This window comes from Cellulosimicrobium sp. CUA-896, from assembly GCF_001942335.1.
Classification (GTDB): Bacteria; Actinomycetota; Actinomycetes; order Actinomycetales; family Cellulomonadaceae; genus Cellulosimicrobium.
The window spans coordinates 1-87,765 of the sequence record NZ_MKKH01000009.1 but is presented as its reverse complement, the minus strand read 5'-3'; the positions used below and the strand labels follow the sequence as shown (position 1 = coordinate 87,765).

The window sequence follows — 87,765 nt, the reverse complement described above, 5'->3', positions numbered from 1 at the left end:
ACGGCCGCGACGGCCGCGCCGACGGCGGCGACCGGGGCGACGGAGGCCGGGAGGACGGCGGCGTGGGCACGCGTGCTCGACGAGCTCGCGACGATGGCGGGCGACGCCGGCGAGCACGCGGGCGAGGAGGCGGTCGCCCGACTGGTCGCGTGGACCCCGCCCGAGGACCTCGGCCCGCTGCCCCCGTCCCTCGTCGAGCGCGCGCTCGACGTCGTCGCGCGGCTCGGCGGGACCGTCGGGAGCCTGCACGCGGCGATGGCGACCAACCGCCGCCACGCGCGCGCTCTCGAGGCCGTGCCCGCGGCCCACGACACCACGGCGGCCGCCTACCTGGACGTGAGCGCCTGAGCGTCGCGCCCGGACGCGGGCTCAGCGGGGAAGGGGCTGCATAGGGCGTCGCGTGAGCACACGACGCGCCCGCGGGCACGCGGTCCGCAGGACGTCGGGCGGCTCACGGCGGCCGGACGGCCGCCGACAGTCCAGGGTGAGCACGGACCGCTCGCCTCGCAGGCCATCGGACGGCCGACACCGACGACGTGGGGATGCCGCGCCCGTGTTCGACTCCGTCACCTCTCTCGCGCTCCAGAGCGCGCTCGACGGGCTGTCCGCCCGCCAGCGCGCGATCGCCGAGAACGTCGCCAACATCAACACCCCGGGCTACACGGCCCGCGCGTGCAGTTCGAGGAGGCCCTCGCCGCGTCGGTGCGCGAGGGCGACGGCCGCGCGGCCTTCACCGAGGCGCGCTCGCTCGAGCCGACCCAGCTCAACGGCTCGAACGTCAACCTCGACACGGAGACGGTCTCGAACGTCGACACGGTGCTGCGCTACCAGTTCGCGTCCCAGGCGGTCGGCGGCGAGGCGAACGCCCTGCGCGTGGCGATGAGGACGGCCTGACCATGACCTTCGACGCGCTCGGCATCGCCGGCACCGGCCTGAACGTCCACCGCAAGTGGCTCGACGCCGTCTCCGACAACCTCGCGAACGTCAACACCGTGCGCGCGACGGATGACGTCGCGTTCCAGGCGCGCTACGTCCTCGCGGTCGAGGGCGGCGACGACAACCCCGGCGCCTACGTGGCCGGCGCGGCGTGGGGCGACGCGGAGGGCCGGCTCACGTACGAGCCGGACCACCCGCTCGCCGACGACGAGGGGTACGTCCGCTACCCCGACATCGACCTGTCCGAGCAGATGGGCCACCTCATCATGGCCCAGCGCGGGTACCAGGCGAGCGCGGCGGTGGTCGACCGCGCGAAGACGGCCTACGAAGCAGCACTGCAGATCGGGAAGTGAGCACCGTGCCCATCCCCTCCGTGGAGCCCACGACCGCGACCGGTTACCTCACCGGCGTCACCGCGCCCGACCTTGCCGGGGCGACGTCCGCGGACCGCGCCGCCCAGGCCGCCGGCGCGTCGCGTTCGCCGAGGTGCTCGGCGGCGCGGTCGACGGCACCCAGCGCCTGCAGGCGACCTCCAACGAGCTCACCGTCGCGGCCGTGACCGGTGACCTCGAGGACGTCCACCGGGCGACGATCGCGTCCACCCGCGCCCAGACGACCCTCGAGCTCGTCGCGGCCGTGCGCAACAAGGCCGTCGACGCGTTCACCGAGATCATGAGGATGCAGGCCTGACGATGCCCGAGAAGATCAAGTCGTCGTTCGGGCGCGCGTTCGGCGCGGTCCGCGACTTCACCGTCGCCCAGCGCACCCTCGCCCTCCTGGCCCTCGCGATCCTCGTCGTCGCCGTGGTCGCGCTCGTCTCGTGGGCCTCGCGCCCCACCTACACCCCGCTGTACTCCGGGCTGTCGAGCGCCGACGCGTCCGCCGTCGTCGACCAGCTGCGCTCGCAGGGCGTGCCCTACGAGCTGACGGACGGCGGCTCGACGGTGCTCGTGCCCGAGGAGCAGGTGTACGAGCAGCGCCTCACGGCCGCGGCCGCCGGCCTCCCGGCCGACGAGCCGACCGGCGGCTACTCGCTGCTCGACGAGATGGGCGTGACGTCCAGCGAGTTTCAGCAGGACGTGACGTACAAGCGCGCGCTCGAGGGCGAGCTCGCGCGCACGATCTCCGCGATGGACGTCGTCGACACCGCGTCGGTGCAGCTCGCGATCCCGGAGGAGACCGTGTTCGCCGAGGAGAAGGGCACCCCGACCGCGTCGGTGTTCGTCTCCCCGGCGCGGGGCGCGTCGTTCACGACCGACCAGGTGAACGCCATCGTGCACCTCGTCTCCGCGTCGATCGACGGGATGGCGCCGACCGACGTCGCCGTCGTGGACGCGAACGGCGAGGTGCTCTCCGAGGTCGGCGTCGGGACCCGGTCCACGGGCCAGCAGGCCAGCGAGTACGAGCAGAAGGTGACCCAGCAGGTCCAGGCGATGCTCGACCGGGTCGTCGGGGCGGGGAACTCGACCGTCGCGGTGACCGCCGAGATGGAGCTGGCGAGCTCCGAGCGTCTCGAGGAGACCTTCGGCACGCCCGAGGACGCGCCCGTGCTCAACGAGGCGACGACCACCGAGGAGTACACCGGGGTCGGCGCCGGCGCCGCGGGCGTGCTCGGGCCCGACAACATCGCCGTGCCCGGGGGCGCGGGCGGGGACTCGACGTACACCTCCGAGGACACGACCCGCAACAACGCGATCGACAAGGTCACCGAGACGACGACGACCCCGGCCGGCGTGCTGACCCGGCAGACCGTCTCGGTCGCGCTCGACGCCGAGGCCGCGGGCGCGATGAACATCAACGCGATCGACGGGCTCGTGGCCGCGGCGGCGGGCATCGACCCCGAGCGCGGGGACGCCGTCGAGGTGCAGGTGCTGCCCTTCGACACCACCGCCGCGGAGGAGGCCCAGGCCGCGCTGGCCGCCGCCGAGGAGGCCGCGGCGGCCGAGCGGCAGGCGCAGCTGCTGCGCACGGCGGCGGTCGTCGGCGGACTGCTCCTCGCCGCCCTGCTGGTCCTCGCGCTCTGGCGCCGCTCGCGCCGGCGCCGCGAGCGGCGCGAGACCGTCGACATCGGCAACCTCGAGCTGCTCGGTGCGCAGGACGAGTTCGCGGCGCTGCCCGGCGGGGCCGGCGACGTCGAGCTCGAGCCCGCGCCCGAGCGCCCCCAGATCCAGCCGCCCACGCCCCGGTTCTCGAGCATCGACCAGCGTCGCGCCGAGGTGGACGCGCTCGCGGCCGCCGACCCCGACAAGACCGCGGAGTACCTGCGCGTGCTCCTCGCCGAGGACCGGGCGGGGGTGTCCTGATGACCGTGGCCACGGCGGAGCCGACGACCGCGACGGCGCTCGACGCCGCCCCCGCGATCCCGACGACCGTGCCCGCGCCCACCGCGGCCGCGGCGCGCAAGGTCGCGGCGATGAGCGGCGTGCAGAAGGTCGCGCTCGTCCTCATGCAGATGACCCAGGAGCGCGCGGCGACCATCATGTCGCTGTTCTCCGAGGAGGAGGCCGGCGAGGTCGCCGCCGAGATCATGCGCACCCAGGTGGTCGACGCCGACCTCGCGGTCGCGGCGCTCGACGAGTTCTACGACATGGCGCTGTCGGGCAACCCGCGCCCCCGGGGCGGCAAGGACTTCGCGGTCGGGCTGCTCGAGGCGTCCCTCGGCGCGGACCGCGCCGCCGACGTCGTCGACCGGCTCGTCTCCAGCATGCAGGGCAAGGCGTTCGAGTACCTCGACGGCACCGACCCGGGCCAGATCGTCTCGCTGCTCGACGGCGAGCACCCGCAGACCGTCGCGCTCGTGCTCGCGCACCTCGGCTCGGCCGCGGCGTCCTCGGTGCTCGCCAACCTCGCCGACGAGTACCGCACCGACGTCGCGCAGGCGCTCGCGACGATGGGCACCGCGTCGCCCGACGCGGTCAAGCTCGTCTCGGAGCAGTTCCGCACCCGGATGGGCGCGAGCATCACGCCGCGGCAGCCGGTCGAGATCATCGGCGGCGTCCAGCCGCTGGTCGACATCATCAACCGCTCCGACGCGGCGACCGAGAAGGCGGTGCTCGAGGGCCTCGAGGCGCGCGACCCGCAGCTCGCCGAGGAGGTCCGCTCCCGGATGCTCACGTTCGAGGACATCGCCTCGTTCGAGGCGCGCGACGTGCAGGTCATCCTGCGCGGCGTCGAGATGGCCGTCCTCGCGCTCGCGATGAAGGGCACGTCGGCGCGGGTCGTCGAGACCATCACGAAGAACATCTCCGAGCGCAACCGTGCCCTGCTCGACGACGAGATCAAGGGCCTCGGCGGCGTGCGCATGAGCCAGGTCGAGGAGGCGCGGGCGGAGATCGTCCGCATCGTCCGGGACCTCGAGGCCGACGAGAAGATCACCATCCACCGCACGGACGGGGACGAGCTTGTCTACTGACACGAGGTTCGTGCCGCAGGCCGTCCCGGTCCTGGCCAGCGCACGCCTGCAGGAGGTCGAGGCGTCCGCGTCCGCGCGGGGGTACGCCGCCGGGTACGCGGCGGGCGCCCGCGCCGCGCAGGAGGACGCCCTGCGCGTGCGCGCCGAGCTGGAGGAGGAGCACGCGCGGCGCGCGGCCGAGCAGGCGGCGCGCACGGAGCGCGCGCTCGCCGTGCTCCGCGAGGCCGCGCGGGCGCTCGGGGAGCGCACCGTGCCGGTCGCCGCGGAGGCGCAGGACGCCACGGTCCGCGGCGCGCTCGACCTCGCGGAGTCGATCGTCGGGTTCCAGCTCGCGGACCGCTCCCTCGCGGCGCAGGCCGCGCTGGAGCGCGCGACGTCGACGGCCGACGCCGCGGTCGTCGCGGTCCGCCTGCACCCCGAGGACGTTCGGCTGCTCGGGGAGACCGGCGTCGCGACGTGCGGCTGGTGGCCGACCCGCGGCTGCAGCGGGGGGACGCCGTCGCCGAGCTCGAGCACGGGTTCCTCGACGCGCGCGTCCGCAGCGCCGTGGAGCGCGCCCGCGCCGCGCTCGCCGAGCCGGGTGCGGGCCCCGCCGGCGCGGAGGCCGGTGCCGGGACGCCCGGGGGGACGGCATGAGCGTCACGGCGCCGCAGGCGCCGGCCCGGGGGAGGGCCGCCCCGCTGGGCGCGCTCCTCGCCGCCGCACGTCCCGAGCGCGTGGGCGTCGTGACGTCCGCGGTCGGTCTCAGCCTCGAGGTCGCGGGCCTGCAGTGCGCGATCGGCGACCTCGTCCGGGTCGGTGACGGCCGGCAGGGCGTGGACGCCGAGGTGGTGGCGACGGCGGACGGCCGCGCCCGCTGCATGCCGCTCGGCCGGCTGTCGGGCGTGAGCGCCGGCGACCCCGTGCGTGCGCAGGGAGCCGGCACCCTCGTCCCGACCGGTCGCGGGCTCGCGGGCCGCGTGATCGATGCGCTCGGCCGGCCCGTCGACGGCAGGGGGCCGCTCGTCGCGGCCTCCCGCGTCCCGGTCGACAACGACGCGCCGCGCGCGATGGACCGGGCCCGGATCGACACGCCCCTGCAGACCGGCGTGCGCGTGCTCGACACGCTCACGACGATCGGGCGCGGGCAGCGCATCGGCCTGTTCGCCGGCTCGGGCGTCGGCAAGTCGTCGCTGCTGTCGATGATCACGCGGGGCACGGACGCGGAGATCTCCGTCATCGCGCTCGTCGGCGAGCGCGGCCGCGAGGTGCGCGAGTTCCTCGAGGACGACCTCGGTGCCGAGGGGCTCGCCCGGTCGGTGGTGGTCGTCGCGACGTCGGACGAGCCCGCCATGATGCGCAAGCGCGCCGCGTTCACCGCGACCCGGATCGCCGAGTCGTTCCGCGACGCGGGCTCGCACGTCGTGCTGATGATGGACTCGCTCACCCGCGTGTCCATGGCGCAGCGCGAGATCGGCCTGTCCGTCGGCGAGCCGCCCGCGACGCGCGGCTACCCGCCGTCGACCTTCTCCCTCATGGCGAACCTCCTCGAGCGCGCCGGCACCGGTGCGACGGGGTCGATCACGGGGGTCTACACCGTGCTCGTCGACGGGGACGACCACAACGAGCCGATCGCCGACCAGGCGCGCTCGGTGCTGGACGGGCACGTCGTGCTCGACCGGGCGATCGCGTCGCGGGTCACTACCCGGCGGTCGACGCGGTCGCGTCCGTGTCCCGGGTCGCCGCGCGCGTCACCACGCCCGAGCAGCGGTCCGTCGCGCTGACGCTCCGGGCCGTGCTCGCGGCGCGCCGGTCGGCGCAGGACATGATCGACATCGGCGCGTACAAGAAGGGCTCGAACCCGCTGGTCGACGCGGCCCTGGAGCACGAGGGCGCGATCGACGCCTTCCTGCGGCAGGCCATGACGGACCAGACACCGTCCGCCGAGTCGTGGTCGCGCCTGACCCGGCTCGCGCAGGCACTGACCGCAGGGGAGGCATGATGGCCGGCAGGTTCCGGCTCGCGGGCGTGATGCGCCTGCGCAAGCTCGAGGAGGACCAGGCCCGCATGCGGCTCGCGGGGGCGGATGCCGACCTCACGGAGACGCTCGAGCGCGTGGGCGGCCTGGCCGCGTACGTCGAGGCGTCGCCCGAGCACGCCGGCAGCAGGGCGTCGCTCGCGGCGATCGCGGCCTCGCGCGCGGCGTCGGGGTCCCTGTTCGCGGTGCTCGAGGCCGAGGCGCGCCTGCGCGTGCAGGAGGTCGACGACGCGCGCGTCGAGCTGCAGCGCGCGCGCACCGCCTCGCTCGGGCTCGAGAAGCTGCAGGAGCGGCACGACGACGCCACGGCGCAGGCCGAGGGCCGCGCGGAGCAGGCCGCGCTCGACGAGGTCGCCGCGTCCTCGTGGAGCCCGACCGGCAGGACGGCCGCACCGTGAGCATGGTCCAGGCCCTCGCCCGCGTCGACGAGATCCGCTCGGGCCTCGTCGCGCTCCAGGACCCCGCCGGCCTGCGTGCGGGGGCATCCGCCACGGGCACGGGCGCCTCGGGCGGCGCGTCGGCCGGTGCCGCCGACTTCGCCTCGGTCCTCGCGTCCGTCACGGGCACGACGGCCGCGACGGGCGCGGCGGGCACCGACCTCACGGGCAGCCTCCTCTCGTCGCTGCCGGGCGCGCAGGGCGGCACGGACGACCTCGCGGCCCGGCTCTGGTCCGCGCTCGTCCCGGGCGCGACGGCGGGCGTCCCGACGACGGCGGCGTCCGCGAGCGGCGTCGGCGCGGCCGTCGTCGAGACGGCGCGCGAGTACCTCGGGGTGCCCTACGTGTGGGGCGGCGAGAGCCTCGCCGAGGGCGGGCTCGACTGCTCGGGTCTGGTCCAGCTCGTGCTCGGCCGCCACGGCGTGGACGTGCCGCGCGTCGCGGCCGACCAGATGCGCGTCGGCACGGAGGTCGCCTCGCTCGCCCAGGCGCAGCCGGGCGACCTCGTCGTCCAGCGCGGCGGCAAGCACATCGGCATCTACGTCGGCGACGGGCAGATGATCCACGCGCCGCGGCCCGGGGAGACCGTCGAGATCACGCCCGTGACCGACGCCTCCGTCACGACGATCCGCCGCGTCGTCGGCTGAGGAGGGCCCCCATGACCATCACGACCCTGCCGGCGCCCGCGCCCTCCCGGCCCTCGGCCGGCCCCGGGCACGCCCGCGCGGGCGGTGCCGACGACTTCGGCCGCGCGCTCGCGGCGGCCGCCGACGAGCCCGCCGGTCCCTCGCGCACCCAGGCAGGTGCGGCGCCGACGTCCCCGGGACAGCCGGGGTCTCGCGACCGCGTCCCCGGAGGCGGGTCGCCGGCCGCCAGCGCCGGCGGCACGGACGACCCGGGCAGGACGGGACCCGCGCCGACCGAGCCCGGACCGACCGAGCCCGGATCGACGAGGCCCGACGCGACGACGGGCGACGGGTCGGGCGCGTCGGACGGCGAGACCGCGCACGGCGTGGCCGCGGAGGCGAGCCAGGCCGTGCCGGGGGCCGGGGGACCCGTCGCGACGGTTCCCGCCCAGCCCGCCGGGCCCGGCGCGCCCGCCGGGCACGCTGGCCACCCCGGGCCCGCCGCACCCGTGTCCCCCGGTACCGCCGCGGACCCGTCCGCCGCCACGGCGGCACCGGCGGACGCGACGGCGCCCGCCTCGCCGGGCGCCGCGGCCGCCGGAAGCCCCACGGCCGGCGGGTCGGCGACCGTGACGGGCGCTCCCGGCGCGACGACCGTCCCCGGCACGGTCCCCGCCGGGGCGACCGCACCGGCGACGGTCGCCGTCGGCGCCGGGACGACGGCGAGCACGACCGCGGGGACGGCGGCGGCCGTCGAGGCCCCGGCACCGGGCACGCAGGCACGGGAGACGGCACGGCAGCCGGCACGGCAGTCGGCAGGGCGACCGGGCCGGCCGGGGTCGACGTCGTCCGCCTCCGCCTCCGCCTCTGCCGCCGGGACCGGGTCCGCCGCCTCCGCGGCGACGCCCGCGGCGTCGGCCCCGGCCGCGTCCCTGCCGGGCGACCCCGGCGCGCCGCACGCCGAGGTCCCGGCCTCCCCGAGCACCCCGGCGCCCGGTGCGGCGCCGGCCGAGAACCAGGTCCGACCGTCCCTCGAGGGCGCGCCCGACCTGCCCGTCGCGACCGCACCCGCGGTCCCGACGACGCCGGTGGCCGTCGCAGCGCAGGGGGCTGCGACGGCCACGGCCACACCTCCGGCGGTGCCCACGCTGCAGGCCCAGGTGTCGGGCCCGGTGTTCCAGCTCCTCGACGCGGGCGACGGCGACCACGTCCTCACGCTGTCGGTGACGCCGGAGCACCTCGGCCCGGTCACCGTGCGGGCGCACATCGCGGGCGGCGAGCTGCGCATCGAGCTCTTCTCGCCGCACGACGTCGGCCGTGAGGCGCTCCGCGCGCTCGTGGCCGACCTGCGCCGCGACCTCGCGGGCCTCGCCCCGTCGGCCACGCTGTCCGTCTCGACGTCGGACACGCCCCCGGCCGCGGGCGAGGGCGACGCCGCCACGCCCGACGGGCGCGGGACCGCGCCCGGCGACGGGCGCGAGAGCGGCGGCGGCGACGGGAGGGACGGTGCCCGCGCGCCGTCGCCCGGGGCCCGTCCCGCGGGCGGCTGGTCGTCCGTCGTCACCCCCACCGAACCGACAGCCGGCGACGGCACGCCGGGCGCGACCGTGCGCCTCGACGTCCTCGTCTGAGGAAGGAGCGACGTGCCCGTCGACCCCGCGACCGCGGTGACATCGTCCTCGATGTACGCCACCCCGCCCGTCCGCGCGCCCAAGCAGGACTACGACGGCGAGCTCTTCATGGAGCTCCTCGTCACCCAGCTGCGCAACCAGGACCCGTCCGCCTCCATGGACACGAGCGAGATCGTCAGCCAGACGACGTCGCTCGCCATGATGGAGGCGCTCAACACGATGAGCGACCTCGTCGAGCAGGTCGACCTGCGCCAGCAGGAGGCGTTCGCCCTCCAGATGCGCGCGGCCGCCGCCGACCTCCTGGGCAACCAGGTCTCCTACCTCGACGACAAGGGCGTCGAGCACACCGGGACGCGACCGCGGTGTCGTACCGCGACGCGGTCCCCACGGTGACGGTCGACGGGGTGACGGTCGATCTCGACCAGGTCTCCGGCGTCACCCGCACCGCCGGCCCCGGCGCCCCCGCCGATCCCGGCAGCCCGGCCGCCTCCGACGGGGCCACCGGCACCACCTCGACCCCTGCCAGCGGCGACGCCGCCTGACCCGGAAGGACCACCCTCGTGCTCCGCTCCCTCAACACCGGCATCTCGGGCCTGCGCGCCCACCAGAACATGCTCGACGTCACGGGCAACAACATCGCCAACGTCAACACCACGGGCTTCAAGTCCTCGCGCACGCAGTTCCAGGACACGCTGTCCCAGCTCGTCGCCGCGGGCGTCGCGCCCGACCAGGAGGTCGGTGGCGCCAACCCGGCGCAGATCGGCCTCGGCGTGACGACGGCGGCCATCACCACCCAGTTCACCCAGGGCGCCGCGCAGACCACCGGCGTGCCGACCGACCTGATGATCAACGGCGACGGCTTCTTCGTCGTCGAGCGCGCCGGGCAGCAGTACTACACCCGCAACGGGGCGTTCAACTTCGACCCCATGGGCCGTCTGGTCAACGCCAACGGCGACTTCGTCCAGGGCTGGACCGCGCAGGACGGCGTCGTGGACCCGGCCTCGCCGCTCGGCAACCTCACGATCCCCGTGGGCGACGTCATCCCCGCCCAGGCCACCACGAGCATCACGTTCGGCGGCAACCTGCCCGCCGACGCCGCGGACGGCACCGAGCTCGTGCGCGACGTCGAGGTCTTCGACGCGCTGGGCGGGTCGACGATGCTCTCGCTCGTCTTCACCGCGAACGGCGGGGCCTGGTCCGTGAGCGCCGTCGACGGCGAGACCGGCACGACCCTCGCCGGTCCGCAGGCGCTGACGTTCACCGACGGCGCGCTCACCGGCGGCGGCACGCTCGCCGTCGGCGGCGTGACGATCGCTCTCGACGACGTCACGTCGTACGCCGAGCTGTCGAACGTCGCGGTCGCCGGCAAGGACGGCTTCGCGGCCGGCTCGCTGACGTCGTACTCGGTGGCCGGCGACGGCTCGATCGTGGGCCGGTACTCGAACGGCCGCACGGAGGTGCTCGGCCAGGTCGCGCTCGCGACGTTCACCAACGCCCCGGGCCTGGAGAAGGCGGGCGACTCGCTCTACACGGCCACGCAGTACTCGGGCGACGTGGTCGTCGGTGCCGCGGGCGACGCCGGCATGGGCTCGCTCACGGCGGGCGCGCTCGAGATGTCGAACGTCGACCTGTCGCAGGAGTTCACGAACCTCATCGTGTCCCAGCGTGGGTTCCAGGCGAACTCGCGCGTCATCACGACCTCCGACGAGGTGCTCCAGGAGCTCGTCAACCTCAAGCGCTGACCTCGTTCCCGCGGGCCTCCCGGCTCCTGCGCGGGCGACCGCGCGCCGGCCGCCGCCGCCTCGACGCCGAGGCGACGGCGGCCGGTGCCGTTCCCGGGACGCTCTCACCCTCACGGGAGCGGGCGTCGTGCCGAGAGTGCAGGTGGGGAGCGGTGCTCCCCGCCCGACCGACCTCCGAAACCCGACCCCCCGACCCCGAAGGTGGAACCGTGATCGTCCTCACGCGCTTCAACTCCGAGCGCATCGCGGTCAACGCGGACCTGGTGGCCCGTGTCGAGACGAGCCCGGACACCCGGGTGACGATGATCGACGGCTCCCGGTACATCGTGACCGAGTCGATGGCGGACGTGATCCGGCTGATCGAGGAGTACAAGGCACGGGTGCTCGCGCTCGCGCGCTCCGTGCCCGACGTCGCCGACCGGGCGCCGCTCGAGCTCGTCCGGCGCGCGCCGCGCGACGCCACCGACCCCGACGACGACCGCCCGGTCGGCGTGACCCCGCTCCCCGCACCGCGGACGAAGTAGGCACCCATGGACCCCGCAACCATCATCGGCATCCTCGTCGCGTTCGGCTCGCTCGTCGCGATGGTCTACCTCGAGGGCGCCCACATCACCTCGATCCTCCTGCCGGCCCCGATCATCCTCGTGTTCGGCGCGAGCATCTTCGTCGCCATCGCGTCGGGGACGCTCAAGGACTCGATCGTGGCGCTCAAGGCGCTGCCGCGCGCTTTCACCGGGAAGGTGGCCAAGCCCGGCGAGGCGATCGAGGAGGTCGTGCGCGCGGCGGAGACCGTCCAGAACGACGGCGGCCTCCTCGCCCTCGAGGCCGAGTCGCAGAAGACGGACGACCCGTTCCAGCGCAGCGCCCTGCAGTCGCTCGCCGACGGCGCGGACGCCGACCAGCTGCGCACCATGCTCGAGGAGCGCATCGACACCAAGGCGCGCGAGGACGCCGTCGCGTACGACTTCTACAACGCGATCGGCGGGTACGCGCCGACGATCGGCATCGTCGGCACCGTCGTCTCGCTGACGCACGTGCTCGAGAACCTGTCCGAGCCGTCGGAGCTCGGGCACATGATCGCCGCCGCGTTCATCGCGACCCTGTGGGGCATCCTCTCCGCCAACTTCATCTGGCTGCCCATCGGCGCCAAGCTCAAGCGCCTGTCCGACCTCGAGGTCGAACGCCTCAACGTCCTCCTCGAGGGCTACATGTCGATCCAGGCCGGGTCGCGGCCGCGCGTCATCGACGAGCGCCTGCGGACGATGGTCCCCGAGCGGTACCTGCCCACGGACAAGGCGGCCTGATGGCACGGCGCGGCGCGCGGGGCCACGGCGGGGGCGGTGGCGGGGGCGGCCACGACACCGGCGGCAGCGGTCGCTGGATGGTCTCGTACATGGACATGGTCACCGTGCTGATGTGCCTGTTCATCGTCCTGTTCGCCATCAGCTCGGTGGACCAGGCCAAGTACCAGGAGCTCAAGTCGTCGCTCGCGGCCGGCTTCGGCACGGTCGAGGACGGCGTGGTCGTCGAGGCGGTGATCGAGAACCCGGCCGAGGAGCCCGTGGAGGACGGCGTCGAGTCCGAGCTCGAGACCGACCTCGAGCGGGCGATCGCCGAGGTCGCCGACCTCACGGCGCTGCGTGACGCGATGTCGCGCGACCTCGCCTCGGAGGGACGGTCCGACGCGGTGCGGTTCGAGATCGACGAGCGCGGCCTCACGGTGCGCCTGGTCTCCGCCGACACGTTCTTCACGCCGGGCAGCGCGGACCTCACCGCCGACGCCCGGGCCGTGCTCGACGCCGTCGGCCCCGTCCTCGCCCCGACCTCCTACGAGATCCAGGTCGAGGGCAACGCCGACCAGCGCGCGCACGTCGGCACGCGGTACGCGACCAACTGGGAGCTCTCCTCGGGCCGGGCGACGGCGGTGCTGCGCCACCTCGTCGAGCAGGACGGCGTCGCCGCGCACCGCATCGCGGCCCTCGGCTTCGGCTCCGCGCGCCCGATCGCGGAGGGCACGAGCGACGAGGCGCTCGCGATGAACCGACGCGTCGACATCATGGTGCTGTCGGCCCAGCCCGAGGCGGTGCGCGCGCTCATCCCGGGCGTGCTCAGCGGTGCGCTGACCGCGGCGGCTGCGGACGGCGGGACGGGCGCCGGCGGGACGGGCGACGGCGCGGCAGCGGCGCCGACGGCGGGAGCGGGGACGCGGCCGAGGCCGCCGCACCCGGAGGCGGTGCGCCCTCCGCCGAGGACTGATCCGAGCCGACGACCCCGCCGACGACCGCACCGCCGCCGGGCCCGAGCGCCCCGTCGCCCCCGCGGCGGCGCGCAGGCTCCGCCGCGCCCCGGCGCATAGGACGCGACGTGACCACCACGACACCCGTCCGCGTCGACCGGCCTGCCGGCCGGCGCAAGGTCGAGGTCTACGACTTCCGGCGGCCGACGACGCTCGTGCGCGAGCACTACCGCATCCTCGAGATGGCGTTCGAGAGCTTCGCGCGCCAGTGGGGGACGCAGCTCACGGCGCGGGTCCGCGTCGTGTCGCAGGTCGGGCTCACCTCCGTGACGATGCGGACGTACGACGACTACGTCGCCGACCTGCCGATGACCACGACGGTCGTCGTGTGCGACGTCGAGGGGATCGCCCCGCGCGCCGTGCTGGAGTTCCCGCACACCGACGCCCTCACGTGGATCGCGCACATGCTCGGCGCCGGCTCGTACATCCCCGAGATCGACCGCAAGTTCACCGACGTCGAGCGCACGCTCATGACGTCGCTGCTCACCGAGACGCTGCGCGACCTGCGCCACTCGCTGGGCCGGCTGCTCGAGAACCCGCTGAGGATCGCGTCGATCCAGCACAACTCCCAGTTCGCGCAGGCCGCGCCGACGGCGGAGCTCATGATCGTCGCCGAGTTCGCGCTGCGCGTGGGGGAGCGGTCGTGCCGCGCGACGCTCGCGCTGCCGTCCGTCGCGCTGCTGCCGAACATGGGCGAGGCGAACCCGGCCGACGACCCGTCCGACGCCGGCGCGCGCACCCGCCAGCACCTCGCGCGCGCGCTCGTCGACGTCAGCGTCGAGCTGGCCGCTGCGTCGATGACGCCGGCCGAGGTCATGGGCCTCGCCGTGGGCGACGTCGTCCGCCTGCCCCACCCGCGCTCGCGCCCGCTCGACGTCGTCGTCGACGGCCACGTCCTGGCCCGCGGCGCGTGGGGTCCTCCGGGTCCCGTCTCGCCTGCCGCATCGTCACCACCGAGGAGAACTGACCATGACCACCGCCAGCACGGTCGACCGTCCCGCCTCGAGGTCGCGACCGAGGCGGCCCGCGCGCTCGTCGCTCTCGTCCCGACGAGCACGCCGCTCACGGCCGCCCTCTCCGGCGGGGCCCCGTCGGGCCGCAGGCCACCCAGCCGTCGTCGCCTCGTACGTCGCGAGGCGAGCACCGACATGGCGCTGGCCCTCATCGACCAGGGGTCGCTGGCCGACGCGTCGGAGTCGGCGAGCGTCGACGTGACCGACGTGCTGCGCCCCGCCCTCGAGGCCGCCGGCGCGACGACCGGCGTGGGCGTGCTCGGCGAGCTCCACGTCGGCGACGCCACCGACCTCTTCGAGGACGAGCAGTCTGTCGTCCTCGAGCTGTCCACCACCGGTGGCGCGACGGCCGGGTGGTTCGTCGTGCGCACGCGCACGCCCATCCGCGGGCTGCCCGACGAGGCGGTGACGGGCGACCGGCTCGCCCGCATCTCCGGCGTCGAGATGAACGTCGCCGTCATCGTCGGGCACACGCGCATGCCGGTCCGCGACGTGCTCAACCTCGAGCCGGGCGCGTGGTCGAGCTCGACCGGTCCGCCGGCGCCCCGCGGACGTCCAGCTCAACGGGCGGACCATCGCCAAGGGCGAGGTGGTCGTCGTCGACGGCGGCGACTACGGCGTGCGCATCACCAAGATCCTCGACGCGGACGACTGACCGCCGTGGACCTCACCACCGTCGTGCGGGTCGTCTTCTCCCTGGCGGTCGTCTTCGGGCTGCTGTGGGTGTCGTACCGCGTGGCCGGCCGGGGCACGCGCTCGGCGTCCGCGGGACGCGACGAGCAGCTGACGGTCGTCGCGCGCCAGGGCCTGACGCAGAAGAGCGCGGCCGTCCTGCTGGAGGCGGGCGGCAAGCGCTACCTCCTCGGGGTCACCGAGGGGTCGGTCACGGTGATTGACGGCCCCGTGCGCACCGGCACGGTCCCGTCCGCGTCCGCGTCTGCGTCCACGCCTGCGGCGCTCGCGCCGGGACCGGCGCGGGACACGCCGGGGCCGGGCACCCCGGAGAGCTTCGACGACGTCGTCTCGGCCGCGGAGCGCTGGCTCGCCGAGGAGGCGCAGCGGCCCCACCCCTGGCCCGAGCTCCCGCCCCGGCACGAGGCGCCGACCCGCGCCGCGCGCACGGCCGCGGCACGGTCGGCCGCGACCACGGGGTCGACCGCTCTGGAGACGTTCCTCGCGCGCGACACCTGGCGCCGGGCGGCGCAGGCGGTGCTGGGCGGCGCCCGCCGATGAGTCCTGCCGCACCCGTGCGCGAGCACCTGCCCGGACGCCCGCGCGCCCTGCCGCGCGCCGGGCTCCGCACGGGCGTGCTCGTCGCGGTCGTGCTGCTCGTCGTCGTCGCGACGGTCCTGCTCGCCCCGCACGCCGGCGCCGCGCCCGTCGACCCGGACGCCCCGCACCCCCGGCCGACCCGGCCGACCCGCAGGACGCGGGCGGCGGCATCTCCCTCGAGATCAACGGCCCGAACGGCGAGCCGTCGTCGTCGCTCGTCACCCTGGTCGGCATCACGCTGCTGTCGCTCGCCCCGACGCTGCTGTTCATGATGACGTCCTTCACGAAGATCTTCGTCGTCCTCGCCCTGACCCGGAACGCGCTCGGGACGCCGACGGTGCCGCCGAACATGGTGCTCGCGGGCCTCGCGCTGTTCCTCTCGCTGTTCGTGATGGCGCCCGTGGTCGGCGAGATCAACGCGACCGCCGTGCAGCCCTACCTCGACGGCACGACGACGTTCACCCAGGCGCTCGAGGCGGGCGCCGCACCCCTGCGCGAGTTCATGCTCGCGCACACCCGCGAGGAGGACCTCGCGCTCATGACGCGCGCCGCCGACCTGCCGAACCCCGCGAACCCCGCCGACGTCGAGCTCACGACGCTCGTGCCGGCGTTCGTCATCTCGGAGCTGCGGGCCGCGTTCATCATCGGCTTCGTCGTGTTCGTGCCGTTCCTCGTCATCGACCTCGTGGTGTCCGCCGCCCTCATGAGCATGGGCATGATGATGCTGCCGCCCACGATGATCTCGCTGCCGTTCAAGCTGCTGCTCTTCGTCCTCGTCGACGGCTGGGGGCTCATCACGACCTCCCTCATCGGCACGTACGGGGCGGGGTGAGCCGTGGACACCACCGCCGTCCTCGACATCGCCACCCAGGCGATGGTCCTCGCCGCCAAGCTCGCCGCGCCGGTGCTCGTCACCGCGCTCGTCGTCGGCTTCGCCGTCTCGCTCGTGCAGTCCGTGACCCAGATCCAGGAGATCACGCTCTCGTTCGTGCCCAAGGCCGTGGCCGCCGCGGTCGCGCTCCTCGTGTGCGGCAACTGGATGATCAGCGAGCTCGTGACCTTCACGCACGCGATGTTCGACCTCATCCCGTCGCTGCTGAACGGCGGCTGATCCCGGTGGAGCTCGCCGTCGACCAGGCGTGGCTCGAGGCCACGATGCTGGCGGGCGTGCGCATCGCGGCGTTCATGGTGCTGGCGCCGCCGTTCTCGCACAACGCGGTCCCGCGCCAGGTGCGCGCCATCCTCGCCGTGTCCCTCGGCCTGGTCGTCTCCGCGCAGGTCACGCCCGCGTACGAGCCGGTCGGCACCGGCCGGTTCGTCGGCTACCTGGTCGCCGAGGCGCTCACCGGGGCGGTGCTCGGCGCCCTCGTCATGGTCGTGTTCTCGGCGATCACCGCTGCGGGCTCCCACCTCGACCTCTTCGGCGGCTTCTCGCTCGCGATGGCGTTCGACCCCCAGACGAACGTCAACGGCGCCCAGTTCACGCGCCTGTTCGCCCTCGCGGCGGTCGTGCTCATGTTCACCTCGGACGCCTACCAGCTCGTCGTGCTCGGCCTCGCCCGCTCCTACGACGCCGTGCCCGTCGGCTCCCTGGTCGCGATCCCCGCCGAGTCGTTCGTCGAGGCGCTCACCGCGTCGTTCCTCGCCGGGCTGCAGATCGCGGGGCCCATCATCGTGGTCCTGTTCCTCGCCGACGTCGGCCTCGGCCTCGTCAACCGGGTCGCGCCCGCGCTCAACGCGTTCGCGATGGGCTTCCCGCTGAAGATCTTCCTCACGCTCTCCCTGGTGGGCACGGTCCTCGTCGTGCTGCCGCATGTCGTGGCGACCCTCACCGGGCAGGCGCTGGCACGGATGGGAGGGGTGGGCTGATGGCCGACACCACCGAGGAGAGGACGGAGAAGGCCTCCGAGCGCAGGATGAAGGAGGTCCGGTCCAAGGGCCAGCTCGGCAAGTCCCAGGACCTCACGGCGTGGGTCGGGGTCGCCGCGGCGGCCGCCGTCGTGCCGCTCGTGCTCGGCGCTGCGTCGGACGCGGCCGCCGAGCAGGTGCTCTCCCTGCGGACGGTCATCGAGGACCCGCAGCCGGCCGTCGCGCTCGAGCTCCTCCAGGACGGGCTCGCCTCGCTGCTCCCGACGGCGGCCCCCCTGCTCGCCGCGACGGCGCTCGCGGTGCTCGTCGCCTCCGTCGCCCAGGGCGGGCTGCACCTGAAGAAGCTCCGCGGCGAGTTCAGCCAGTTCAGCCCGGTGAACGGGCTCAAGCAGACGTTCGGGCCCCAGGCGCTGTGGAACGGGGCGAAGGCGCTGCTCAAGACGACGGTCGTGGGCGTCGTGCTCTACGTCGTCGTCCAGTCGCTCATGCCCGTGCTGCTGTCCGCCGGCGGCCTGCCCGTCGCGTCGCTGCTCGAGGCCGCCGGGTCCGGGGTCCGGTCGCTGCTGCTGTGGGCGATCGCCGCGGGCGTCGGGCTCGCGCTGCTCGACCTCCTCGTCGTCGCGCGGCGCAACCGCAAGAAGACGCGCATGACGAAGAAGGAGCTCAAGGACGAGCACAAGAGCACCGACGGCGACCCGCTCGTGCGGTCGCAGCGCCGCTCGATGGCGCGCGCCATGTCGCGCAACCGCATGATCGCGTCGGTGGCGGACGCGGACGTCGTCGTCGTGAACCCCACCCACGTGGCCGTCGCGCTGCGCTACGAGCCCGGGCGCTCGGCACCGCGCGTCGTCGCCAGGGGCGCGGACCACGTCGCGGCCCGCATCCGCGAGAAGGCCGAGGAGTCGCGCGTGCCGATGGTGCGCGACGTGCCCCTCGCGCGCGCCCTGCACCACGCCTGCGACGTGGGGCAGGAGGTGCCGGTCGAGCTCTACATGGCGGTCGCGCGCGTGCTCGCGTTCGTCATGGCGCTCTCGCGGCGCGGCGCGGCGGTCTCGGCGGTGCCGCACCGCATGACGAAGCCGGCGATCGCGCCGGGGGAGTGGCCGCCGGCCGAGGAGGCGCAGGCCGCGTGAGCCTGCTGCGGGCGGCCGGGGACGCATAGGGCGTCCCGGTGGCACCCGCGGCGCCGCCCCAGGACCCGGAAGGACCAGCGTCCCGCGTGCGAAACAAGTCCCTGACCATGGTGGCCGTCCCGCTCGGCGTCGTCGGCATCGTGCTGCTGCTCGTCGTGCCGGTCCCGGCGGCGATGCTCGACGTGCTCATCATCGTCAACATCCTGCTGTCGCTCGTGATCCTGCTGACGTCGATGTTCGTCAAGAAGCCGCTCGACTTCTCGGTCTTCCCGTCGCTGCTGCTGGTCGCGACCCTGTTCCGGCTCGGGCTCAACGTCGCCTCGACGCGCCTCGTGCTCGGGGACGGGTACGCGGGCGAGGTCATCGGCGCGTTCGGCCACATCGTCGTCGACGGCAACTTCGTCATCGGCATGGTCGTGTTCCTCATCCTCGTCGTCATCCAGTTCCTCGTCATCACCAAGGGCGCCGAGCGCGTGGCCGAGGTGGGCGCGCGCTTCACGCTCGACGCGATGCCCGGCAAGCAGATGGCGATCGACGCCGACCTCAACGCGGGCCTCATCAGCGAGAAGGACGCCCGCGCCCGGCGTGCCGAGATCTCCGCGGAGGCCGACTTCTACGGCGCGATGGACGGCGCGTCGAAGTTCGTCAAGGGCGACGCGATCGCGGGCATCGTCATCACGCTCATCAACCTCGTCGGCGGCATCGTCATCGGCGTGGTGATGCACGGGCTGCCCGTCATGGACTCGGTCGACACGTACTCGATCCTCACCATCGGCGACGGCCTCGTGACACAGGTCCCGGCGCTGCTCATGGCGGTCGCGACGGGCATGATCGTCACGCGCTCGAACTCCGACGAGGGCGACGTCGGCTCCCAGGCCTCGAGCCAGCTCGTGCAGTCGAGCCAGGCCGTCGCCATCGCCGGGGTCGCGGCGATCGCCATGTCGTTCATCGAGGGCATGCCCCGCCTGCCGTTCCTCGTCCTCGGCGTCGGGCTGCTCGTCGCCGCGCAGCAGATCCGCGCGAGCCACCGGCGCGCCGAGCTCGCGCGGGCGGCGGCGGAACAGCTCGAGCAGAGCGAGGCGAGCGCGCCGGACAGCAACGAGAACCTCATCGAGCAGATGCGCGTCCACGCGCTGGAGATCCTGCTCGCGCCCGACCTCGTCGACCTCGTGACCGGCGCGCACGACGACCTGCTGGGCCGCGTGCGGGCGCTGCGCCGCAAGATCGCCATGGAGCTGGGCGTCGTCGTGCCGCCGGTCCGCACGCGCGACTCGATCGAGCTGCCGGCGTCGACGTACGCGGTGCGCATCGCGGGCGTCGAGGCGGGGCGCGGCCAGGCCCCGGCCGGCAAGGTGCTCGCCCTCGGCGAGGGCCTGACGACCCTGCCCGGGCAGACCACGGTCGACCCCGTGTTCGGCATGGAGGGCAAGTGGGTGCCGGTCGAGATGCGGCACAGCGCCGAGATGGCGGGCGCGACCGTCATCGACCGGGTGTCGGTGCTCGTCACGCACCTGTCGGCGATCATCACGGCCCACGCGGCGCGGCTGCTCTCGCGCGAGGACGTGCGGGTCCTCACCGACGAGGTCAAGCGGACGAACCCGTCCGCCGTCGACGAGCTCACCCCGGCGCTGCTGTCCCTCGCCGAGATCCAGCGCGTGCTCCAGGGACTGCTCGAGGAGCGTGTCGCCGTCAACGACCTGCCGCGCATCTACGAGGCGCTGGCGCTGGCCGCGAAGCGGTCCACCGAGCCGGAGCACCTGATCGAGTCCGCCCGGGCGGCCCTCGGGCCGGCGATCCCGGCGGGGCACACCGTGGGCGGCACGATCCGCGTGCTGACGATCGCCCCCGCGCTGGAGCAGGCGCTGCTCGCCGGCCGCCAGCCCGGCGGGGAGAACGGCTCGACGATCGTCGTCGACCCGGCCCGTCTCGACGCGTTCCGGAGCACCGTGGCCGAGCGCGTCCTCGCGGCCCGCCGGGCCGGCGACGAGGTCGTCCTCGTCTGCGCGCCGTCCCTGCGCCCCGCCGTGCGTCGCCTCACCGCGACGCAGCTGCCCGACCTGCCGGTGCTCTCCTACACCGAGGTCGTCGCCGGCAACGCCCTCGTCGAGACCGTGGGGGTGGTGAACGATGCCCAGGCGATTGCGGCTCGAGGGTGAGACCCTCCAGGCGATCCTCGACGAGGCGCGCCGCGCCCACGGGCCCGACGTCCGGATCGTCTCCGCGGAGCGCGTGATCACCGGCGGGTTCAAGGGGCTGTTCGGTCGCCAGCACTACGAGGCCGTCGTCGAGGTGACGGGCGGCTCGACGGCGCCCCTGCCCGCGGCCGGTGTGCGCTTCCCCGCCGCCCGCCGGGCCGGCATCGCGGCGCTGCTCGACGACGCGGACGACGGCGACCGCCTGCGCCCGTCGCGCGCGGACGACCTCGAGGTCTCCACCGGCGGCGAGGAGTTCGCCGCCCTGCTGGACGAGCTGGTCGCCGAGACCACGATCCTCGCCCCGCCCGCGGCGGCCGCGCCCGCGGGGCCGTCCACCGCGCCGGGCGACCTCGTGGCGCTCGTCGGGCTCGGGCAGGACGCCGTCCCGGTGGCGCGCGCCATGGGGGCGCGGCTCGGGCACCTCGTGGCGTACGCCGGCCTCGCGGACACCGGCACGGCCGACGCCGACGGGGCCCCACGTGTGGAGGACCGGCGCGCGGCCACCGAGGCGCGTGCCCGCGGGGTGCGCGCCGGGGCGGCGACCGCCGTCGCGCTGGGGATCGGCGTGGACGCGGCGGGCGCCCGGGCGCTCCTCGAGGAGCTCGGTCCCGAGGAGGTGTGGGTCGTGGTCGACGCCTCGCGCAAGCCCGCCGACACCGCCGCCTGGGTCGGTGCCGTCCGGCGCCTGGCGGAGGTGCGCGCGATGGTCGTCGTGGGTCACGAGCTCACGCTCACGCCCGAGAGCGTGGAGGTGCTGGGGCTGCCCGTCGGCTGGGACGCACGCTGACCCACGACGGGGTGCATAGGGCACGGGGGCGGGTCAGGAGGACCCGCGGGACGTCAGGAGGACGCGGATGCTGGTGCTGGGCCGGAAGGTGGGCGAGCGGATCCTCATCGGCGACGACGTCGTCGTCACGGTGGTGTCCGTGAGCAAGGACGGCGTGCGCGTCGGCATCGAGGCGCCCCGGGACGTACGCATCCACCGGGCCGAGATCGTGGACCAGGTGGCGGAGGACAACCGTGCCGCCGCATCGGCGCCGGCCGACGGCACGGACGTGCGGGCCCTGCTGGGGCTGCGCCGGGCCTCCTGAGGGGGCCGTCGACGCCGCTGGCGAGCCGGACTACCAGGAACCCCGCCAGGAGCCTTCCCAGCCGCCGTGCCAGTCTCGCGTGCGCGGCGCCAGTCGTCGCGCGCACGCTCCCACTCCTCGCGGGCGCGGTCCCACTCGTCCTGCAGGCGCTGCCACTCGTCGCGCGCCGAGTCCCAGCCGTCGCGCCCGGGCGTCAGACGGGTCGCCGCCCGGTCGGGGGCCGGCGGGGTGGCACCGGGCGACGGCGCCACGGGCGCCGGCGCGGGGGCCGGCTCGGGCGCGGGCTGCGGTGCCGCAGCGTCGGCGAGGCGCGGGGCCGGCTCGGGCGCGGGGCGGGCCGGCTGCTCCGCCGTCGCGCTCGGCGTCGGGGAGGGCTCCGGCGCAGGGACGACCTGCGGGACCTCCTCCACCTCCTCGCCCTCGGGCCCGGTCGTCGGCTCGACGCCGTCGAGGTCGAAGGGCTTGAGCCCGAACGGCTGGAGCTGGAGGCTGTCCAGCTCGAAGTCGCCGGTGGCGCCCTCCGGCACGTTGTCGTCGGCCGGCGCGATCGCGGCGCCGAAGATGAGCGTGACGCTGGACAGGGCGGCCGCCGCGCCGAAGCGGACGGACCGCGTGGCGTGGCTGCTGCGCGCCGGACCGGTCGCCGCGGCCGGGTGGCCGACGCCGCGGCGGACCGCCTGCGTGCGGGGGACGAGCGTCGGCGGCGCCACGACCTTCGGCACGGGCGGGAACACCATGCCCGGGAGGGCGGCGCGGCGGGGGGCGCCGGCCTGCGGCACGGCCTGGGCGATCGCGCGGTCGGTGGCGGCGGCCGCTTGGCGCAGCGCGAGCAGCGCGGCGCGGTCGGCGGCCAGCCGGTGCTGGTAGGGGGTCACGGCGAGCCGGCCCTGCGCGGCCTCGTGCCCGACGGCGCGCACCGCCTCGAAACGCACGGTGGGCGTCCACGACCGGCCGTCCACGGCACGGCGACCCGCGACCGCGTCGCGCAGGACGGCGCGCTGCACGGTCCCCACGACCTCGAGGGCGGCCGCGCGGTCCGGCTCGGCGACCCCGAGCGTGCGCACCAGGCGTCGGGCGTCGCGGTCGAGCTCCGCGTCGTGCTGCTCGACCACGACCGCGAGGGCGTGCTCGCGCGCCGCGCTCGGCATCCGCGCGACGCCGGCGAGCACCCCGCGCACACCGGGGTGCCGCCACCCCGCCCCTGCGTCAGACATTCCCTTGTCCCCCCGTACCCCTGCGTCCCCCTGCATCCCTGCGACGCACCTGCTACCCCGTGGTGCGCATTCTCGCACCGCTCACGCGTGCTCCAGCGCGCCGACGTCGATCCCCATGGTCCGCAGCTGCTCCACGGCGAGCTCGCGCACGCGCTCGATGTGCGCGAGCGTGCGGCGGCGCGGGAGACCGAGCGTGCGCGAGATCCACACCACGGTGTCCTGGCCGGGCAGCGGGCCCCCGCCACCGTACGCCTCCGACATCCACAGCGCGGCGACCCGTCCGCGGGCCGGGTGCTCCGCGCGCGCGGCGTCCACGACGGACCGCAGCAGCGCCGGGACCTCGACCGGGTGCAGCACGCAGTCCGGGTCGTCGTCGACGTGGGTGTCCGCGTCGAGCGCGTCGTCGAACGGCAGCGCGCCCCGCATGACGAGCTCGTCCGCCTCCGACACGACCATGCCCTGTCGCACCACGTCGGCGCGGTGGGCGCCGAGGCGCTCGTTCGTCGCCCGGACCGCCTCCTCGACGGACGGTGCCGTGCCGCGCAGCGCGGCGAGCTCGGACCGGGTGCGCGCGAGCTCGCGCCGACGCCGCTGCGCGGCCACCATGCCCGAGGCCGGCGCGGTCGCGTGGTCGACGAACGAGCGCACCTTCGGCCGCGCGGTGTAGACGACGATCGCGAGGAACGAGCGCATCGTGCGCAGGTAGCCGGGGTCCTGGCGGGAGCGCTCGAGCATCTCCCACGCGGTCGCGGTGACGATCGCGTCCACGTCGTCCAGGAAGCGCGCCGTCGGCACGGCGTTGGCGCGGCACAGGTGCACGGCCATCCGGCGCCAGTGCGTGCGGTGCTCGGCGAGGAACGCCGACACCTCGGCGCGGTAGCGCGCGTCGTCCTCGAGCGCGACGATGCGCTCGACCTCCGCGCGCACGGTGTCGCCGTCGACGACCTCCGCCGTCAGACCCTCCTCGACGGCGTGCACCGACGCCTCGCGCACCCGCTCGGGGTGCGTGCTCGGAGCAATCTGGTAGTTCACGGTTCAAGGATGGGGTGGCAGCAGGTCCTCCTGCACTCGTACACGCTTCTTTCACACTCTGGTTCACCCTTTTTTCATCCCCGCGGGCGCGCGCCACGGGGGTGCCGCGGCGGCGCACGGCGGGACCGGCGACTTCCCCCGACGCGTCCGCGGCGGAGCGTGCGGTGCTCCGCCGCGCCGCCTCGTGGACGCGGCGCGGCGTCGGTACACTGCGGCCTGGGCGAACGTCTCGCCGGGCGGGGGCACGGACACGGGGACGAGAGCAGGAGGTGGGGGCATGGTCGCAGCGGCCTGCACGCCGACCCGCCCGCCGCGCGTCGCGGTCCCGACGTCCGCCACGCCGCCTGCGTCGCGTCGCGCACGGGGCAGGGGTGCCCGGCGGCTCCGACGGGTGGAGCAGCGATGAGCCCCGACGAGGGCAGGCCGGCCGCGTGGGACGACACCACCTGGGCGGCCTGGGCCGTCGGCCTCGTCGAGCCGCTGCTCGACCCGGACGAGCGCGTCGCGACGCTCGAGGCGATGCGGGACCAGGCCCGCAGCCACCGCCTCCGTGCGGTCACGCTCCTCGCGGGGACGCTCACGGACATCGTCGACTCGCTCCCCGAGCACGACCCGTGGCGGCACGTGGACCCCGCCACGTTCGGCACGTACCGCGACGGCCTCGACCTCGTCCCGACCGAGGCGACGGAGATCCGCGAGGACATCGGGCTCGCCGCCCTCGCCCGGCCGCTCGGTCGCGACGGCGCCCGCCTCATGAGCGAGGCCGAGCACGGGTGGGAGAACACGGCCCACGCCGCGAGCGCGCTCGACGACCCGGTCACCGCCCTCTCGCGCGCTGTCGCGTGGGCGTCGTGGCGGCGTCGGGTGTACCTCGGCGACGACAGCTACCCGGTCCTCGTGCTGTTCTCCTGGCTGCGCCGGGCCGCGCTCGTCGCCGCCGGCGCCGAGATCGACGACGACCGGGCGCGGCAGGAGATGCGCGCGTCCGCGAAGATCGTCGACGACCTCGTCTGACGGTCCTGCGGCGCGGCCCGCACGCCGCGCCGGGTCTCGCCGCCCGGTCTCACAGATCGCCGAGCACGCTCGCCGGGTCGACGTGGTCCGCGGCGATGAGACCCAGGTCGATGCCCTTCGCCAGCGCGTCCTCGCGCCGGCGCACGCCGAGCTTGCGGTACACCGACCGCAGCTGGCTCTTCACGGTGTTCACCGAGACCATGAGGCTGCGCGAGATGTCGGCCGCCGTCGCGTGCCGCATCAGCGCGTCGAGCACCACGACCTCCCGGTCGGTGAGGGGCTGCGGGAGGTCCGTGACGGGCACGAACAGCTCGGGGACGCGGTCCGCGTCGGCGAGGACGCGCTGCGCCGTCTGGTCCCTGCTGCGTGCCGCGAGCTCCGCGAGCGCGAGCAGGTCGGCGTGCGGGGGCAGGGCGAGCGCGAACCGCAGCCCGCGGTCCTCCGCCACGGCCGCGAGCTTGCCGAGCGCGTCGCAGGCCGCGGTCTCGTCGTCGGCGTGCGTGAGCGTGGCGGCGAGCAGGGTCCAGTGCGCCACGCGCAGCCGCGGCGAGGCGTCCGGCCCGGGCGTGTGCTCCACGAGCACGTCGCGCGCGGACTGCCACCCGTCCGTGAGCAGGGCGACGTGCGCGCGGAGCAGGGGCGTGCGCGGGGACTGCGCCGGAGCGACCTTGAGCAGGGCGTGGACGGCCCCGATCCGCCCGCGCGCGAGGTTGAGCAGGCCCCCGGCGTAGCCCAGCTGCTCGATGTTGCGCGTCGAGATGCGCCGCGCACCGCGCTCGGACTCCACGTACCGCCGCAGGCGCTCGCTGCCGAGCGCCGTCTCGAACGCCGTCAGGTCGACGTACGCCTGGACCGTGGCGAACAGCGGGCGGGACTCGAGCGTGGGCAGGTGCGGGCGCATCACGTCGAGGTGCGCCTGCGCGCCGCGCGCGTCGAACCGCTCGAGGTGCACGAGCGCGCGGGCGAGGCGGTAGAGGTCGTCGTCGCGCCCGGCGTGCACCGGCTCGTGCGGCGACGCGTCGACGACGTCGAGGTCGCGCTCGGCCTCCGGCATGTCGCCGCGCAGGGCGTGGACGAGAGCCCGCAGGGACAGGCCGTACAGCGTGCGCGGGTTCTCCGTGGGCGAGTCCCCCAGGTCCTCGAGCACCGACAGCGCCTCGCCCGACGCGCCCGCGCGGGCGAGGGACAGGGCGATCTCGGCGCGCAGGCGGGGGAGCTCGCGCGTGAGCTGGCGGCGCTCGTCCAGCCGCAGCTCGCCGAGCGACCGCCGGGCACGGCGCGCGGGGTCGATCGCCCGCTGGGCCGACCCGGTGGAGCGCATCGCGACGGACTCGAGCACCTCGAGCACCACGCGCTCGGTCGGTGAGGCCGCCCGCGCGCGGGGCTTGATCGACGCGAGCACGAGGCGGTACAGCTCGATCGCCTCGCCGCGCTGGCCCGGCACGCTGTCGTGGTGGATCGCGAGCGCGCCGGCGAGGAGGGGATGGCGGCGCAGGTCGTGGACGGGGACGCGTCGCAGATGGCCGAGCCGCGCGAGCGTCTGCGGCTCGAGCAGCTCGGCCCAGTAGCGCGAGACGGCCGCTGACGCCACGTCGAGGTCGCCGGCCGTGACCGCGTGCACCAGCGCCTCCACGGGGTAGCCGTTCGCGAGGTACCAGCGCGCGGCGGCGAGCTCGAGCCGGTGGGACTCCTCCGGCTGCTCGCGCCGCGCCGTCTCCAGCACGAGCGTGCGCACGACGGGGAACAGCACGAACACCCGCCCCGAGGGGCGGCGCTCCCAGGTGCCGAGACCGCGCTCCTCCAGCACGGTCAGGAGGTCGGGTGCCTCCGGGTCGCGGGTGAGGGCCACCGCGAGGTCCGCGGTGAGGATCTCCGGCACCGCGCACCGGACGAGGAGCGTCTCCAGGCGGTGCCGTGCCGGTCCCTGCAGCTGCTTGTCGACGGCGGCGCGCAGGAGCTCGTCCGCGACCTGGACGTGCGCCGGCGTCCCGTGGGACCCCGCCATCTCCGCGGCGAGCATCGCGACGCGCAGGTACAGGGGCTGGCCACCCGTGCGCACGTGCGCCTCGGCCGGGTCCAGCGGGACCCGCGAGTGGCGCAGCACCCGCGCCGTCTCGTCGGGGGTGAACGGGAGCTGGTCGGCGGTGATCACCGTGCGGTCGAGCTCGAGCCCGACCGCGGGCGCCTCCAGCGGGGACACCGCGCGCGTCGCCACCGCGACGCACAGGGTGGGGCAGAGCCGGAGCAGCGCGAGCACGTCGGCGTGGACCTCGTCGCCCTCGACCTCCTGGTACTCGTCGACGACGACCACCACGTCGCCGGCCACCGCGAGGAAGGCCTCGGCGAGACGCTGCGGGATCTCCCCGGGCTCCAGCTCGCCCGGTCCGAACGCGGCGTCGAACCCCTCGAGCCCGGCGCGCGATGCCCGCCGGGCCACGGCGCGCCACAGGTCGAGGCGCGACGTGGCGGGCGTGGCGGTGAACCACACCCCGGTCGCGCCGCGGCGGCGTGCCCACTCGGCGAGCAGCGACGTCTTGCCGCTGCCGGCCGGGCCGCGCACGACGCGCAGGGCGGCGTCGGCGTCGAGCCGGTCGAGGAGCCGTTCGCGGACGAGCTCGAGGTGCGGAGGGCGGGGTGCGCCGTAGAGCCGCGACGCCCTCGATCCCACCTCCGGCATGCCGCCTCCCCGCTCTCCCTCGGTGCGGCCCAGGGACGTGACGTCGGCGGCGTCGTCGACGCGTCTCAGGAGCGGCACCGTGCCGATCCGACCTTCACCATAGGCGAGGTGCCGCGCGCGCTCGCGGGCAGCGCCCGATTTCGCCCGGTGCGCCCCGGCGGGCGCTGGCACCGCCGCGGTGCGCGACACGGTCCGCGTGTCGGACAGGCTGCGCCCGGGCGCGCACGCATAGGGTCTGCGGGGCCGTACCGGCCGCGACCCGAGCCCGGGGAGGAGGGTGGGCGCCGAGCCCGCACGGTGATGAAGCGAACCGCCCTGCGTCGCGTGCTGGTCGCGACGGCGGCCGCGTGCGCGGTCGCGGTGCCGTCCGCCGCGCTCGCGACGCCCGCCGCCGCGCGCCCGCGGACGCCCCCGGGCGCGTGATGGTCACCGCCGACCCCGCCGCGCCCGGGGACTCCGGGCCGCGGCCGAGCGGCTCGGCCCTGGTGGAGGTCGCCGTGCCCGAGGTGGTGGTGCGCCGCGCGCCGGACGGGGCGGTGACGGCGTACCTGGTGCCCCGGACCCCGGGCGTGCGGTGGGTGGTGGACGGCCTGCCCGTGGCCGACGTCGCGACCTCCGTCGACGGGCACTGGCGCCTGGACGCGTCCCCGGACGAGGCGCCGGACGTCGTCGTCGCCGTCGCCGAGGCGGGGCACCGGCTGCTGCGCGAGGACGGCACCACGGCCGTCGCGGTCGCCGCCCTGGACCGGCGGGTCGCGGTCGAGGCGGTCCGCCCCGAGGTGGTCGACGGCGACGCACCCGCGACGCGTACGTCGTGCCGGACGTGGCGGGCCTGGTCGTCGCCGACGCCCAGGGCGTCGTGCTCGAGCCCGGTAGCCGGCACGCGGTGACGGGCCACGTCGACCACGAGGCCGTCGTCGTCCTGACGCTCACCGCGGCGCCGGTCACCGCCTGGAGGTCGACGGGGTGCCGGTCGAGGCGGTCCCGGGCGAGGGCGCGCCGTGGCTCGTCGAGCTGCGGTTCTCCGGCACCGTCGCGGTCGAGCCGGTCGCGCCCACGTTCACGCCCGGCGAGGGCGCCGCGGGGACGGTCGGGGTGCCGGACGTCGAGGGCGTCGAGTACCGCGTCGACGACGTCCCCGTCGGCCCGGGCGAGCACGCCGCGGCGGGCGCCGTCACGGTGACGGCGGGCGCCTTCGACGGGTACGTCGTCGTGGGCGACGCCACGTGGTCGCACACCTTCGTCGCGGTCGCCGCGACACCGGACGAGACGGTGGAGCGGCGGCCCGGGGCCGTCGCGGCCGGCGCGGGGTCGCGGGGCGGGCCGGCCGGCGACCGGTCGTCGGGCGCCGGCGACGACGCCCCGCCCGTCGCGGCCGCAGGGCCGCAGGAGCCGGCGCGCAACGCCCCGCTGGACCCGCTGACGCTGCTCGTCGGCGGGCTGGTCCTCGGCGGGCTGCTGCTCCTGCGCGGCCGCCGCGACCAGATCGCCTGACCTCGCGACAGGGGACGCTGGGGCGGTCACCGGGCGACGCGGTGACCGCCCCGTGCCCTCAGAGCCGGACGGTCTCGTTCTCCCCGCCCTCGTACGGCTTGCCCGTGACCTTCGTCGTCACGAGCCGGAAGAGGGTGGCGACGCGTCCGCCGGGGGAGTCCCAGTACTCCGCCGTGTCGGCGTGCAGGCGGATGAGGACGACGCCTGGGGTGTCGGGGCCGTCGGGGAACCACGCGTCGGCGACGGCGTTCCAGAGCTCGCGGATCTTCGCGCGGTCGCGGACCACGCTCGCGCTCCCGGACAGCGACACCCACGAGCTCGACCCGGAGAACGCGGCGTTCGCCGCGGAGTCGTGCGCGATCTCTGCCACCTTGTGCGAGTCCTCCGCGGCGAAGAACCACAGGTCGCCGTCGAAGTCGACGGCCTGCACGCCCATGGGCCGGCTGACGAGGCTCCCGTCCTCGGCGACGGTCGTGAGCATCGCGATCCGCTCGTCCTTCACGAGCTCCCGGACCTTGGCGACCTCGTCCGCGCCGGCGTGCGGCTGCTCGTGGTGCGTGTCGGTCATGGCGTCTCCCGTCTTCGTGGGCCGCGGGACCGCGACCACCTCCGACGCTAGGCAGGTCCGGGCCGCCCCGCCCGCCGACCGCGGTCCTCGCCCAGGACGGCGACGAGGCGGACCGGGCCGCGGACCGCCGTCGCCCTCCTCCGGCGCGACGAGGAGGTCGCGCCACCACCCGCCGTCGTGCCGCGAGAAGGTGACACGCAAGGAGGGGGTGGGGTGGTGCCGCCGGTCGTGGCGGGTCTGGCGGGAGCGCGCGAGGGACGAGCGCGCGGAGGGAAGACCGGCGGCACCACCCCACCCCCTCCGGACGCGAAGGTGGAACCTCCGCGGGAGAGAGCGGGAACGCGAGGACTACACCTCGACGTCCTCGTCCACCCAGTCCATCGTCTTCGTCACGGCCTTCTTCCAGTTCCGGTAGAGCCGGTCGCGCTCGCCGGAGTCCATCGACGGCGTCCACCGCTTGTCCTCGGCCCAGTTCGCGACGACGTCCTCCTCGCCCTTCCAGAACCCGACGGCGATGCCGGCCGCGTAGGCGGCACCGAGCGCCGTCGTCTCGGCGACCTTGGGCCGCACGACGTCGACGCCGAGCTGGTCGGCCTGGAACTGCATGAGCAGCTCGTTGGCGACCATGCCGCCGTCGACGCGCAGCTCGGTGAGGTCGACGCCCGAGTCGGCGTTCATGGCGTCGACGACCTCGCGGCTCTGGTACGCCGTCGCCTCGAGCGCGGCGCGCGCGATGTGGTTGCGGGTCACGTACCGCGTGAGGCCGACGAGCGCGCCGCGCGCGTCGGGCCGCCAGTACGGCGCGAAGAGGCCGGAGAACGCGGGGACGAAGTACGCTCCGCCGTTGTCCTCGACCTTGCGGGCGAGCCACTCGACGTCGGGGGCGTCCTCGAACATGCCCAGGTTGTCGCGCAGCCACTGCACGAGCGAGCCGGTGACCGCGATCGAGCCCTCGAGCGCGTAGACCTGCGGCGCGTCGCCGATCTTGTAGGCGACCGTCGTGAGCAGGCCGTTCTTGCTCATGACCTTCTCCGTGCCGGTGTTGAGCAGGAGGAAGTTGCCGGTGCCGTACGTGTTCTTGGCCTGGCGACCTCGAAGCACGCCTGCCCGAAGGTGGCGGCCTGCTGGTCGCCGAGGATGCCGGCGATCGGCACGCCGGGAACCATGCCGCGCTGGCGGCCCTTGCCGTACACCTCGGACGAGGAGCGGATCTCGGGCAGCATCGACATGGGGATGCCCATGTCGGAGGCGATGTCCTCGCGCCACGACAGCGTGTCGAGGTCCATGAGCATGGTGCGCGAGGCGTTGGTGACGTCGGTGACGTGGACGCCGCCCTCGGTGCCGCCGGTCATGTTCCACAGCACCCAGGTGTCGGTGTTGCCGAAGAGCAGGTCGCCCTTCTCCGCCTTCTCCCGTGCGCCCTCGACGTTGTCGAGGATCCACTTGATCTTCGGCCCGGAGAAGTAGGTGGCGAGCGGCAGGCCCACGATCGACTTGTACTTCTCCGCGCCCTCGGAGCCGCCGAGCTCCTCGACGATCTTCTGGGTGCGCGTGTCCTGCCAGACGATCGCGTTGTAGACCGGCTTGCCCGTGGTCCGGTCCCACACGACCGCGGTCTCGCGCTGGTTGGTGATGCCGACGGCGGCGATGTCCTCGTGCGTGAGGTTCCCCCGCGTCAGGGCGAGCCCGACGACCTCGCGCACGTTGTTCCAGATCTGCTCGGGGTTGTGCTCGACCCAGCCCGCCCGCGGGAAGATCTGGTCGTGCTCGAGCTGGCCGGTGGAGACGATCTCCCCGGAGTGGTTGAAGACGATGGCACGGGAGCTGGTCGTGCCCTGGTCGATGGCGAGGACGTAGTCGGCCATGGTGGTTCAGTCCTTCACGTCGGTGTGTACGGGATGGTGGGCCGGCGTCGTGCGGGCCGGGCGGCCCGCACGACGCAGAGGGACGGGGGTCAGGAGTAGACGGGCGCGAGGAGGCCCGCGAGGACGCCGCCGATGATCGGGCCGAGCACGGGGACCCACGAGTACGACCAGTCGCTGCCACCCTTGCCGCGGATGGGCAGGAGGGCGTGGGCGATGCGGGGCCCGAGGTCACGGGCCGGGTTGATGGCGTACCCGGTCGGGCCACCGAGGCTCGCGCCGATCCCCACGACGAGCAGGGCCACCGCGAGGGGGCCGAGCTGGTGCGGCGTGTTGCCGAACATGAGGACGACGAACACGAGCACGAAGGTGCCGAGGATCTCGGTGACGAGGTTCCAGCCGTAGGAGCGGATCTCCGGCCCGGTGGAGAAGACGCCGAGCTTGGTGGCGGCGGGCGCCTCCTCGTCGAAGTGCTTCTTGTACGCGAGGAAGGCCAGGAGCGCACCGATGGCGGCACCCGCCATCTGCGCGGTGATGTAGAAGAAGCCGTTCGCCGCGGTCACGGGGATCCCGGGAGCGAACTCCTCGGCACCGCTCGCCCAGATGCCGAACGTCACGGCGGGGTTGATGTGCGCCCCGGACTTGTACGCGACGAAGACACCCGCGAACACCGCGAGGCCCCATCCGAAGTTGATGAGGAGCCACCCGCCGTCGAACCCCTTGTTGCGGGGGAGGATCACGTTCGCGACGACGCCTGCGCCTCCGAGGAGCAGGAACATGGTGCCGAGGAACTCGGAGAAGAGGAGCTCGCCTGTTGACACGTCCATCGTGTGCTCGCTTTCTGATCGGACTTCGCTGTCGCAACCCCGACGACGCTCGGTGCGTCGCGGTCCTCGTGCACCCGGGGACGGTGTCCCCCGGTCCGTGCGGGGTGCGGCCGAGGGGGTCGTCCCGGCCGCACCCGTGATGCAGTTGTGGGTCCGTGCGCTCAGCCGACGCGCAGCGGCTGCAGCGGCGCGACGTCGGCGGCGTCGAGGCGCGTGCGCTCGGCGCTCGGGTCGTCCGGCTGCTGCTCCGCGGCGGCCTCGGCGTCGGCGCGCTCGGTGTACTGGCGGACCTCCTCGTCGCGCGTCGCGTCGTCCCAACCGAGGAGGCCGGCGGCGATGTCGGCGATCTCCGGGAGGGCGGCGAGGCCGCGGTCGGACACCTCGTAGTTGAGGCGCGTGCGGTGCAGCAGGAGGTCCTCGAGGTGCAGCGCGCCCTCGTGCGAGACGCCGTAGGCGATCTCGGCGCGCAGGTACGCGGGCGCGTGCTCGAGGGGGCGGGCGAGGTCGGGCTGCGCCTCGCACAGCTCGACGATCTCCCGCAGGTTGGAGCCGTAGCGGTGGAGCAGGTGGTCCACCATCGCCGGGGTCCAGCGGTAGCGCGACGCCCAGGGGCGCGCCTGGCGGCGCACGGCCTCGAGCCCGACGGCTCCGAGGAGCGGGATCGTGTGGGTGATCGACGGCAGTGCGCTCGCCCGCTGGCCGATCGCGAAGTCGACCGCGTCCTTCGCCATGACGCGGTACGTGGTGAGCTTGCCGCCCGCGATCACGGTGAGGCCGGGCGTGGGGGAGGCGACGGTGTGCTCGCGCGACACCTTGGCCGAGCTCGTGCCCTCCTTCGTGCCCGGCTGCAGCAGCGGCCGCAGGCCCGCCCACGTGCCGATGACGTCGTCGCGCGTGAGCGGGTGCGCGAGCACGGCGTTCGCGTGCTCGAGTACGTAGTCGATGTCCGCGGACGTCGCGACGGGGTGCTGGAGCTCCTGCTCCCACGGCGTGTCCGTGGTGCCGATGACCCAGTACCGCGACCACGGGATGACGAAGAGCACGGACTTCTCGGTCTGCAGGATCAGGCCCACGTGGCCCTTGATCCGCTCGCGCGGCACGACGATGTGGATGCCCTTCGAGGCGAGCACGCGCAGGCCGCCCTCGCTGCCTGCGAGCGCCTCGGTGTCCTCGGTCCACACGCCGGTCGCGTTGATGACGGACCGTGCGCGCACGGTGAGCTCGTGCCCGGTCTCCAGGTCGACCAGGACGGCGCCGTTCACCGCGCCCGTGGCGCCCTTGGTCAGCGAGACCACCTGCGTGCGCGACGCGGCGTGCGCGCCGTACGACGCGGCGGTGCGCACGAGCGTGCTCACGAGGCGGGAGTCGTCGACGGACGCGTCCCAGTACTGGACGGCGCCCACGGCGGCGTCGTGCGCGAGGTCGGGGAACTTCTTCTCCATGCGGCGTCGGCTCAGGTGCCGGTGGAGGGGCATGGCGCGCTTGCCGGGGGCGACGCTCGCGAGGGTGTCGTAGAGGGCGATGCCGGTGCCGACGTAGGCGCGCTCCCACACGCGGTGCTCGAGCGGGTACAGGAACGGGACCGGCCGCACCAGGTGCGGGGCGATGTCCTTGAGCAGCAGGTCGCGCTCGGTGAGCGCCTCGTGCACGAGGTGGAAGTCGAGCATCTGCAGGTACCGCAGCCCGCCGTGCACGAGCTTGCTGGACCGGCTCGACGTGCCCGCCGACCAGTCCTGGGCCTCGACGATCGCGGTCGAGAGGCCGCGCGTGACGGCGTCGAGCGCGATGCCGGCGCCGGTGACGCCGCCGCCGATCACCAGGACGTCGAGCTCGGCGTCCGCGCTCGTGCTCGCCTCGAGCGCGGCCAGTGCCTGCCGGCGTGACTCCGCGGTGAGTCTCGTGGATGCCATCCGTCCAACCTCTCTTCGTCGCCCGCCGTGCGTGCGCTCCGAGATGCCGACGCACCTGGTGCGCTCAGAGCGACGGTCCCACGTCCGCACCAGGAGCGCGAGAGGAACCGTCTGCTCGGAGCCCGCCGCCCTGTGCTGCGACGTCTCCGCACGTCCTTCACACCACCACGCGGCGAACGGACGCGCAAGCGCTGTGCACGAACGTGCAGAATGAGGGGACGACCGGAGACGAGGAGGCGTCATGGTGGACCGGGAGCAGGACGTGCTGCGTGCGGCGTCGATGTACTACCTGCAGGACATGAAGATGGAGGCGATCGCCAAGCACCTGCGCACGTCGCGGTCGACCGTCTCCCGGCTCGTCAAGCGGGCTCGCGAGACGGGGCTCGTGGAGATCTCGCTGCGGCCCACGAGCAGCCGCGCCCCGGGCGTCGGGCAGCAGATCGCGAGCACGTGGGGCATCGACGCCTACGTCGTCCCGGTGCCGGACCAGGCGGCACAGGTGGACCGTCTCGAGCAGGTCGCGATGACGACCGCACGCCTGCTCTCGTCGTGGTTCGACTCGGACATGATCCTCGGCATCGCGTGGGGGACCACGCTCTCGGCGGTCTCGAGGCACCTGCCGCGGAAGGCGACGCGGGGCAGCGCCGTCGTGCAGCTCAACGGCGCGGCGAACACGCGCACGTCCGGCGTCCACTACGCGGGCGACCTCATCGCGGGGTTCGGCACGGCGTTCGACGCGCACGTGCACCATTTCCCAGTCCCGGCGTTCTTCGACTACGCCGAGACGAAGCGCGCCATGTGGCGTGAGCGGTCGGTGCGGCGCGTCCTCGACGTCCAGCACCGCGCGGACATCGCCCTCTTCTCGGTCGGGGCCGTCTCGGGCGGCGTGCCGTCGCACGTCTACGCGGCCGGCTACCTCGAGCCGGAGGACATCGCGGTGCTCGAGGAGGAGGGCGTCGTCGGCGACGTGTGCACCGTCTTCCTGCGCCCCGACGGCACCTACCGCGACGTCGCGCTGAACGAGCGGGCGACCGGGCCGTCGCCGGACGAGCTGCGCCGGGTGCCGCGCCGCGTGTGCGCGGTGGCCGGCGACAACAAGGTGGCCCCGCTGCGCGCCGCGCTGCGGGCGGGTGTCGTGACCGACCTCGTCGTCGACGAGATCACGGCGTCGCGGCTCGTCGCCGGCGGCTGAATCTATGCGTATTGGTGGATAGGTATGCATCAGAGCGTGTGCGCGCGTACAGTGACGGCGTGTCGTCCCACCCTCCCGCCGCGCTCTCGCCGGTGAGTGTCCGGTCCGCCGTGCCGGCGGACGTCCGCGCCATCCGCGCGCTCGTGCAGCCGTACGCGGAGGAGCGCATCCTCCTCGCCAAGGAGATGGTCGGCTACTACGAGTCGGTGCAGGAGTTCGTCGTGGCCGCTCCGGCGGACCCCGACGCCGACGCCGAGGTCGTGGGCTGCGGGGCGCTGCACGTCATGTGGGACGACCTGGCGGAGATCCGCACGCTCGCGGTCGACCCGGCGTGGCGCGGGCGGCGCGTGGGGGACGCGCTCGTCGGCGAGCTGCTCGCCCGCGCCCGCGCCCTCGGTCTGCGGCGGGTCTTCTGCCTCACGTTCGAGGTGGGCTTCTTCGCCCGGCACGGGTTTCGCCCGATCGACGGCGCCCCCGTGTCCGCCGAGGTCTACGCCGAGCTCCTGCGCTCGCACGACGACGGGGTCGCGGAGTTCCTCGACCTGGCGCGGGTCAAGCCGAACACCCTCGGCAACACGCGCATGCTCCTCGACCTCACCTGACCCGTCCGGGCGCGGCGTCGCTCAGGCAGGTAGGCGCAGGGCCTCGCCGTCCTGCTCGACGAGGCCGTCCTCCACGAGTCCGGCCACGCAGCGGTCGAGCTGCACCGCGTCGTGCCACACGGCGCCGACGAGGTCGCGGGGGACCGGGCCCTCCGCCTCGCGCAGCGCGGCCATGACGCGTCCGCGCACCTGCCGGTCGGTCCCGGCCCAGGCCTGGGTACGGCGGCGGTCCGCGTGCTCGTCCGCGGGGCGGCCCGCGGCCCGCCACGCGCACCGGTCCCGGACCGGGCACGCCCCGCACCGCGGGGCGCGCGCGGTGCAGACGAGCGCGCCGAGCTCCATCGACGCCGCGGCCCACCGCGTCGCCGCGGAGTCGTCCGGTGGCGCGACGGCGGCGGCCAGCGCTCGCTCGGCAGCGGTGTACGACGGCGCCGGCAGCGCCCGGCCCGCGAGACCCGGGCGAGCACGCGGCGCACGTTGGTGTCGACGACGACCGCGCGGCGACCGTGCGCGAACGCCGTGACGGCGGCGGCCGTGTACTCGCCGATGCCGGGCAGGGCGCGCAGCGCCTCCTCGCCGCGGGGCACCTCGCCGTCGTGGTGGTCCACGATGCGCGGGCGCACTCCTGGAGGCGCAGCGCCCGGCGCGGGTAGCCGAGCCGTCCCCAGGCCCGCAGCACGTCGGCGGTCGGGGCGGCCGCGAGGTCGGCCGGCGCGGGCCACCGTTCGAGCCACTCGCGCCAGACGGGCTCCACGCGCACCACGGGCGTCTGCTGCAGCATCACCTCGCTCACGAGCACGCCCCAGGCCGTGCGGTCGTCCGCGCGCCAGGGCAGGTCGCGGGCCGTGCGCGCGAACCACGCCCCGACCGCGTCGCGCACCGCGGCGACCGCGGCGCGTCGCGCGCGACGGCGGGGGACGACGCCCCGGCGCGCGACGCGCCCGGCGTCGGCGGCGTGGGTGCTGCGCTCGCTGCCGGTGCCATTGCCGGTGTCACTGCCGGTGTCACTGCCGGTTCCTCCGGTGGTCCTGCGCCCGTGGGCGGCTGGTGCGGTCGTGCGGTGGTGCGGTGGTGCGGCGTACGGCTGTGCGGGCGGCGTGGCGCCGCGCGGCGCGGCTCGGCCGGGATGGCGGCACGGGCCACTAGCGTAGGAGCCCACGTCCGACACGAGACTCCGGGAGCACGGGTGAGCACGCAGGGCACGCGACCGTCGCGAGCCGTCTTCGTGCGTCGTCGCGTCCTCGCCCTGGTCCTGCTCGCCGCGCTGGTGACGGGCCTCGTGCTGCTCGGCCGGGTGGTCGTGCGTGCGGTGCAGCCCATGGTCGGTGCCGACGACGTCTCGACGGGACGCGCGGCGCCGCCGACGCCGGAGCCGTTGGGACCACCGCGCGACTGCGGCGCGGGCGCCCTCGAGCTGACCCTGGCGCCGTCGGACCCGGAGTTCACGGTCGACGAGGCGGTCGAGCTCCACGTGACGATGCGCCACGTCGGCGCGCGCCCGTGCCTGGTCGACGGCTCCGACGCCGGCCGCCCGGTGCTCGTGCGCGCGGGCGACGAGGTGGTCTGGTCCTCCGCGCACTGCGCGACCCAGGAGCGGCCCCTGCTCATGAGCCGGGGCGACGAGGTGTCGGCCACCGTCCGGTGGGACCGCCGGCGCTCCGTCGAGGGCTGCGCACCCGACCAGCCCGAGGCGGGGTACGGGACGTTCACGGCGGTCGTGGGCCTCGCCGGCGTCGACGGGGCGACGAGCGCCCCGGCGACGTTCACGGTGCTCGACCCGAACCCGCCCGCGCCGCCGGCCGAGCCGGCCGAGCCGGCCGAGCCGGGCGGGACCGAGGGCGGGCCCGCGGAGACCACCGAGGAGCCGGCGCAGGGCGCGGACGGGAGCGGCGACCAGCCGCCCGCGCAGCCGGAGCAGACCGGCGAGCCCGCGGCCCCGGCGGAGACGCCCGCCGAGCCGTCCGCTCCGCCGGCGGAGGGGTAGGCGGAGCGTCCGCCGGGCCGCGCTGCGGTCGGCGGGACGCCCGTCAGACGTACCGCTCGAGGATGCTGGACTCGGCGAGCCGCGACAGCCCCTCGCGCACGGCCCGCGCGCGCTGCTCGCCCACGCCGTCCACCGTCATGAGGTCGTCGATGCTCGCGGCCAGCAGCTTCTGCAGCCCGCCGAAGTGCGCGACGAGCCGGTCGATGATCGTCGCCGGGAGGCGCGGGACCTTCGACAGCAGGCGGTACCCGTGGGGAGCGACGGCCGCGCGAGCGCGTCGCCGCCGCCCGGGAGGTCGAGCACGCGGCCGATCTGCCCGAGGTCGAGCAGCTGCGTCGAGTCCAGGCCGCCGAGGGCCTTCTGCACGTCGGCGAGGGAGCGGTCCCGGCGTGCGAGGTCCACGTAGTCGCGGATGACGAACTCGCGGTCCGAACCGATCCCGCCGATGAGCTCGTCGAGCTGGAGCGCGAGCAGCCGGCCGTCGGTGCCGAGCTCGATGACGTAGCCCGCGATCTCCTCGGAGATCCGCCCCACCATCTCGAGACGCTGGACCACCGCGCACACGTCGCGCACCGTGACCAGGTCCTCGATCTCGAGGGCCGAGAGGGTGCCGGAGACCTCGTCCAGGCGCGAGCGGTACCGCTCGAGCGTCGCGAGGGCCTGGTTGGCGCGCGAGAGGATCGTGTCGGAGTCCTCGAGCACGTGCCGCTGGCCGCCGACGTAGAGCGCGACGATCCGCATCGACTGGCTCACGGAGATGACCGGGAAGCCGCTCTGCTTCGCGACGCGCTCCGCGGTGCGGTGCCGCGTGCCGGACTCCGTCGTCTCGATGGTCGGGTCGGGCAGGAGCTGGACCGCGGCGCGCAGGATGCGGTTCGCCTCGTGGTCGAGCACGACCGCCCCGTCCATCTTCGACAGCTCGCGCAGGCGCGTCGCGGAGAAGCCGACGTCGAGCTCGAACCCGCCCGAGCACATCTCGTCGACGACGGCGTCCAGGCCGAGCACGATGAGGGCGCCGGTCCGGCCGCGCAGGATCCGCTCGAGACCGTCGCGCAGCTCGGTACCGGGCGCGACGGCGGCGAGCGTCTCCCGGAGCAGCTCGTCGGGGTGCGCGGGGGAGGTGACCACGACGCGATCCTACGCTGCGGCCCCGCGCGCGGCCCGGGACGACGCGGCTCCTCGCCCGGCGTCGGTCACGATCCGGTCACGCCGGGGAGCGGCCCTCGCTCGCGGCCCCCGACCGCGCGAGCTCGAACGCCTCGCCGAGGTGGCGAGCGGGCAGGACCGTCATGCCGTCCACCGGCCGGGGGAACGACCCCCGCGGCACGACGGCGCGCGTGAAGCCCAGCCGGGCCGCCTCGGCGAGCCGTCGGTCGAGCCCGGTGACCTGCCGGATGTCGCCCGCCAGGCCGACCTCCCCGAAGGCCACCGTCCCGGCCGGCAGCGCCGTGTCCTCGCGCGCGACAGCACCGACAGCGCGATGGAGAGGTCGGCGGCCGGCTCGGCGACCTTCGCCCCGCCCACCGTCGAGACGTAGACGTCCTGGTCGACGAGCCGCACGCCCGCGTGCCGGTGCATGACGGCGAGGATCATCGCGAGGCGGCTCGCGTCGACGCCGTTCGTCGTGCGGCGCGGGTTGGCGAGCGAGCTCGGCACGACGAGCGCCTGGAGCTCGAGCGCGAGCGGCCGCCGCCCCTCGACGGTCACGGAGATGCACGTGCCGGGCACGCCCGCGCCCGTGTGCGACAGGAACAGGCCGCTCGGGTCGGCGAGGCCGACGATCCCGTCCTCGGTGAGGTCGAAGCAGCCGACCTCGTCCGTCGGCCCGTAGCGGTTCTTCACGGCGCGCACCAGGCGCAGGCGCGAGTGGCGGTCGCCCTCGAACTGGCACACGACGTCGACGAGGTGCTCGAGCGTGCGGGGGCCGGCGACCGACCCGTCCTTCGTGACGTGGCCGACGAGGATCACGGGCAGGTCGCGCGCCTTCGCGGCGCCGATGAGCGCCGCGGCGACCTCGCGCACCTGGCCGACCCCGCCGGGCGCGCCCTCGACCTGTGCGGAGGCGATCGTCTGGACCGAGTCGACGACCAGGAGGTCCGGGTCGGTCGCCTCGACGTGCCCGAGGACCGTCGCGAGGTCGGTCTCGGCCGCGAGGAGCAGCCCCGGGGCGAGCGCGCCGACCCGCTCCGCCCGCAGGCGCACCTGGCCGGCCGACTCCTCGCCGGTGACGTACAGGACGCGCCTCGGGGGCGACGTCGCACCGGGCGCCGCTCCGCGGGCCGCCGTGGGCAGGTCGGACGCGCCGGCGGCGACGTTGCTCGCCACCGCGAGCAGGAGCGTGGACTTGCCGACGCCGGGCTCGCCCGCGAGCAGGACGACCGCCCCGGGCACGATGCCGCCCCCGAGGACGCGGTCGAGCTCGGCCACCCCGGTCGGCGCGGCCCGCGCCGCCTCGACGTCGATCTCCGCGATGGGCCGCGCCGGCGAACGCGTGGGGACGACCGCCGCCGTGCGCGGGCCCGCCGCCGCGGGCGCGTCCTCCGTGACCGTGCCCCACTCCTGGCACTCGCCGCACCGGCCCGCCCACTTCGCGGTGGTCCAGCCGCACTCCGTGCAGCGGTAGGCGGGCGGGTCCGCTTGGCGCCACCACCGGACCGGGAGGGCGCGCTCGTCGTCGACGTCACGCGGGCCACGGTAGCGACGGCCCCCGACACGGTCGCGGGCTCCGGCGCGACCCGCGGGAGCGGCTCCCGAGCGGTCCGCCCCGGGACGCGCCATCCTGGGCGCATGCGACCGTTCCCGCACGACAGCGCGTGGTGGACCCCGGTCCTCACGCTGGCCTCCACGGTCGCGTGCCTCACCGTGTACTACGGCGTCCCGCTCCCGCACGACGGGAGCCCGCCCGGCGCGCAGGTCGCGGTCTTCGCGGTCGGCCTCGTCCTGCTGTGCGCGGTGCTCACCGTGCAGGTGCGCCGGCAGGTGCGCGCGTGGCACGAACCGAGCGTGCGCGTGCAGTCCGTGGTCGGGCTGCTGCTCCCGCTCATCACCTTCTTCGCCGCGGTGTACTACGTCATGGCCGACCAGTTCGTCGGCATCGCCACCCGCACGGACGCGCTCTACTTCGCGGTCGTGACCCTGGGGACGGTGGGGTACGGGGACGTCCACCCGACGGGGGACGCGGCGAAGATCGTCACGATGGTCCAGATCGTCCTCGACCTGCTCGTCGTCGGCGTGCTCGTGTCGGTGGCCACCGGGCGGGTGCGCGCCCGGGCGGAGCGGCGGGCGAACGGCGGGGCGGGCGCCGAGGTCCCCGCTCCGAGGCACCCCGAGCCCTAGGCTGGGCGCCGTCGAAGGAGGAGCACCGATGGGCCAGCCGACCAGCAGCCGAACCCCCCACGGCCCGGTCCGGCCGCGCGACGCCGTGGGCGCGAGCGACCGCCGCCACACGCGGCCCGTCCCGCCCGCCGTCTACCGGCGCCGGCGCCTCGTCGTGCTCCTCGGCCTCGTGCTCGTCGTCGGGCTCGTCGTGACCCTCCTCGCGCTCGTGTGGCCGGGGTTCGCGCGGTCGGACGCGCAGGGCGAGCCGGCGCCGACCGTCACCGTCACGGCCGACGCGCCGACCCCCGCGATCGAGCCGGTCGAGCGCACGGCGAGCACCCCGTTCGCCCAGGCCCTGCCCGCGACCGTCCTCGACCTCGCCCTGCGCAGCGACGCCGGGACCGACGCGTGGACCGCCGCCGGCGCCCTCGAGGCGTACGAGCTCGTGTACGCCGACGCGGAGGGCGACGGCGCCACGACGGTGACCGTGGTCGCGGGGCAGTGGCCCACGCCCGAGGAGGCGGAGACCGCCGCGACCGCGCTCCTCGACGGTGCCGAGCCGACGTCGCGGGACGACGTCACCGTGGAGGGCGAGACCGTCGGGACCGTGGTCGTCGTGCCCGGCGACGGCGGGTCCGCCACGGTCACGTGGCGCAACGGCACCGCCGTCCTGCAGGCCACCGGGCCCGCCGACGTCGTCGAGGACGTCTACGACGCCTACCCGATGTGAGGCGCGGCCCGTCCCGGAGGCGCAGCGGCGCGTTCCCCGGCGGACGCATTTGCGCAAGAATGCCCTGATCACGCCGCCGACGGGAGCTGACGACGCATGACCGGCACCACCGACCCGACCGAACCGACCGACAGCCCGCACCGCCCACGCCTCGCCGTCCTCGGCGCCGGCGTCATGGGAGAGACCGTCCTGTCCGGTGCGCTCGCGGGGGGCTGGGAGCCCGGGGAGGTGGTCGCCACGGTGCGCCGCCCCGCGCGCGGCGACGAGCTCGCCGAGCGGTACGGGGTCGAGGTCACCGCGGACAACGTCACCGCCGCGCGGGGTGCGGGCGTCGTCGTCGTCGCGGTCAAGCCGAAGGACGTCGACGCGCTCCTCGCGCAGGTGCGCGACGCGGTCGCCCCCGGGACGGTCGTGGTGAGCGTCGTCGTCGGGCTGCCCACGGCGTTCTACGAGCAGCGTCTGCCCGCGGGGACGCCCGTGGTGCGCGTCATGCCGAACACGCCGTCGGTCGTCGGCGCCGGCGTGAGCGCGGTGAGCGGCGGTGCGTCGGCGACGCAGGAGCACCTCGCCCTCGTCGAGCGCCTGCTCGCCGCCACCGGGCTCGTGGTCCGCGTCGCGGAGAAGGACCAGGACGCGGTGGGCGCGCTGTCGGGGTCCGGCCCGGCGTACGTGTTCTACGTCGTCGACGCGCTCGCGGAGGCGGGGGTGCTGCTCGGCCTGACCCGGGCGACGGCGCTCGAGCTCGCGACCGCGACCGTGCGCGGCGCGGCGACGATGCTGGCCGAGACGGGGGAGCACCCGGCGCTCCTGCGCGAGCGCGTGTCGTCTCCCGGCGGGACCACCGTGGCGGCGCTGCGCCGGCTCGACGCCGGCGGTGTGCGGGCTGCGTTCCTCGACGCGCTCGAGGCGGCGCGCGACCGCTCGGCCGAGCTCGCGGCGACGCTGTCCTCCGGCTCCGGCTCCGGCTCCGGCTCGGGAGCGGGGACCGCGAGATGACCGCGACGGGGCCGTCCCCGCGCACGCGCCCGCCCGCGATGTCCGACGTCGCGCGGCTCGCCGGCGTGTCGCACCAGACGGTCTCGCGCGTGCTCAACGACCACCCGAGCGTGCGGCCCGAGACGCGCGACCGTGTCCTCGACGCGATCACGACGCTCGGCTACCGGCGCAACAGCGCCGCCCGCGCGCTGGTGACGATGCGCTCGGCGACGGTCGGCGTCGTGACCACCGGGTCGGCGCTCTACGGCCCGACCTCCACGCTCATCGCCGTCGAGGAGGCGGCGCGCGAGCAGGGCTACTTCGTGAGCGTCGCGACGATCCGCCGGTACGACGCCGCGACCATGCACCGCGTGCTCGAGCACTTCATGGACCAGGGCGTCGAGGGCATCGTCGTCATCGCGCCGCAGACGGACGTCGCCGCGGCGGTGGACTCCTTCCGCGCGCCGGTGCCGGTCATCATGATCGCCGCGCGCGACCACCCGGGCGGCGACGAGGACGACGCCGCCGGTGCCGGGCCGGTCGCACCGGGCACGCCCCTCGGCAGCATCCTCCCCATCGCCGTCGACCAGCGCCTCGGGGCACGGCTGGCGGCCGAGCACCTCCTCGGGCTGGGGCACGCCACCGTCCTGCACGTGTCCGGCCCGCTGGACTGGTTCGACGCGCGAGAGCGCGAGACGGGCTGGCGCGCCGCGCTGGAGGACGCCGACGCCCCGGTGCCGGAGCCCGTCCGCGGCGACTGGTCGTCGGACCGCGGCTACGCCGTCGGCCGCGAGCTCGCGGAGGCGGTCCGCTCGGGCGCCGGTCCCACGGCCGTGTTCGCCGGCAACGACCAGCTCGCCCTCGGTCTGCTGCGGGCGTTCTGGGAGTCCGGCGTGCGCGTGCCCGACGACGTGTCGGTGGTCGGCTTCGACGACATCGCGGGCGCCGGCCACTTCATCCCGCCGCTGACGACGGTGCGCCAGCCGTTCGGCGCGCTCGGCCGCCGGGCGATCGCCTCATGCTCGACGCGTTCGCCGGCGCGGACGTGCGCCCGGTGTCCATCCCGCCCGAGCTGGTGGTGCGCGAGAGCACGACCGGCCCGCGGCGGTGAGCGGGGATCTCGGCGCGCCCGACCGGGTCGGGCCCGACCACGTCGGGGCCTGCTCCACCCGCCTGCTTGGCCCCACGACGTGTGAGCGCTAACATCACGGGGACGGACAGGCAGGACGCAACGACGCGGCGAGGGAGACAGCGATGGTGCAGCAGGACGACGTGGCCGCGATCCGGGAGGCGGTCACCGCCGGGACGACGGCGCTGGGCATCGAGCTCGGGTCGACCCGGATCAAGGCCTGCCTCGTCGGGCCGGACGGGACGCCGGTCGCGAGCGGCAGCCACGCGTGGGAGAACGAGTACGCGGACCGCACGTGGACCTACTCGCTCGACGCCGTCGAGACGGGGCTGCGCGAGTGCTACGCGGAGCTCGTGGCGAACGTCGAGCGGCGCTACGGCGTGCGCCCGACGACGTTCGGCGCGCTCGGCGTGTCGGCGATGATGCACGGCTACCTCGCCTCGACGCGAGCGGCGGGCTGCTCGCCCCGTTCCGCACCTGGCGCAACACGTCGACCGGTCCTGCCGCCGCCGAGCTCACCGAGCTGCTCGGGTACAACGTGCCGCTGCGCTGGTCCGTGGCGCACTGGTACCAGGCCGTCCTCGACGAGGAGCCGCACGTGGGCGACGTCGCGTCGCTGACGACGCTCGCGGGGTACGTCCACCGCCGCCTCACCGGCCGCCACGTCCTCGGCGTCGGCGACGCGTCGGGCATGTTCCCCGTCGACCCGACGACGCGCGGGTACGACCGGCGCATGCTCGACCTGGTCGACGAGCGCGTCGCCGAGCGCCGGGCGCTGCCGAAGCTCGCGGAGCTGCTGCCCGAGGTGCTCGTCGCGGGCGAGGAGGCCGGCACGCTCACGCCCGAGGGTGCCGCGTGGCTCGACCCGACCGGGACGCTGCAGCCCGGCGTGCCGCTGTGCCCGCCGGAGGGCGACGCCGGGACCGGCATGGTCGCCACCGCGTCCGTCACCCCGCGCACCGGGAACGTCAGCGCGGGCACGAGCATCTTCGCCATGGTCGTGCTCGAGCGTCCGCTCACGAGCGTGCACCACGAGATCGACGTCGTGACGACGCCCGCGGGCGATCTCGTCGCGATGGTCCACTGCAACAACGGCGCGAGCGAGCTGAGCGCGTGGGCCTCGCTGCTCGGCGAGCTCGCGACGGCGCTCGGCGCCGCGGCGACGCCCGACGACGTGTTCGGCGCGTTCCTCCGCGCGGCGCTCGAGGGCGACGCCGACGGCGGCGGACTCCTCGCCTACAACTACCTGTCCGGCGAGCCCATCACCGGGCTGGAGGAGGGGCGCCCGCTCGTCGTGCGCACCCCGGACAGCCGCCTGACGCTCGCCAACTTCGCCCGCACGCAGGTCTACGGCGCGTTCGGGACGCTGGCCCTCGGGATGCGCGTCCTGGCGCGCGAGGGCGTCGCGGTCGACGCGATGTTCGCGCACGGCGGGATGTTCCGGACGGCAGGAGTGGCCCAGCGCCTGCTCGCCGCCGCGATCGACGCGCCCGTCACGGTCGGCCGCACGGCCGGCGAGGGCGGGGCCTGGGGCATCGCCGTCCTCGCCGCGTACCTGCGCGACCGCACCGCCGCGAGCGCCGGCGCGGGTGCGCGCGGTGCCGCCGACCTCGGCGCGTACCTGCGCGAGCACGTCTTCGCCACGGCCGAGCTGGACACGGTGGAGCCCGACGCGTCCGACGTCGCGGGCTTCGCCGCCTACCTCGAGCGCTACGACGCCGGCCTCGCCGTCGAGCGTGCCGCGACCGCCGCGCTCTGACCCGACGCGCCCCCGACGAAGGAGACCCGCAGCATGACCACCTCGACCCCCACCGGGCCCGCCGCCCCGCTCGCCGGCGTGCCGGACGAGCTCCGTCCCGCCGTCGACGCGGCCAAGGAGCGCGTCGCCGCGCTGCACGCCGAGCTGCCCCGCTGGGAGCTCGTCGTCTGGACGGCGGGCAACGTCTCCGAGCGCGTCCGGGGCGCCGCGCAGGACGGGAGCCAGGACCTGCTCGTCATCAAGCCCTCGGGCGTGTCCTACGACGACATCACGCCCGAGGCCATGGTCGTGTGCGACCTCGACGGCGAGCTCGTCGAGGGCGACCGCGCGCCGTCGTCCGACACGGCGGCGCACGCGTACGTGTACCGGCACATGCCCGAGGTGGGCGGCGTCGTGCACACGCACTCCACGTACGCGACGGCCTGGGCCGCGCGCGGCGAGGCCGTGCCGTGCGTGCTGACGATGATGGCCGACGAGTTCGGCGGCGACATCCCCGTCGGCCCGTTCGCGCTCATCGGCGACGACTCGATCGGCCGCGGCATCGTCGAGACGCTCCGCGAGTCGCGCAGTCCCGCGGTGCTCATGCGCAACCACGGGCCGTTCACGATCGGCAAGGACGCGCGCGCCGCCGTCAAGGCCGCGGTCATGTGCGAGGAGGTCGCGCGCACCGTGCACGTGAGCCGGCAGCTCGGCGAGCCGACGCGCATCGCGCAGTCCGACGTCGACTCCCTGTACGCCCGCTACCAGAACGTCTACGGCCAGCAGCCCACCCCGCGCTGACGCCGGTCGCCACGCCCCTGCACCACGCGTCCGGCACCACCCGGCACCCGGCACGACCCTCCGCGCCCCGCACCGACGCGGCCGCCGCACCCACCGACACGAGAGATGTGGACGAAGATGAGCAAGCCCTACGCGGACCGCGAGATCTGGTTCCTCACCGGCAGCCAGGACCTGTACGGCGAGGAGACGCTCCGCCAGGTCGCCGAGCAGTCACAGGAGGTCGCGCGGACCCTCGACGCGTCGCCCGACGTGCCGGCCACCGTGGTGTGGAAGCCGGTCCTCAAGGACGCGGCGTCCATCCGCCGCGCGATGCTGGACGCCAACGCGGACGACCGCGTGCTCGGCGTCGTGACGTGGATGCACACGTTCAGCCCTGCCAAGATGTGGATCACCGGCCTGGACCAGCTGCGCAAGCCGCTGCTGCACCTGCACACGCAGGCGAACGTCGAGCTCCCGTGGGACACGATCGACTTCGACTTCATGAACCTCAACCAGGCCGCGCACGGCGACCGCGAGTACGCGTACGTCGCGACGCGCCTCGGCGTCGCCCGCACGACGGTCGTGGGGCACGTGTCCAACCCCGCCGTCACGGCGCGCGTCGGTGCGTGGGTGCGCGCGCCGCGGGCTGGGCGGCCACGCACGAGCTCCGGCTCGCCCGGTTCGGCGACAACATGCGCAACGTCGCGGTGACCGAGGGCGACAAGACGGAGGCCGAGCTGCGCTTCGGCGTCTCGGTGAACACGTGGGGCGTGAACGATCTCGTCGCGGCCGTCGAGGCGGTCTCGGAGTCCGACGTCGACGCGCTCGTCGCGGAGTACGAGGACCTGTACGACGTCGTCCCCGAGCTGCGCAAGGACGGCGACCGCCACGAGTCCCTGCGCTACGCGGCGCGCCAGGAGATCGCCCTCGAGACGTTCCTCGAGTCCGTCGGCGCCAAGCGTTCACGACGAACTTCGAGGACCTGGGCGACCTGCGCCAGCTGCCCGGCATCGCGGTCCAGCGGCTCATGTCCAAGGGCTACGGCTTCGGCGCCGAGGGCGACTGGAAGACCGCGGTGCTCGTGCGCGCGGCGAAGGTCATGGGCGAGGGGCTGCCCGGTGGGGCCTCGCTCATGGAGGACTACACCTACGACCTCACGCCCGGCAGCGAGAAGATCCTCGGCGCGCACATGCTCGAGATCTGCCCGTCGCTGACGACGTCGACGCCGCGCGTCGAGATCCACCCGCTGGGGATCGGGGGCAAGGAGGACCCGGTCCGCATGGTGTTCGACGCCGACCCCGGCGTGGGCGTCGTCGTGTCGCTCGCGGACATGCGCGACCGGTTCCGGCTCACGGCGAACGTCGTGGACGTCGTCCCGCCGAGCGCGCCGCTGCCGCACCTGCCGGTCGCGCGCGCGGTCTGGGAGCCGCGACCCGACTTCGCGACGTCCGCCGAGGCCTGGCTCACGGCCGGCGGCGCGCACCACACGGTGCTGTCGACCGCGGCGGGCGTCGAGGCGTTCGAGGTGTTCGCCGACATCGCGGGCACCGAGCTGCTCGTCATCGACGAGAGCACCACGCGGCGCGGGTTCCGCGACCAGGTGCGCTGGAACCAGGTCTACTACCGCCTCGCCCAGGGGCTGTGAGGGCGACCGCCCGGGCGGTGACGCCCGGGCGGTCCCGTCGCTCGGCGCCGTGACCGGACCGTGATCGGCGCCCCTCTTCACGCGGGGTGTGTGAGCGCTAACATCGACACGGACGTCGGTGTGATCGCTCACACATCTCGGCCGGCGAACGTCCTCCGGCCGGGTCGTGGCGGGCGACGGCGGGAGTTACCGAAGAGTTATGCGCCGCAGGGCTGCGGGGCTTGCTTTACGGACTCCGACAACGCTAGACAATGACACATCTGAACACGTACCAACAAGACTCAACAGGCACCGCAGCCGGTTGGGTCGGGTCACGACCGGAACCCGGCACGGCGCCGGGCACCGCATCTCAAGGAGGAGAGCATGTTCAGCACGACCAAGGCGCGCACGCGTCTGACTGGTGTCCTCGCCGGCGCGGCGGTGCTCGCACTCGCGGCGTGCAGCAGCGGCGGCAGCGACGGCGGCGACTCCGCCGGTGGCGGCAGCGAAGGGGGCGGCAGCGGCGACCTCATCACCGTCGGCTTCTCCCAGGTAGGCGCGGAGTCCGGCTGGCGCGCGGCGAACACGAAGTCCATCCAGGACACCCTCACCGAGGAGAACGGCTTCGACCTGAAGTTCTCCGACGCGCAGCAGAAGCAGGAGAACCAGATCCAGGCGATCCGGTCCTACATCGCCCAGGGCGTCGACGTCATCGCGTTCTCCCCGGTGGTCGAGTCCGGCTGGGACTCGGTCCTCGAGGAGGCCAAGCAGGCCGGCATCCCCGTGATCCTCACCGACCGCGCCGTCGACTCCGAGGACGAGTCGCTGTACGAGTCGTTCATCGGATCCGACTTCGTCCTCGAGGGCGAGATGGCCGGCGAGTGGGTCAGCGAGAACCTCGCGACCGAGCCCATCAACGTCGTGGAGCTCCAGGGCACCACGGGCGCCGCCCCGGCGATCGACCGCAAGACCGGCTTCGAGAGCGCGACGGCGGACAACCCGAACGTCACGATCATCGACTCGCAGACCGGCAACTTCACGCGGACCGAGGGCAAGACCGTCATGGAGGGCTTCCTCCAGGCGCACGACGACATCGACCTCGTCTACGCGCACAACGACGACATGGGCCTGGGCGCGATCGAGGCGATCGAGGCCGCCGGCATGGTCCCGGGCGAGGACATCAAGATCGTCACGGTCGACGCGGTCAAGGACGGCATGCAGGCCCTGGCCGACGGCAAGATCAACTTCATCGTCGAGTGCAACCCGCTGCTCGGCCCGGACCTCGCCGAGGTGATCGAGAAGGTCATCGCCGGCGAGGAGGTCGAGAAGCGCATCGTCGTCGAGGACCAGTCCTTCACGCAGGAGCAGGCCGTCGAGGCCCTGCCGACCCGCGAGTACTGATCCGGCGTCGCGGCGCCCTCCGGGGCGACGCGCACGGGCGCAGGAGCGCACGGCGCTCCTGCGCCCCCGCGGACCGGTCGCGCGCCGGGTGTCCTCGAGGCCCCGGCGCGCGACCGCCATCAGGAGCGGCCGGCCGTGCGCCGGCCGTGAGCCGTCGATCGCGCTCGTCGATCGCCGTACGGAAGGTCAGCGATGACAACCCCCAGCACGGACGGTCCGCCCGTCGTCCAGATGACCGGGATCTCGATCGAGTTCCCGGGCGTCAAGGCGCTCGACGGCGTCGACCTCACGCTGCGCCCCGGCGAGGTCCACGCCCTCATGGGCGAGAACGGCGCCGGCAAGTCCACCCTCATCAAGGCGCTCACCGGTGTCTACTCGATCGACTCGGGGCGCATCGTCGTCGACGGCACCGAGCACACGTTCTCCGGGCCGGGCGAGGCCCAGGAGGCCGGGATCTCCACGGTGTACCAGGAGGTCAACCTCTGCGAGAACCTCTCCGTCGCGGAGAACATCATGCTCGGCCACGAGCCGCGCCGCGCCGGCGCCATCGACTGGCGCGCCACCCGGCGGCGTGCCGGGGAGATGCTCGAGCGGCTGAACCTGCGCATCGACCCCACGTCGTCGCTGGCGTCGCACTCGCTCGCCGTCCAGCAGCTCGTCGCGATCTGCCGCGCGCTCGTCGTCGACGTCAAGGTCCTCATCCTCGACGAGCCGACGTCGAGCCTCGACGCGACGAGGTCGCCCAGCTCTTCGCGTCGTGCGGCGCCTGCGCGACGAGGGCGTGGCGATCCTGTTCGTGTCGCACTTCCTCGAGCAGGTCTACGCGATCTCCGACCGCATGACGGTGCTGCGCAACGGCAGGCTCGTGGGGGAGTACCGCACCGCGGAGCTCGGGCGTCTCGAGCTCGTGTCGAAGATGATCGGGACGTCCCTCGAGGCGCTGTCCGAGCTCGACGAGTCGCCCAAGCGCGCCGCCGCCGACCGCGACGGCACCACGCCGTTCGTGCAGGCCGTGGGGCTCGGGCGCAAGGGCTCCATCCAGCCGTTCGACCTCGACGTCTTCCCCGGCGAGGTCGTCGGGCTCGCGGGGCTCCTCGGCTCCGGGCGCACGGAGCTCGCGCGGCTCCTCGCCGGCGCGGACCACGCGGACACCGGGCAGACCCGGATCGCCGGGGCGGTCGCGCGGCTGCGCTCCCCGCGCGCGGCGATGCGCCAGCGGATCGCCTTCTCGTCCGAGCACCGCAAGGCCGAGGGGATCGTCGGCGACCTGACGATCCGGGAGAACATCATCCTCGGGCTCCAGGCGGACCGCGGATGGGCGCGTCGCCTGCCCCGCCGCCAGGTGGACGAGCTCGTCGAGAAGTACATCGCGGCGCTCGCCATCCGTCCCGCCAACCCCGACGCGCTCATCAAGAACCTCTCGGGCGGCAACCAGCAGAAGGTGCTCCTCGCGCGGTGGCTCGCCACGGCACCGAAGCTCCTCATCCTCGACGAGCCGACGCGCGGCATCGACGTCGGGGCCAAGGCCGAGATCCAGAAGCTCGTCGCCGAGCTCGCGAACGACGGCATGTCCGTCGTGTTCATCTCGGCCGAGCTGGAGGAGGTCCTGCGCCTCAGCCACCGCATCGCCGTCCTGCGCGACCGCGTCAAGGTCGCCGAGATCCCCAACGACGACGACGTCACGGTCGAGGACGTCGTCGGGCTCATCGCGAGCGGAGGCTCCCCGTCATGACCGCCACGACCTCTCCCTGGCAGCGCGTGCTGCACCACCGGCTCTTCTGGCCGGTCGTCGCGCTCGTGGTCCTCCTGGCCGCCAACACGGTCAACCGCCCGAGCTTCCTGTCGATCCGGGTGCAGGACGGGCACCTCTTCGGGGCGCTGATCAACCTGCTGAAGAACGGCGCGCCGCTGCTGCTCGTCGCGCTCGGCATGACCCTCGTCATCGCGACCCGCGGCATCGACCTGTCGGTCGGCGCGGTCGTCGCGATCTCCGGAGCGGTCGCGCTGAGCTTCATCGCCTCCGCCCCCGACCCCGGCAGCATCACGACCGTGCTGGTCGCCGTCGGCATCGCGCTCGCGCTGTCGTTCGTCCTCGGCGTGTGGAACGGCTTCCTCGTCTCGGTGCTCGGCATCCAGCCGATCATCGCGACCCTCGTCCTCATGACGGCCGGCCGCGGTGTCGCGATGCTCATCACCGGCGGCCAGATCACCACCGTCAACAGCGCCCCGTTCAAGGCCATCGGCTCCGGCTTCTGGTTCGGGCTGCCCGTGGCGGTCATCCTCGCGGCCGTCGTGTTCACGGCGGTCGCGCTGCTCACACGGCGCACCGCGCTCGGCATGCTCATCGAGTCGGTCGGCATCAACCCCGAGGCGAGCCGCCTCGCGGGCGTCAAGGCGCGGAACATCACCTGGACCGTGTACGCGGTGAGCGCGCTGTTCGCCGGGCTCGCCGGTCTCATGATCAGCTCGAACGTCATGGCGGCGGACGCCAACAACGCGGGCCTGTTCATCGAGCTCGACGCGATCCTCGCCGTCGTCATCGGCGGGACGTCCCTGGCGGGCGGCAAGTTCTCGCTTTCCGGCACGCTCGTCGGCGTCCTCGTCATCCAGACGCTCACGCTCACGGTCACGATGCTCGGCATCTCGCCGTCCGTGACGCCGCTGTTCAAGGCGATCGTCGTCATCGCGGTCTGCCTCGCCCAGTCCCCGAAGATGCGCGACGTCGTCGCCGCGCGTCGACGTCGCGCGGCGCGCACGCCCGCGCAGACCGCGGAGGTGACCGCCTGATGTCCACCGTCAAGACCCCCACGCCGACCTCCCCGCGCGAGCCCGGCAACGAGCCGAGCACGGCTGCCGGGACCTCGGCGGGCATGGCCCGGCGGTTCGCCACCCGGGTCCGGCTCGACCGCCGCTACCTGCCCGTCGTCGGCACGTTCGTCGTCCTCGCGCTCATGCTCGCGGTCGGTGGCAGCCGGTACGAGAACTTCCTGTCCGGACGGGTCATCTCCAACCTGTTCATCAACAACTCGTTCCTCATCGTGCTCGCCGTGGGCATGACGTTCGTGATCCTCACGGGCGGCATCGACCTGTCCGTCGGCGCCGTCGTCGCGCTGTCGGGCATCACCGCGGCGTCGCTGCTGCAGAGCGGCTGGCCGGCCGCCGTCGTCATCCCGCTCGTCGTGCTCATCGGCACGGTCCTCGGCCTCGTCGTCGGCATCATGGTGCACGTCTTCGACATCCAACCGTTCATCGCGACGCTGGCCGCGATGTTCCTCGCGCGCGGCCTGTGCTACGTCATCAGCCTCGAGTCGATCCCGATCACCGACGAGACGTTCGTGTCGATCGCGAGCTGGAGCCAGCAGCTCGGGCCCGAGTGGCGGGTCACGACCGCCGTCGTCGTGGCGCTCGTCGTCGTGGCGGTCGCGTTCTACCTGCTGCACTACACGCAGTTCGGCCGCACGGTCTACGCGATCGGCGGCGGCGAGCAGTCGGCGATGCTCATGGGCCTGCCCGTGGCGCGGACGAAGGTGCTCGTCTACGTGGTCAGCGGCACGTGCGCCGGCATCGGCGGACTGCTGTTCGCGATGTTCTCGCGCTCCGGCTACTCGCTGACGGGCGTCGGCATGGAGCTCGACGCGATCGCCGCGGTCGTCATCGGCGGGACGCTGCTCACCGGCGGTACCGGCTTCGTGCTCGGGTCGGTGCTCGGCGTGCTGGTCCTCGGCCTGATCCAGACGATCATCACCTTCGAGGGCACGCTGTCGTCCTGGTGGACGAAGATCGTGATCGGCGCGCTCCTGCTCCTCTTCGTCATCCTGCAGCGCGTGCTCGTCGTCCGACGACGCTAGGCCCGCACCGGCGACGGATCCGGTCGGTCCTGCTCCCGATGACGCCCCGTCGACCCGCCGTGCGGCGGATCGACGGGGCGTCGTCGTGCCCGCCGGATCCGCGCCGATCCGAGGGCGCCGGACCATTGCGCGATGTGAGCGCTCACACTACGGTTGTGTCGTTGTGAGCGCTCACATGGCCGTGCGCGCCCAGGTCTCTCGACGAGGAGAGGTAAGCCCATGGAACGTCCCCCCAGCACGTCCCCGTCCCGGGTCGGCAGGCGCCGCCGACGGCACGTGGTACCCGCGGCGCTGCTCACCCTGACCCTCGGCGCCGTCGGTGCGCTCGCCGCGACCGTCCCGTCCGCCGGTCCGGCCACCGCGGCGGAGCCCGACCTGCCCGACGGCGCCTGGGTCGACCCGTTCGACGGCACGTCGCTCGGCCCCGACTGGACGGTCGTCAACCCCGTCCCGACGGCGCTCTCCGTCGCCGACGGGGCGCTGACGCTCACGTCGCAGGCCGCGACACCTGGCAGACCGGGAACAGCGCGAAGAACGTCGTGATGCTCGACGTCCCCGCGGGCGACTTCACGGTCGTCACGCACGTCGACGCGCCCGTGGACCGCGTCTACCAGGGCGCCGGGCTCATCGCATGGCAGGACATGGACAACTACGTCCGCTCCGGGCTGACCTTCGTCGGTGACCTGTCGCCCTCCGGGCGCGCGATCGAGAACGACGTCGAGAGCGGCGGCACGTTCGCCGCGAACGCCTTCACCGACCGCCCCGGCTCCACCGGCGAGACGCTGCGCATGCAGCGCACCGGCGACACGATCGCGACGTCGTACTGGGACGGGGCGGCGTGGCAGCCGGCCGGCTCGGTGGACGTCGACTTCCCGGTGACGCAGGTCGGCGTGTACGCGCTCGCCGCGCAGGACGGCACCGCCCACACGGCGACGTTCGACTACGTCGCTCTCGAGGCGGCGGAGGGCGCCGACCAGGTGCCCGAGGGCGGCTTCACGCTCGCGGGCCCCGGCGACGCGCGCCACCTCGTCGCGACCGAGGACGGCCTCGCCCTCGACGACGAGCGCCCCGCGACGACCGTCGTCCTGCAGGCCGCACCGGCGGGTACGCCCGCCGACGGCGTCGCCCCGGTGACGCTCGCCGTCGGCGACCGGCCCGTCGTCGTGACCGGCTCGCGCCTGGCGCTGGGCGACGCGGGCGCGAGGCGGCGCCGCTGCGCCTCACGGACGCCGGGGGCGGGAAGGTCTGGCTGCGCTCCGCGACCGACCCCGAGCTCCACGTCGGCGTGCGCGAGGCGGACGGAGCGCTCGTCCTCGGCCCGCGCGACGCGGCCACGAAGCTCACCGTCGCGCCCGCCGCCGTCGCCGACCACGAGATCACGGTCGACCTCGCCGGCGAGCGCACCGAGATGAGCGACGAGCTCTACGGCATCTTCTACGAGGACATCAACTACGCCGCCGACGGCGGCCTGTACGCCGAGCTCGTGCGCAACCGGTCCTTCGAGTTCACGACCCAGGACAACGCGTCCTTCACCGGCATGACGGCGTGGAGCGCGGCGAACCGCGGCGGGGCGACGGCCACCACCCAGGTGGTGAACGACGCCGGCCGTCTCAACGCGACGAACCGCAGCTACCTGCGCGTCACCACCACGGGCGCGGGCGCCGGCGTGCGCAACGCCGGGTACAACACGGGCCTGTTCGTCGAGGAGGGGGAGTCGTACGACTTCTCCGTGTGGGCACGGTCCACGACCGCGCAGACGCTCACGGTCCGCGTCGAGGACGCCGCGGGGACCACCGCGTACGCGACCGGCGAGGTCGCCGTCGACGGCTCCGACACCTGGAAGCAGTACGAGGTGACGCTCGACGCGTCGGCGACCACGAACGCCGGGCGCCTCGCGGTGCTCGCGGGCGCCGCGGGCACGCTCAACCTCGACATGGTGTCCCTCTTCCCGCAGGACACGTGGGTCGGACCGGTCAACGGTACGTCCGTGCTCCGCAAGGACCTCGCCGAGAAGATCGAGGCGCTCGACCCGCAGTTCCTCCGGTTCCCCGGCGGCTGCGTCACGAACGTCGGCACGTTCCGCACGTACGAGGAGTCGGGCTACACCGACCGCCGTCGCACGTACCAGTGGAAGGAGACCATCGGTCCGGTCGAGGAGCGCGCGACCAACTGGAACTTCTGGGGGTACAACCAGTCGTACGGCATCGGCTACCTCGAGTACTTCCTCTTCGCGGAGGACCTCGGCGCGACGCCGCTGCCCGTCGTCTCGGTCGGTGCCAACGGCTGCGGCAGCACGATCCCCGAGATGACCGACCCGGTGCAGATCCAGCGCTGGGTGCAGGACACGGTCGACCTCGTCGAGTTCGCCAACGGCGACGTGACGACCGAGTGGGGCGCCGTGCGCGCCGGGCTCGGCCACCCGGAGCCCTTCGGTCTCAAGTACATCGGGCTCGGCAACGAGGAGAACACGACGACGTTCGAGGCCAACTTCCCGGCCTTCCGCGACGCGATCGAGGACCGGTTCCCGGAGATCGAGATCATCTCGAACTCCGGCCCGGACGACACCGGCACCCGGTTCGACGAGCTGTGGGAGTTCAACCGCGCGCAGGGCGTCGACATGGTGGACGAGCACTACTACAACGACCCCCAGTGGTTCCTCGAGAACGACGAGCGGTACGACTCGTACGACCGCGAAGGGCCGCACGTCTTCCTCGGCGAGTACGCGTCGCGCGGCAACACGTTCGCCAACGCGCTCGCGGAGGCGGCGTTCATGACGGGCCTGGAGCGCAACTCCGACGTGGTCGAGCTCGCGTCGTACGCGCCGCTGCTCGCCAACGAGGACTACGTGCAGTGGTCGCCGGACGCGATCTGGTTCGACAACGACGAGTCGTGGGGCTCGGTGAACTACTACGTGCAGCAGATGTTCTCCGCGAACGTCGGGGACCAGGTGGTCCCGAGCACGCACACCGGCCCGGCGCCCGCGGACGCCGTCCTGGACGGCGGCGTCTTCCTGTCGACGTGGAACACCGCCGCGCAGTACGACAACGTCCGGGTCACCGACAACGCCACGGGCGAGGTGCTCTTCTCCGACGACTTCTCCGCAGGTGCGCAGCAGTGGGAGCCGCAGGCCGGCACGTGGGCCGCGCAGGACGGCGCGTACGTGCAGTCCGCGACGAACGTCACGGACGCGCGCTCGATCGTCTCCGGCGCGTACGCCAAGGCTGGGCGAGCTACACGCTCGAGCTCGACGCCCGCAAGACCTCCGGGTCGGAGGGCTTCCTCGTCGGCTTCGCCGCCGGCGGGCCGAACGACTACTACTGGTGGAACCTCGGCGGGTGGAACAACACCCGTCAGGCGCTCCAGCGGGCGTCGGGCGGCAGCGCGGGCGAGGTGAAGGCGGTCGAGAACCACAGCATCGAGGCCGGGCAGCCGTACCGCGTCAAGGTCGTCGTCGAGGGGTCCACGATCGGGCTCTACCTGGACGACGAGCTGCAGATGACCTACGAGCAGGCGACCACCAAGTCGCTCTACCAGGTCGTCACGCGGGACGAGGACACGGGCGACGTCGTCGTCAAGGTCGTCAACCCGACCTCCACGGCGGCCCGCACCGACGTGCACGTCGAGGGTCTCGCCGCGGGCGAGAGCGTCGGCGAGCAGGCGACGGTCACCGAGATGGTGGGCGCGCCGTCGGACACGAACACGAAGGCCGACCCGGAGCACGTCGTGCCGGTCGAGCGCACGCTGAGCGGCGTGGGGGAGGAGTTCTCGTACGAGTTCCCCGCCCACTCGATCACGTTCGTCCGGCTGGACGTCGAAGAGGCGTCGCCCGCTCTCGACCTCGAGGTGACAGCCCAGCCGCGGTGCCTCGCGGGCAAGGTCTACGTCGCGGTCCGGGCGACCAACGGCGAGGACGTGCCCGTCGACGTGACGCTCTCCACGCCGTTCGGCGAGAAGGCGTTCGCCGACGTCGCACCGGGCCGGAACGCGTACCAGGCGTTCCCGCGCGCGCGGCGACCGTACCCGCAGGCTCGGCCACGGTGACCGGCAGCGCGGCGGTCGACGGCGAGGAGGTCTCGGCGAACGTCGACGTCGCCTACGACGCGCTCGGCTGCGGCTGACGGTTCGCCAGGGGGCGGCGAGGTGGAGCCCCGGCCCGGGGCCGGGGCTCCACCTCGCGGGCAGGCCTGGTCGTACCGCACGTCGCGGTCCTTCCCGGCCCCCTCCCGGATCCACCTGGGTCTTTCCTCGCGGCTGGTCCGACGGGCCACGAGGCGGCGTCAGCGCGTTCGCGAGTTTTCACCGTGACCGAGCAGCCGTTCGTTCCTGATCGGTCGGGGCCGTGCCCTGTTCCCTCCTGAGCGATCCTGTTAGCGTTCACATGCGCTCGTCCGACGGCGGACGGGCGGCCCGGCGACGACGCCGGGGCACGACGACGAGGAGTCATCGATGACCTCACGCCACGCACCCCCACCCGTCCGGCCACGCACCGCGCGCCCTCGTCGGCGCGCGCTGGCCGGCATGCTCGGCCTCGCCCTGGTCGCTCCGTTCGCGAGCGCCGCGACCGCCACGGCGTCGCCCGCGCCCGGGACCCTGCCGGCCACCACGCTCGCCGCCGCGGCACCCACGACCGACGGGCTCCAGCTCTGGCTGCCCCTCGACGAGACCGCGGGCACGGTCGCGCACGACGCGTCGGGCCACGGGCTCGACGCCACCCTCGCGGGCACCGGGGGAGGGTGGCGCGAGGGTCAGGGCCTGACGTTCGGCGGCTCGAACCACGTGGACCTGCCCGACGACCTGCTCGCCGGCACGGACGCGGTGACGGTGAGCGCCGACGTGTGGGTCGACCCGGCGCTCTCCGGCAACTACTTCTTCTATAACCTCGGCAACCCCGCCGTGGGCAGCCCGCAGTCCGGGAACGGGTACCTCTTCTCGACCGGCAACGCGAACTACCGCGCCACGATCTCCGACCTCGCCTGGGGGCGGGAGCAGAACACCGCGAAGGCCCCGGCCGGAGCACTCCAGCGCGGGGTGTGGAAGACCATCACCTACACGCTCGCGGACGGCACCGCGCGGCTCTACGAGGACGGCTCGCAGGTCGGCCAGAACACCGCCGTGACGATCACGCCGGGTGCGATCGGCGGCGGCACCACGACGGCGAACGCCCTCGGGAAGTCGGCCTACGCCGCGGACGGCCTGTTCAAGGGCCGCATGAAGGACTTCCGCCTGTACGACCGCGCGCTCACCGCGCAGGAGGTCGCGGACCTGGCGAGCGACGCCGCGGACGACGCGGTGCGGGCCGACGCCGCCGCGCTCGACCTCGGCGACACGAGCGCCGTCGTCACCGACCTGACGCTCCCGGCGAAGGGCGTCGGCGGCTCGGCCGTCACGTGGACGACGTCGGACGACGGCGTCGTCGCGGCGGACGGCACTGTGACCCGCCCGGCCGCGGGCGAGGAGCCCGCCACCGCGACGCTCACCGCCACGGTCGCGCTGCGCGGCGCGAGCGAGACGCGCACTGTCGACGTCACGGTGCTCCCGGGCGACGGCGACCAGGCGAAGGCCGAGGCCGCCGTCGCGGCGATCGAGGTGCCGAACCTCGACGACGTGCGCGGCAACCTCACCCTGCCGACGACCGGGCTGCACGGCGCGTCGCTCACCTGGGCGACGTCGTCGGGCGCGATCACGCCGACGGGCGAGGTCACGCGTCCCGCGCACGGCGAGGACGCCGAGACCGTCACGCTCACGGCCACGGCCACCGTCGGCGGCGCCACCGCGACGCGCGAGCTCACCGCTCACGTGCCCCCGCTGCCGCAGGACGAAGAGCTCGAGGGCTACCTCTTCTCGTACTTCATCGGCGAGGGCTACGCGGACGGCGAGCAGGTCTACTTCGGGCTCAGCCAGGGCAACGACGCGCTGCACTACCAGAACCTCAACGACAACGAGCCGGTGCTCACGTCGGAGCTCGGCGAGAAGGGCCTGCGGGACCCGTTCATCATCCGCTCGCCCGAGGGTGACAAGTTCTACCAGATCGCCACCGACCTGCGGATCTACGACGGCAACGGCTGGGACGCGGCGCAGCGTCAGGGCTCGCGGTCGATCATGGTGTGGGAGTCCACGGACCTCGTGACCTGGACCGACCAGCGCCTCGTCGAGGTCTCCCCGGAGACGGCGGGCAACACGTGGGCGCCGGAGGCGTACTACGACGAGTCCATCGGCGCGTACGTCGTGTTCTGGGCCTCGAAGCTCTACGCGGAGGACGACCCCGGCCACACCGGCGCCAGCTACAACCGCATGATGTACGCGACGACGCGCGACTTCGTGACGTTCTCCGAGGCGAAGGTATGGGTCGACCCCGGTTACTCGGTCATCGACTCGACGGTCGCGCAGGACGACGACGGCACGTACTACCGGTTCACCAAGGACGAGCGGAACAACACGTCGTCCACGCCGTGCTCGAAGTTCATCCTCGCGGAGGAGTCCGAGGAGCTGCTCTCGACCGACTGGGAGTACGTCACCGACTGCATCGGCAAGGCGAACGCCACCGGCCCGGGCATCAACCAGGGCGAGGGGCCGACGATCTTCAGGTCCAACACCGAGGAGAAGTGGTACCTGTTCATCGACGAGTTCGGCGGCCGTGGCTACGTGCCGTTCGAGTCGGACTCGCTCGACGCCGCCGAGTGGACCATGTCCACCGACTACGAGATGCCGTCGCGCCCGCGCCACGGCACGGTGCTCCCCGTGACGCAGGCCGAGTACGACCGCCTGCTGCGCACGTACCAGCCGGACGCGTTCGTCGAGTCCGTCGAGGACGTCGCGGTCACGGTCCAGACCGGGTCGGAGCCGGTGCTTCCCGACACGGTGACCGCGCGCTTCGCGGACGGCTCCACGGGAGCCGCGGACGTCACGTGGGACCCGGTCGACCCGGCGGCGTACGCGCAGGCGGGGACGTTCGAGGTCGGCGGCACGCTCGACGGCGGCGTGAGCGTCCGCGCCCGCGCGGTCGTCACCGTGACCGACGACGCCGTGCCGGTCGAGGGCCTGACCGTCTCGCCCGAGTCGGTGCAGGTGGGAGTCGGCGGGACGCGGCAGCTCACGGCGACCGTCACGCCGGCCAACGCGAGCGCCCGTGCGATCACGTGGGCGTCCGACGACGAGTCGGTCGCCACCGTCTCGGCGGACGGCGTCGTCAGCGGCGTCGCCGCGGGCCACGCGATGGTCACCGCGACCACGGCGGACGGCGCGCGCACGGTGTACGTCGCGATCGAGGTGACGGACGAGGTCCCCGGGCTCGTCGTGCGGTACGCGCTCGACGAGACGAGCGGCACGACGGCGGCCAACTCGGCGCCCGACGCCACCGTCGGCGCGGCGACCCTCACGAACGGCGCGGCCTTCACCGGCACCGGCGAGGGCGTCACCCTGGACGGGACCAACGACTACGTCGACCTGCCCGACGACGCGCTCGCCGGCCTGACCGACATCACCGTGAGCCTCGACGTGAAGATCGCGACGGACCAGGCGACGCCGTACTTCGTCTACGGCCTCGGCAACTCGAGCGGGTCGGCCGGCAACGGCTATCTCTTCACGACGGGCAACGCCTACCGGACGTCGATCGCGACCGGGAACTGGACCACCGAGCAGACGGTCACCAAGAACGCCGACCTGCAGCGCGGGGTCTGGAAGCACCTCACGTACACGCTCGAGGGCACGACCGCCGTGCTCTACGAGGACGGCGTCGAGGTGGGTCGCCAGCAGAACGTGACGATCGACCCGCAGGACATCGGGGGAGGGTCGACGCTCGCGAACTACATCGGCCGCTCGCTGTACTCGGGCGACCGCTACCTCAAGGGCTCGGTGCGCGATTTCCGCATCTACGACCGCGCGCTCACGGCGGACGAGGTGTTCCAGCTCGGCGCCGACCACACGGCGGTCACAGGGGCCGAGCTCGACGCGCTCAAGGCCCCCGCGATCGTCGACGGGGCGAGCTCCACGGTCACGCTCCCGGTGGAGCCGGGCACGGACCTCACCGTGCTCGCGCCGGTGCTCGCGGTCTCGCCGCGGGCGACGGTGTCGCCGGAGAACGGGTCTGCCCACGACTTCACCGAGCCGGTCGAGTACACGGTGACCGGGCCGGACGGGTCGTCGCGCACGTGGACGGTCCGGGCGACGGAGATGAACAGCCCGGTCCTGCCGGGAGGTACGCCGACCCGAACATCGCGCAGTTCGGCGACACGTTCTACCTCTACGCGACCACGGACGGCACGCCCGGCTGGGGCGGCAAGGACTTCTACGTCTGGACGTCCACGAACCTCGTCGACTGGGAGCGCTCGGCCGAGCCGTTCCTCACGCTCGACGGCGCGAACGGGAACGTCCCGTGGGCGACCGGCAACGCGTGGGCGCCGACGATCATCGAGCGGGACGGGAATTACTACTTCTACTTCTCCGGCCACAACCCGACGTACAACCGCAAGACGATCGGCGTCGCGGTGGCCGACAGCCCCGAGGGCCCGTTCACCGCGGAGCGACGGCGATGATCACCAACGGCGAGTCGATCGCGTCGGGCCAGGCCATCGACCCGGCCGCGTTCCACGACCCGCAGACCGGCAAGTACTGGCTCCTGTGGGGCAACGGCGGCCCGTCGAACGGCCCGGTCATGGCCGAGCTCACCGACGACATGACCGCGATCAAGCAGGAGACGCTGCGCCGCATCCCGGGGCTGACGGACTTCCGCGAGGGCCTGTTCGTCAACTTCCGCGACGGGATCTACCACCTCACGTACTCGATCGACGACACCGGGTCGCCGAACTACCGCGTGGGGTACGCCACCGCGACGAGCATGGAGGGCCCGTGGACCGCCCGCGGCGTCATCCTCGAGAAGGACGCGTCGCAGGGCATCCTCGGGACCGGGCACAGCTCGATCCTCAACGTCGCCGGCACGGACGACTGGTACATCGCGTACCACCGCTTCGCGATCCCGGGCGGCAACGGCACCAACCGCGAGACGACGATCGACCGCCTGACGTTCGGCGAGGACGGCCTCATCCAGAAGGTCACCCCGACGCTCGAGAGCGTCGACCCAGTCGACGTCGCCCCGCAGCCCGAGGTCGAGCTCACCGTCGAGGCCACCCCGCGGTGCCTCGCCGGCAAGGTCTACCTCGCGGTCCGCGCGACCAACGCGGGCGACGTGCCCGCGGACGTCACGCTCGCGACGCCGTTCGGTGAGAAGACGGTCGCGGACGTGGCACCGGGGAAGTCGGCCTACCAGGCGTTCGCCGTCCGCGCGACGTCGGTCCCGGCCGGCACGGCGACGGTCACGGGCTCCGCGGTGCTCGACGGCGAGCCCGTCACCACGGAGCACGAGGTCGCGTACGACGCGGCCACCTGCGGCTGACGCCACCCCCGAGGTAGAGGCGCAGGTCGCGAGGTAGAACCCGCCGGGTCCTACCTCGCGACCGCGGGTTCTACCTCGCGACAACGTTTCATCTCGACGAGGAGAAGGACGACATGACAGAGACGACGACGCGCCGACCAGACCGACGACGGCGCCGCACGGCGGGGATCGCCGTCGGGCTGGTGGGGGCGCTCACCGCGACGATGCTCGGGGCCGCCACGGCACCGGCCGTCGCCGACGTCGGCGGGCCGACGGACGAGGGGCTCGTCGCGTGGTACCCGCTCGACGCGGCCCACACCACGGGCGGGACGACGGCGAACCTCGCCGAGGGCTCGACGTTCGGCCCGGCCACGGTGCACGGCGCGACGGCGACCCCCGACGGGCTCGCGCTCGACGGCACGGACGACTACGTCGACCTGCCCGACCACCTGCTCGCCGGGCTCACCGACGCCACGGTGAGCCTCGACGTGCTCGTCGACCCGACGCACGGCACGCCGTACTTCGTCTACGGGCTGGGCAACACGAGCGGCACGGCCGGAAACGGCTACCTGTTCACGACGGGCAACGCGTACCGGACGTCGATCGCGACGGGGAACTGGTCCACCGAGCAGACGGTCACGAAGGGCTCGAACCTCGCGCGCGGCGTGTGGAAGACGCTCACGTGGACGCTGTCGGGCACCACGGCGACGCTGTACGAGGACGGGGTGCAGGTCAAGCAGGCGACGAACGTGACGACCGACCCCGGCCAGATCGGGGGCGGGCAGACCACGGCCAACTACGTCGGGCGCTCGCTGTACTCGTCCGACCGGTACCTCAAGGGCCAGGTCCGCGACTTCCGGCTCTACGACCGCGCGCTCACCGTGTCCGAGGCGGGGCAGCTCGCGGCCGAGACGTCGACGGCGGCGGCCGACGCCGACGTCGCGGCGCTCGACCTCGGCGACACGAGCGCGGTGACGGCCGACCTCGCGCTGCCGACGGCGGGCGCGCAGGGCTCGACGATCACGTGGGCGTCGTCCGACGCCGCGGTCGTGTCCGCGGCCGGGAAGGTCACCCGGCCCGCGGCCGGGGCGGACGACGCCACGGTGACGCTCACCGCCACGGTCACCCGCGGCGCGTGACACGGACCGCGGCCTTCGAGGTCACGGTCCTCGCCCAGCTCGAGCCCGCCGAGGCGGCGCAGTGGGACGCCGAGCACGTGGCGATCCCGCACCTGGACGACGTGCGCGGCAACCTCACGCTCCCGGCCACCGGGCAGAACGGCGCGTCGCTCGCCTGGGCGACGTCAGATGCCGCGACGATCTCCGCGACGGGCGAGGTGACGCGACCCGCCCACGGCGAGCAGCCCGTCGTCGTGCAGCTCACGGTGACGGCCACGAAGGACGGCGCGACCGCCACGCACACGTACGACGCGACCGTCCGGCCGCTGCCGGCCGACGCCGACTACGAGGCCTACTTCTTCCCCTACTTCGAGGGGGAGAGCACGCCCGACGGCGAGTCGGTCTACTTCAGCGTGAGCGACGGCAACGACCCGCTCGACTGGGTCGAGCTCAACGACGGCGAGCCCGTCCTCACGTCCGGGCTGGGGGAGAAGGGGCTGCGCGACCCGTTCATCATCCGCTCGCCCGAGGGCGACCGGTTCTTCCTGCTCGCCACGGACCTGCGGATCTACGGTGGCAACAACTTCGGCAACGCCCAGGAGCGGGGCTCGCGCGCCTGATGATCTGGGAGTCGACGGACCTCGTGAACTGGTCCGAGCAGCGCATGGTCACCGTCTCGAGCGCGTACGCCGGCAACACGTGGGCGCCCGAGGCGTTCTGGGACGCCGAGCGCGGCGAGTACATCGTCTACTGGGCCTCCGCCCTGTACCCGACGACGGACACGACGAACCGCCGCATCGCCGACTCCTACCAGCGCACGATGTACGCCACGACGCGCGACTTCGTGACGTTCAGCGAGCCGCAGGTGTGGATCGACGAGAAGCGCGGCAACGGCCTCGGCATGATCGACTCGTCGATCGTCGAGCACGAGGGCACGTACTACCGCTTCACCAAGGACGAGGCGTACATGATCCCGCGCCTCGAGAAGTCGACGGACCTGCGCTCGACCGACTGGGAGCTCATCGAGGAGAAGGTCGGCTACGGCCAGCCGAACCCGTGGGGCGGCACGCTCACGGCGGGCGAGGGCCCGACGGTGTTCAAGTCCAACACCGAGGAGAAGTGGTACCTCTTCGTCGACCAGCCGAGCTACCACGGCGGCCAGGGCTACCTGCCCCTCGAGTCGACGGACCTCGAGTCGGGCGAGTGGACGTCGGTCGACGCCCACCTGCCGAGCAGCCCGCGCCACGGCACGGTGCTGCCCATCACCGCCGCGGAGGAGGCCGCGCTCCACGCCGCGTACGGGGACGAGCCGCCCGCGCCGGAGCTCGCGGTCGACGTCGAGGTGTCGCCGCGCTGCCTCGCGGGCAAGGCCTACGTCGCCGTCCGCGCCACGCACGGCGAGGACGTGCCGGTCGACGTCACGGTGGAGACCCCGTACGGGACCCGGACGTTCGACGACGTGGCCCCGGGCCGCTCGGCGTACCAGGCGTTCCCCGTCCGGTCGACGGCGGCTCCGGCCGGGACCGTCACCGTCGCGGCGGCTGCGACGGTCGACGGCGAGGAGGTGTCGAGCACGTACGAGAGCGCGTTCGACGCGCTCGCCTGCGGCTGACGCCGCGCACCCGGCCGACGCCGGACACCTGGCCGACGTCTGGACGACGCCTGGCCCGCGCCCCGTTCGGGGCGCGGGTCGGGCGTTCGTCGTCGAGGGCTCGCCCTCGGCTCGTCAGGGGTGATCGGCGCACGCCCGGGGTGGCCGGGCGGACCGCTGGCGTGGCAGGATGCTCGGGACTGGACGGCCGTCCAGTCGGGTTCGGGGGGCCCATCCGGCTGCCTCCGGGCTCGACGACAAGGTTCACCGCGTGACGACCACCCGACGGCTCCTCGCCGCCGCGCTGCTCACCGCCGCCCTCCTGACGCCCGCCGCCTCCGCCGGTGCGGCCGGGCCCGACGCGCCGCTCCCGCCCGGCGAGGGCGTTCGCGTCACCGTCGAGATCGACGAGCGGGACGCGCCGTCCGCGCCCGAGGTCGCCGTCGTCACCGGGCAGCGTCCGCTCGTGCCCGGCGGCCCGCTCGTCGTGCGCGGGCGCGGCCACGCCGCGGGCTCCTCGCACGCCGTCGCCCTGCTGGCCGGTCCCGTTCCGCTGGGCACGGCCACGGCGGGCACGGACGGCGCGTTCGAGCTCACGACCCGGCTGCCGGAGGACACCGTCCCCGGTGTGCACCGCCTGCGCGTGCGCGCGCTCGCGACCGGTACCGAGGTGCTGTCCGCACCGTTCACGGTCGTCGCCGCGGGCGGCACTCCACCGGGCGACGACGGTCAGACGCCGCCGGCCGGCGGCGGCCAGGAACCTGCCGGCGACGGCGGGCAGGCCGGTGGCGGCGCCGGCGGCGCGGGTGGCTCCGGGGCGGGTGCCGGGGCGGGCGACGGCACGGGCAGCGGCGCGTCCGCCGCCCCGCCGGGCCGGCTCGCGACGACCGGCGTCGGGCTCGCCGCCGTCGCCGCTCTCGCAGGCGTCGCCGTGACGGCGGGCGTCGCGCTGCGACGCCGCGCGGGCAGGGGCCGCTGAGGACGCCGACGGCCCCGGCGACGGTCGCCACGCAGGATCTGCGAGGATCGACCACGACGACCGAGGGAACGACCAGGAGGGAGCCGGGGTGCCTCCCCGTGCGCACGACGGCCGCGAGCGTCCGGCGAGGACGACCCCGGTGCTGTTCCGCGAGAGCCGTGGCGCCGTTCCCACGCTGCGGGTCGCCGTCGCCGGACTCGGCGTCGTGCTGGCGGTGTGGTTCCTGATCAGTGCGCTGCCCGACGCCGAGACGCCGGCGGACCGCATCCTCTTCGTCACGATCGCCGGGGCGACGGTGCTGGTCACCGTGGCGATCGGCGGCATGAGGTCTCGTGTGGTCGTGGCGCCGGAGACTCTGCGACTGGAGTTCTCTCTCGGAGGCGTGACGGTCTGGCGGCGCGTGGTGCACGCGGGGGACGTCGCGCGCGCGGACGCGACCGGTCTCTCTGCGCTGAGTGCAGGGGGGTGGGGACTGCGTTTCCTGGGGCCGCGGCGGTGGGCTCTGTTCGTACGGTCCGGCCCGGCGGTGGGTGTCGCGCTCTTCGACGGACGTGAGTACGTCGTGGGTACCGACCGCCCGGCGGACCTGCTCGACGCGGTGGCGCAGCTCAGGCAGGGGCCGGGTCGCTAGACGGTTTCGTCAGGGGCGCGAGGCGAACCGCTCGAGCAGCTCCGCGTGGCCGGAGCAGATGAGCAGGTCGTTCGCGCTGATGCGCGTCTCCGGCGTCGCGTAGACGAAGTCCTCGCCGGGCGACTTCACGCCGATGACCGTGACGCCGTAGCGCTCGCGCACCTTCGACTGGGCGAGCGTGAAGCCCTGGACTCGCGTGGGGGGCGCATCTTGACGATGGTGAAGCCGTTCTCGACCTCGATGTAGTCGAGCAGCTTGCCGGAGACGAGGTGCGCGACGCGCGCCCCGGCGTCGGACTCGGGGAACACCACGTGGTGCGCGCCGATGCGCTGGAGGATGCGCCCGTGCTCGGCGGAGATCGCCTTGGCCCAGATCTGGGGCGTCCCCATGTCGACGAGGTTGCCCGTGATGAGCACGCTCGCCTCGAGCGACGTGCCGACGCCGACGACGGCGACGGGGAAGTCGCGCGCGCGAGCTGCTCGAGCGCGACGGGGTTGGAGGCGTCGGCCTCGACGAGGGGGAGCTGGCCGCTCCACTGGGCGACGAGGTCGCGTCGCGCTCGACGGCCAGCACGTCCTGGCCGAGACGGTCCAGCGTGGCGGCGATCGCGGAGCCGAACCGCCCGAGGCCGATGACGAGCACGCCGCCGTCCTTCGGCTGGTTGCGCGCCTCGCCGCGGCGCGCGCGCTCGGCGCGTCCGCGCTCGGCGATGCGGGCCGCCACGGGTTCGGGCGTCTCCGCCCGGTCGGGCAGGTTCTCGATCACGGTGTGCCTTCCTGGGATGTCGTCCGGTGGTTCCGCTCAGCCGATGATCGGCCGCTCCTCCGGGTACCGCACGATACGACGCCGGTCGCGCAGCGCGAGCGCCGCGGCGAACGTCATGGTCCCGGTGCGTCCGATGAACATGAGCGCGACGAGCACGTACTTGCCCGCGTCGGGCAGGTCGGGCGTGATCCCGGTGCTCAGGCCGACGGTCGCGAACGCGGAGATCGTCTCGAACAGGATGACGTCGAGCGTCTCGCCCGTGATCTCGAGGAGCAGCAGGCTCGACAGCAGGACCGCCGTCGCCCCGATGAACGAGACGGCGACGGCGAGGCGCAGGGTGTCGCGCGGGATCCGCCGCCCGTACACCTCCATGTCCCGGTCGCCCCGCGCCTCGGAGACGATCGCCACGAGCATGACCGCGAGCGTCGTGACCTTGATTCCGCCGGCGGTCGAGGCGGAGCCGCCGCCCACGAACATCAGCGCGTCGGTGATGAGCCAGCTCGCCTCGCGCATGCCGCCCGTGTCGACGGTCGAGAACCCGCCCGAGCGGGGCATGACGCCCGCGAACAGCGACGCGAGGATCTTGTCGCCGAACGACAACGGGCCGAGCGTGCGCTCGTTCGCCCACTCGACCGCGCCGTAGAGCACGGTGCCGATGCCGACGAGGGCGGCGCTCATCGTCAGCGTGATCTTGGTGTGCAGGCTCCACTTCGCGGCCCGGCGGCGGCTGCGCAGGACGTTGAGGATGACGGGGAAGCCGAGCGAGCCGATGAAGACGCCGAGGATGATCGGCAGGCACAGCAGCCAGTCGCCGACGTACGGCGCGAGGCCCTCGGGCGTCGGCACGAACCCCGCGTTGTTGAACGCCGAGATGCCGTAGAAGACCCCGTGCCACGCGGCCTCGCCGACGGACTCCTCGAGGACGAGGAAGCGGGGGAAGAGCATGAGGGCGATGAGCAGCTCGAGCGCGGTCGAGGTGATGATGACGACGCGCACCAGCGAGCCGACCTCGCCGAGCCGGGTGGTCTTCGTCTCCGACGCCGTGAGCAGCTTCTGCGTGAGCCCGATCCGGCGCGAGACCGCCATGCCGAGGATGGAGGCCAGGGTCATGATGCCGAGGCCGCCGACCTTGATGCCGACGAGGATGACGACCTGGCCGTAGGTCGACCAGTACGTGCCCGTCGGCACGACGACGAGTCCGGTGACGCACACCGCCGACGTCGCGGTGAACAGCGCGTCGACGAACGGGGCCGACCTGCCCGACGCCGTGGCCCACGGGGCGAGCAGCAGCGCGGTGAAGAGCGCGATGACCGCCGCGAAGACGGTGACGGCCAGCCGGGCGGGGGACTGCCGGGCGAGGCGGTCGACGAGCTCGCGGCCCTGGAAGAGCCGGCCGGTCAGGCCCGAGGCCATCGGACCTCCCTCACGGCGTCAGCGTCGACGCGCGTCGTGCCACGGTCGCCACTCTGCCACGGGCCCGGGGACCCGTCACGTCGCCCCACCGGTGACGTGGGGCCCGGGCGGGTGCGGGGCCGCCCCGCCCGCGCCGCGTCGTCGGCGTTACGGTGAGCCATGCCCATCTCCGCCCCGACGCCCGCCGAGGGGTCGCCGGCCGTCGCACCGTCCACAGGGTCCACCGCGTCGTCCGCCGCCGGGTCGTCCGCCGGGCCCGCCCGCGCGTGCGTGGTGTGGGGGCAGGACCTCCTCGGCTACGACTTCGGGCCGGGTCATCCCATGGCGCCCGCCCGGCTCGACCTGACGATGCGCCTCGTGCGCGAGCTCGGGCTGCTGGCCGGCCCGGGCGTGGACCTGGTCGCGCCGCCGCCCGCCGACGACGCGGTGCTCGCCACCGTGCACGACGCCGACTACCTGGCGGCCGTCCGCGCGGCGTCCGAGCACGGGACGCCGGACCCGCGGCGCGGGCTCGGCACGGAGGACGACCCGGTGTTCCCGGGCATGCACGAGGCGGCCGCGCGCGTCGTCGCCGGGTCCTGGGAGGCCGCCGGGGCGATCGCGTCGGGGCGCTCGCTGCACGCCGTGAACGTCGCGGGCGGCATGCACCACGCCAAGGCGGGAGCGGCCTCCGGGTTCTGCGTGTACAACGACGCGGCCGTCGCCGTGCGACGCCTGCTCGACGAGGGGGCGGACCGCGTGGCGTACGTCGACCTGGACGCCCACCACGGCGACGGCGTCGAGGAGGTGTTCTGGGGCGACCCGCGCGTCCTCACCGTGTCCGTCCACCAGAGCGGCGCGACGCTGTTCCCGGGGACCGGGCACCCCACCGACGTCGGGGGCCCCGGCGCCGAGGGGACCGCGGTCAACGTCGCCCTGCCGCCGCGCACGGACGGCGGGCGGTGGTGGCGCGCCGTCGACGCCGTGGTGCCCCCGGTCCTGCGGGCGTTCCGTCCCGACGTGCTGGTCACGCAGCACGGGTGCGACGCCCACGGGGACGACCCGCTGTCCGACCTCGACGTCTCCGTCGGGGCGCAGCGGACCGCGACGGCGGCGCTGCACGCGCTCGCGCACGAGCTCACGGGCGGGCGCTGGCTCGCGCTCGGCGGCGGCGGGTACGCGATCGCGCGGGTCGTGCCGCTCGCCTGGTCGGCCGTCGTGGGGGAGGTGGTGCACGCCCCGGTGGCGGACGGGCAGCCGGTGCCCGCGCCCTGGCGTGCCCTCGTCGCGGAGGTCACGGGCGTGGACGGGCCCTCGACGTTCGGCCCGGGCGTCGAGCGGCAGCCGTGGTCCGCGGGCTTCGACCCGGACGACGCCGTGGACCGCGCGATCCTCGCCACGCGGCGCGCGGTGTTCGGGCACCTCGGCCTCGACGCGCACTTCGACTGAACCCCGCCCCCGGCCCGCTCCGGTTCGGGCGAACCGGCGCGAGCGGGTACGCTAAGGGGCGGATTTCTCTCGTGTTGGTCGGCTCGTGGTGTACGAACCCTGATCAACCGTGGACCACCCGGCGGTCGCCCGTACCGGACCGACCCCGCCGACCAGCTCCGACAAGCATTGCGAGGACCACCTATGGGCTCCGTCATCAAGAAGCGCCGCAAGCGCATGGCCAAGAAGAAGCACCGCAAGCTGCTGCGCAAGACGCGTCACCAGCGCCGCAACAAGAAGTGACGTCGCGCGCCACGACGCGCGCGCCGACCGCCGAGCCCGGCACCCCGACGAGGGGTGACCGGGCTCGCTGCGTCCCCGGCCTCGAGGTGGCGGCGCGGTGCGCGAGGGGTGGGGTGCGGGACGTTCGCCCGACCGTGGCGGGTCTGGCGGGAGCGCCGCGAGGCACGAGCGGCGCGGATGGTAGGTCGGGCGAACATCCCGCACCCCACCCGTCCGGTGAGTCTCAGAGCCGCGCGAACCGCCGGTCGACCGCCCGGCGCACGGACCGCAGGACGAGCGCCCCCGCCCAGACGGCCCCCGCCCAGCTCGCGGTGCGCACGCTGCTGCGCGTCACGCGCCGCCGGCGTCCACGGAACTCGCGGATGGGCCAGCCGACGTCCTGGGCGTGCCGGCGCAGCCGCGCGTCGGGGTTGATGGGGCACGGGTGCCCGACCTCGTCCATCATCGCGACGTCGTTGAGCGAGTCGCCGTAGGCGTAGGACGCCTCGAGGTCGATGCCGTCGCGCTCCGCGAGCGCGCTCACCGCGGCGGCCTTCGCACGCCCGTGCATGAGGTCGCCGACGAGCCGGCCGGTGTAGAAGCCGTCCTCGTGCTCGGCCACGGTGCCGAGGGCGCCGGTCGCGCCGAGCCGGCGCGCGATGAGGTCGCCGATCTCGACGGGGGTCGCGGAGACGAGCCACACGTCGTGGCCGGCGGCGATGTGCTCGTCGAGCAGGCGCTGGGTGCCGGGGTAGATGCGCAGCGACAGGACGGTGTCGTAGACCTCCTCGCCGATGGACGTGATCTCCGCGACGGAGCGCCCGGCGATGAGGGAGAGGGCGCGCGAGCGGATGCGGTCGATCTGGCGCCGGCTCTCACCGAGGAGGAGGTAGCGGGCCTGGTGCGCGGCGAACCGCACGAGGTCGCCCGTGGAGAAGAACTCGCGCTGGTGCAGCGCCCGTGCGAGGTGGAACGACGACGCGCCGCGGATGATCGTGTTGTCGACGTCGAAGAACGCCGCCGTGCGGAGGGCGGGAGGCTGCCCCGGGGGCGTCGGCATGCCGTCACTCTATCGGCGCGACGCGCGCCCCGGGCGGGGATCTAGCCTGGGACCGTGAGCGCCGCCGACCCCTCCCCGGTCCCGCCCGTCCTGCTGTACGGTCGGGCCGGGTGCCACCTGTGCGACGAGGCGCGCGACGTCGTCGCCCGCGTGTGCGACGAGGCGGGCGTGGTCTGGGGCGAGGTCGACCTGGACGACGCGTCGACGCCGGCGGACGTGCGCGAGCGGTACTCCGAGTACGTCCCCGTCGTCACGGTCGGCGGGGTGCAGCAGGCCTTCTGGCGGGTCGACGCGCGGCGCCTCGCGCGGGCGGTCGGGCGGATTTCAGGAGCGCGACCGGACCTGGGATGATGTGCACCGGGTACGGCGAGCACGGTCGGACGATCGTCGACGGGGACGGTCCGGGGATGGCGGTGGTGGCGAGTGGCTGAGCAGGTCGTCGGTGAGGTGGCCCTCCCGGGTATCCCGAGCGCGACCGTGGCGCGACTCCCGTTCTACCTGCGCGCGCTGCGCGACCTCGTCGCGCGCGGCGTGCCGACGACGTCGTCGGCGGAGCTGGCCGAGCTGTCGGGCGTGGGGTCCGCCCAGCTGCGCAAGGACCTGTCGTTCCTCGGCTCGTTCGGCACGCGCGGCGTCGGGTACGACGTCGACTCGCTCGCCGGGTACATCACCGAGGCCCTGGGCCTGGCGGACGAGCACCGGATCGCGATCGTCGGGATCGGCAGCCTCGGGCACGCGCTCGCGAACTACTCCGGCTACGAGCAGCGCGGGTTCCACGTCGCGGCGCTGCTCGACGCGTCGCCCGACGTGGTGGGCACGCGCGCGGCGGGGATCGTCGTCGAGCACGTGGACGCGCTCGAGGACGTGGTGGCGCGCGAGGGCGTGTCGATCGTCGTCCTCGCCACGCCCGCGGCGCACGCGCAGGCGGTCACGGACCGCGTCGTCGCGGCGGGCGTGAAGGAGATCCTCAACTTCGCGCCGTGCGCCCTGCAGGTCCCACCGGACGTCGACGTGCGCGGGGTCGACGTGGGCAGCGAGCTGCAGATCCTCGCGTTCCACTCGCAGGCGCGGGCCCGTCGCGGCGGGCCGCTGACGCCGCGACGCGGCCCGGACGGCGCGACGGCCCGAGGGCGCGACGATCCGGAGAGCGCGGAGGCCCGGGGACGCGAGAGGCCGCGCGCCCGGTGTGCGCGCGGCCCCTCGGCGGGTGCGTGGTCGCTCAGGCCTGCTTGATGGCCGAGACGTCGAGCGTGATGGTGACCTTGTCGCCGACGAGCACGCCGCCGGTCTCGAGCGCGGCGTTCCAGGTGAGGCCGAACTCCTTGCGGGAGATCTGGGTGCTGGCCTCGAAGCCGGCGCGCGGGTTGCCGAACGGGTCGGTCGCGGTGCCGGCGAACTCGGTCGCGAGCTCGACGGGCTTGGTCACGCCGTTGATCGTCAGGTCGCCCGCGACGACGTAGTCGTCGCCGTCGGTGGTGACCGACGTCGAGGTGAAGGCCCACGTCGGCTTGTTCTCCGCGTCCCAGAAGTCCGCGCTGCGGAGGTGGTTGTCGCGGTTGTCGTCCCCGGTGCTCACGGACGCGGCGTCGAGCTCGGCGGTGACCGCCGTCGACTCGAGGTCGTCGCCGACCGTGATGGAGCCGCCGGTGATCGCGAGCGTGCCGCGGACCTTGGAGATGCCGGCGTGGCGGACGGTGAACGCGGCCTGGGAGTGCGAGGCGTCGAGGGCGTAGGTGCCGGAGGTGAGGCCGGAGGGCAGCGGCGTGGCCATGAGGGTGCTCCTTCGTGTCGGTCGTACGGGCGTCGTGCAGCGGGTCGGACGTCGTCCGCGTCGGCCGGAATGCGAGCTCCGGACAACTGGTTGAACATTCAACCACGCACGGGCGTATCAACTCCGGCCCGACCACCGTCTATTCCCGAGGAGGGTGGAAGAATCTTCCGGATGCTCGCCGGGCCGTCCCCCACGCCGGGACCGCCCCTGGATCGACCGAGGACCGCATGACGACGCAGCACTCAGACCGCACGGCCCCCCACGAGGACAAACCGCGCTGGCTCGACGCCGACCAGCAGCAGCTCTGGCGCGCGTACCTGGAGGGCACCGTCCGCTTCGTCGAGGCGGTCAGCCGCGAGCACGAGGAGCGGTCGGCCGTGTCGCTCAACGAGTACGAGCTGCTCGTGCGGCTCTCGGAGAGCCCCGGCCGCACGCTGCGCATGTCCGCGCTCGCCGAGGGCCTGGCCCGCTCGCGCAGCCGCGTGACGCACACCGTCGCCCGCATGGAGGCCCGCGGGCTCGTGCGCCGCTCGGCGACCGACGGCGACCGGCGCGGCGTGGACTGCGTCATGACGGAGGAGGGGCACCGCACGCTCGTCGAGGCGGCCCCGGCGCACGTCGCGGCGGTGCGCCGCTTCATGGTCGACGTCCTGACGCCCGAGCAGTTCCAGGCCCTGGGGGAGGCGATGGCCTCCGTCGCGCGCGCCTGCCGGGAGGACCACGAGATCTGAGCCCGCGGAGTGCGGGACACTGGTGCCCATGGTCTCCACCACCGTCCACCTCCTGCGTCACGGCGAGGTCCACAACCCCGACGGCATCCTCTACGGCCGGCTCGACGGCTACCACCTGTCCGAGCGCGGGCGCGAGATGGCGCGCCGCGTCGCGGCGCACCTCGCCGGCGAGCCCGGGCCCGACGGCGCGACCCGGCCCCGCGCCGACCTCGCCGTCGTCGTCGCGTCCCCGCTGCAGCGCGCGCAGGAGACGGCGACGCCCGCCGCCGAAGCCTTCGGTCTCGAGCTCGGCACGGACGAGCGGCTGCTCGAGGCGGAGAACCACTTCGAGGGGCTGCGCTTCGGCGTGGGCGACGGGTCGCTGCGCCACCCCGGCCACTGGCGGTTCCTGTGGAACCCGTTCCGACCGTCGTGGGGCGAGCCCTACGTCGAGCAGGTGGCCCGCATGCGCGCCGCGGTCGCGGACGCGCGCGACAAGGCCGCCGGCCGCGAGGCGCTGCTCGTGAGCCACCAGCTGCCGGTCTGGCTCACGCGCCTCAGCTACGAGGACCGTCGGTTGTGGCACGACCCGCGCAAACGAGAGTGCTCGCTCGCCTCCCTCACGTCGCTGCGGTTCGAGGACGACCGCCTCGTCGGGATCCACTACTCCGAGCCCGTCGCCGACCTCCTGCCGGGCGCCTCCGCGGTCTCGGGAGCGTGACGTTCGCCATGTCGACCGGCCACCGGGAGTGGTCCTGGCCCGTTGTGCCCGGTTCGTCCGGGCTCCCTCTCAGGGTGCGCCCAGGTTCGCGCGCGAGGGTGCGACCCGTGATGCTGCCGTGAGCCCCGTCGCCCGTCGTCGTGCCCTCGCCGCGAGCGGTCTCGCCCTCGCGGCCGGTCTCGCGCTCTCGGCCTGCACGGCCGAGTCCGGCGCCACGACCTCCGGGGACGACGTCGTGGGGCAGGGGTACGTCTCGGGCGACGGGTCGGTGCGCACGTGGGAGGCCGGCGACCGCGGCGAGGCCGTCGCGCTGACGGGCACCGACTACGAGGGCGCGACGGTCGACACCGCCGACTGGCAGGGCGACGTCGTCGTGCTCAACACCTGGTACGCCGCGTGCGCGCCGTGCCGGGCCGAGGCGCCCGACCTCGTGGCGCTCGCGGAGGAGCGCGCGGACGACGGCGTGCAGGTGCTCGGCATCAACACCACCGACGAGCCCGGCGCCGCCCTGGCGTTCCAGCGCACGTTCGACGTGCCGTACCCGTCGATCGACGACCGCAGCGGCGAGGTGGTGGCGCAGCTGTCCGGGACCGTCCCGCTCCAGGCCGTGCCCTCCACGGTCGTGCTGGACCGGGAGGGCCGCGTCGCGGCGCGCGTCATCGGTCTCGTCGAGGGCTCGACGCTCGACGCGCTCGTCGACGACGTCGTCGCCGAGGACGCCACGGGCGACGCCACGGCAGGTGGCTGACGTGCTCGGGACCGCCACCGCGGCGCTCGCCCCGGTCGTCGCGGCCGACGTCGGCGAGCAGTTCGCGCGGATCGCCTGGAGCGGGTCGCTGCTGCTCGCCGTGCCCGTCGCGCTCCTGGCCGGCCTCGTGTCGTTCGCGTCGCCGTGCGTCCTGCCGCTCGTGCCCGGCTACGTCGGCTACGTGAGCGGCATGGCCGCGGCGAACGCGGGCGGCGGGTCCGGGCGCGGCGGGCGCTCGTCGGGCGGGGGCGGCGGGACCGCGGTCGTGGCGGCCGCGCCGAGCCGGGGGCGCGTGCTCGCCGGCGTCGGGCTGTTCGTCGCGGGCTTCACGGTGGTGTTCGTCGGGCTGTCCGCCGCCGCAGGGGCGTTCGGGGCGTACGTGCTGCGCTGGGAGGACGTGCTCACCCGGGTGCTCGGCGTCGTCGTCGTCCTCATGGGACTGGCCTTCATGGGGGCCGTCCCGTTCCTCCAGCGCGAGCGGCGCCTGCACCTGAGCCCGCGCGCGGGCCTGTGGGGCGCTCCGCTGCTCGGCGTGGTCTTCGGCCTCGGCTGGACGCCGTGCCTCGGGCCGACCCTGGTCGCGGTGCAGGCGCTCTCGCTCAGCGAGGCGTCCGCCGGGCGCGGGGCGCTGCTGGGCGTCGCGTACTGCCTCGGCCTCGGCGTCCCGTTCCTGCTCATCGCGCTCGGCCTGCAGAGCTCGCAGCGCATGCTCGGGTTCCTGCGGCGCCACCGCCTCGCGATCATGCGCGTCGGCGGCGGGCTGCTCGTGGTCATCGGCCTCGCGCTCGTGACCGGCCTGTGGGGCACGTGGACGAGCGCGCTGCAGGGCTGGATCGGCGGATTCGTGACGGTGGTGTGATGCGGGACGAGACGACCGACGAGAAGGCCCCGGGCACGGACGCGCCCCGCTACCGCCCGGAGGGCATCGACGACGCGTTCGCCGAGGGCGGGGCGGGGGCCGAGGGCGGCGGGCCCCGGGCGGCCTCCGGGTCGTCCGCGTCCTCGCGGCCTGCGGCGCCCGCCCTCGGGCTCGTCGGCACCCTGCGCTGGACGTGGCGCCAGCTCACCAGCATGCGCGTCGCGCTCATGCTGCTCATGCTCCTCGCGGTGGCGGCCGTGCCCGGCTCGGTCCTGCCCCAGCGCCCGCAGGACCCGGCCGCCGTGCTGCGCTACCTGCAGGACAACCCGACGGCGGGGGAGTGGCTCGACCGCCTCGGGTTCTTCGACGTCTACGCGTCGGTCTGGTTCTCCGCGATCTACCTGCTGCTGTTCGTCTCGCTCGTCGGGTGCATCCTGCCGCGCACGCGCGCCCACCTCCAGGCGCTGCGCAGCCGCCCGCCGCGCACGCCGCGCCGGTTCGACCGCTTCCCCGCGCAGGGGAACGCGGTGACCGACGCGACGCCGGACGAGGTCGCCGCCGCGGCGCAGGCCCACCTGCGGGGTCGGCTGCGGTGGCTGCCGACGTTCCGCGTCGAGACGGGCACCGAGGCCGCGGCGCCCGCCGCCGGGAGGCGCGCCGCGCGACCGGCGGCCCGCACCGTCGCGGCCGAGCGCGGGTACGTCCGCGAGTCCGGCAACCTCCTGTTCCACCTGTCGCTGCTCGGGCTGCTCGTCGCCGTCGCGCTCGGCCAGCTCCTGCACTACCGCGGCCAGGCCATCGTCACGGAGGACCGCGGGTTCGCGAACGCGGTCGTCGACTACGACACGTTCGAGAACGGCGCGTGGTTCCGGCCGTCGTCCCTCGTGCCGTTCTCCATGACGCTCGACCGCTTCGAGGCGGAGTTCGCCACGGACGCCGTCGCGTTCGCCCAGTCGCGCGACTTCACGGCGTTCGTCACGGTGCGCGACCCCGACGGGGCGACGCACGAGGAGACGATCAAGGTCAACCACCCGCTCCTGGCGGGCGGCGCGAAGATCTACCTCCAGGGCAACGGGTACGCCCCCGAGGTCACGGTGCGCGACGCGGAGGGCGAGGTCGCCTTCTCCGGCCGGGTCCCGTTCCTGCCCGAGGACACGATGTACACCTCGCAGGGCGTCATCAAGGTGCCCGACGTCTCGCCGGGGCTCGACCAGATCGGCCTCGTCGGCTCGTTCCTGCCGACCGCCGAGCTGAGCGCGGACGGGACGACGGCGAGCTCGGTCTACCCGCAGCCGATCAACCCGCTGCTCGTGCTCGAGGTCTACCGCGGCGACCTCGGGCTCGACGAAGGGCTGCCGCAGAACGTCTACCGGCTCGACACCGAGGACCTCGAGGCGTCGGTCGACGCCGACGGCGAGCGCGTGAAGCTGCTCGTCGCGCCGGGGGAGACGGTCGACCTGCCCGACGGGCTCGGCACCCTCACGTTCGAGTCCGTCCCCCGGTACGTCGCCCTCGACCTGCGACACGACCCGTCGCTCACGTGGGTGCTCGTGTCCGCCCTGGGCGCGCTCGGCGGGCTCGCGGTCTCGCTCTTCACGCCCCGCCGCCGCGTCTGGGTGCGCGCGTGGCGCGAGCACGTCCCGCCGACGCGTCCGGTGAGGGGCCCGACGGCGGTGGGCCGCGCGAGCGGACCGTCGTCGCCGTCGCCGGGCTCGCCCGCGGCGACGACGCGGGCCTCCAGGGCGAGGTGGACTCGCTTCTCGCCGCGCTCCCGGGCGTGACACCATCGGGTGAGGGTGACCTCACCGCTCCCGCACGAAAGGCAGACCGATGACCGTGGCCGAGCTGAGCCAGGACCTGGTGTGGGCGGCGGCGACCGCGCTGACCGTCGCGCTCGTGGCGTTCGCGATCGACCTGGCGCGGCTCGCGGGCCGTCGTGACGAGGACCGCGCGATCGCGCCCACGGCCGGACGTTCAGCCGCGCCCGCGGCGGAGCGCACCGAGGCGCTCGTGGCCGCCGGGCCGGCGTCCGGCGGTGCCACCACGTCGACGGCGGCGGGCGGCGTCGACGCCGGCGCGGCGGGGTCCGCGGACGGCCCGGCGCCGGTGTCGCGGAAGGCCGCGAACATCGGCATCTCGCTCACGTGGCTGGGCACGGCGCTGCTGCTCGCCGCGATCGTCACGCGCGGCGTCGCCGCCGGCCGGACACCCTGGGCCAACATGTACGAGTTCACGCTCGTGGGCAGCTTCGTGGCGCTCGCCGTGTTCCTCGTCGTGTCGCTGCGGCGCGACGTGCGCTTCCTCGGCTCGTTCGTCACCGGCCTCGCGGTGCTGTTCCTCGTCGTGGCCCAGAACGCCTTCTTCGTCGCCGCCACCGGTGTCCAGCCGGCGCTGCAGAACTACTGGCTCGTCATCCACGTGGGCGTCGCGATCCTCGCGACCGGCGTCTTCACCGTCGCGTTCGTGACGTCGGTGCTCCAGCTCCTGCGTGACTCGCGCGACGGAGGCAGCGCCGTCCTCGGCGCCCGCGGCTGGCGCTGGCTCGACACGACGCCCCGGCCCGTGCAGCTCGAGGCGCTGAGCTTCCGCCTCAACGCGGTCGCGTTCGTGCTGTGGACGTTCACCATCATCGGCGGCGCGATCTGGGCCGAGGACGCGTGGGGCCGGTACTGGGGCTGGGACCCCAAGGAGGTCTGGAGCTTCGTCGTCTGGATCGTCTACGCCGCGTACCTGCACGCCCGGACGACGCGCGGCTGGTCGGGCCGTCGGGCCGCGTACTTCGTGCTCGTCGGCTACGCGTGCGTGCTGTTCAACTTCACCGGCGTGAACCTGCTCTTCACCGGCAAGCACTCGTACTCGGGCCTCGAGCCGGGCGACTGACGCCGCCACGCCCGTCGGGGCGCGCGTCCTGCCGGTGTCGACCTCAGCGGCTCCCCGGCCCGTCGTGGCCGGGGTTCGTCCCGCTCTGGTCGCCGTCGGGGTCGGCCTCCGGGCCGTCGTCCGCGCGGTCGCTCCCGTCGGTGCCGCCGGTCCCGGGGGCGCCGTCCTCCGCCGCGCGTCCGCCGGGCGTCCCGCTGCCGCTGCCGCTGCCGGGTCGCGTGCCGCGACCCTGCCGACGCTGCTCCTGCTCGAGCCGCCAGAGGAACTCGGGGTCGTCGTCGGGGGCGACGGGTCCGCTGCGGCGCCGCCGACCCGGCCCGGGACGTCCCGCGCCCGGCCTCCCGCCGGCGCCGTACCGCGAGGCCGAGCGCTGCGAGCGCTTGACGAGGACCCACGCGATCGCGCCGACGAAGGGCAGCAGGACGATGAGCACGACCCACAGCCACTTCGGGATGCCGCCGCGCTCGTCGTCGTCGCTCGAGGCCAGGTCGACGAGGGCGTAGACCGCGAGACCGACGGCCAGCAGGACGAGGAGCACACGTGCCATCCCTCAAGCCTAAGCGCCGTACCCTGGAGGGGTGCCTCTCGTCGTCTACTCCGTCCTGCGGCTGCTCCTGTTCGCCGTCGCGGTCGGCGCCCTGTGGCTCGTCGGCCTGCGCGGCTGGCTGCTCGTCCTCGTCGCCGCGGCCGTCGCGCTCATGCTCTCGTACCTGACGCTGCGCGGTCCGCGCGACGCCGCGTCGCGCTACCTCGCCGAGCGTGCCGAGCGGCGTGCGCGCACGAAGGAGCGCTTCTCCCGGGCGATCGAGGACGACGCCGCGGCGGAGGACGCCGCGGTCGACGCGGCGGACGGCAGCGACGCACCGCCCGCACGCTAGGGGGCGGCGCCGGGACGTGCCGACAGCACGACGCCGGCGCCTCCAGGGCGAGCCAGGCGCCTACAGCGCGAGCCCGGCGCCCAGCAGCACGCCGTACGCGAGCTCGTACATCCCCGTCCCGGCGAGCACCGGCACGAGCAGGGGCCCGCGGGCACCCGCGAGGACCGGCAGCGCGAGCAGCACCGCGGGCAGCAGCAGGACGAGCACGAGGAGCGTCCAGGCGGAGGCGAACGCGCACACCACGGCGAGCAGGAGGGGCAGCCAGATCATCGCGACGTACAGGCGGCGCGCGCGCCAGTCGCCGAGCCGGACGGCGAGGGTCCGCTTGCCCGCGACGACGTCGGTCGGGATGTCGCGCAGGTTGTTGACCATGAGGATCGCGCACGCGAGCAGCCCGACGGCGACGGCGCCGACGACCGACGGCCAGGTGACGACCCCCGCCTGCGTGTACGTCGTGCCGACGGTCGCGACCAGGCCGAAGAACACGAACACCCCGACCTCGCCGAGGCCCCGGTACCCGTACGGGTTGCGCCCTCCGGTGTAGTACCAGGCCGCGAGGATCGCGACGGCCCCGACGGCGATCAGCCACCACTGCCCGGACACCGCGCACAGCGCGAGGCCGAGCACGGCCGCGACCCCGAACGCCGCGAACGCCGCGGTGCGCACCTGACCCGCCCGCGCCGCGCCGGAGGCCGTCAGGCGCATGGGGCCGACACGGTCGAGGTCCGTCCCGCGGATGCCGTCGGAGTAATCGTTGGCGTAGTTGACGCCGACCTGGAGCGCGAGCGCGACGCCCAGCGCCAGCAGCGCCGGCAGGATCGCGAACGCGTCCACGTGGGCGGCCGCACCGGACCCGACGATCACCGGCGTCGCGGCGGCCGGCAGCGTGCGGGGACGTGCCCCGGCGATCCACTCGGCAGGACTGGCCATGGTGCTCCGTTCGTTCGGGAGGTCGACGAGGACGCGCGGTGCGCGGCCGCTCGCGGGGACCGGCGTCAGCCGCGCCCGGTCGTCCCGGGCAGGGGCCCGGCCCCGGACGCCAGCCGGGTGACCGCGGCGCGGTCGACCTTCCCCGGTCCGCGCCGCGGCAGGTCCTCGACGACGACCACGCGGCGTGGTGCGGACGCCCGTCCCAGCCTATCCGCGACGCGGCGCCGGACCGCCGCGACCAGGCCGTCCGGCGTCGTGCCCGGTGCCGTCAGGGTGACGACCGCGACGACCGCGGTGCCCCACTCGTCGTCGGGGACCCCGACGACGCACGCCTCGCCGACGCCCTCCACCGCGGCGATCACCTCCTCCACGGCCGCCGGCGCCACGTTGAGGCCGCCCGTGACGAGGACGTCGTCCGCGCGACCGAGGACCGCGAGCCGGCGGCCGTCGAGCCGCCCGAGGTCGCTCGTGCGGAACCAGCGGGTGCCGTCCGGGTCGACGACGAACGCCGCCGCCGTCGCGGCGGCGTCGCCCAGGTAGCCGTCCGCGAGGACCGGCCCGGCCACCTCGACGACGCCGGTGCCCGGTGCCAGCCGCACGCGCACGCCCGGGAGCGGGACGCCGTCGTACACGCACCCGCCGCACGTCTCCGTCATGCCGTACGTCGTCACGACGGCCGCGCCGGCCTCCCGGGCGCGGCGCAGGAGCGGGGAGGGGGTCGCCGCGCCGCCGAGCAGGACGGCGTCGAGCGCGCACAGGGCCTCGAGCCCGCCGGGCTCCCCGGCGTCGGCCGCGGCCACGAGCCGGTGCAGCTGGGTGGGGACGAGCGAGACGTAGCGCCGCACGCCGCGCGGGGACCGTCGCACGAGCGCCGCGAACCCGGCGGCCGTGAACGGCTCCCCGGCGGGCGCTGCGGTGAGCCCGTGGCCCGCGTGGGCGCGGGCGACCACCTGCACGCCCGCGACGTGCGTCGCCGGGAGCGTGAGCAGCCAGTGCCCCGGTCCGCCGAGGCGCGTGTGGGTGGCCGCACCCGACGCGCGCAGGGCGGCGGCCGAGATCGCGACCTCGCGCGCCGCGCCCGTCGACCCGGACGTGCGCAGCACGAGCGCGACGCCGTCGCCCGGCTCCGCGGACGACACGACGGGAACGGGCGCGACGGGCGGCCCGGCGTCGTCGAGCGCCGCGCCGACGGCCCGGGCGAGCGCGTCCAGGTCGGCGGGGACGACGGCGCGGGTCACCGGATCAGCCTAGGTCGCCGCGTAGGGTGACCCGGAACCGGCCAGGGGGCCGAGGGTGCACCGCCGGCGCGCGACCGGCGGTCGAGGGAGGTTCGACGGTGCGTACGGCTGCGGGACGAGGACGGGCCGCCACGCCGGCCCGGTCGGCGACGGGGGGTCTCGCGCTCCTCGCGGTGCTCGCGCTCGGCGCCTGCGGGGGCGGCGAGCCGGCGGCGCCGGTGACGGAGACCGTCGAACCGAGCACCGCCACGGCCAAGGGCGGGCCGCCCGAGCCGGAGGTGCCGGTGGTGTGGCCCCTCACGGGCGTGCCCACCGAGGAGGTGGCCGCGCGGCCGGCGCTCGCGGTGAAGATCGAGAACGCGCGCCAGGCGCGCCCGCAGACCGGTCTCGAGGACGCGGACATGGTGTGGGAGGAGGTCGTCGAGGGCGGGATCACGCGGTTCGTCGCCGTCTACCACTCGCGCGCCCCGGAGCTCGTCGGGCCGGTGCGCTCGGTGCGGCCGATGGACCCGGCGATCGTCGCCCCCCTGCACGGCGTCCTCGCGTACACGGGCGGCCAGCCGCCGTTCGTCGACGCCGTGGGCGCGGCCGGCGTGCAGTCGGTCGTCATGGACGAGGGGGACGACGGCTTCGTCACGACGCGCGAGCGCCGCGCCCCGCACAACGTCTACGGCGACCTCGCGAGCTTCTGGGCGCAGGCCGACGCGGACCGCACGTCCCCACCGCCCGCGCAGCTCGAGCACGCGCGCGAGCCCGGTGCTGGGACGGCGACGCGCGAGGGCGCACCGGCCGGCCGGCTCGACGTGACCCTGACGCACTCGAGCCGCGCGGTCTGGGACTGGGCCGGCGACCGCGGCGCGTACGTGCGCAGCGAGGGCGACGCGCCCGCCGTCTCCGCCGACGGCGACCGGATCGCCGCGACGAACGTCGTGCTCGTCGCGGCGACGATGGTGAACACCTCGTTCCGCGACCCGGCGGGCGTGCCCGTCCCGGAGACGCAGCTCGTCGGGTCGGGCGACGCCGTCGTCGCGTCGGGCGGCAAGCACGTCGCCGTGACGTGGTCCAAGGACGCCGTGGACGCCCCGCTCCGGCTCACCGGCGCGGACGGGCTCCCGGTGCACCTCGAGCCCGGGGCCACGTGGATCGAGCTCGTGCCGACCGGCAGCGGGTCGTGGGCCGTCGGCTGACGCGCTGCCTGCGGGCGCGGCCCGGGCGTCCCGGACGACGACGCGCTCCACCTCGGGGCGTACGCCGGCTCCACCCGCGGGGGACCGGCGGGCCCGAGGTCCCGTCCGGCAGGCCGACGCGCCGGGTGCCCCCGCCCGGGCACCGTGGAGTCATGGCAACCGTCGTCCCGGACCCCGTCCACCCGTCCCCGGCCCGCACCCTCCGTGAGGGTCCCGCGCAGTCCCCGCTGCCGCCGTCGTACGCGCCGCGCTCCGACGACCGCGAGCCCGGCGCCGCCCGCTCGGCCGTCCCCGTGGTCGTCTCCGTCGGGCTGCTCTTCGGCCTCGCCGTCGCGGCCGCGTTCGTCGGCCGTGGCCTGATCGACATGCTCACCGGGCTCGTCGGCGCGTGAGCGCCGCCCCTCAGAAGGCGTAGCCGAACCGGCCCCAGTCCGGGTCGCGGCGCTCGAGGAACGCGTCCCGACCCTCGACGGCCTCGTCCGTCATGTACGCGAGACGCGTGGCCTCGCCCGCGAACACCTGCTGGCCCATGAGCCGTCGTCCGCGAGGTTGAACGCGAACTTGAGCATGCGGACCGCCTGCGGCGACTTCGTCGCGACCACGCGCGCGTACTCGAGCGCGAGCGGCTCGAGGTCGGCGTGGTCGGCGACCTCGTTGACCGCGCCCCAGTCGTACGCGTCCTGCGCCGAGTACTCACGGGCGAGGAAGAAGATCTCGCGGGCCCGCTTCTGGCCCACCTGCCTCGCGAGGTAGGCCGACCCGTACCCGCCGTCGAAGGAGCCGACGTCCGCGTCGGTCTGCTTGAACCGGGCGTGCTCGCGGCTCGCGATCGACAGGTCGGCCACGACGTGCAGCGAGTGCCCGCCGCCCGCGGCCCAGCCGTTGACGACGGCGACGACGACCTTCGGCATCGTCCGGATGAGCCGCTGCACCTCGAGGACGTGCAGCCGCCCCGCGCGCGCCGGGTCGACGGCGTCGCGCGTGTGCACGTCGCCGCCGCCGTCGGGCGCCGTCGTGTACTGGTAGCCCGAGCGGCCGCGGATGCGTTGGTCGCCGCCCGAGCAGAACGCCCAGACCCCGTCCTTGGGGGACGGGCCGTTGCCGGTGAGCAGGACCGTGCCGACGTCGGACGTCATGCGCGCGTGGTCGAGCACGCGGTGGAGCTCGTCGACCGTGTGCGGGCGGAACGCGTTGCGCACCTCAGGCCGGTCGAACGCGACGCGGACGACCGGGAGGTCCCGCAGGACCGTCCCCGCCGCGTCGCGCTCCACGCCGCGGTGGTAGGTCACGTCCGTGAGGTCCTCGAAGCCGTGGACGTCGCGCCACGAGGCCGGGTCGAACGTGTCGGAGACCCGCCGGGGGAGCGGTGCGTCGGGGGGGAGTGCTGGGCTCGTGCTCACGTGCGCCACGGTAACCGCTCCGCGCCGCCGGAGAGCCGGGATCAAAGTGGTACGCTTGTACTACAAGCGCGCGACGGCGGGACCTGCCACCCGGCGCGCCGAGCCACGGAGAACCGCATGGCACTCGCATGGATCGTCCTCGTCCTGTCCGGCATGCTCGAGGCGGGCTGGGCCCTGAGCCTCAAGGCGTCGGAGGGCTTCACCCGGCTCTGGCCGAGCGTGTCCTTCGTCGCCATGCTCGCGCTGAGCATGGTCGGGCTGAGCTATGCCTCAGGACCCTGCCCGTGGGCGTCGCCTACGGCGTGTGGGTGGGGATCGCGCCGCGCTGACCGCCGTCCTCGCTATCGTGCTGTTCGGCGAGACGGTGAGCGCGCTCAAGATCGTCTCGCTGGTCCTGATCATCGCGGGCGTGGTCGGGCTCAACCTGTCCGGCGGAGGGCACTGACGCATGGCTGACGCGGCGACCGGCGGAACGGCGGCCGACGACCGGCGCACCCCGCGCCGTCAGGCGCGCGGCGCGGCGCGGCGGGACGCGATCGTCCACGCCGCCGCCCACCTCATCCTCCACGAGGGCCCGGGGGCCGTGACGCACCGCGCCGTCGCCGCGCGCGCCGACGTGCCCCTCGCCGCCACGACGTACTACTTCACCGGTCTGGACGACCTCATCGCCGCCGCCGGCCAGGTCGTCGTCGACGGCTGGGTGCAGCACGCGCGCGACGCCGCGGACCGCGCCGGACGGCGCGCCGCCGCACCGCACGACGCCCCGGCGGTCCTCGTGGACGCCGTGCTCCCCGCGGCCGACGCGGCCGAGGTGCGCGGCTTCTACGAGCACCTCGTCGGCGCGGGCCGCTACCCCACGCTCGCGCGCGCGTACGCGCAGGGGCGGGACCGCCTCGACGCCGCCCTCGGGCACGTCCTCGACGCGCTCGACGTCGACCGGGTGAGCCCTGGCGTGCTCGTCGCCGTCGTCGACGGCGCCGCGGTCAGCGCGCTGAGCGAAGGACGGGACGTGCGCGCGCTCGCCCTGCGCCTCGTCGCGGAGCTGCTGGAGGGCCGACCCGCCCCGCGGCCCGGGCGTGGGTAGCCTGGGACGCGTGCCCGACCAGCGCCCCGTCGTCTACCGCACCCGGCTGACCACGCGGTTCCGCGGCCTCGCGCCCGCGACGGCGTCCTCGTGCGCGGCCCCGCCGGTTGGGGCGAGTTCTCCCCGTTCTGGGACTACGACGACACGGAGTCCGCCGCGTGGCTGCGCGCCGCGCGCGAGGCGGCGTTCGACGGCTGGCCGGAACCGGTGCGCGACGCCGTGCCCGTCAACGCCACGGTCCCAGCGGTCGGTCCCGAGCGTGCCCGGTCGATCGTCGCCGCGTCCGGCGGCTGCCGGACGGCCAAGGTCAAGGTCGCGCAGCGCGGGCCCGACGGCACGGTCGAGCCGCTCGCGCCGAGGTCGCGCGGCTCGAGGCCGTGCGCGACGCGCTCGGGCCGGGCGGGAGGGTCCGGGTCGACGCCAACGGCGCGTGGGACGCCGCCGAGGCGCTGCGCCGTCTGCCGCACCTGGACCGCGCCGCGGGCGGGCTGGAGTACGTCGAGCAGCCGTGCGCCGACGTCGCGGGACTGGCCGCGGTCCGCCGCGGCCAGCGGGCCGACGCCGCGGTGCCGGTCGCCGCCGACGAGTCGATCCGGCGCGCCGGCGACCCGCTGGCCGTCGTGCGGGCGCAGGCGGCGGACGTCGTCGTGCTCAAGGTCCAGCCGCTCGGCGGCGTGCGGGCGTGCCTGGAGCTCGCCGCGCAGGTGGGCCTCCCCGTGGTCGTGTCGTCGGCGCTGGAGTCGTCCGTCGGCATCGCCGCGGGTGTCGCCCTCGCCGCCGCGCTGCCGGAGCTGCCGTACGCGTGCGGCCTCGCGACCGTCCAGCTCCTCGCCGACGACGTCGCCGACCCCCCGCTCCTGCCTCGGGACGGCGCGCTCCCGGTCACCCGACCCGAGCCGTCCGACGCGGGCCTCGCCCGGACGCACCCGGACGACGCGACCGCGCGCGCTGGCACGAGCGCCTCGAGCGCGTCGCCGCCGTGCTCGACCGCTCGCCACCGGGTCGCGCGATGAGCGGCGGCACCGGTCCGGCGCTCCACGAGCAGGGCAGCACCGTCGTCGTCGGCGGGCGCCGCACCGAGCTGCTCGAGCAGATCGCCGCCGAGCACCCCGGCATCGACACCGTCCGCATCGACACCACCGACCCCGAGAGCATCG

General features: G+C 74.5%; 76 protein-coding genes and 17 pseudogenes. 75 read left to right on the top strand and 18 right to left on the bottom strand.

What is annotated here, in order from left to right:
- The 6 genes and pseudogenes from BJF88_RS19450 to fliG all read left to right on the top strand — a co-directional run.
- A partial coding sequence (locus BJF88_RS19450) for a hypothetical protein (RefSeq protein ID WP_075827873.1) occupies positions 1-348 on the top strand: 348 nt, incomplete at its 5' end.
- A gap of 205 nt (positions 349-553) precedes the next feature.
- A pseudogene (locus BJF88_RS04175) lies at positions 554-894 on the top strand (flagellar basal body rod protein FlgB).
- A gap of 2 nt (positions 895-896) precedes the next feature.
- Positions 897-1,289: a flagellar basal body rod protein FlgC gene (locus BJF88_RS04170; RefSeq protein WP_075827872.1), complete on the top strand. Its 393-nt coding sequence runs from the start codon at positions 897-899 to the stop codon at positions 1,287-1,289.
- Between the two features lie 5 nt (positions 1,290-1,294).
- A pseudogene (fliE, locus tag BJF88_RS21175) lies at positions 1,295-1,626 on the top strand (flagellar hook-basal body complex protein FliE).
- Between the two features lie 2 nt (positions 1,627-1,628).
- Positions 1,629-3,239 (top strand): flagellar basal-body MS-ring/collar protein FliF, encoded by a 1,611-nt coding sequence (fliF, locus tag BJF88_RS04160; protein ID WP_075827871.1) that lies wholly within the window; start codon positions 1,629-1,631, stop codon positions 3,237-3,239.
- Positions 3,239-4,348: a flagellar motor switch protein FliG gene (fliG, locus tag BJF88_RS04155; protein ID WP_083648845.1), complete on the top strand. Its 1,110-nt coding sequence runs from the start codon at positions 3,239-3,241 to the stop codon at positions 4,346-4,348. The genes fliF and fliG overlap by 1 nt, the downstream gene beginning before the upstream one ends.
- Here the strand turns inward: fliG and BJF88_RS18880 are convergent.
- Positions 4,308-4,763 (bottom strand): hypothetical protein, encoded by a 456-nt coding sequence (locus tag BJF88_RS18880; RefSeq protein ID WP_158068877.1) that lies wholly within the window; start codon positions 4,761-4,763, stop codon positions 4,308-4,310. The genes fliG and BJF88_RS18880 overlap by 41 nt on opposite strands.
- Positions 4,764-4,813: 50 nt before the next feature.
- On the opposite strand from BJF88_RS18880, the gene BJF88_RS19445 reads away from it, so the two are divergent.
- The 22 genes and pseudogenes from BJF88_RS19445 (at position 4,814) to csrA (ending at position 21,670) form a co-directional block, all read left to right on the top strand.
- Positions 4,814-4,984 carry a hypothetical protein gene (locus BJF88_RS19445; protein WP_158068876.1) on the top strand — a complete coding sequence of 57 codons (171 nt, stop codon included), beginning with the start codon at positions 4,814-4,816 and terminating at the stop codon, positions 4,982-4,984.
- Positions 4,981-6,329, top strand: a pseudogene (locus BJF88_RS04150) (FliI/YscN family ATPase). Before BJF88_RS19445 ends, BJF88_RS04150 begins: the two are co-directional and overlap by 4 nt.
- On the top strand, positions 6,329-6,763 hold the full coding sequence (locus tag BJF88_RS04145) for a flagellar export protein FliJ (protein WP_075827870.1): 435 nt from the start codon (positions 6,329-6,331) through the stop codon (positions 6,761-6,763). Before BJF88_RS04150 ends, BJF88_RS04145 begins: the two are co-directional and overlap by 1 nt.
- A 2-nt stretch (positions 6,764-6,765) precedes the next feature.
- Positions 6,766-7,449 carry a C40 family peptidase gene (locus tag BJF88_RS04140; protein WP_139315909.1) on the top strand — a complete coding sequence of 228 codons (684 nt, stop codon included), beginning with the start codon at positions 6,766-6,768 and terminating at the stop codon, positions 7,447-7,449.
- An 11-nt stretch (positions 7,450-7,460) separates the two neighbouring features.
- Positions 7,461-9,059, top strand: a complete 1,599-nt coding sequence (locus tag BJF88_RS18875) for a flagellar hook-length control protein FliK (protein WP_139315903.1) — start codon at positions 7,461-7,463, stop codon at positions 9,057-9,059.
- A 12-nt stretch (positions 9,060-9,071) separates the two neighbouring features.
- On the top strand, positions 9,072-9,452 hold the full coding sequence (locus tag BJF88_RS04125) for a flagellar hook assembly protein FlgD (protein WP_075827867.1): 381 nt from the start codon (positions 9,072-9,074) through the stop codon (positions 9,450-9,452).
- The gene (locus BJF88_RS21170) at positions 9,449-9,601 is read left to right on the top strand and encodes a hypothetical protein (protein ID WP_255371734.1); all 153 of its coding nucleotides are present in this window, start codon (positions 9,449-9,451) and stop codon (positions 9,599-9,601) included. The genes BJF88_RS04125 and BJF88_RS21170 overlap by 4 nt, the downstream gene beginning before the upstream one ends.
- A gap of 18 nt (positions 9,602-9,619) precedes the next feature.
- A complete protein-coding gene (locus BJF88_RS04115) occupies positions 9,620-10,801 on the top strand; it encodes a flagellar hook protein FlgE (protein WP_075827865.1) in 1,182 nt (393 codons plus the stop codon).
- Positions 10,802-11,010: 209 nt separating this feature from the next.
- Positions 11,011-11,325, top strand: a complete 315-nt coding sequence (locus BJF88_RS19870; protein ID WP_075827864.1) for a flagellar FlbD family protein — start codon at positions 11,011-11,013, stop codon at positions 11,323-11,325.
- Between the two features lie 6 nt (positions 11,326-11,331).
- On the top strand, positions 11,332-12,105 hold the full coding sequence (locus BJF88_RS04105; protein ID WP_075827863.1) for a motility protein A: 774 nt from the start codon (positions 11,332-11,334) through the stop codon (positions 12,103-12,105).
- On the top strand, positions 12,105-13,157 hold the full coding sequence (locus BJF88_RS04100; protein ID WP_083648843.1) for a flagellar motor protein MotB: 1,053 nt from the start codon (positions 12,105-12,107) through the stop codon (positions 13,155-13,157). The genes BJF88_RS04105 and BJF88_RS04100 overlap by 1 nt, the downstream gene beginning before the upstream one ends.
- A gap of 122 nt (positions 13,158-13,279) precedes the next feature.
- A pseudogene (locus BJF88_RS04095) lies at positions 13,280-13,948 on the top strand (flagellar motor switch protein FliM); the annotation flags it as partial.
- A gap of 736 nt (positions 13,949-14,684) precedes the next feature.
- Positions 14,685-14,765, top strand: a complete 81-nt coding sequence (locus BJF88_RS21165; RefSeq protein WP_255371737.1) for a hypothetical protein — start codon at positions 14,685-14,687, stop codon at positions 14,763-14,765.
- A gap of 5 nt (positions 14,766-14,770) precedes the next feature.
- Positions 14,771-15,343 (top strand): flagellar biosynthetic protein FliO, encoded by a 573-nt coding sequence (locus BJF88_RS04085; RefSeq protein ID WP_075827861.1) that lies wholly within the window; start codon positions 14,771-14,773, stop codon positions 15,341-15,343.
- A complete protein-coding gene (locus BJF88_RS23040) occupies positions 15,340-15,654 on the top strand; it encodes a hypothetical protein (protein ID WP_187346193.1) in 315 nt (104 codons plus the stop codon). Before BJF88_RS04085 ends, BJF88_RS23040 begins: the two co-directional genes overlap by 4 nt.
- Positions 15,654-16,214, top strand: a complete 561-nt coding sequence (fliP, locus tag BJF88_RS04080; RefSeq protein WP_255371733.1) for a flagellar type III secretion system pore protein FliP — start codon at positions 15,654-15,656, stop codon at positions 16,212-16,214. The genes BJF88_RS23040 and fliP overlap by 1 nt, the downstream gene beginning before the upstream one ends.
- Before the next feature lie 3 nt (positions 16,215-16,217).
- On the top strand, positions 16,218-16,493 hold the full coding sequence (locus BJF88_RS04075) for a flagellar biosynthetic protein FliQ (protein ID WP_075827860.1): 276 nt from the start codon (positions 16,218-16,220) through the stop codon (positions 16,491-16,493).
- A gap of 5 nt (positions 16,494-16,498) precedes the next feature.
- Positions 16,499-17,251: a flagellar biosynthetic protein FliR gene (locus BJF88_RS04070; protein ID WP_075827859.1), complete on the top strand. Its 753-nt coding sequence runs from the start codon at positions 16,499-16,501 to the stop codon at positions 17,249-17,251.
- Positions 17,251-18,384 (top strand): flagellar biosynthesis protein FlhB, encoded by a 1,134-nt coding sequence (locus BJF88_RS04065; protein ID WP_075827858.1) that lies wholly within the window; start codon positions 17,251-17,253, stop codon positions 18,382-18,384. The genes BJF88_RS04070 and BJF88_RS04065 overlap by 1 nt, the downstream gene beginning before the upstream one ends.
- 107 nt (positions 18,385-18,491) lie before the next feature.
- Positions 18,492-20,540: a flagellar biosynthesis protein FlhA gene (locus tag BJF88_RS04060; protein ID WP_255371736.1), complete on the top strand. Its 2,049-nt coding sequence runs from the start codon at positions 18,492-18,494 to the stop codon at positions 20,538-20,540.
- Positions 20,512-21,366, top strand: a complete 855-nt coding sequence (locus BJF88_RS04055) for a hypothetical protein (RefSeq protein WP_139315902.1) — start codon at positions 20,512-20,514, stop codon at positions 21,364-21,366. Before BJF88_RS04060 ends, BJF88_RS04055 begins: the two co-directional genes overlap by 29 nt.
- Before the next feature lie 67 nt (positions 21,367-21,433).
- A complete protein-coding gene (csrA, locus tag BJF88_RS04050) occupies positions 21,434-21,670 on the top strand; it encodes a carbon storage regulator CsrA (protein ID WP_075827855.1) in 237 nt (78 codons plus the stop codon).
- A gap of 1,295 nt (positions 21,671-22,965) precedes the next feature.
- On the opposite strand, the gene BJF88_RS04040 is transcribed toward csrA, so the two are convergent.
- Complete coding sequence (locus tag BJF88_RS04040; RefSeq protein ID WP_075827853.1) at positions 22,966-23,916, bottom strand: hypothetical protein; 951 nt, start codon at positions 23,914-23,916, stop codon at positions 22,966-22,968.
- A 402-nt stretch (positions 23,917-24,318) separates the two neighbouring features.
- Between BJF88_RS04040 and BJF88_RS04035 the strand changes: the two genes are divergently transcribed.
- Positions 24,319-24,930, top strand: coding sequence for a hypothetical protein (locus tag BJF88_RS04035; protein ID WP_075827852.1), 612 nt, complete (start codon positions 24,319-24,321; stop codon positions 24,928-24,930).
- Positions 24,931-24,979: 49 nt separating this feature from the next.
- Here the strand turns inward: BJF88_RS04035 and BJF88_RS04030 are convergent, their stop codons facing one another.
- Positions 24,980-27,685 carry a LuxR C-terminal-related transcriptional regulator gene (locus BJF88_RS04030; protein ID WP_075827851.1) on the bottom strand — a complete coding sequence of 902 codons (2,706 nt, stop codon included), beginning with the start codon at positions 27,683-27,685 and terminating at the stop codon, positions 24,980-24,982.
- Positions 27,686-27,907: 222 nt separating this feature from the next.
- Between BJF88_RS04030 and BJF88_RS21160 the strand changes: the two genes are divergently transcribed.
- The 3 genes from BJF88_RS21160 (at position 27,908) to BJF88_RS04020 (ending at position 29,101) form a co-directional block, all read left to right on the top strand.
- Entirely contained in the window at positions 27,908-28,030 is a 123-nt protein-coding gene (locus BJF88_RS21160; RefSeq protein ID WP_255371732.1) for a hypothetical protein, read from the top strand.
- On the top strand, positions 28,027-28,497 hold the full coding sequence (locus tag BJF88_RS04025; RefSeq protein ID WP_139315901.1) for a hypothetical protein: 471 nt from the start codon (positions 28,027-28,029) through the stop codon (positions 28,495-28,497). Before BJF88_RS21160 ends, BJF88_RS04025 begins: the two co-directional genes overlap by 4 nt.
- A gap of 76 nt (positions 28,498-28,573) precedes the next feature.
- On the top strand, positions 28,574-29,101 hold the full coding sequence (locus tag BJF88_RS04020; RefSeq protein ID WP_075827849.1) for a hypothetical protein: 528 nt from the start codon (positions 28,574-28,576) through the stop codon (positions 29,099-29,101).
- A 58-nt stretch (positions 29,102-29,159) separates the two neighbouring features.
- Here the strand turns inward: BJF88_RS04020 and BJF88_RS04015 are convergent, their stop codons facing one another.
- The 4 genes and pseudogenes from BJF88_RS04015 to BJF88_RS04000 all read right to left on the bottom strand — a co-directional run bounded on the left by BJF88_RS04015 (position 29,160) and on the right by BJF88_RS04000 (position 34,268).
- Entirely contained in the window at positions 29,160-29,669 is a 510-nt protein-coding gene (locus BJF88_RS04015) for a pyridoxamine 5'-phosphate oxidase family protein (protein ID WP_075827878.1), read from the bottom strand.
- A gap of 348 nt (positions 29,670-30,017) precedes the next feature.
- Positions 30,018-31,534, bottom strand: a pseudogene (gene glpK / locus BJF88_RS04010) (glycerol kinase GlpK).
- 89 nt (positions 31,535-31,623) lie between these two features.
- Positions 31,624-32,358 carry an MIP/aquaporin family protein gene (locus BJF88_RS04005; protein WP_075827848.1) on the bottom strand — a complete coding sequence of 245 codons (735 nt, stop codon included), beginning with the start codon at positions 32,356-32,358 and terminating at the stop codon, positions 31,624-31,626.
- A 161-nt stretch (positions 32,359-32,519) separates the two neighbouring features.
- The gene (locus BJF88_RS04000; protein ID WP_075827847.1) at positions 32,520-34,268 is read right to left on the bottom strand and encodes a glycerol-3-phosphate dehydrogenase/oxidase; all 1,749 of its coding nucleotides are present in this window, start codon (positions 34,266-34,268) and stop codon (positions 32,520-32,522) included.
- 241 nt (positions 34,269-34,509) lie between these two features.
- On the opposite strand from BJF88_RS04000, the gene BJF88_RS03995 reads away from it, so the two are divergent.
- Both BJF88_RS03995 and BJF88_RS03990 read left to right on the top strand, forming a co-directional pair.
- Entirely contained in the window at positions 34,510-35,460 is a 951-nt protein-coding gene (locus BJF88_RS03995) for a sugar-binding transcriptional regulator (RefSeq protein ID WP_075827846.1), read from the top strand.
- A 59-nt stretch (positions 35,461-35,519) separates the two neighbouring features.
- Entirely contained in the window at positions 35,520-36,062 is a 543-nt protein-coding gene (locus tag BJF88_RS03990; protein WP_075827877.1) for an amino-acid N-acetyltransferase, read from the top strand.
- A 21-nt stretch (positions 36,063-36,083) separates the two neighbouring features.
- Here the strand turns inward: BJF88_RS03990 and BJF88_RS03985 are convergent.
- A pseudogene (locus tag BJF88_RS03985) lies at positions 36,084-36,942 on the bottom strand (A/G-specific adenine glycosylase).
- Positions 36,943-37,248: 306 nt separating this feature from the next.
- Between BJF88_RS03985 and BJF88_RS03980 the strand changes: the two are divergent.
- Positions 37,249-38,046, top strand: a complete 798-nt coding sequence (locus BJF88_RS03980; RefSeq protein ID WP_075827845.1) for a hypothetical protein — start codon at positions 37,249-37,251, stop codon at positions 38,044-38,046.
- Positions 38,047-38,089: 43 nt separating this feature from the next.
- Here the strand turns inward: BJF88_RS03980 and disA are convergent.
- Both disA and radA read right to left on the bottom strand, forming a co-directional pair.
- Positions 38,090-39,174, bottom strand: a pseudogene (disA, locus tag BJF88_RS03975) (DNA integrity scanning diadenylate cyclase DisA).
- A 76-nt stretch (positions 39,175-39,250) separates the two neighbouring features.
- Positions 39,251-40,674, bottom strand: a pseudogene (radA, locus tag BJF88_RS03970) (DNA repair protein RadA); the annotation flags it as partial.
- Between the two features lie 159 nt (positions 40,675-40,833).
- Between radA and BJF88_RS03965 the strand changes: the two are divergent.
- The 24 genes and pseudogenes from BJF88_RS03965 (at position 40,834) to BJF88_RS03820 (ending at position 67,275) form a co-directional block, all read left to right on the top strand.
- Positions 40,834-41,382 carry a potassium channel family protein gene (locus BJF88_RS03965; RefSeq protein WP_075827844.1) on the top strand — a complete coding sequence of 183 codons (549 nt, stop codon included), beginning with the start codon at positions 40,834-40,836 and terminating at the stop codon, positions 41,380-41,382.
- Between the two features lie 28 nt (positions 41,383-41,410).
- Positions 41,411-42,094 carry a hypothetical protein gene (locus tag BJF88_RS03960; protein ID WP_139315900.1) on the top strand — a complete coding sequence of 228 codons (684 nt, stop codon included), beginning with the start codon at positions 41,411-41,413 and terminating at the stop codon, positions 42,092-42,094.
- Between the two features lie 96 nt (positions 42,095-42,190).
- Positions 42,191-43,090 (top strand): pyrroline-5-carboxylate reductase, encoded by a 900-nt coding sequence (gene proC, locus BJF88_RS03955; protein WP_075827842.1) that lies wholly within the window; start codon positions 42,191-42,193, stop codon positions 43,088-43,090.
- Positions 43,087-44,265 carry a LacI family DNA-binding transcriptional regulator gene (locus tag BJF88_RS03950; RefSeq protein WP_369824477.1) on the top strand — a complete coding sequence of 393 codons (1,179 nt, stop codon included), beginning with the start codon at positions 43,087-43,089 and terminating at the stop codon, positions 44,263-44,265. The genes proC and BJF88_RS03950 overlap by 4 nt, the downstream gene beginning before the upstream one ends.
- 58 nt (positions 44,266-44,323) lie before the next feature.
- A pseudogene (locus BJF88_RS03945) lies at positions 44,324-45,957 on the top strand (xylulokinase).
- Between the two features lie 33 nt (positions 45,958-45,990).
- A complete protein-coding gene (locus BJF88_RS03940; RefSeq protein ID WP_075827841.1) occupies positions 45,991-46,737 on the top strand; it encodes an L-ribulose-5-phosphate 4-epimerase in 747 nt (248 codons plus the stop codon).
- Positions 46,738-46,854: 117 nt separating this feature from the next.
- A pseudogene (gene araA / locus BJF88_RS03935) lies at positions 46,855-48,361 on the top strand (L-arabinose isomerase).
- Between the two features lie 363 nt (positions 48,362-48,724).
- Positions 48,725-49,741 carry an ABC transporter substrate-binding protein gene (locus BJF88_RS03930; RefSeq protein WP_075827840.1) on the top strand — a complete coding sequence of 339 codons (1,017 nt, stop codon included), beginning with the start codon at positions 48,725-48,727 and terminating at the stop codon, positions 49,739-49,741.
- Between the two features lie 192 nt (positions 49,742-49,933).
- Positions 49,934-51,473: pseudogene (locus BJF88_RS03925) on the top strand (sugar ABC transporter ATP-binding protein).
- Entirely contained in the window at positions 51,470-52,528 is a 1,059-nt protein-coding gene (locus tag BJF88_RS03920; RefSeq protein WP_075827839.1) for an ABC transporter permease, read from the top strand. Before BJF88_RS03925 ends, BJF88_RS03920 begins: the two are co-directional and overlap by 4 nt.
- Positions 52,528-53,589, top strand: a complete 1,062-nt coding sequence (gene yjfF / locus BJF88_RS03915; RefSeq protein WP_369824476.1) for a galactofuranose ABC transporter, permease protein YjfF — start codon at positions 52,528-52,530, stop codon at positions 53,587-53,589. The genes BJF88_RS03920 and yjfF overlap by 1 nt, the downstream gene beginning before the upstream one ends.
- Before the next feature lie 219 nt (positions 53,590-53,808).
- On the top strand, positions 53,809-54,132 hold the full coding sequence (locus BJF88_RS03910) for a hypothetical protein (protein ID WP_158068875.1): 324 nt from the start codon (positions 53,809-53,811) through the stop codon (positions 54,130-54,132).
- On the top strand, positions 54,132-55,001 hold the full coding sequence (locus BJF88_RS21155) for a DUF1349 domain-containing protein (RefSeq protein WP_139315899.1): 870 nt from the start codon (positions 54,132-54,134) through the stop codon (positions 54,999-55,001). Before BJF88_RS03910 ends, BJF88_RS21155 begins: the two co-directional genes overlap by 1 nt.
- On the top strand, positions 54,998-56,983 hold the full coding sequence (locus tag BJF88_RS03900) for an alpha-L-arabinofuranosidase C-terminal domain-containing protein (protein ID WP_255371735.1): 1,986 nt from the start codon (positions 54,998-55,000) through the stop codon (positions 56,981-56,983). The genes BJF88_RS21155 and BJF88_RS03900 overlap by 4 nt, the downstream gene beginning before the upstream one ends.
- Complete coding sequence (locus tag BJF88_RS18865) at positions 56,980-57,630, top strand: alpha-L-arabinofuranosidase C-terminal domain-containing protein (RefSeq protein ID WP_075827835.1); 651 nt, start codon at positions 56,980-56,982, stop codon at positions 57,628-57,630. Before BJF88_RS03900 ends, BJF88_RS18865 begins: the two co-directional genes overlap by 4 nt.
- A gap of 405 nt (positions 57,631-58,035) precedes the next feature.
- Positions 58,036-61,428: pseudogene (locus tag BJF88_RS20195) on the top strand (immunoglobulin-like domain-containing protein); the annotation flags it as partial.
- A gap of 308 nt (positions 61,429-61,736) precedes the next feature.
- Complete coding sequence (locus BJF88_RS21150) at positions 61,737-62,120, top strand: family 43 glycosylhydrolase (RefSeq protein ID WP_075827831.1); 384 nt, start codon at positions 61,737-61,739, stop codon at positions 62,118-62,120.
- A pseudogene (locus BJF88_RS21145) lies at positions 62,117-62,566 on the top strand (family 43 glycosylhydrolase); the annotation flags it as partial. The gene BJF88_RS21150 and the pseudogene BJF88_RS21145, both read left to right, overlap by 4 nt.
- 204 nt (positions 62,567-62,770) lie before the next feature.
- On the top strand, positions 62,771-62,977 hold the full coding sequence (locus tag BJF88_RS19440; protein WP_158068874.1) for a hypothetical protein: 207 nt from the start codon (positions 62,771-62,773) through the stop codon (positions 62,975-62,977).
- A gap of 113 nt (positions 62,978-63,090) precedes the next feature.
- Positions 63,091-64,095: a LamG domain-containing protein gene (locus tag BJF88_RS18850; RefSeq protein WP_139315898.1), complete on the top strand. Its 1,005-nt coding sequence runs from the start codon at positions 63,091-63,093 to the stop codon at positions 64,093-64,095.
- On the top strand, positions 64,092-64,694 hold the full coding sequence (locus BJF88_RS19855; protein WP_075827828.1) for an immunoglobulin-like domain-containing protein: 603 nt from the start codon (positions 64,092-64,094) through the stop codon (positions 64,692-64,694). The genes BJF88_RS18850 and BJF88_RS19855 overlap by 4 nt, the downstream gene beginning before the upstream one ends.
- A complete protein-coding gene (locus tag BJF88_RS18845; protein WP_075827827.1) occupies positions 64,694-65,686 on the top strand; it encodes a glycoside hydrolase family 43 protein in 993 nt (330 codons plus the stop codon). Before BJF88_RS19855 ends, BJF88_RS18845 begins: the two co-directional genes overlap by 1 nt.
- Before the next feature lie 250 nt (positions 65,687-65,936).
- Positions 65,937-66,644 (top strand): hypothetical protein, encoded by a 708-nt coding sequence (locus BJF88_RS19435; protein ID WP_075827826.1) that lies wholly within the window; start codon positions 65,937-65,939, stop codon positions 66,642-66,644.
- 139 nt (positions 66,645-66,783) lie between these two features.
- On the top strand, positions 66,784-67,275 hold the full coding sequence (locus BJF88_RS03820) for a hypothetical protein (RefSeq protein WP_139315897.1): 492 nt from the start codon (positions 66,784-66,786) through the stop codon (positions 67,273-67,275).
- Between the two features lie 9 nt (positions 67,276-67,284).
- Here the strand turns inward: BJF88_RS03820 and BJF88_RS03815 are convergent.
- Positions 67,285-67,986 (bottom strand): annotated as a pseudogene (locus BJF88_RS03815) (TrkA family potassium uptake protein).
- A gap of 90 nt (positions 67,987-68,076) precedes the next feature.
- Positions 68,077-69,453, bottom strand: coding sequence for a TrkH family potassium uptake protein (locus BJF88_RS03810; RefSeq protein ID WP_075827824.1), 1,377 nt, complete (start codon positions 69,451-69,453; stop codon positions 68,077-68,079).
- Positions 69,454-69,612: 159 nt separating this feature from the next.
- Between BJF88_RS03810 and BJF88_RS03805 the strand changes: the two genes are divergently transcribed.
- Both BJF88_RS03805 and BJF88_RS03800 read left to right on the top strand, forming a co-directional pair.
- Positions 69,613-70,881 (top strand): acetoin utilization protein AcuC, encoded by a 1,269-nt coding sequence (locus BJF88_RS03805; protein WP_083648839.1) that lies wholly within the window; start codon positions 69,613-69,615, stop codon positions 70,879-70,881.
- 183 nt (positions 70,882-71,064) lie between these two features.
- Positions 71,065-71,163, top strand: coding sequence for a 30S ribosomal protein bS22 (locus BJF88_RS03800; protein WP_003792170.1), 99 nt, complete (start codon positions 71,065-71,067; stop codon positions 71,161-71,163).
- Between the two features lie 223 nt (positions 71,164-71,386).
- Here the strand turns inward: BJF88_RS03800 and BJF88_RS03795 are convergent, their stop codons facing one another.
- On the bottom strand, positions 71,387-72,202 hold the full coding sequence (locus BJF88_RS03795) for an HAD family phosphatase (protein WP_075827823.1): 816 nt from the start codon (positions 72,200-72,202) through the stop codon (positions 71,387-71,389).
- Positions 72,203-72,256: 54 nt separating this feature from the next.
- On the opposite strand from BJF88_RS03795, the gene BJF88_RS03790 reads away from it, so the two are divergent.
- A complete protein-coding gene (locus BJF88_RS03790; protein ID WP_075827822.1) occupies positions 72,257-72,553 on the top strand; it encodes a glutaredoxin family protein in 297 nt (98 codons plus the stop codon).
- A 72-nt stretch (positions 72,554-72,625) separates the two neighbouring features.
- Positions 72,626-73,435 (top strand): redox-sensing transcriptional repressor Rex, encoded by an 810-nt coding sequence (locus tag BJF88_RS03785; RefSeq protein ID WP_083648838.1) that lies wholly within the window; start codon positions 72,626-72,628, stop codon positions 73,433-73,435.
- On the opposite strand, the gene BJF88_RS03780 is transcribed toward BJF88_RS03785, so the two are convergent.
- A complete protein-coding gene (locus BJF88_RS03780; RefSeq protein ID WP_075827821.1) occupies positions 73,422-73,973 on the bottom strand; it encodes a YceI family protein in 552 nt (183 codons plus the stop codon). The two genes, BJF88_RS03785 and BJF88_RS03780, sit on opposite strands and share 14 nt — an antisense overlap.
- A gap of 227 nt (positions 73,974-74,200) precedes the next feature.
- On the opposite strand from BJF88_RS03780, the gene BJF88_RS03775 reads away from it, so the two are divergent.
- The 6 genes from BJF88_RS03775 (at position 74,201) to ccsB (ending at position 79,891) form a co-directional block, all read left to right on the top strand.
- The gene (locus tag BJF88_RS03775; RefSeq protein WP_075827820.1) at positions 74,201-74,704 is read left to right on the top strand and encodes a MarR family winged helix-turn-helix transcriptional regulator; all 504 of its coding nucleotides are present in this window, start codon (positions 74,201-74,203) and stop codon (positions 74,702-74,704) included.
- A gap of 28 nt (positions 74,705-74,732) precedes the next feature.
- The gene (locus BJF88_RS03770; RefSeq protein ID WP_075827819.1) at positions 74,733-75,404 is read left to right on the top strand and encodes a histidine phosphatase family protein; all 672 of its coding nucleotides are present in this window, start codon (positions 74,733-74,735) and stop codon (positions 75,402-75,404) included.
- Between the two features lie 118 nt (positions 75,405-75,522).
- Positions 75,523-76,152 (top strand): TlpA disulfide reductase family protein, encoded by a 630-nt coding sequence (locus BJF88_RS03765; RefSeq protein ID WP_075827818.1) that lies wholly within the window; start codon positions 75,523-75,525, stop codon positions 76,150-76,152.
- A 1-nt stretch (position 76,153) separates the two neighbouring features.
- A complete protein-coding gene (locus BJF88_RS03760) occupies positions 76,154-77,011 on the top strand; it encodes a cytochrome c biogenesis CcdA family protein (protein WP_083648837.1) in 858 nt (285 codons plus the stop codon).
- Positions 77,011-78,792, top strand: a complete 1,782-nt coding sequence (locus BJF88_RS03755; protein ID WP_255371730.1) for a cytochrome c biogenesis protein ResB — start codon at positions 77,011-77,013, stop codon at positions 78,790-78,792. Before BJF88_RS03760 ends, BJF88_RS03755 begins: the two co-directional genes overlap by 1 nt.
- A 49-nt stretch (positions 78,793-78,841) precedes the next feature.
- Positions 78,842-79,891 (top strand): c-type cytochrome biogenesis protein CcsB, encoded by a 1,050-nt coding sequence (ccsB, locus tag BJF88_RS03750; RefSeq protein WP_075827817.1) that lies wholly within the window; start codon positions 78,842-78,844, stop codon positions 79,889-79,891.
- A gap of 43 nt (positions 79,892-79,934) precedes the next feature.
- Here the strand turns inward: ccsB and BJF88_RS03745 are convergent, their stop codons facing one another.
- Entirely contained in the window at positions 79,935-80,438 is a 504-nt protein-coding gene (locus BJF88_RS03745) for a PLD nuclease N-terminal domain-containing protein (protein WP_075827816.1), read from the bottom strand.
- Between the two features lie 31 nt (positions 80,439-80,469).
- Here BJF88_RS03745 and BJF88_RS03740 point away from each other — a divergent pair, with 31 nt between their 5' ends.
- Positions 80,470-80,769, top strand: coding sequence for a DUF4229 domain-containing protein (locus BJF88_RS03740; RefSeq protein WP_075827815.1), 300 nt, complete (start codon positions 80,470-80,472; stop codon positions 80,767-80,769).
- Between the two features lie 60 nt (positions 80,770-80,829).
- Here BJF88_RS03740 and BJF88_RS03735 read toward each other — a convergent pair whose 3' ends face one another.
- Both BJF88_RS03735 and BJF88_RS03730 read right to left on the bottom strand, forming a co-directional pair.
- Positions 80,830-81,699 (bottom strand): 1,4-dihydroxy-2-naphthoate polyprenyltransferase, encoded by an 870-nt coding sequence (locus tag BJF88_RS03735; RefSeq protein WP_075827814.1) that lies wholly within the window; start codon positions 81,697-81,699, stop codon positions 80,830-80,832.
- Between the two features lie 65 nt (positions 81,700-81,764).
- Positions 81,765-82,937: an AMP-binding protein gene (locus BJF88_RS03730; RefSeq protein ID WP_075827813.1), complete on the bottom strand. Its 1,173-nt coding sequence runs from the start codon at positions 82,935-82,937 to the stop codon at positions 81,765-81,767.
- A gap of 98 nt (positions 82,938-83,035) precedes the next feature.
- Between BJF88_RS03730 and BJF88_RS03725 the strand changes: the two genes are divergently transcribed.
- Both BJF88_RS03725 and BJF88_RS03720 read left to right on the top strand, forming a co-directional pair.
- Entirely contained in the window at positions 83,036-84,124 is a 1,089-nt protein-coding gene (locus BJF88_RS03725) for a DUF3048 domain-containing protein (RefSeq protein WP_075827812.1), read from the top strand.
- A gap of 152 nt (positions 84,125-84,276) precedes the next feature.
- Positions 84,277-84,516, top strand: a complete 240-nt coding sequence (locus tag BJF88_RS03720; protein WP_075827811.1) for a hypothetical protein — start codon at positions 84,277-84,279, stop codon at positions 84,514-84,516.
- A 10-nt stretch (positions 84,517-84,526) separates the two neighbouring features.
- Here the strand turns inward: BJF88_RS03720 and BJF88_RS03715 are convergent.
- Positions 84,527-85,524 (bottom strand): annotated as a pseudogene (locus BJF88_RS03715) (1,4-dihydroxy-2-naphthoyl-CoA synthase).
- Between the two features lie 117 nt (positions 85,525-85,641).
- Here BJF88_RS03715 and BJF88_RS23035 point away from each other — a divergent pair.
- The 3 genes and pseudogenes from BJF88_RS23035 to BJF88_RS22705 all read left to right on the top strand — a co-directional run.
- Positions 85,642-85,737: pseudogene (locus BJF88_RS23035) on the top strand (QacE family quaternary ammonium compound efflux SMR transporter); the annotation flags it as partial.
- A 235-nt stretch (positions 85,738-85,972) separates the two neighbouring features.
- Positions 85,973-86,608, top strand: a complete 636-nt coding sequence (locus BJF88_RS03705) for a TetR/AcrR family transcriptional regulator (RefSeq protein WP_075827810.1) — start codon at positions 85,973-85,975, stop codon at positions 86,606-86,608.
- A gap of 1 nt (position 86,609) precedes the next feature.
- Positions 86,610-87,593 (top strand): annotated as a pseudogene (locus BJF88_RS22705) (o-succinylbenzoate synthase); the annotation flags it as partial.
- Positions 87,594-87,765: the final 172 nt, after the last annotated feature.

What these genes read in the sequence shown, in the direction of transcription:
- BJF88_RS03995 (WP_075827846.1), top strand. Translation starts at nt 34,510, where the DNA reads ATGGTGGACCGGGAGCAGGACGTGCTGCGTGCGGCGTCGATGTACTAC.
- BJF88_RS03910 (WP_158068875.1), top strand. Translation starts at nt 53,809, where the DNA reads ATGGAACGTCCCCCCAGCACGTCCCCGTCCCGGGTCGGCAGGCGCCGC.
- BJF88_RS04060 (WP_255371736.1), top strand. Translation starts at nt 18,492, where the DNA reads ATGGTGGCCGTCCCGCTCGGCGTCGTCGGCATCGTGCTGCTGCTCGTC.
- BJF88_RS04145 (WP_075827870.1), top strand. Translation starts at nt 6,329, where the DNA reads ATGGCCGGCAGGTTCCGGCTCGCGGGCGTGATGCGCCTGCGCAAGCTC.
- BJF88_RS03735 (WP_075827814.1), bottom strand. Translation starts at nt 81,699, where the DNA reads ATGGCCAGTCCTGCCGAGTGGATCGCCGGGGCACGTCCCCGCACGCTG.
- BJF88_RS03795 (WP_075827823.1), bottom strand. Translation starts at nt 72,202, where the DNA reads ATGCCGACGCCCCCGGGGCAGCCTCCCGCCCTCCGCACGGCGGCGTTC.
- fliG (WP_083648845.1), top strand. Translation starts at nt 3,239, where the DNA reads ATGACCGTGGCCACGGCGGAGCCGACGACCGCGACGGCGCTCGACGCC.
- BJF88_RS18850 (WP_139315898.1), top strand. Translation starts at nt 63,091, where the DNA reads ATGACAGAGACGACGACGCGCCGACCAGACCGACGACGGCGCCGCACG.
- BJF88_RS18845 (WP_075827827.1), top strand. Translation starts at nt 64,694, where the DNA reads ATGATCTGGGAGTCGACGGACCTCGTGAACTGGTCCGAGCAGCGCATG.
- BJF88_RS03780 (WP_075827821.1), bottom strand. Translation starts at nt 73,973, where the DNA reads ATGGCCACGCCGCTGCCCTCCGGCCTCACCTCCGGCACCTACGCCCTC.
- BJF88_RS03770 (WP_075827819.1), top strand. Translation starts at nt 74,733, where the DNA reads ATGGTCTCCACCACCGTCCACCTCCTGCGTCACGGCGAGGTCCACAAC.
- BJF88_RS04100 (WP_083648843.1), top strand. Translation starts at nt 12,105, where the DNA reads ATGGCACGGCGCGGCGCGCGGGGCCACGGCGGGGGCGGTGGCGGGGGC.
- BJF88_RS03950 (WP_369824477.1), top strand. Translation starts at nt 43,087, where the DNA reads ATGACCGCGACGGGGCCGTCCCCGCGCACGCGCCCGCCCGCGATGTCC.
- BJF88_RS21160 (WP_255371732.1), top strand. Translation starts at nt 27,908, where the DNA reads ATGAAGCGAACCGCCCTGCGTCGCGTGCTGGTCGCGACGGCGGCCGCG.
- BJF88_RS03720 (WP_075827811.1), top strand. Translation starts at nt 84,277, where the DNA reads ATGGCAACCGTCGTCCCGGACCCCGTCCACCCGTCCCCGGCCCGCACC.
- BJF88_RS03775 (WP_075827820.1), top strand. Translation starts at nt 74,201, where the DNA reads ATGACGACGCAGCACTCAGACCGCACGGCCCCCCACGAGGACAAACCG.
- fliP (WP_255371733.1), top strand. Translation starts at nt 15,654, where the DNA reads ATGACGTCCTTCACGAAGATCTTCGTCGTCCTCGCCCTGACCCGGAAC.
- BJF88_RS03705 (WP_075827810.1), top strand. Translation starts at nt 85,973, where the DNA reads ATGGCTGACGCGGCGACCGGCGGAACGGCGGCCGACGACCGGCGCACC.
- BJF88_RS03920 (WP_075827839.1), top strand. Translation starts at nt 51,470, where the DNA reads ATGACCGCCACGACCTCTCCCTGGCAGCGCGTGCTGCACCACCGGCTC.
- BJF88_RS03800 (WP_003792170.1), top strand. Translation starts at nt 71,065, where the DNA reads ATGGGCTCCGTCATCAAGAAGCGCCGCAAGCGCATGGCCAAGAAGAAG.
- BJF88_RS04055 (WP_139315902.1), top strand. Translation starts at nt 20,512, where the DNA reads ATGCCCAGGCGATTGCGGCTCGAGGGTGAGACCCTCCAGGCGATCCTC.
- BJF88_RS18875 (WP_139315903.1), top strand. Translation starts at nt 7,461, where the DNA reads ATGACCATCACGACCCTGCCGGCGCCCGCGCCCTCCCGGCCCTCGGCC.
- ccsB (WP_075827817.1), top strand. Translation starts at nt 78,842, where the DNA reads ATGACCGTGGCCGAGCTGAGCCAGGACCTGGTGTGGGCGGCGGCGACC.
- BJF88_RS04035 (WP_075827852.1), top strand. Translation starts at nt 24,319, where the DNA reads ATGAGCCCCGACGAGGGCAGGCCGGCCGCGTGGGACGACACCACCTGG.
- BJF88_RS03745 (WP_075827816.1), bottom strand. Translation starts at nt 80,438, where the DNA reads ATGGCACGTGTGCTCCTCGTCCTGCTGGCCGTCGGTCTCGCGGTCTAC.
- BJF88_RS03940 (WP_075827841.1), top strand. Translation starts at nt 45,991, where the DNA reads ATGACCACCTCGACCCCCACCGGGCCCGCCGCCCCGCTCGCCGGCGTG.
- BJF88_RS21155 (WP_139315899.1), top strand. Translation starts at nt 54,132, where the DNA reads ATGCTCGACGTCCCCGCGGGCGACTTCACGGTCGTCACGCACGTCGAC.
- BJF88_RS23040 (WP_187346193.1), top strand. Translation starts at nt 15,340, where the DNA reads ATGAGTCCTGCCGCACCCGTGCGCGAGCACCTGCCCGGACGCCCGCGC.
- BJF88_RS04105 (WP_075827863.1), top strand. Translation starts at nt 11,332, where the DNA reads ATGGACCCCGCAACCATCATCGGCATCCTCGTCGCGTTCGGCTCGCTC.
- proC (WP_075827842.1), top strand. Translation starts at nt 42,191, where the DNA reads ATGACCGGCACCACCGACCCGACCGAACCGACCGACAGCCCGCACCGC.
- BJF88_RS03900 (WP_255371735.1), top strand. Translation starts at nt 54,998, where the DNA reads ATGAGCGACGAGCTCTACGGCATCTTCTACGAGGACATCAACTACGCC.
- BJF88_RS03755 (WP_255371730.1), top strand. Translation starts at nt 77,011, where the DNA reads ATGCGGGACGAGACGACCGACGAGAAGGCCCCGGGCACGGACGCGCCC.
- BJF88_RS04065 (WP_075827858.1), top strand. Translation starts at nt 17,251, where the DNA reads ATGGCCGACACCACCGAGGAGAGGACGGAGAAGGCCTCCGAGCGCAGG.
- BJF88_RS03930 (WP_075827840.1), top strand. Translation starts at nt 48,725, where the DNA reads ATGTTCAGCACGACCAAGGCGCGCACGCGTCTGACTGGTGTCCTCGCC.
- BJF88_RS03960 (WP_139315900.1), top strand. Translation starts at nt 41,411, where the DNA reads ATGGGCCAGCCGACCAGCAGCCGAACCCCCCACGGCCCGGTCCGGCCG.
- BJF88_RS03805 (WP_083648839.1), top strand. Translation starts at nt 69,613, where the DNA reads ATGCCCATCTCCGCCCCGACGCCCGCCGAGGGGTCGCCGGCCGTCGCA.
- BJF88_RS04005 (WP_075827848.1), bottom strand. Translation starts at nt 32,358, where the DNA reads ATGGACGTGTCAACAGGCGAGCTCCTCTTCTCCGAGTTCCTCGGCACC.
- BJF88_RS03810 (WP_075827824.1), bottom strand. Translation starts at nt 69,453, where the DNA reads ATGGCCTCGGGCCTGACCGGCCGGCTCTTCCAGGGCCGCGAGCTCGTC.
- BJF88_RS04000 (WP_075827847.1), bottom strand. Translation starts at nt 34,268, where the DNA reads ATGGCATCCACGAGACTCACCGCGGAGTCACGCCGGCAGGCACTGGCC.
- BJF88_RS04170 (WP_075827872.1), top strand. Translation starts at nt 897, where the DNA reads ATGACCTTCGACGCGCTCGGCATCGCCGGCACCGGCCTGAACGTCCAC.
- yjfF (WP_369824476.1), top strand. Translation starts at nt 52,528, where the DNA reads ATGTCCACCGTCAAGACCCCCACGCCGACCTCCCCGCGCGAGCCCGGC.
- BJF88_RS03965 (WP_075827844.1), top strand. Translation starts at nt 40,834, where the DNA reads ATGCGACCGTTCCCGCACGACAGCGCGTGGTGGACCCCGGTCCTCACG.
- BJF88_RS04015 (WP_075827878.1), bottom strand. Translation starts at nt 29,669, where the DNA reads ATGACCGACACGCACCACGAGCAGCCGCACGCCGGCGCGGACGAGGTC.
- BJF88_RS04140 (WP_139315909.1), top strand. Translation starts at nt 6,766, where the DNA reads ATGGTCCAGGCCCTCGCCCGCGTCGACGAGATCCGCTCGGGCCTCGTC.
- csrA (WP_075827855.1), top strand. Translation starts at nt 21,434, where the DNA reads ATGCTGGTGCTGGGCCGGAAGGTGGGCGAGCGGATCCTCATCGGCGAC.
- fliF (WP_075827871.1), top strand. Translation starts at nt 1,629, where the DNA reads ATGCCCGAGAAGATCAAGTCGTCGTTCGGGCGCGCGTTCGGCGCGGTC.